General features: G+C 63.1%; 100 protein-coding genes (1 of these 100 running past the window's edge). 52 read left to right on the forward strand and 48 right to left on the reverse strand.

Going from position 1 to position 114,863, the window contains the following annotated elements:
- Positions 1–326: 326 nt before the first annotated feature.
- Both AC0L18_RS03180 and AC0L18_RS03185 read left to right on the forward strand, forming a co-directional pair.
- On the forward strand, positions 327–1,916 hold the full coding sequence (locus AC0L18_RS03180; RefSeq protein ID WP_473490580.1) for a trimethylamine methyltransferase family protein: 1,590 nt from the start codon (positions 327–329) through the stop codon (positions 1,914–1,916).
- A gap of 499 nt (positions 1,917–2,415) precedes the next feature.
- Entirely contained in the window at positions 2,416–2,703 is a 288-nt protein-coding gene (locus AC0L18_RS03185) for a GIY-YIG nuclease family protein (protein ID WP_473490581.1), read from the forward strand.
- A 210-nt stretch (positions 2,704–2,913) separates the two neighbouring features.
- On the opposite strand, the gene AC0L18_RS03190 is transcribed toward AC0L18_RS03185, so the two are convergent.
- Genes AC0L18_RS03190 through AC0L18_RS03200 form a run of 3 tightly spaced genes read right to left on the reverse strand, consistent with a single transcriptional unit; the run spans position 2,914 to position 5,608 of the window.
- On the reverse strand, positions 2,914–3,312 hold the full coding sequence (locus AC0L18_RS03190) for a hypothetical protein (RefSeq protein WP_473490582.1): 399 nt from the start codon (positions 3,310–3,312) through the stop codon (positions 2,914–2,916).
- Between the two features lie 53 nt (positions 3,313–3,365).
- Positions 3,366–4,793, reverse strand: a complete 1,428-nt coding sequence (gene chrA, locus AC0L18_RS03195; protein WP_473490678.1) for a chromate efflux transporter — start codon at positions 4,791–4,793, stop codon at positions 3,366–3,368.
- Complete coding sequence (locus AC0L18_RS03200; protein ID WP_473490583.1) at positions 4,790–5,608, reverse strand: chromate resistance protein ChrB domain-containing protein; 819 nt, start codon at positions 5,606–5,608, stop codon at positions 4,790–4,792. The genes chrA and AC0L18_RS03200 overlap by 4 nt, the downstream gene beginning before the upstream one ends.
- 187 nt (positions 5,609–5,795) lie before the next feature.
- On the opposite strand from AC0L18_RS03200, the gene AC0L18_RS03205 reads away from it, so the two are divergent.
- The gene (locus tag AC0L18_RS03205; protein WP_473490584.1) at positions 5,796–6,215 is read left to right on the forward strand and encodes a GFA family protein; all 420 of its coding nucleotides are present in this window, start codon (positions 5,796–5,798) and stop codon (positions 6,213–6,215) included.
- A gap of 178 nt (positions 6,216–6,393) precedes the next feature.
- On the opposite strand, the gene AC0L18_RS03210 is transcribed toward AC0L18_RS03205, so the two are convergent.
- The gene (locus AC0L18_RS03210) at positions 6,394–8,199 is read right to left on the reverse strand and encodes an IlvD/Edd family dehydratase (RefSeq protein WP_473490585.1); all 1,806 of its coding nucleotides are present in this window, start codon (positions 8,197–8,199) and stop codon (positions 6,394–6,396) included.
- A 157-nt stretch (positions 8,200–8,356) separates the two neighbouring features.
- On the opposite strand from AC0L18_RS03210, the gene AC0L18_RS03215 reads away from it, so the two are divergent.
- Entirely contained in the window at positions 8,357–8,818 is a 462-nt protein-coding gene (locus tag AC0L18_RS03215) for an SRPBCC family protein (protein ID WP_091592917.1), read from the forward strand.
- A gap of 136 nt (positions 8,819–8,954) precedes the next feature.
- Here the strand turns inward: AC0L18_RS03215 and AC0L18_RS03220 are convergent, their stop codons facing one another.
- Complete coding sequence (locus AC0L18_RS03220) at positions 8,955–10,148, reverse strand: Mrp/NBP35 family ATP-binding protein (protein WP_473490586.1); 1,194 nt, start codon at positions 10,146–10,148, stop codon at positions 8,955–8,957.
- Between the two features lie 234 nt (positions 10,149–10,382).
- On the opposite strand from AC0L18_RS03220, the gene AC0L18_RS03225 reads away from it, so the two are divergent.
- The 7 genes from AC0L18_RS03225 to AC0L18_RS03255 all read left to right on the forward strand — a co-directional run bounded on the left by AC0L18_RS03225 (position 10,383) and on the right by AC0L18_RS03255 (position 18,166).
- A complete protein-coding gene (locus AC0L18_RS03225) occupies positions 10,383–10,760 on the forward strand; it encodes a VOC family protein (protein ID WP_091592913.1) in 378 nt (125 codons plus the stop codon).
- Between the two features lie 97 nt (positions 10,761–10,857).
- On the forward strand, positions 10,858–11,757 hold the full coding sequence (locus tag AC0L18_RS03230; RefSeq protein WP_027151624.1) for a LysR family transcriptional regulator: 900 nt from the start codon (positions 10,858–10,860) through the stop codon (positions 11,755–11,757).
- Between the two features lie 131 nt (positions 11,758–11,888).
- The gene (locus AC0L18_RS03235) at positions 11,889–12,368 is read left to right on the forward strand and encodes a formate dehydrogenase subunit gamma (protein ID WP_473490587.1); all 480 of its coding nucleotides are present in this window, start codon (positions 11,889–11,891) and stop codon (positions 12,366–12,368) included.
- Positions 12,365–13,924, forward strand: coding sequence for a formate dehydrogenase beta subunit (locus AC0L18_RS03240; RefSeq protein WP_473490588.1), 1,560 nt, complete (start codon positions 12,365–12,367; stop codon positions 13,922–13,924). The genes AC0L18_RS03235 and AC0L18_RS03240 overlap by 4 nt, the downstream gene beginning before the upstream one ends.
- Positions 13,925–13,934: 10 nt before the next feature.
- Positions 13,935–16,811, forward strand: coding sequence for a formate dehydrogenase subunit alpha (fdhF, locus tag AC0L18_RS03245; RefSeq protein WP_473490589.1), 2,877 nt, complete (start codon positions 13,935–13,937; stop codon positions 16,809–16,811).
- 277 nt (positions 16,812–17,088) lie between these two features.
- A complete protein-coding gene (gene fdhD / locus AC0L18_RS03250; protein ID WP_473490590.1) occupies positions 17,089–17,916 on the forward strand; it encodes a formate dehydrogenase accessory sulfurtransferase FdhD in 828 nt (275 codons plus the stop codon).
- Positions 17,906–18,166, forward strand: coding sequence for a formate dehydrogenase subunit delta (locus AC0L18_RS03255; RefSeq protein ID WP_473490591.1), 261 nt, complete (start codon positions 17,906–17,908; stop codon positions 18,164–18,166). Before fdhD ends, AC0L18_RS03255 begins: the two co-directional genes overlap by 11 nt.
- A gap of 149 nt (positions 18,167–18,315) precedes the next feature.
- Here the strand turns inward: AC0L18_RS03255 and AC0L18_RS03260 are convergent, their stop codons facing one another.
- From AC0L18_RS03260 to AC0L18_RS03290, 7 genes are all read right to left on the reverse strand, one after another.
- Entirely contained in the window at positions 18,316–19,743 is a 1,428-nt protein-coding gene (locus AC0L18_RS03260) for a gamma-aminobutyraldehyde dehydrogenase (RefSeq protein WP_287344816.1), read from the reverse strand.
- Between the two features lie 29 nt (positions 19,744–19,772).
- Positions 19,773–20,588, reverse strand: coding sequence for an ABC transporter permease (locus AC0L18_RS03265; protein ID WP_473490592.1), 816 nt, complete (start codon positions 20,586–20,588; stop codon positions 19,773–19,775).
- Positions 20,578–21,540 (reverse strand): ABC transporter permease, encoded by a 963-nt coding sequence (locus tag AC0L18_RS03270; protein ID WP_473490593.1) that lies wholly within the window; start codon positions 21,538–21,540, stop codon positions 20,578–20,580. Before AC0L18_RS03270 ends, AC0L18_RS03265 begins: the two co-directional genes overlap by 11 nt.
- Positions 21,541–21,775: 235 nt before the next feature.
- Entirely contained in the window at positions 21,776–22,774 is a 999-nt protein-coding gene (locus AC0L18_RS03275) for an ABC transporter ATP-binding protein (RefSeq protein WP_473490594.1), read from the reverse strand.
- A gap of 186 nt (positions 22,775–22,960) precedes the next feature.
- Entirely contained in the window at positions 22,961–24,112 is a 1,152-nt protein-coding gene (locus AC0L18_RS03280; protein WP_473490595.1) for an ABC transporter substrate-binding protein, read from the reverse strand.
- A 224-nt stretch (positions 24,113–24,336) separates the two neighbouring features.
- Positions 24,337–25,263, reverse strand: coding sequence for a LysR family transcriptional regulator (locus AC0L18_RS03285; protein WP_023802869.1), 927 nt, complete (start codon positions 25,261–25,263; stop codon positions 24,337–24,339).
- A 76-nt stretch (positions 25,264–25,339) separates the two neighbouring features.
- Positions 25,340–26,113: a DeoR/GlpR family DNA-binding transcription regulator gene (locus AC0L18_RS03290; RefSeq protein ID WP_473490596.1), complete on the reverse strand. Its 774-nt coding sequence runs from the start codon at positions 26,111–26,113 to the stop codon at positions 25,340–25,342.
- 426 nt (positions 26,114–26,539) lie between these two features.
- On the opposite strand from AC0L18_RS03290, the gene AC0L18_RS03295 reads away from it, so the two are divergent.
- Positions 26,540–27,424 carry a phosphotransferase gene (locus AC0L18_RS03295; RefSeq protein WP_473490597.1) on the forward strand — a complete coding sequence of 295 codons (885 nt, stop codon included), beginning with the start codon at positions 26,540–26,542 and terminating at the stop codon, positions 27,422–27,424.
- Entirely contained in the window at positions 27,421–29,874 is a 2,454-nt protein-coding gene (locus tag AC0L18_RS03300; protein ID WP_473490598.1) for a GcvT family protein, read from the forward strand. The genes AC0L18_RS03295 and AC0L18_RS03300 overlap by 4 nt, the downstream gene beginning before the upstream one ends.
- A gap of 140 nt (positions 29,875–30,014) precedes the next feature.
- Here AC0L18_RS03300 and AC0L18_RS03305 read toward each other — a convergent pair whose 3' ends face one another.
- The gene (locus AC0L18_RS03305; protein WP_473490599.1) at positions 30,015–30,647 is read right to left on the reverse strand and encodes a class I SAM-dependent DNA methyltransferase; all 633 of its coding nucleotides are present in this window, start codon (positions 30,645–30,647) and stop codon (positions 30,015–30,017) included.
- 158 nt (positions 30,648–30,805) lie between these two features.
- On the opposite strand from AC0L18_RS03305, the gene AC0L18_RS03310 reads away from it, so the two are divergent.
- Positions 30,806–31,708: a phosphotransferase gene (locus AC0L18_RS03310; RefSeq protein ID WP_473490600.1), complete on the forward strand. Its 903-nt coding sequence runs from the start codon at positions 30,806–30,808 to the stop codon at positions 31,706–31,708.
- A 41-nt stretch (positions 31,709–31,749) separates the two neighbouring features.
- Here the strand turns inward: AC0L18_RS03310 and AC0L18_RS03315 are convergent, their stop codons facing one another.
- The 4 genes from AC0L18_RS03315 to ilvD all read right to left on the reverse strand — a co-directional run bounded on the left by AC0L18_RS03315 (position 31,750) and on the right by ilvD (position 36,295).
- Positions 31,750–32,670: a DMT family transporter gene (locus AC0L18_RS03315; RefSeq protein WP_091592882.1), complete on the reverse strand. Its 921-nt coding sequence runs from the start codon at positions 32,668–32,670 to the stop codon at positions 31,750–31,752.
- A 140-nt stretch (positions 32,671–32,810) separates the two neighbouring features.
- The gene (locus AC0L18_RS03320; protein ID WP_023802862.1) at positions 32,811–33,065 is read right to left on the reverse strand and encodes a hypothetical protein; all 255 of its coding nucleotides are present in this window, start codon (positions 33,063–33,065) and stop codon (positions 32,811–32,813) included.
- Between the two features lie 46 nt (positions 33,066–33,111).
- Complete coding sequence (locus AC0L18_RS03325; protein ID WP_473490601.1) at positions 33,112–34,422, reverse strand: amidohydrolase family protein; 1,311 nt, start codon at positions 34,420–34,422, stop codon at positions 33,112–33,114.
- Positions 34,423–34,450: 28 nt separating this feature from the next.
- Entirely contained in the window at positions 34,451–36,295 is a 1,845-nt protein-coding gene (gene ilvD, locus AC0L18_RS03330; RefSeq protein ID WP_023802860.1) for a dihydroxy-acid dehydratase, read from the reverse strand.
- 277 nt (positions 36,296–36,572) lie between these two features.
- On the opposite strand from ilvD, the gene AC0L18_RS03335 reads away from it, so the two are divergent.
- Positions 36,573–37,046, forward strand: a complete 474-nt coding sequence (locus AC0L18_RS03335) for a VOC family protein (RefSeq protein ID WP_077376998.1) — start codon at positions 36,573–36,575, stop codon at positions 37,044–37,046.
- Between the two features lie 279 nt (positions 37,047–37,325).
- On the opposite strand, the gene AC0L18_RS03340 is transcribed toward AC0L18_RS03335, so the two are convergent.
- Complete coding sequence (locus AC0L18_RS03340; RefSeq protein WP_287207701.1) at positions 37,326–38,918, reverse strand: peptide chain release factor 3; 1,593 nt, start codon at positions 38,916–38,918, stop codon at positions 37,326–37,328.
- A 137-nt stretch (positions 38,919–39,055) separates the two neighbouring features.
- Between AC0L18_RS03340 and AC0L18_RS03345 the strand changes: the two genes are divergently transcribed.
- On the forward strand, positions 39,056–40,132 hold the full coding sequence (locus tag AC0L18_RS03345; RefSeq protein WP_473490602.1) for an NAD(P)/FAD-dependent oxidoreductase: 1,077 nt from the start codon (positions 39,056–39,058) through the stop codon (positions 40,130–40,132).
- Here the strand turns inward: AC0L18_RS03345 and AC0L18_RS03350 are convergent.
- The 3 genes from AC0L18_RS03350 to AC0L18_RS03360 all read right to left on the reverse strand — a co-directional run bounded on the left by AC0L18_RS03350 (position 40,126) and on the right by AC0L18_RS03360 (position 42,736).
- Positions 40,126–41,499 carry an amidase gene (locus AC0L18_RS03350; RefSeq protein WP_473490603.1) on the reverse strand — a complete coding sequence of 458 codons (1,374 nt, stop codon included), beginning with the start codon at positions 41,497–41,499 and terminating at the stop codon, positions 40,126–40,128. The two genes, AC0L18_RS03345 and AC0L18_RS03350, sit on opposite strands and share 7 nt — an antisense overlap.
- A 168-nt stretch (positions 41,500–41,667) precedes the next feature.
- Entirely contained in the window at positions 41,668–42,468 is an 801-nt protein-coding gene (locus tag AC0L18_RS03355; protein ID WP_473490604.1) for a class II glutamine amidotransferase, read from the reverse strand.
- A 13-nt stretch (positions 42,469–42,481) separates the two neighbouring features.
- The gene (locus AC0L18_RS03360; RefSeq protein ID WP_473490605.1) at positions 42,482–42,736 is read right to left on the reverse strand and encodes a DUF6356 family protein; all 255 of its coding nucleotides are present in this window, start codon (positions 42,734–42,736) and stop codon (positions 42,482–42,484) included.
- A 115-nt stretch (positions 42,737–42,851) separates the two neighbouring features.
- Here AC0L18_RS03360 and AC0L18_RS03365 point away from each other — a divergent pair, with 115 nt between their 5' ends.
- From AC0L18_RS03365 to AC0L18_RS03390, 6 genes are all read left to right on the forward strand, one after another.
- Positions 42,852–43,322: an Lrp/AsnC family transcriptional regulator gene (locus tag AC0L18_RS03365; RefSeq protein ID WP_473490606.1), complete on the forward strand. Its 471-nt coding sequence runs from the start codon at positions 42,852–42,854 to the stop codon at positions 43,320–43,322.
- Between the two features lie 84 nt (positions 43,323–43,406).
- Entirely contained in the window at positions 43,407–43,892 is a 486-nt protein-coding gene (gene dut, locus AC0L18_RS03370; RefSeq protein WP_023803741.1) for a dUTP diphosphatase, read from the forward strand.
- Complete coding sequence (locus AC0L18_RS03375) at positions 43,892–44,548, forward strand: HAD family hydrolase (RefSeq protein WP_473490607.1); 657 nt, start codon at positions 43,892–43,894, stop codon at positions 44,546–44,548. The genes dut and AC0L18_RS03375 overlap by 1 nt, the downstream gene beginning before the upstream one ends.
- An 85-nt stretch (positions 44,549–44,633) precedes the next feature.
- Positions 44,634–45,482 (forward strand): hypothetical protein, encoded by an 849-nt coding sequence (locus AC0L18_RS03380; RefSeq protein WP_473490608.1) that lies wholly within the window; start codon positions 44,634–44,636, stop codon positions 45,480–45,482.
- A 69-nt stretch (positions 45,483–45,551) separates the two neighbouring features.
- Complete coding sequence (locus AC0L18_RS03385) at positions 45,552–46,355, forward strand: isocitrate lyase/PEP mutase family protein (RefSeq protein WP_473490609.1); 804 nt, start codon at positions 45,552–45,554, stop codon at positions 46,353–46,355.
- 14 nt (positions 46,356–46,369) lie between these two features.
- The gene (locus AC0L18_RS03390) at positions 46,370–47,365 is read left to right on the forward strand and encodes a proline racemase family protein (protein WP_473490610.1); all 996 of its coding nucleotides are present in this window, start codon (positions 46,370–46,372) and stop codon (positions 47,363–47,365) included.
- Positions 47,366–47,465: 100 nt separating this feature from the next.
- Here AC0L18_RS03390 and AC0L18_RS03395 read toward each other — a convergent pair whose 3' ends face one another.
- Positions 47,466–48,161, reverse strand: coding sequence for a sulfate transporter family protein (locus AC0L18_RS03395; RefSeq protein ID WP_473490611.1), 696 nt, complete (start codon positions 48,159–48,161; stop codon positions 47,466–47,468).
- Positions 48,162–48,355: 194 nt separating this feature from the next.
- Between AC0L18_RS03395 and AC0L18_RS03400 the strand changes: the two genes are divergently transcribed.
- Complete coding sequence (locus AC0L18_RS03400) at positions 48,356–49,348, forward strand: adenosine kinase (protein WP_473490612.1); 993 nt, start codon at positions 48,356–48,358, stop codon at positions 49,346–49,348.
- Positions 49,349–49,365: 17 nt separating this feature from the next.
- Here the strand turns inward: AC0L18_RS03400 and AC0L18_RS03405 are convergent, their stop codons facing one another.
- Positions 49,366–51,645 carry an NADP-dependent malic enzyme gene (locus AC0L18_RS03405; RefSeq protein WP_128244462.1) on the reverse strand — a complete coding sequence of 760 codons (2,280 nt, stop codon included), beginning with the start codon at positions 51,643–51,645 and terminating at the stop codon, positions 49,366–49,368.
- Between the two features lie 142 nt (positions 51,646–51,787).
- On the opposite strand from AC0L18_RS03405, the gene mutS reads away from it, so the two are divergent.
- The gene (gene mutS / locus AC0L18_RS03410) at positions 51,788–54,538 is read left to right on the forward strand and encodes a DNA mismatch repair protein MutS (RefSeq protein WP_473490613.1); all 2,751 of its coding nucleotides are present in this window, start codon (positions 51,788–51,790) and stop codon (positions 54,536–54,538) included.
- 24 nt (positions 54,539–54,562) lie between these two features.
- On the opposite strand, the gene AC0L18_RS03415 is transcribed toward mutS, so the two are convergent.
- From AC0L18_RS03415 to AC0L18_RS03425, 3 genes are read right to left on the reverse strand one after another with little or no spacing between them, the layout of a single operon-like run.
- The gene (locus AC0L18_RS03415) at positions 54,563–55,408 is read right to left on the reverse strand and encodes an aldo/keto reductase (RefSeq protein WP_473490614.1); all 846 of its coding nucleotides are present in this window, start codon (positions 55,406–55,408) and stop codon (positions 54,563–54,565) included.
- Positions 55,409–55,440: 32 nt separating this feature from the next.
- Positions 55,441–55,842 (reverse strand): CopM family metallochaperone, encoded by a 402-nt coding sequence (gene copM / locus AC0L18_RS03420; protein ID WP_473490615.1) that lies wholly within the window; start codon positions 55,840–55,842, stop codon positions 55,441–55,443.
- Positions 55,843–55,885: 43 nt separating this feature from the next.
- Positions 55,886–58,387, reverse strand: coding sequence for a heavy metal translocating P-type ATPase (locus tag AC0L18_RS03425; RefSeq protein WP_473490616.1), 2,502 nt, complete (start codon positions 58,385–58,387; stop codon positions 55,886–55,888).
- A 296-nt stretch (positions 58,388–58,683) separates the two neighbouring features.
- Here AC0L18_RS03425 and AC0L18_RS03430 point away from each other — a divergent pair, with 296 nt between their 5' ends.
- Positions 58,684–61,479, forward strand: coding sequence for a [protein-PII] uridylyltransferase (locus tag AC0L18_RS03430; RefSeq protein WP_473490617.1), 2,796 nt, complete (start codon positions 58,684–58,686; stop codon positions 61,477–61,479).
- Positions 61,480–61,525: 46 nt separating this feature from the next.
- Entirely contained in the window at positions 61,526–63,109 is a 1,584-nt protein-coding gene (murJ, locus tag AC0L18_RS03435; protein WP_473490618.1) for a murein biosynthesis integral membrane protein MurJ, read from the forward strand.
- A gap of 45 nt (positions 63,110–63,154) precedes the next feature.
- Here the strand turns inward: murJ and AC0L18_RS03440 are convergent, their stop codons facing one another.
- Entirely contained in the window at positions 63,155–63,316 is a 162-nt protein-coding gene (locus tag AC0L18_RS03440; protein WP_473490619.1) for a hypothetical protein, read from the reverse strand.
- 217 nt (positions 63,317–63,533) lie between these two features.
- Here AC0L18_RS03440 and trpS point away from each other — a divergent pair, with 217 nt between their 5' ends.
- From trpS to AC0L18_RS03455, 3 genes are all read left to right on the forward strand, one after another.
- A complete protein-coding gene (gene trpS, locus AC0L18_RS03445) occupies positions 63,534–64,616 on the forward strand; it encodes a tryptophan--tRNA ligase (RefSeq protein ID WP_473490620.1) in 1,083 nt (360 codons plus the stop codon).
- 88 nt (positions 64,617–64,704) lie between these two features.
- On the forward strand, positions 64,705–65,196 hold the full coding sequence (locus tag AC0L18_RS03450; RefSeq protein WP_023796709.1) for a universal stress protein: 492 nt from the start codon (positions 64,705–64,707) through the stop codon (positions 65,194–65,196).
- 133 nt (positions 65,197–65,329) lie between these two features.
- Positions 65,330–65,899 (forward strand): NifU family protein, encoded by a 570-nt coding sequence (locus tag AC0L18_RS03455; protein ID WP_473490621.1) that lies wholly within the window; start codon positions 65,330–65,332, stop codon positions 65,897–65,899.
- Between the two features lie 114 nt (positions 65,900–66,013).
- Here AC0L18_RS03455 and AC0L18_RS03460 read toward each other — a convergent pair whose 3' ends face one another.
- Positions 66,014–66,631 carry a L,D-transpeptidase gene (locus AC0L18_RS03460; protein WP_473490679.1) on the reverse strand — a complete coding sequence of 206 codons (618 nt, stop codon included), beginning with the start codon at positions 66,629–66,631 and terminating at the stop codon, positions 66,014–66,016.
- A gap of 226 nt (positions 66,632–66,857) precedes the next feature.
- Here AC0L18_RS03460 and cueR point away from each other — a divergent pair, with 226 nt between their 5' ends.
- Entirely contained in the window at positions 66,858–67,280 is a 423-nt protein-coding gene (cueR, locus tag AC0L18_RS03465) for a Cu(I)-responsive transcriptional regulator (RefSeq protein ID WP_287361657.1), read from the forward strand.
- 46 nt (positions 67,281–67,326) lie between these two features.
- On the opposite strand, the gene AC0L18_RS03470 is transcribed toward cueR, so the two are convergent.
- On the reverse strand, positions 67,327–67,485 hold the full coding sequence (locus AC0L18_RS03470) for a hypothetical protein (RefSeq protein ID WP_473490622.1): 159 nt from the start codon (positions 67,483–67,485) through the stop codon (positions 67,327–67,329).
- Positions 67,486–68,512: 1,027 nt separating this feature from the next.
- Here AC0L18_RS03470 and AC0L18_RS03475 point away from each other — a divergent pair.
- Complete coding sequence (locus AC0L18_RS03475) at positions 68,513–69,013, forward strand: MmcB family DNA repair protein (RefSeq protein WP_473490623.1); 501 nt, start codon at positions 68,513–68,515, stop codon at positions 69,011–69,013.
- Between the two features lie 225 nt (positions 69,014–69,238).
- On the opposite strand, the gene nhaA is transcribed toward AC0L18_RS03475, so the two are convergent.
- From nhaA to hrpB, 4 genes are all read right to left on the reverse strand, one after another.
- Positions 69,239–70,435, reverse strand: coding sequence for a Na+/H+ antiporter NhaA (gene nhaA, locus AC0L18_RS03480; RefSeq protein ID WP_473490624.1), 1,197 nt, complete (start codon positions 70,433–70,435; stop codon positions 69,239–69,241).
- Between the two features lie 130 nt (positions 70,436–70,565).
- Positions 70,566–71,129, reverse strand: a complete 564-nt coding sequence (locus AC0L18_RS03485; protein WP_023796717.1) for an ActR/PrrA/RegA family redox response regulator transcription factor — start codon at positions 71,127–71,129, stop codon at positions 70,566–70,568.
- 63 nt (positions 71,130–71,192) lie between these two features.
- Positions 71,193–72,518 carry an ActS/PrrB/RegB family redox-sensitive histidine kinase gene (locus AC0L18_RS03490; protein ID WP_473490680.1) on the reverse strand — a complete coding sequence of 442 codons (1,326 nt, stop codon included), beginning with the start codon at positions 72,516–72,518 and terminating at the stop codon, positions 71,193–71,195.
- Positions 72,519–72,550: 32 nt separating this feature from the next.
- The gene (hrpB, locus tag AC0L18_RS03495) at positions 72,551–75,166 is read right to left on the reverse strand and encodes an ATP-dependent helicase HrpB (RefSeq protein WP_473490625.1); all 2,616 of its coding nucleotides are present in this window, start codon (positions 75,164–75,166) and stop codon (positions 72,551–72,553) included.
- Between the two features lie 403 nt (positions 75,167–75,569).
- Here hrpB and AC0L18_RS03500 point away from each other — a divergent pair, with 403 nt between their 5' ends.
- From AC0L18_RS03500 to AC0L18_RS03565, 14 genes are all read left to right on the forward strand, one after another.
- The gene (locus AC0L18_RS03500; RefSeq protein WP_128244473.1) at positions 75,570–76,901 is read left to right on the forward strand and encodes an ABC transporter substrate-binding protein; all 1,332 of its coding nucleotides are present in this window, start codon (positions 75,570–75,572) and stop codon (positions 76,899–76,901) included.
- Positions 76,902–77,025: 124 nt separating this feature from the next.
- Positions 77,026–77,973, forward strand: coding sequence for a carbohydrate ABC transporter permease (locus AC0L18_RS03505; protein ID WP_473490681.1), 948 nt, complete (start codon positions 77,026–77,028; stop codon positions 77,971–77,973).
- Positions 77,970–78,920, forward strand: coding sequence for a carbohydrate ABC transporter permease (locus AC0L18_RS03510; protein ID WP_128183364.1), 951 nt, complete (start codon positions 77,970–77,972; stop codon positions 78,918–78,920). The genes AC0L18_RS03505 and AC0L18_RS03510 overlap by 4 nt, the downstream gene beginning before the upstream one ends.
- Before the next feature lie 199 nt (positions 78,921–79,119).
- Positions 79,120–79,323 carry a hypothetical protein gene (locus AC0L18_RS03515; protein WP_473490626.1) on the forward strand — a complete coding sequence of 68 codons (204 nt, stop codon included), beginning with the start codon at positions 79,120–79,122 and terminating at the stop codon, positions 79,321–79,323.
- A 3-nt stretch (positions 79,324–79,326) separates the two neighbouring features.
- Positions 79,327–80,439: an ABC transporter ATP-binding protein gene (locus AC0L18_RS03520; protein ID WP_473490627.1), complete on the forward strand. Its 1,113-nt coding sequence runs from the start codon at positions 79,327–79,329 to the stop codon at positions 80,437–80,439.
- Complete coding sequence (locus AC0L18_RS03525; protein ID WP_473490628.1) at positions 80,432–81,451, forward strand: ABC transporter ATP-binding protein; 1,020 nt, start codon at positions 80,432–80,434, stop codon at positions 81,449–81,451. Before AC0L18_RS03520 ends, AC0L18_RS03525 begins: the two co-directional genes overlap by 8 nt.
- Positions 81,452–81,534: 83 nt before the next feature.
- The gene (gene dhaL, locus AC0L18_RS03530) at positions 81,535–82,137 is read left to right on the forward strand and encodes a dihydroxyacetone kinase subunit DhaL (protein WP_473490682.1); all 603 of its coding nucleotides are present in this window, start codon (positions 81,535–81,537) and stop codon (positions 82,135–82,137) included.
- Positions 82,134–82,523 (forward strand): dihydroxyacetone kinase phosphoryl donor subunit DhaM, encoded by a 390-nt coding sequence (gene dhaM, locus AC0L18_RS03535; RefSeq protein WP_027151568.1) that lies wholly within the window; start codon positions 82,134–82,136, stop codon positions 82,521–82,523. The genes dhaL and dhaM overlap by 4 nt, the downstream gene beginning before the upstream one ends.
- 21 nt (positions 82,524–82,544) lie before the next feature.
- Entirely contained in the window at positions 82,545–82,847 is a 303-nt protein-coding gene (locus tag AC0L18_RS03540; protein WP_473490629.1) for an HPr family phosphocarrier protein, read from the forward strand.
- Positions 82,831–84,417 (forward strand): phosphoenolpyruvate--protein phosphotransferase, encoded by a 1,587-nt coding sequence (ptsP, locus tag AC0L18_RS03545; protein ID WP_473490630.1) that lies wholly within the window; start codon positions 82,831–82,833, stop codon positions 84,415–84,417. The genes AC0L18_RS03540 and ptsP overlap by 17 nt, the downstream gene beginning before the upstream one ends.
- Before the next feature lie 8 nt (positions 84,418–84,425).
- Positions 84,426–84,857, forward strand: a complete 432-nt coding sequence (locus AC0L18_RS03550) for a hypothetical protein (protein ID WP_287217624.1) — start codon at positions 84,426–84,428, stop codon at positions 84,855–84,857.
- A 35-nt stretch (positions 84,858–84,892) separates the two neighbouring features.
- A complete protein-coding gene (dhaK, locus tag AC0L18_RS03555) occupies positions 84,893–85,879 on the forward strand; it encodes a dihydroxyacetone kinase subunit DhaK (RefSeq protein ID WP_473490631.1) in 987 nt (328 codons plus the stop codon).
- Between the two features lie 196 nt (positions 85,880–86,075).
- Positions 86,076–87,983, forward strand: a complete 1,908-nt coding sequence (locus tag AC0L18_RS03560) for a propionyl-CoA synthetase (protein WP_473490632.1) — start codon at positions 86,076–86,078, stop codon at positions 87,981–87,983.
- Positions 87,984–88,115: 132 nt separating this feature from the next.
- Positions 88,116–89,198, forward strand: a complete 1,083-nt coding sequence (locus tag AC0L18_RS03565; protein ID WP_027151563.1) for an acyltransferase family protein — start codon at positions 88,116–88,118, stop codon at positions 89,196–89,198.
- A 291-nt stretch (positions 89,199–89,489) separates the two neighbouring features.
- Here AC0L18_RS03565 and AC0L18_RS03570 read toward each other — a convergent pair whose 3' ends face one another.
- From AC0L18_RS03570 to AC0L18_RS03595, 6 genes are all read right to left on the reverse strand, one after another.
- Positions 89,490–91,871, reverse strand: coding sequence for a polysaccharide biosynthesis tyrosine autokinase (locus AC0L18_RS03570; protein WP_473490633.1), 2,382 nt, complete (start codon positions 91,869–91,871; stop codon positions 89,490–89,492).
- Between the two features lie 259 nt (positions 91,872–92,130).
- On the reverse strand, positions 92,131–93,027 hold the full coding sequence (locus AC0L18_RS03575) for a UTP--glucose-1-phosphate uridylyltransferase (protein WP_473490634.1): 897 nt from the start codon (positions 93,025–93,027) through the stop codon (positions 92,131–92,133).
- A gap of 58 nt (positions 93,028–93,085) precedes the next feature.
- Positions 93,086–94,054: a glycosyltransferase family 2 protein gene (locus AC0L18_RS03580; protein ID WP_473490635.1), complete on the reverse strand. Its 969-nt coding sequence runs from the start codon at positions 94,052–94,054 to the stop codon at positions 93,086–93,088.
- Positions 94,044–94,994, reverse strand: a complete 951-nt coding sequence (locus AC0L18_RS03585) for a glycosyltransferase family 2 protein (RefSeq protein WP_473490636.1) — start codon at positions 94,992–94,994, stop codon at positions 94,044–94,046. Before AC0L18_RS03585 ends, AC0L18_RS03580 begins: the two co-directional genes overlap by 11 nt.
- On the reverse strand, positions 94,994–95,989 hold the full coding sequence (locus tag AC0L18_RS03590) for a glycosyltransferase family 2 protein (protein WP_473490637.1): 996 nt from the start codon (positions 95,987–95,989) through the stop codon (positions 94,994–94,996). The genes AC0L18_RS03585 and AC0L18_RS03590 overlap by 1 nt, the downstream gene beginning before the upstream one ends.
- 25 nt (positions 95,990–96,014) lie before the next feature.
- Positions 96,015–97,184, reverse strand: coding sequence for a glycosyltransferase family protein (locus AC0L18_RS03595; protein WP_473490638.1), 1,170 nt, complete (start codon positions 97,182–97,184; stop codon positions 96,015–96,017).
- Between the two features lie 191 nt (positions 97,185–97,375).
- Between AC0L18_RS03595 and AC0L18_RS03600 the strand changes: the two genes are divergently transcribed.
- Both AC0L18_RS03600 and AC0L18_RS03605 read left to right on the forward strand, forming a co-directional pair.
- On the forward strand, positions 97,376–98,872 hold the full coding sequence (locus tag AC0L18_RS03600; protein WP_473490639.1) for a lipopolysaccharide biosynthesis protein: 1,497 nt from the start codon (positions 97,376–97,378) through the stop codon (positions 98,870–98,872).
- A gap of 39 nt (positions 98,873–98,911) precedes the next feature.
- Complete coding sequence (locus AC0L18_RS03605; RefSeq protein WP_473490640.1) at positions 98,912–99,934, forward strand: phosphoribosyltransferase; 1,023 nt, start codon at positions 98,912–98,914, stop codon at positions 99,932–99,934.
- A gap of 105 nt (positions 99,935–100,039) precedes the next feature.
- Here the strand turns inward: AC0L18_RS03605 and AC0L18_RS03610 are convergent, their stop codons facing one another.
- The 8 genes from AC0L18_RS03610 to AC0L18_RS03645 all read right to left on the reverse strand — a co-directional run bounded on the left by AC0L18_RS03610 (position 100,040) and on the right by AC0L18_RS03645 (position 108,027).
- Positions 100,040–101,119 (reverse strand): glycosyltransferase, encoded by a 1,080-nt coding sequence (locus tag AC0L18_RS03610; RefSeq protein ID WP_023796741.1) that lies wholly within the window; start codon positions 101,117–101,119, stop codon positions 100,040–100,042.
- Between the two features lie 80 nt (positions 101,120–101,199).
- Positions 101,200–101,649, reverse strand: a complete 450-nt coding sequence (locus AC0L18_RS03615) for a hypothetical protein (RefSeq protein WP_023796742.1) — start codon at positions 101,647–101,649, stop codon at positions 101,200–101,202.
- On the reverse strand, positions 101,646–103,106 hold the full coding sequence (locus tag AC0L18_RS03620; protein WP_473490641.1) for a GMC oxidoreductase: 1,461 nt from the start codon (positions 103,104–103,106) through the stop codon (positions 101,646–101,648). The genes AC0L18_RS03615 and AC0L18_RS03620 overlap by 4 nt, the downstream gene beginning before the upstream one ends.
- 90 nt (positions 103,107–103,196) lie before the next feature.
- Positions 103,197–104,528: a UDP-glucose dehydrogenase family protein gene (locus AC0L18_RS03625; protein ID WP_473490642.1), complete on the reverse strand. Its 1,332-nt coding sequence runs from the start codon at positions 104,526–104,528 to the stop codon at positions 103,197–103,199.
- A 60-nt stretch (positions 104,529–104,588) separates the two neighbouring features.
- Positions 104,589–105,458 (reverse strand): endo-1,3-1,4-beta-glycanase ExoK, encoded by an 870-nt coding sequence (gene exoK, locus AC0L18_RS03630; RefSeq protein ID WP_473490643.1) that lies wholly within the window; start codon positions 105,456–105,458, stop codon positions 104,589–104,591.
- A gap of 130 nt (positions 105,459–105,588) precedes the next feature.
- The gene (locus tag AC0L18_RS03635; protein WP_292404917.1) at positions 105,589–105,987 is read right to left on the reverse strand and encodes a hypothetical protein; all 399 of its coding nucleotides are present in this window, start codon (positions 105,985–105,987) and stop codon (positions 105,589–105,591) included.
- 266 nt (positions 105,988–106,253) lie between these two features.
- A complete protein-coding gene (locus tag AC0L18_RS03640; protein ID WP_473490644.1) occupies positions 106,254–107,267 on the reverse strand; it encodes a glycosyltransferase family 2 protein in 1,014 nt (337 codons plus the stop codon).
- Positions 107,268–107,706: 439 nt separating this feature from the next.
- Positions 107,707–108,027: an exopolysaccharide production repressor exox gene (locus tag AC0L18_RS03645; RefSeq protein WP_473490645.1), complete on the reverse strand. Its 321-nt coding sequence runs from the start codon at positions 108,025–108,027 to the stop codon at positions 107,707–107,709.
- 556 nt (positions 108,028–108,583) lie between these two features.
- Between AC0L18_RS03645 and AC0L18_RS03650 the strand changes: the two genes are divergently transcribed.
- From AC0L18_RS03650 to AC0L18_RS03660, 3 genes are all read left to right on the forward strand, one after another.
- Positions 108,584–109,258 (forward strand): sugar transferase, encoded by a 675-nt coding sequence (locus AC0L18_RS03650; protein WP_473490646.1) that lies wholly within the window; start codon positions 108,584–108,586, stop codon positions 109,256–109,258.
- A gap of 172 nt (positions 109,259–109,430) precedes the next feature.
- On the forward strand, positions 109,431–110,639 hold the full coding sequence (locus AC0L18_RS03655; RefSeq protein WP_473490647.1) for a polysaccharide biosynthesis/export family protein: 1,209 nt from the start codon (positions 109,431–109,433) through the stop codon (positions 110,637–110,639).
- A 204-nt stretch (positions 110,640–110,843) separates the two neighbouring features.
- Positions 110,844–111,602, forward strand: a complete 759-nt coding sequence (locus AC0L18_RS03660; protein ID WP_473490648.1) for a class I SAM-dependent methyltransferase — start codon at positions 110,844–110,846, stop codon at positions 111,600–111,602.
- A 133-nt stretch (positions 111,603–111,735) separates the two neighbouring features.
- Here the strand turns inward: AC0L18_RS03660 and AC0L18_RS03665 are convergent, their stop codons facing one another.
- A complete protein-coding gene (locus AC0L18_RS03665; protein WP_473490683.1) occupies positions 111,736–112,998 on the reverse strand; it encodes an O-antigen ligase family protein in 1,263 nt (420 codons plus the stop codon).
- A 457-nt stretch (positions 112,999–113,455) separates the two neighbouring features.
- On the opposite strand from AC0L18_RS03665, the gene AC0L18_RS03670 reads away from it, so the two are divergent.
- Positions 113,456–114,385 (forward strand): TIR domain-containing protein, encoded by a 930-nt coding sequence (locus AC0L18_RS03670; RefSeq protein ID WP_236379044.1) that lies wholly within the window; start codon positions 113,456–113,458, stop codon positions 114,383–114,385.
- Between the two features lie 213 nt (positions 114,386–114,598).
- Positions 114,599–114,863 carry the 5' portion of an SDR family NAD(P)-dependent oxidoreductase gene (locus tag AC0L18_RS03675; protein ID WP_091592787.1) on the forward strand. 488 nt of this gene lie beyond the right edge of the window, so the window shows 265 of its 753 coding nt (coding positions 1–265); it begins with the start codon at positions 114,599–114,601; its stop codon lies off the right edge, out of view.

A 114,863-nucleotide genomic window follows, 5' to 3' on the forward strand; every position in this document is an offset into this window, starting at 1 on the left:
TTCTCCCCCCCCCCACCAAATCCCGGCCAGCCTCCTGGGGGGTGGTCTTCCCCGTTTTGGCCCCCCAAAACCCCCCCCCCCCCCCCCGCCGCGGGGGGGGGGGGGGGGGGCGCCGCCCGCCCCCCGCCTGATGCCTCGTCGGGGCCGTGACCGACCACCGTTGTTTAGCCCCCTGGCATATGCGACGGGAACGTCTGGCTCATAGGCTGTGCCAATGCCGGCGGCATAGTTCGCGGCATAAGGGGACGAAGCGGCCGATGGTGGACCAACCACCTGGTGGACCAACCACCGCCGCCCGCTTCGCAGCTAAAGGTGGAGTGCCTCCCATGTCAGTGGCTGTTGAGAAGCCGGACACGCCCTCGGACCAGCGTTCGCGGCGTTCCGGCGGGCGCGAAGCGCGTCGCGCCATGCGGGCAGCACCCCTTGCCGACGATATCAAGCCGGTACGCGCCGGCCTCGAAGGCGGAAGCTACGGGCCACTCAGTGAAAACGACCGCGAGCGCATTCACGAAGCGGTGCTGACGCTGCTTGAAACGGTCGGCTTCGCCAATGCCATCCCATCCTGCATCGAGGCGCTGACAAAGGCCGGCGCCACGCTCAGCGAGGACGGCCGCATCCGTTTTCCGCGCGCGCTCGTCCTCGACACCATCAGACGAGCGGCACGCCATTTCACCCTGCATGGCCAGGATCCCAAGCACGACATGCTGATCCAGGGCAAGCGCGTGCATTACGGCACGGCGGGCGCCGCGGTGCATCTGGTCGACGTCGAGAAGCGCTGTTATCGCGAGTCGCTGCTGCAGGACATCTATGACGCGGCGCGCATCGTCGAAGGGCTCGACAACATCCATTTCTTCCAGCGGCCGATGGTGCCGCGCGACATCCCCGATCCGCTCGACATGGATTTCAACACGCTTTACGCCTGCGTGATGGGCACGTCGAAGCATGTCGGCACATCCTTCACGGTGCGCGAGAACGTCAAGCCGGCGCTCGACATGCTCTATGCGATTGCCGGCGGCGAAGAGAATTTTCGCGCCCGGCCTTTCGTCTCCAATTCGAACTGTTTTGTCGTGCCGCCGATGAAGTTTGCCGAGGATGCCTGCGGCGTGCTCGAAGCCTGCGTCGAAGGCGGCATTCCGATCCTGCTGCTGTCGGCCGGCCAGGCGGGCGCCACGGCGCCGGCGGCGATCGCCGGTGCGGTGGTGCAGGCGGTGGCCGAAGTGCTCGCCGGCCTCGTCTATGTCAACGCCATCAAACCTGGGCATCCAGCGATCTTCGGCACCTGGCCGTTCGTCTCCGACCTCAGGACCGGCGCGATGTCCGGCGGCTCGGCCGAGCAAGCGGTGCTGACCGCTGCCTGCGCCCAGATGGCGCAATTCTACGACCTGCCCGGCGGTTCGGCCGCCGGCATGACGGATTCGAAACTGCCCGACATTCAGTCCGGTTACGAAAAGGGCATCACCGATGTGATGGCCGGCCTTGCCGGCCTCAACCTTGTCTATGAATCGGCCGGCATGCACGCCTCGCTGCTCGGCTTCTGCCTGGAAAGCCTGATCATCGACAACGACATGCTCGGCCATTGCCTGCGCTGCGTGCGCGGCATCGAGGTGACCGAGGAGTCGCTGTCGATAGACACCATCGCCGACGTCTGCCTGAAGGGGCCGGGCCACTATCTCGGCAATGAGCAGACGCTGCGGCTGATGCAGACGGAATATTTCTATCCGGCGGTCGGCGACCGCTTTTCGCCGAAGGAGTGGAACGAGAAAGGCAGGCCCGACATCCTGCAGCGGGCGATCATCGAGAAGAACCGCATCCTCGCCGAGCGCTTCCCGCGCCACGTGCCGAAGCCGGTCGACGACAAGTTGCGTGCCCGCTTCGGCAATCTTATCCAGCTGCCGCGCAGCGGCATGGGCGGCTGAAGACGGTTCCCGTCAAAACTGAAAACGGTCAGAGCCTAGTCCATCCCGACAAAATCGGGATGGGGCCTCAGTTTTACCATGATCTTTTCCGAAAACCGGGTTCCACTTTTCAGGATCATGGTCTGGTTCCTCTGCACAGTGATTTTGACAGATCGGCGATCGGCAGCGAACGTGGAGTCAGTGGCGAATCGCAAGCTTTGAGACTAGCGAATGCATCCCTCGCTTCGTCATCCTAGGGTCTCCGCGACGTCGCTTCGCTCCTGCTCCGCCCTAAGATGGCGAAGGTGTGGTGGCCTGCGGCGTTGGATCGGCGGCTACAGCCGCCATCTCTGACGTCTGCGATTAGCCGTAAGCCCCCCGTGCCTTCGGCATCCTAGGTCGAAGCAAGGAGCGAAGCGACGCGGCGCAGAACCTAGGATCCATTCCGTGACATCAGCCGAAGAATGCAGCGGCCCAGAATTACGCTTGTATCCGCAACGGCGCCAGCTACCCTTCTCCCATGACCGGCTATGCCTACATGACCGCGAGCCAGAAGCGCGGCACGATCTACATCGGCGTCACCAACGACCTCGGCCGCCGCTTGCCGGAGCACAGATCCGGCCAGGGCTCGCGCTTTACCAGCCGCTACGGCGAGCAGCGCCTGGTTTGGTACGAAGAACATTTCGATATCCGTGACGCCATCCAGCGCGAGAAGTCGCTGAAGCGCTGGCCGCGCCAATGGAAGATCGAACTGATCGAGAAGGCCAATCCAGAATGGTTCGAGCTTTTTCGCGGAACCGGGTGGTAGCGTTCAGTTCTGGGCCGCTGCATTCTTCGGCTGGCGTAACGGCATGGATCCTAGGGTCTGCGCCGCGTCGCTTCGCTCCTTGCTTCGCCCTAGGATGACGAAGTGGAGGGGTGTCTCGGCCAATCCCAGAGGTTTGCCATTCGCCACTGACCGGAATTTTCGACGTTCGCTGCCGATCGTCGCTCTGTCAAAATCCTCTGTGCAGAGGAACTAGTCGGTGCCCAACCCGTAGCGCTCGACGACCTCGCCACTGATCAGCCTGGCATGCAGCGTCATCAGTATGATTTGCGCATCGAAGCTGTCGCCGGCCTCAAGTGCCGCCTCGAGCCGGCGCTCCGCATCCAGCCTATGTCGAAGGCCGTTGGATTGCTCGAATGCTTCCGGCCCGGCAATACAATAGCCAAGCAGCTGCGCCACCGGCGGATAGGCCTGTGGCGGCTGCTCGTCGGGCCAGTGGTCCTTCATCAGATTGACGATGGTGAGCTTTGCTCCTTCCGGCACAAGGGCGGGATGAAGGTCGACGCCGCGCAACGCGGCGTCGAGTTGCCGGAGGTCGCCTGAACGGCCGAACATTCCAAGGAAGCCAAGGGAAGAGCGTCGTCTCGCCATGATGTTTCTATCCGAATGCCCGAAACCGCAGCGAAGCCCGCCGCAGGCAGCCGCTAACCGCTCGCTGCCAGCAACAAAACACCGGCGAGGGCCGATCCCGCCAGCGTCGGCAGCATGCCGATCTTCAGCTTCAGGATGGCGATCATTGCAGCACACGACAGCAGCGCCGCACCCCAGTCGATGGACGAGAACACCGGCACGTCCATGCCAAGCCCGACTTTGCGCACCTCGCCGAAAATGACGTGCAAGCCGAACCACAAAGCGAGGTTCATGATGACGCCGACGACGGCGGCGGTGATCGCGCCCAGCGCCGCCGACAGCGCCTTGTTGCCGCGCAGGGATTCGATATAGGGGGCGCCGAGGAATATCCAGAAGAAGCAAGGCGTGAACGTAGCCCACAAGGTGAGCATCGCCCCAAGCGATCCGGCAAGCAACGGGCTCAACGATCCGGATTGGCGGAACGCGGCCAGAAAGCCGACGAACTGCAGGACCAGAATGAGCGGGCCGGGCGTGGTTTCGGCAAGCCCGAGGCCATCGACCATCTCACCGGGGGCGAGCCAGCCGAACGACTCGACCGCTGCCTGCGCGACATAGGCAAGGACTGCGTAGGCGCCGCCGAAGGTGACGACCGCCATGACGCTGAAGAAGCCGCCGATCTGCGTCCACACATTGGCGGACCCGGTGAACGCCCAGATCAGCAGCATCGGCCCCAGCCAGATCGGCAGCCAGATCGCGACGGTGCGCGGCGCATGCCATCGCGTCGGCCTGACGTGGGCAAGCTCGCCGCGCTCGAACATCAGGTCGACCGCGCCCTTGATGTCGGGAACCGCGTCCTTGCCGTGCGCCGCGCCGGAAAAAAGCGCCGGCGCAACACGATTGCCAATCCAGCCCGCCAGGCCGGCAAGCAGGACGATGAGCGGAAACGGCATGTTCAATGCATAGATGGCGATGAAGGCGGCGAGCGCGATCGAAACCATGACCCGGTTCTTCAGGGCACGACGTCCGATCCGGATCATCGCCTCGATCACGATGGCGAGCACGGCCGCCTTTACCCCGAAAAACAGTGCCTCGACGAGCGGAGCGTCGCCATACAGCGCATAGAGGATGCTCAAGGTGAGCATCACAAGCGCGCCCGGCGCGACGAACAGGATGCCGGCGACCAGGCCGCCGATCGTCCGGTGCAGCAGCCAGCCGATATAGATGGCGAGTTGCTGGGCTTCAGGGCCGGGCAGCAGCATGCAGTAGTTCAACGCATGCAGGAAACGTTGCTCGCCGATCCAACGCCGTTCCTCGACCAATTCCCTGTGCATGAGCGCGATCTGGCCGGCCGGCCCGCCGAAGCTGAGCAGGCCGATTTTCGCCCAGAGTTTTACGCCTTCACGGAAGCTTGGCGCAGCCGGCGCTTCGACGATCTCGGCCGTTTTTCCCAAAGCCCCCGTTTTGTCAGAAGCCCCCGTTTTGTCAGAAGCCGGGGCGCTCATGATGGCTTGCTCGCGCTTGGCCAATTGTGCGTCTCCTCGGTGGCATCGCGGCACCATCGGAAAAACGCGTCGTAGAGCAGCATGCCTGCCTCCAGCTGTTCCAGATCGTCGCGAAACATCCGCGACAGGCCAAGCGAGGCGGCCAGGAATCCGGCTGCCTGGGGAACCAAATCGAGGCGTGCGGTATCGGCGGCGCGCACGATCATGGCCAGGCGGTCGAGCGCCTCGGATTCGAGCCCGAACTCTTCGATCATCGTGTCGAAGGTGCAGCGTTCGCCCCGGTGAGTCCAGAACACATTGTCGATGTCGAAAGGCACGGCCTGAAAGCGGTCCGCAACGGCCGACACTTCGGCCGCCTCGACAAATAGGAAGACCGCGCTCGGATCGACAAAACGCCTGATCAGCCAGGGGCAGGCGATGCGATCGACCTTCGGGCGGCTCCGCGTCACCCACACGGTGCGGCCTTTTTCATCGCGGGGCGGTATCTTGCCGGCATCGATCAAAGGCCCCTTGGCATCGCGCCAGGCCTCGAACCCACCTTCGAGGGATTCGGCGGCAATGCCTTCATGCCGCAGCCATGCGGCCACGCCTTGCGAGAGCTTTTGCCCTTTTTGGCAGACGACCGTCACTCGGCTGCCGGCGAATTCGGATGCCCAGGTCGAGACGGTTTTGAAATCACGCCGGTTTGAGGCCGGCAGCAGGCGCGGATCGGCGCTGTAATCCTCTTCGATGCGAACATCGATGATCGCGGGCGCGCCCGGCAGACCAATCAGACGGGACAGTTGCGATACGGTGATAGCGGTTGTCGACGGCATGGCGTCCACCTCCTTGAGAGAGAAGCTTGGACGCGAACGTTGGGCTGACGCCTCACGGGGTCGTCGCGATGCACCCCTTGCCAAGATCGTGGATTTGTCGCGCCCGCTTGTCAAGCGCCATGCCTGGAGCAAAGGATGCTCTGGCTCCGGCGGGCGGCGGAGCCAGGACATGTTTGGGAGGAAACCCATGAAAAAGACCTATCACGGCAGCTGCCATTGCGGTGCAGTGCGTTTCGAAGCCGAAATCGACCTCACTGAGGGCATCCGCAAATGCAATTGCAGCTTCTGCTGGAAACTCGGCTACCGGAAATCCTTCGCCGCCTATAAGGCCGTGCGGGTGACGGACGGCCGCGACCGGATGCGGGAGTACAAGGCGACGCCGTCGAACTGGCCGGAAGGCGACATCAACCACTATATGTGCCCGAACTGCGGCGCGAATTTTCTCTCGCGCGGCTATCTCGATTTCATGGGCGGGAATTTCTGGGCGGTGAACGTCGCCTGCCTCGACGACGTCACCGAAGAGGAACTCGCCGCAGCCCCAATCGTCTACGAGGACGGCAAGCGCGACAGGCAGGACCAGGCGCCTGAAATTGTTGGCTATTTATAGGCGCTTGGGTGCGGCTTGGCGCTCTTCCTTCTCCTGTGGGAGAAGGTGGATCGGCGCGCAGCGACGAGCCGGATGAGGGGTGCTGGACGGAGTGCGTCGGTGCCAAGCTGGAGCACCCCTCATCCGTCGCCTTCGGCGACACCTTCTCCCACAAGGGGAGAAGGCAAAAAAAGAACGTTCAGTGATTGTCCCGCGGCACGCCTGCGGTGTGCGCCACGTCCTGGTATTTCACCGCCGGCTTCAGCACCATGCCTTCGGAGAACTGGTCGACCATGCCGCGCTGGATCTCCTGCCATGGCGTCTGGTGCTCGGGGTAGCGATAGCCGCCATCGTTCTGCAGCTCGGCGCGCCGGCGCGTAATCTCGTCATCGGTGACGAGAATGTCGGCAGTGCCCTTGCGCAGGTCGATGCGGACGCGGTCGCCGGTCTTCAACAGCGCCAGCCCGCCGCCTATGGCGGCTTCGGGCGAGGCGTTGAGGATCGACGGCGAGCCCGACGTGCCCGACTGGCGGCCGTCGCCGATGCAGGCCAGCGCATGGATCCCCTTCTTGATGAGATGGGCCGGCGGCTGCATGTTGACGACTTCGGCGCCGCCGGGATAACCGATCGGGCCGGCGCCGCGCATGAACAGGATGGTGTGCTCGTCGATGCCCTGCGCTGGATCGTCGATGCGAGCGTGGTAGTCTTCGGGCCCGTCGAAGACCATGGCGTTGCCCTCGAAGGCCTCGGGGTCGTTCGGGTTCGACAGATAGCGCTCGCGGAATTCGGGTGAGATGCCGCTGGTCTTCATGATCGCTGAATCGAACAGATTACCCCTGAGATTGATGAAGCCGGCATTGGCCTTCAGCGGCTCGGCGACGGTACGGATAACATCGAGATTCTCGTTGACGGCCGCGCTGCAATTGGCGCCGATCGTCTTGCCGTTGACCGTCATGGCGTCGGGATGAGGCAACAGCCCGGCCTTCATCAGTTCGGCCACCACCGCCGGCACACCGCCGGCATGGTGATAATCCTCGCCGAGATACTCGCCCGACGGTTGCAGGTTGACGATGAGCGGCACTTTCAGGCCGACCGTCTGCCAGTCGTCATTGTCGAGCGGCACGCCGAGATGGCGGGCGATGGCGTTGAGGTGGATCGGCGCGTTGGTCGAGCCGCCGATGGCCGAGTTGACGACGATGGCGTTCTCGAAGGCCTGGCGGGTCATGACGTCGGAGGGTTTTAGATCCTCATGCACCATGTCGACGATGCGCTTTCCCGTCTCATAGGCGATCTGGCCGCGCTCGCGATACGGCGCCGGAATGGCTGCCGAGCCCGGCAGCTGCATGCCGAGCGCCTCGGCCAGCGAGTTCATGGTGGTGGCGGTGCCCATTGTATTGCAATAGCCGGTGGACGGCGCCGAGGAGGCGACGATGTCCATGAACTCGTCATAGCCGATCTCGCCGGCCGACAGACGCTGGCGCGATTCCCAGACGATGGTGCCGGAGCCGGTGCGCTTGCCCTTGTGCCAGCCGTTGAGCATCGGGCCGACCGACAGCGCGATAGCCGGAATGTTGACGGTGGCGGCGGCCATCAGCAGGGCCGGCGTCGTCTTGTCGCAGCCGATGGTGAGCACGATGCCGTCGAGCGGATAGCCGTAGAGCACCTCGACCAGGCCGAGATAGGCGAGGTTGCGGTCGAGTGCGGCGGTCGGGCGTTTGCCCGTCTCCTGGATCGGGTGGCACGGGAACTCGAAAGGGATGCCGCCCATCGAGACGATGCCCTCACGCACGCGCTTGGCCAGTTCGAGATGATGGCGGTTGCAGGGCGACAGATCCGAGCCGGTCTGGGCGATGCCGATCAGCGGCTTGCCCGACATCAGTTCGGCACGCGTCAGCCCGTAATTCAGGTAGCGCTCGAGGTAAAGCGCCGTCATCCCCGGATTGTCGGGATTGTCGAACCACTCCTGCGAGCGAAATTTCTTTTTCTGCGTGGGGGCGCCGGCCATCATGGTCTCCGTATTTGTATGACAAATCGATATGACAACGCGCGAGAGCAGGCAAGAGGCACGCGCCATCCGATTCCGGACTTTGGTGCGATAGACATGCGTTTACCCCCACGCTAGATCGGATCGGGGCTTGTCAATTCGTATCCGGGAGATTTTGATGGCTTTGGTTATCGAAGGCGAGGAACGCATCGCCGCACCCCTGCAAAAGGTGTGGGAGGCGCTGAACGACCCGGACGTTCTGAGGCAGACCATTCCGGGCTGCCAGAGCCTCGAAAAGAAGTCGGACACCGAGATGGCGGCGACCGTGGTGGTCAAGATCGGCCCGATCAAGGCGACGTTCAACGGCGAGGTGACGCTCAGGAATCTCAACCCGCCGCATTCCTATACCATCCAGGGCGAGGGCAAGGGCGGCATCGCCGGCTTCGCCAAAGGCGGCGCCGATGTGACGCTGACCGCCGATGGCCCGGAGGCGACGATCCTCAGATATGCGGCCAAGGCCGATGTCGGCGGCAAGATCGCCCAGCTCGGCAGCCGTCTGATCGAATCGACATCGAAGAAACTGGCCGGACAGTTTTTTTCGAGTTTTGGCGAGAAAGTTGGCGGCTCCCCTCCCCCTTGAGGAGAGGGTGCCGCGCGAAGCGCGGCGGGAGGGGTCGCCTCAACCGCCTCGACCTACAACTGGCGTTGACCAAAAAAGGGGGAGTGCGTCGCCACCGACCCCACCCGGCCCTGCGGGCCACCCTCAAGGGGGAGGATCACTCAAACACGATGTTCGGCACGGCGGCTTCGGCCGCGCCGCGTTCTTCTTTGACCCTGCCCCAGACGTTCGCGGCGATGTCGCGGTAGATCTTGGCCTCGGCGCTATCGGGCTTCGAGACCACCACCGGTGTGCCGGCATCCGAGCTTTCGCGGATGCCCATTTCGAGCGGCACTTCGCCGAGGAAGGAGACGCCAAGACGCTCGGCCTCGCGGCGCGCGCCGCCATGGCCGAAGATGTCGTAGCGCTTGCCGGTGTCGGGGGCGAGGAAATAGCTCATATTCTCGACGATGCCCAACACCGGCACGTCGACCTTCCTGAACATGTTGAGGCCTTTTCGCGCATCGATCAGGGCCAGATCCTGCGGCGTCGAGACGATGACGGCGCCGGCCAGCGGCACCTGCTGGGCCATGGTCAGCTGCGCGTCGCCGGTGCCGGGCGGCATGTCGACGACGAGCACGTCGAGCGGACCCCATTCGACCTCGCGCAACATTTGCGTCAATGCCGACATCACCATCGGCCCGCGCCAGATCATTGGCGTCTCCTCATCGACGAGAAAGCCCATCGACATCACCTTCAGGCCGTAGTTCTCCATCGGCCTCAGGACCTTGCCGTCGACGGTCTGCGGCCGGCCATGGATGTTGAGCAGCCGCGGCATCGACGGGCCGTAGATGTCGGCGTCGAGCACGCCGACCCTCAGACCGTTGGCGGCGAGGCCAAGCGCGATGTTGACGGCAGTGGTCGACTTGCCGACGCCGCCCTTGCCGGAAGCGACAGCGATGATCGCCTCGATGCCCGGCACGCCGCGCTTGCCCTGACTGTGCGAGGCTGGAGCGTGCGGAGCCGGACGTGGCGCGGCAGCGGGTGCGGCCGGCGGTACGGGCCTGGGGGCAGGCCTTTGCGGCACCGGAGCTTCCATGCCGCCACCCTTCTTTTCCGCCGTCAGCGCGACCACGGCTCCGGCGACACCCGGGATCGCCTTGACGACACGCTCGGCGGCGGCACGCAGCGGCTCCATCTCCTGGGCCCGGGCAGCCGGCACGGTGATCGAAAAGAACACCTTGGCATCGGCAATGAAAATCTCGGAGACCATGCCGAGGTCGACGATGTTGCCGGTGAAGTCCGGTCCGTTGACCGTCTTCAGGCGCTCGATGACGATTTCCTTGGTGACGTTTTCCTCGACGGCGGGCATCAGCTTTTCCTCTGCTTTTGCGACTGAGATAGTGCAGTTCCCGAACAGAACCAAGCGGCGGAACGACACGCACGGGCGTGGCTGCAAAAACTTGCGTCCGTTTGTCGGTCTAGCAGAGGACGAAACGTCTTTAGGGAAGCACGCCGCTCGCACAGGCTGCGGTCGCCAGAAAACGAAGCAGCCCTATCTTTGCAGGCTTCGGACGTGCTCGCCCGCAAGCAAAGGAGACCAATCATGCTGGCAAACAGCAACGCAACGGCCAATCTCGCGGTGAAGGACCTGGCCAAGGCCAAGGCCTTCTATGAAGACGTTCTGGGGCTGACGGAGGTTCACAACGAGGGGGACGAACTGATCGTCTACAAATGCGGCGACACCAGCATCAATGTCTATCGCTCGCAGTTCGCCGGAACCAACAAGGCGACGGCGGTGACCTGGATGGTCGGCGACGAGATCGACACCATCGTCAAGGCGCTGAAATCGAAAGGCGTTGTCTTCGAGCACTACGAGATGCCGGGCCTGAAGCTGGAAGGCGACATCCACGTCGGCTACGGCATGAAGGTCGCATGGTTCAAGGATCCTGACGGCAACATTCTGAACTTGGTGGACAGGTAGGCCTGGACGGCGGCGAAGCTTTGGCCGCAATGAGGATTCGCCACGCAAAAACAGCATGCATCTGGCGCAGCCTCACTCGGCCGGGTAGCGTCCGCTCATGATCGACAAGCTGGAATTCTTCATCGCGCTGGCCAGGGAGGAGCATTTCGGCCGGGCGGCGGAGGTGTGCGGCGTCACCCAGCCGACGCTTTCGGCCGGTATCAAGCAGCTGGAAGGCCAGCTCGGCGTGATGCTGGTTCTGCGTGGCTCGCGCTTCCAGGGGCTGACGCCGGAGGGAGAGCAGGTGCTGGCGTGGGCGCGCCGCATCGTCGGCGATACCCGCACCATGCGCGAAGAGATGCGGGCGGCGCGTCACGGCCTTTCGGGGCGCATCCGCATCGCCGCCATTCCGACGGCGCTGGCCATGGTGGCGCGGCTGACGACACCCTTTCGGGCAAAACATCCCGGCGTCACCTTCTCGGTGCTGTCGCGCACCTCGATCGAGGTGCTGTCGCTGCTCGGCAATTTCGACATCGACGCCGGCATCACCTATCTCGACAACGAGCCGCTGGGGCGGGTGACCAGCGTGCCGCTCTATGACGAGCGCTATCAGCTGATCACCGCGATCGGAAACCCCTATTCCGACCGCGACAAAGTGACATGGGCGGAGCTCAGCCAGCTGCCGCTTTGCCTGTTGACGCCGGACATGCAGAACCGCCGCATCATCGACCAGCATTTGGCCGAAGCCGGCACGCAGGTGCGGCCGACACTCGAATCCAATTCGATGATCGTGCTGTTCTCGCATATCCGTACCGGAAAATGGTCGTCGATCATGCCGCTCAACCTCTCGGAAACATTCGGCTTTTCCGAGCCGATCCGGGCCATTCCGATCGTCGAGCCGGACGCCAGCCACACTGTCGGGCTGGTGGCGACGCTGCGCGAGCCGCACACCCCGCTGGTCTCGGCGCTGCTGGACGAGGCAATGGCGCTGGCAGACGATTTCCGCGCCCGCCACTGAGCTAGAGATTGCAGGCTGGACGGCAGCGATAGAAGATTTCTATCGAGCAACGGATCAGCTTTATTGATTTAGCGGGTTTCCTCCGATTTCCTAGGCACTTAGCGGATTACTACGACCAGGGAGGGCGCTGCATGATCATGCAGCCTGCAAGTACCGAGATCGCGTCGCGCACGGCGGCGATCGTTCAGGAATTGAAGGGCCTCGAAGGCCCGCTGTTGCCGATCCTCCACGGCATCCAGGAAGAGTTCGGCCATGTGCCGCAGGACGCGCTGCCGGTCATCGCCGAAGCGCTGAACATCTCCAAGGCGGAGGTGCACGGCGTCGTCACCTTCTACCACGATTACCGCAGCCGCCCGGCCGGCCGGCATGTGCTGAAGCTCTGCCAGGCCGAAGCCTGCCAGTCGATGGGCTCGGACGCGATTGCCGCCAAGCTCAAGCAATTGCTGGGCATCGGCTTCCACGAGACGGCCCGCGACGGTTCGGTGACGCTGGAGCCGGTCTATTGCCTCGGCCTTTGCGCCTGCGCGCCATCGGCGATGCTGGACGGCGAGGTGATCGGCCGGCTCGATGACGAAAAACTCGACGAGATCGTAGCCGAGGTGCGCTTATGATCCCGCGTATCTATATTCCCGGCGATTCCGGCGCGCTGGCGCTCGGTGCGGAAAAGGTTGCCAAGGCGATTGAGAAGGAATTGGCCGATCGCGGCATCGAGGCCAGGATCGTGCGCAACGGCTCGCGCGGCGCCTATTTCCTCGAGCCGATGGTCGAAGTGGCAACGGCAGAAAAGGGCCGCGTCGGCTACGGGCCCGTGAAGCCTTCCGATGTCAAAGGCCTGTTCGACAGCGGCTTTCTCACCGGCGGTCACCACAAGCGCTGGCTGGGCGCGCCCGACAAGATCCCGTTCCTGGCCAGGCAGACGCGCCTGACCTTCGCGCGCTGCGGCGTCATCAATCCGCTGTCGCTTGATCACTACAAGGCGCATGGCGGACTGAAGGGCCTGCAGAACGCCGTGGCGATGGCTCCGGCCGACATCGTCAAGCAGGTCACCGAGTCGGGCCTGCGGGGTCGCGGCGGCGCCGGCTTCCCGACCGGCATTAAATGGAAGACGGTGCTCGATACGACCGCCGACAAAAAGTACATCGTCTGCAACGCCGACGAGGGCGACAGCGCCACCTTCGCCGACCGCATGATCATGGAGGGCGATCCCTTCGTGCTGATCGAGGGCATGGCAATCGCCGGTGTCGCCACCGGCGCGACCAAGGGTTTTGTCTATATCCGCTCGGAATATCCGCATGCGGTGGCGATGATGCAGAAGGCGGTCGAGATCGCCCGCAAGGCCGGCCTGCTCGGCGTCAACGTGCTGGGCTCGCCCAACGCCTTCGACATGGAAATCCGCGTCGGCGCCGGCGCCTATGTCTGCGGCGAGGAAACCTCGCTGCTCAACAGCCTCGAAGGCAAGCGCGGCGTCGTTCGCGCCAAGCCGCCACTGCCGGCCATCCAGGGCGTGTTCGGCAAGCCGACGGTGATCAACAACGTCATCTCGCTGGCCTCGGTGCCTGTCATCATGGACAAGGGTGCTGCCTTCTACAAGGATTTCGGCATGGGCCGCTCGCGCGGCACCATTCCGATCCAGATCGCCGGCAATGTCAGATATGGCGGCCTGTTCGAGGCAGCGTTCGGCATGACGCTGGGCGAGATCGTCGACGACATCGGCGGCGGCACGGCGACCGGACGTCCGGTCAAAGCGGTGCAGGTCGGGGGTCCGTTGGGAGCTTATTTTCCCCGCGCCTTGTTCGACACGCCATTCGACTACGAGGCTTTCGCCGCCAAGGACGGGCTGATCGGCCATGCCGGCATCACCGTGTTCGATGACACCGCCGACATGCTGAAGCAGGCGCGCTTCGCCATGGAGTTCTGCGCCATCGAAAGCTGCGGCAAGTGCACGCCGTGCCGCATCGGCTCGACGCGCGGCGTCGAGACGATCGACAAGATCGCCAGAGGTATCGAACCTGAAAAGCAGATCGAGCTGGTGACAGACCTCTGCAACACGATGAAGTTCGGTTCGCTCTGTGCGCTGGGTGGCTTCACGCCTTATCCGGTGATGAGCGCAATCAACCACTTCCGCGATGATTTCAAGCCGGCGCCGGTCGCCGAAGCAGCAGAATAGGAACCTCGCGATGGGTCTCGTTCAGGAAATCGACTACGGCACGCCAGCCTCGACATCCGAGAAGCAAGTGACGCTGACGGTGGACGGCTTCACCGTCACCGTGCCGGAAGGCACCTCGATCATGCGCGCCTCGATGGAGGCGGGCATCGCCATTCCAAAACTCTGCGCCACCGACATGGTCGACGCCTTCGGCTCCTGCCGGCTCTGCCTGGTCGAGATCGACGGCCGCAACGGCACGCCCTCCTCCTGCACGACGCCGGTGGCGCCGGGCATGGTCGTGCACACCCAGACCGGTCGGCTGAAGGACATCCGCCGCGGCGTGATGGAGCTCTACATTTCCGACCATCCGCTCGACTGCCTGACCTGTGCGGCCAATGGCGACTGCGAATTGCAGACGCAGGCCGGCGTCGTCGGCCTGCGCGACGTGCGCTACGGCTATGAGGGCGACAACCACGTCTTCAAGAAGAATGACGGCGCAGAAAACTTCAAATGGATGGCGAAGGACGAGTCCAACCCATACTTCACCTATGATCCATCGAAATGCATCGTCTGCTCGCGCTGCGTGCGCGCCTGCGAGGAGGTGCAAGGCACATTCGCGCTGACCATCGAGGGCCGCGGCTTCGAAAGCCGTGTGTCGCCCGGCATGCACCAGCTTTTCATCGACAGCGAGTGCGTGTCCTGCGGCGCCTGTGTGCAGGCCTGCCCGACGGCGACGCTTTCCGAGAAATCGGTGATCAAGATCGGCCAGCCCGAGCATTCGGTCGTCACCACCTGCGCCTATTGCGGCGTCGGCTGCTCGTTCAAGGCCGAAATGCGCGGCGACGAGCTGGTGCGCATGGTGCCCTACAAGGACGGCAAGGCGAACCGTGGCCATAGCTGCGTCAAGGGCCGTTTTGCCTACGGCTACTCGACCCACAAGGAGCGCATCCTCAATCCGATGATCCGCGAAAAGGTCACCGATCCATGGCGCGAGGTGTCGTGGGAGGAAGCGCTGACCCACACCGCCAACGAGTTCCGCCGCATCCAGTACCAGTATGGCCGCACCTCGATCGGCGGCATCACCTCGTCGCGCTGCACGAATGAGGAAACCTATCTGGTGCAGAAGCTGATCCGCCAGGGTTTCCGCAACAACAATGTCGATACCTGCGCCCGCGTCTGCCATTCGCCGACCGGCTATGGCCTTGGCCAGACTTTCGGCACTTCGGCCGGCACCCAGGATTTCGACTCGATCGAGCAGACCGATGTGGTGATGATCATCGGCGCCAATCCGACCGACGCACATCCGGTGTTTGCTTCGCGCATGAAGAAGCGGTTGCGCAAGGGCGCCAAGCTGATCGTGCTCGACCCGCGCCGCACCGACATCGTGCGCTCGGCTCATATCGAGGCGCAGCATCATCTGCCGCTGCAGCCGGGCACCAATGTCGCGGTGGTCACCGCGCTTGCCCATGTCATCGTCACCGAAGGCCTGTTCGACGAGGCCTTCATCCGCGAACGCTGCGACTGGGACGAATTCCAGGATTGGGCGTCGTTCGTGGCGCTGCCGGAAAACAGCCCTGAGGTGGTCGGCCAGCTCGCCAATGTCGATCCTGAAGAGATCCGCAGCGCCGCACGGCTGTTTGCCACCGGCGGCAATGGCGCGATCTATTACGGCCTCGGCGTGACCGAGCACAGCCAGGGCTCGACCACCGTCATCGCCATCGCCAATCTCGCCATGGCGACCGGCAATATCGGCCGGCCGGGCGTCGGCGTGAACCCGCTGCGCGGCCAGAACAACGTCCAGGGCTCCTGCGACATGGGCTCGTTCCCGCATGAGCTGCCCGGCTATCGCCACGTCTCCGGCGACGCGGTGCGCGATATCTATGAAAGCCTGTGGGGGGTCAAACTCGACGAGGAGCCCGGCCTGCGCATCCCCAACATGCTGGACGCCGCCGTCGACGGCTCGTTCAAGGGCCTCTATGTGCAGGGCGAGGACATTTTGCAGTCCGATCCCGACACCAAGCATGTCGCCGCAGGCCTTGCGGCGATGGAATGCGTCGTCGTCCACGATCTCTTCCTCAACGAGACCGCCAACTACGCGCATGTCTTCCTGCCCGGCTCGACCTTCCTCGAGAAGGACGGCACCTTCACCAATGCCGAACGCCGCATCAACCGCGTGCGCAAGGTGATGGCGCCGAAGAACGGGCTGGCCGATTGGGAAGTGACGCAGAAGCTCGCACAGGCGATGGGGCTTGCCTGGAATTACCAGCATCCGTCCGAAATCATGGATGAGATCGCCAGGACGACGCCAAGCTTCGCCAAGGTCTCCTACGACTATCTGGAAAAGATGGGCTCGGTGCAGTGGCCGTGCAACGAGCAGGCGCCGGAAGGCACGCCGATCATGCATATCAGCGGCTTCGTGCGTGGCAAGGGCAAGTTCATCCGCACCGAATATGTGGCGACCGACGAGAGGACGGGACCGCGCTTCCCGCTGCTGCTGACCACCGGCCGCATCCTGTCGCAGTACAATGTCGGCGCGCAGACCAGGCGTACCGACAATGTCATGTGGCACAGCGAGGACCGTCTCGAGATCCACCCGCATGACGCCGAAAACCGCGGTCTGCGCGACGGCGACTGGGTCCGCCTGACCAGCCGCTCCGGCGAGACGACGCTGCGCGCGCTGATCACCGACAAGGTGTCGCCTGGCGTGGTCTATACGACGTTCCACCACCCCGACACGCAGGCCAACGTGATCACCACCGACTTCTCCGACTGGGCGACCAACTGCCCGGAATACAAGGTGACGGCGGTGCAGGTCGGCGCGTCCAACGGGCCGTCGGAATGGCAGCGCGACTATGACGAGCAGGCCCGCAACAGCCGTCGCATCGCGACCTTGGAAGCAGCGGAGTAATCGTGCCGAGGCATTCGACCGAAAGCGCTTCAATCTTGACGGTTGGTCGACCCCCACTCCGTCGAGCTTGGCTCGACACCTCTCCCCCGATCGACGGGGGAGAGGAAAGCGCGCGAACTCCAGGCTCCCTTCCTCTCCCTCCGGAGGGGGGAGAGGTGGTGCTGCGAAGCAGCGACGGAGTGGGGGATGGCCTGGGAGAGCAACTGTCAATTGAAGCAAGAAACGTTCGACGCTTCCCAAGTAAAATGGCCGGCAGGCCAGAGGGGGGTGCCGTGTGATGCCCAAACGTTGCGCTGTTAGCCAAATCTCCCGCCTCGCCCACCGCGCCGGCGGCAGTGCGGCCGCCAACCGGATGGTGCCGGAAGAGACGCCGGTGGCGTTCTCCTTTGCCGGCACCACTCACGCGGTGATGATGGCAAGCCCGGCCGATTTCGAGGATTTCGCGCTCGGCTTCTCGCTGACCGAAGGCATCATCGCCGACGGCCGAGAAATCGAGGCGATCGAGGTCGAGGATCACGGCGCCGGCATCGACATTCAGATCAGGCTGAAGGACCAGGCCAATACGCGCTTCGAGGCGCGGCGCCGACGCCTGGCGGGCCCGGTCGGCTGCGGGCTGTGCGGCATCGAGTCGATCGAGGAGGCGATGCGCTCGGTCGAGGCGGTTGGTTCGTCAAGACTTACACTTGACACCGACGACATCGCCCGTTCGGTCAGGCTTTTGTCGAAAGCGCAGCCGCTTCATGCCGAGACCGGTGCGGTCCATGCCGCCGGCTTTTATATCCCAGGCAAGGGCATCGTCATGGCGCGCGAGGATGTCGGCCGCCACAATGCGCTCGACAAGCTCGCCGGGGCGCTCGCCAAAGCCGGCATCGATGGCACCTTGGGTGCCGTCGTCGTGACATCGCGCGTTTCGGTCGAGATGGTGCAGAAGACGGCGGCGATCGGCGCTGCGTTCATCATTGCCGTTTCGGCGCCGACGGCACTTGCAATCCGTACCGCCGGGGACGCCGGCATGACGCTGGTGGCTTTGGTGCGCGGCGATGATTTCGATATTTTCACCCACCCCGAGCGGGTGGCTTCCGGAGTTGCCAAGCATGTCGCATGACGAAGGCCACATCATGAGCACCAGCGAAAAGCTGGTCCGCATGGCCAACCAGATTGCCGCCTTTTTTCACTCCAAGCCGCGCGAGGAAGGCATTGCCGGCGTCGCCGAGCACATCAACAAGTTCTGGGAGCCGAGGATGCGGAGGCAGTTGTTCGAAATGCTGGACAATGGTGGCGAAGGCTTCAACGAGCTCGTCGTGGCCGCCTCGGCAAGGATCAAGCGGCCGGCCGCACCGGAAGCAGCGGCTTAGGCGCCGATGCCGGGGGCGTCCTTCCAGGCGGCAAGGGCCTTGGGGCCGGTGAGTCGAACATCGCCGCTTCGCAGAAGTAGGCCCGGTGCTGCCCCTCATCCGGCCCTTCGGGCCACCTTCTCCCCGTCAACGGGGAGAAGAAAAAGGCGCTACCCGTGCGCAACCATCACATGCCGCACGGCGGTATAATCTTCCAGCGCATAGAGCGACATGTCCTTGCCGTAGCCGGACTGCTTCAGCCCGCCATGCGGCATCTCGTTGGTCAGCATGAAGTGGGTGTTGATCCAGGTGCAGCCATATTGCAGCCGGGCGGCCGTCGCCATGGCGCGCGAGACATCCTTGGTCCACACCGAGGACGCAAGGCCATAATCGCTGTCATTGGCCCAGCTCACCGCCTCGTCGACCTCGGCAAAGCGGGTGACGGAGACAACCGGCCCGAACACTTCGCGGCGCACGATCTCGTCCTCCTGCAGCGCGCCGGCGACGACGGTCGGCTGATAGAAGAAGCCGGTGCCCTCGCCCGGCTTGCCGCCGGTGGTGATCTCGATGTGCTTAAGCTCCGAGGCGCGCTCGACGAAGCTCGAGACGCGGTCGCGCTGGCGGCGTGAGATCAACGGCCCGATCTCGTTTTCCGTGTCGTCGGGGCGGTTGTATTTGATGGTCGAGACGGCGGAGGAAAGATTGGCGACGAGCTTGTCGTAGATCTTCTTGCCGGCATAGATGCGGCAGGCGGCGGTGCAGTCCTGGCCGGCATTGTAATAGCCGAAGGCGCGCAGGCCATTGACCACCGCGCCGAGATCGGCGTCATCGAAGACGATGACCGGAGCCTTGCCGCCTAGTTCGAGATGCGTGCGCTTGACCGATTTGGCGGCGGCCTGCAGCACCTTCTTGCCGGTGGCGACATCGCCGGTGATCGAGATCATATTGATTTTCGGGTGGTTGATCAGCGTGTTGCCGACGCTGTCGCCTCTGCCAAGCACGACGTTGACGACGCCCTCGGGCAGTATCTCGGCAAGGATTTTTGCCAGCTTCAGCGCCGTCAGCGGCGTCTGCTCGGACGGCTTGAAGACGACCGTGTTGCCGCCGGCAATCGCCGGCGCCAGCTTCCAGGCCATCATCATTAGTGGGTAGTTCCACGGCGCGATCGAGGCGACGACGCCGATGGCGTCGCGGCGGACCATCGAAGTGTGGCCGGGAATGTATTCACCGGCGACCTGGCCGGGCATCGAGCGGACGGCGCCGGCAAAGAAGCGGTAGCAGTCGACGATCGCCGGGATTTCGTCGTTGAGCACGGCATTGATCGGCTTGCCGCAATTGAGCGCCTCGAGGGCGGCGAAATCTTGTGCCGCGGCCTCGATGCGATCGGCGATCTTCAGGAGATAACCGGAGCGCTGCGCGGGCGTGGTGCGCGACCAGGTGACAAAGGCTTTTTCGGCCGCCAGCACCGCCGCCTCGATCTGCGCCTGGCTGGCTTCAGGCAGGTTGAGGATAGTCGCCCCGGTCTTCGGATTGAGGATCGGCTCCTCGGTCTCGGTGCCCTTCTCGAATTTCGAGCCGATCAGCATCTTTGTGTCCATGGCAGTCTCTCCCTTATGGATTCTTGACGTCATTTGCCCGAACCGGCGATCTGGTCGCCGTCGCGGGTCAGGTAATAGGCGACGAGGATGGGCAGCAGCGTCACCAGCACGACGACCATGGCCACGACATTGGTGACCGGGCGCTGCCGCGGACGGATCAATTCCTCCAGCATCCAGATCGGCAGCGTCTGCTGCTGGCCGGCGGTGAAGGTGGTGACGATGACCTCGTCAAACGACAGCGCAAAGGCAAGCATGCCGCCGGCAAGCAGCGCGGTGGCGATGTTGGGCAGCACGACATGCCGAAACGTCTGGAAGCCGTCGGCGCCGAGGTCCATCGACGCCTCGATCATCGAGCCGGAGGTGCGGCGAAAGCGGGCGACGGCGTTGTTGTAGACGACGACGACACAGAAGGTGGCGTGGCCGAGCACGATCGTCCAGAATGAGAACGGAACCTCGGCCAGCGAAAAGGCCGAACGCAGCGCGATGCCGGTGATGATGCCGGGCAGCGCGATCGGCAGGATGACCAGCAGCGAGATGGTTTCGCGGCCAAAGAACCGTGTTCGCGAAACGGCGGCCGCGCAGAGCGTGCCGAGCACCAGGGCGACGAGTGTCGAGATAGCGGCGACACGGACCGACAGCGACAGCGCTTCCCACACGTCCGGGCGGTTCCAGGTGACGGCGAACCACTGTGTGGTCAGCCCCGGCGGCGGCCAGGCGAAGCTCTTTTCCTCGGTCGTGAAGGCATAGACGAAGATCAGGAAGATCGGCAGATGCAGGAACAGCAGGCCGCAGGCGGCGGCGACCTTCAGGCCGAGAGGAGCGGATGGTGAGCCATCAGAGCGCATCGAAGGCCCCCATGCGCTTGGCGCCCCAGAGGTAGAAGCCCATGATGACGATCGGCACCACGGTGAAGGCGGCGGCGAGCGGAATGTTGCCGGCGGTGCCCTGCTGCGAATAGACGGCCTGGCCGATGAACAGCCGCGAGGTGCCGATGATCTGCGGGATGATGTAGTCGCCCAGCGTCAGCGAGAAGGTGAAGATCGAGCCGGCGACGATGCCCGGCAGCGCCAGCGGGAACAGCACGTTGCGGAAGGTCCGGCCGGGCGAGGCGCCGAGATCGGACGAGGCCTCGACCAGATTGCCCGGCACGCGCTCAAGCGCCGCCTGTACCGGCAGGATCATGAACGGCAGCCAGACGTAGACGAAGACGATGAAGGTGCCGGTGGACGACACCGACAGCGAGTTGCCGCCGACGACCGGCAGCGACAGCCAGCCATCGAGCAGCCATAGCAGATGCAGCTTGGCGAGCAGCCAGGTGAGAATGCCTTCCTTGGCGAGAATGAGCTTCCAGGCGTAGATCTTGACCAGATAGCTCGACCACAGCGGCAGCATGATGCCGAGATAGAACAGCGCCTTCCAGCGGCCGCGCGCATAGCGCGCCGCGTAAAAGGCGATGGGAAAGGCGATGATCGCCGAGGCGAACGTGACCAGGGCCGCCATCGTCACCGTGCGCAGGATGATGTCGAGATTGGCGGCCTGCAGCAGGTCGCCATAGGTCTTCAGCGTGAACTGCCGGTTGATGAGGCCGGAGAATTCGTCGATCGAGAAAAAACTCTGCAAGAGCAGCGCGAACAGCGAGCCGACATAGACGATGCCAAGCCACAGCACCGGCGGCAGCAGCATCAACAGCAGCAGCTTCGGCTTGCGCCAGAACAGGTCGGACAGGGCGCCGCGCAGGCCGCCGCTGCGGGGGAGGACGGCGGGAGCGGGTTTTGTGTGGGCCGCGATCAGAGTCATGGTGTCTTCGACAGGCCGCGATCCTTCGCGCCCCCCTCTGTCCTGCCGGACATCTCCCCCACGAGGGGGGAGATCGGCTGTCGCGACTGCTTTCGCCAATCACCAACGTTGCAGAAGAGGCGCCACTGGCGAAGCTGCCGATCTCCCCCCAAGTGGGGGAGATGTCCGGCAGGACAGAGGGGGGCGCCGTGAAGCGCCGCACTTGGCCTGTCAGCCAAGACTTTCCTCACCGCCATCATCCCGGCTCGTCCATCAGATGCAAATGCTCGCGGTTGAAGGTGAGCACGACAGCCTCGCCTTCGCTGGGCAATTTCGCACCGGCCGGCACAATGGCATGCAATCTCAACCCGTCGGCGTCGAGCGCCAGTCTGGTCGTGGCGCCGAGATAATTAGTCGAGACGAGACGAGCGGCAACGCCGTCGCCCTTGGCTGCCTGGCCAATGCGAATTGATTCAGGGCGCAGGCTGCCCCAGCGATGCTGGCCGCAATAGCGCTGAACGAAATCCGGCGGCAGCACATTGGACGAGCCGACGAAATCGGCGACGAAGCGCGTCCTCGGCCGCTGGTAGATGTCCTCCGGCGTGCCGATCTGCATGATCTTGCCGTCGTTGAAGACGGCAACGCGGTCGGCCATCGACAGCGCCTCGCCCTGGTCGTGGGTGACGAAGATGAAGGTGATGCCGAGCGCCTTCTGCAGCGACTTCAGCTCCTCCTGCATGTTTTCGCGGAGCTTGAGGTCGAGCGCGCCAAGCGGCTCGTCGAGCAGAAGCACCTTCGGCTGGTTGACCAGGGCGCGGGCGAGCGCGACGCGCTGGCGCTGTCCGCCGGAAAGCTGGCTCGGGCGGCGGGCGCCGTAGCCGGGAAGCCGGACCAGCGACAATGCTTCCTCGGCGGCCTTCTGCCTCTCCAGCTTGCCGACACCCTTGACCATCAGCCCGTAGGCGACGTTGTCGAGCACGTTCAGATGCGGAAACAGCGCGTAGTCCTGGAACACGGTGTTGACGTTGCGGCGATAGGGCGGAACGCCTTCGGCGCGTTCGCCGAAAATGGAGATCGAGCCCGATGTCGGCCGCTCGAAGCCGGCGATCAGCCGCAGGCAGGTCGTCTTGCCGGAACCCGAAGGTCCAAGCATGGCGAAGAACTCGCCCGGCACGATGTCGAGATCGACCATGTCGACGGCGCGCACGCTGCCGAAATGGCGCGAGACTTTCTGGAAGGAAACGGCTGATGTCATGGAGCTGTCCTGATCTGCCAGGCTCGTCAATTCAGACGACAGCGCTGCCCCTCATCCGCCTGCCGGCCTTCTCCCCGTATAGAGACGGGAGAAGGGGCTAGCCGCAACGCTCGCGATCCCCTCTCCCCGTTGTTCACGGGGAGAGGGTAAGGGGCAGCGCCAACTTGCGAGCAATGCGAAACGAACTCACCGTCCGCCGATGACGCCGATATAGTCCGACACCCAGCGATAGTAAGGCACGCACTGGTCCTGGGTGGCGCATTTCGACACCGGCGTCTTCCAGAACTTGATCTTTTCGAAATTGTCGTAGCCGTTGGTCTTGCAGCCTTCCTCGCCGAGCAATTCGTTGCCCTTGCAGGCAGCCGGCACCACCGGCAGCGAACCGAACCAGGCGGAGACATCGCCCTGCACTTTCGGCGACAGCGAGTGCTCCATCCACATATAGGCGCAGTTCGGGTGGGCTGCGTCGGCTGCCAGCATGGTCGTGTCGGCCCAGCCGGTGACGCCTTCCTGGGGGATGGTCGAAGCGACCGGCTTCTTGGCAGCAACCAGCGTGTTGACCTGATAGGGCCATGAACCGGAGGCAACGACGCCTTCGTTCTGGAAATCGTCGACCTGGATGGCGGCGTCATGCCAGTAGCGTCCGACCAGCGTGCGCTGGACGCGCAGCAGATCGAGGGCGGCCTTGTACTGGTCTTCGGTCAGCTCGTAGGGATCCTTGATGCCGAGCTCCGGCTTGTGGGACATCAGATAGTTGGCCGCATCGGCGATGTGGATCGGCCCGTCATAGGCCTGGACGCGGCCCTTGTTCGACTTGCCGTCGGGCAAGGTCATCTCCTCGAAGACAACGTCCCAGCTCTTCGGCGCTTCCTTGAACACCTCGGTGTTGTACATCAGCACGTTCGGCCCCCACTGGTAGGGGGCGCCATAGTGGACGCCGCCGACCGTGAACCACGGCGCATCCTTCAGCCGGTCGTCGACCGTGTTCCAGCTCGGGATGAGATCGGTGTTGATCGGCTGGACCCGCTTGCCGGCGACAAGGCGCAGCGAAGCGTCGCCCGAGGCGGTAACGAGGTCAAAACCGCCCTCGTTCATCAGCGCGACCATCTCGTCGGAGGTGTTGGCGGTCTTGATGTTGACCTTGCAGCCTGTGTTCTTCTCGAAAGACGTGACCCAATCATAGTTCTTGTCGGTTTCGCCGCGTTCGATGTAGCCGGGCCAGGCGACAATGTTGACCTGGCCTTCGCCCTTACCGAGTTCCTTAACCTGGGCGATCGCCTGGCCGGAGAAGGCCAGCGCGACCGTCAATGCAGTGCATGACTTCAGGAATGAATTCATCGTCGATCTCCCATCTGAGGGGCCGCACTCTCGCATCGGCCCGAAAATCGGATTGATTTCGGAAGCACGATGCGAAAACTAAATGTGTTAGAGCGTACTTTGTGCGTCCAATTGGACGCACGTCGCTCTAACGGCGGCTTTGCTCCCTGATCATGAAGGTGCTGTGAAATTTCCGGTTTCGCAAATTCATTTATCAGAAAGGCGATATCGGTTTTTCCGATAGATCAGCGGCCGTTCTTGTCCGGCCGCTGACGAACCATGCGCTGCGACTGGGCAAGCCCGATGAAGTCGCGCGCGGCCTGCGGCAGGCCGGAGCCGCGCCGCCAGACCGTGCCGACCTGGACAACCGGCAACGAGCCCGAAATATCGCGCGATTCGATGCGGTCGCCTTCAAGCGACCATGGCCGGTAGACGAGGTCGGGCAGCAGCGCCACGCCGGCGCCGGTGGCGACGAGGCTGCGCACCGCTTCGACCGAGCGGGTGCGGAAGGCGACATGCGGCTTGGCGGCGATCGCCGCCAGCAATTTTCCGGTATTCTCTTCGATCTCGTCGACGGTCAGCATGATCAGCGGCTCCGACGCGATATCGCTGATGCCGATGATGTCGGCGCTGGACAGCGGATGGCCAAGCGGCAGCCATAGCCGGTAGGGCGAGACTTCGAGAATTTCCGATTGCAGGGCGGTGCGGTCGCGCAGGTTCGAGGTGACCATGACGGCGATGTCGAGCTTGCCGCCGACCAGCAGATGTTCGAGGTAGTCGCCATTGTCCTCGATGGCCGAGATCTCGACGCCCGGATAGGCGCGGCGATAGCGGGCGAGAAGGTCGGACAGGACATAGCCGGCGACCAGCGAGGTGACGCCGAGTTGCAGCCGGCCGCCAGCCGCCGCTTGCTCGCCGGAGAAGGCGCGGCGCGCATCGGAAACATCGGCAAGGATCTTTGTCGCGTGGCGTAGGAACTGGTGGCCCTTGTGGGTGATGTTGAGGCCGCGCGGATGGCGCTCGAACAGTTCGACGCCGAGATCGCCTTCGAGCTCCTTGATCGCCTCGGTGACCGACGATTGCGAGATGGACAGGTTTTGGGCGGCGCCAGACACTGTGCCTTGCTCGGCGACGGCGATGAAGAACTGCAATTGGCGGATGGTGAAAGCCATCGCCGGACTAAACACCGGGACGGCAAGGAAGAAAAGCCGCCGACCCCAGGCTCACCGCATTACTGCTCTGGCCAGGTCAGATCCCGCTTTCGCTGCCGGCAATGCTGAGCCGTGCGCCAGCCTGGGCAAGCGCTGCGGCGATGGCGTGCGGCGGCGGCCGATCGGTGACGAGTTCGGAAAAACCGTCGAGGCCGCAGACCTGGACCAGACCCTGGCGGCCGAACTTGGTGTGGTCGGTGATGACGAGCGAGCGCTGGCCGCGCGACAGCACCATGCGGGCGAATTCCGCCTCGTCCAGATCATAGTCCATCACGCCGGTGACGGCATCGACCGCGCCGGTGGAGATCACAGCGTGGCTGACGGAAAAGCGGCTGACGAATGCAATAGCCGAGACGCCGAAGGCAGCGCCCGAATCGCTGCGCAGTTCGCCGCCGGCCATATAGACCTTGTTGCCGTTGATGGTGGCCAGCGTGCGGGCGATGTCGGAGGAGTTGGTGACCACCGTCAACCGCCGGTGACCGAGCAGTTCGCGGGCCAGGAAAGAGGTCGTGGTGCCGGTGTCGAGCATGATCGCTTCGCCGTCGCGGATGGTGGCGGCAACCATGCGGGCGATGGCGCGCTTGGCATCGGCATTCTCGCGCATACGCCGCTCGAACGGCGCCTCGCCGGCCATCGACGGCAGGCCGACGGCGCCATGCATCTTCAGGATCGAACCGTCACTGGTCAGCGGCTTGACGTCGCGGCGCACGGTCTCCAGCGAGACGCCCAGCCGGTCGGCCAGGCTGGCGATGGTGACGGTGCCTTCCTCATGGAGGAGACGCAGGATCTCGCCATGCCGCTTCGAGGGCATCGGTCTCACCCAATCGATTTGTTGCGCTACTGACCGCTTCTAAGGCAAATCGGCCACAGTTTACAAGAAATCCTTGTGATTTCGGGCAAAAAGCCACAAGTTGTCGTTGACAAGCCGGATCACATGGCGCGACACTGGCTTGTGACAGGCTTCGGAACTGCCACGGGAGAACGATGGCAGAGCCGCACCAAAATTCGCCTGCCCGAACGTCCGGGAAATCGTCTGACGTAAGGGAAAAGGACTTTTTTGAATCCGCGGGGGCGGATGCCGGAGTCAAAGAACCCGGCACTGGGGCTCGTCGGTGCGGTGCGGGATACCGATCCCGGGATCCCGCACCGACGAGGACTTCGCATTGCTCCCTCCTGCCGGCCGCCCTCTTTGCGTCGCCCGCGACGCCTTGAACCCCGCGCAACGAGGGATTCACCTGTGACCACCGAGGACCGCATCCGCGCCCTGCCCTGCTGGACCGGCAGCGTCGAGATCGCGCCGCTGCCGGGCGGCCTGAGCAACGCCAACTATCTGGTCAAGGACGCCGCCGGGCGGCATGTCGTGCGCTTTGGCCAGGACTTTCCCTTCCATCACGTCTTTCGCGAGCGCGAGGTGATGACCGCGCGCGCGGCGCATGCCGCCGGCTTCGCGCCGGCGGTCCGCCATTCCGAGCCCGGCATCCTGGTAACGGAATTTCTCGGCGCCAAGACCTATGTCGCGGAAGACGTCCGCGCCAATATCGACCGCGTCGCCGCCCTGATGCGCGGCTTCCATCGCGAGATGCCCAATCATGTCTCCGGCGCCGGCTTCATGTTCTGGGTATTCCATGTCATCCGCGACTATGCGCGCACGCTGGAGGAAGCCGAGAGCCGCATGCGAAGCGAGTTGCCGCGGCTGCTGACGCTTGCAGACGAGCTCGAACGGGCGCAGAAATTGCTGCCGATCGTCTTTGGTCATAATGACCTTCTGCCGGCTAATATTCTCGATGACGGCCACCGGCTGTGGCTGATCGATTTCGAATATGCCGGCTTCAACACGGCGATGTTCGACCTCGCCGGCGTCGCCTCGAACGCCACCATGAACGACGAGGAGTCCTTCGCCTTCCTGACCGCCTATTTCATGAAGGAGCCGGACGAGGCGATCCGCCGCTCGCATGCGGCCATGCAATGCGCATCGCTGCTGCGCGAGGCGATGTGGAGCATGGTTTCCGAACTTTATCTCGACGCGCCCGGCATCGACTACGTTGCCTATACCGACGAAAACCTGACGCGGCTCGATGCCGCGCTGGAAAACTACAGAACAAAGTACGGACAGATATCATGACCTTGCCCGCCCACGCCGAGATCGTCGTCATCGGCGGCGGCATAATCGGCTGTTCGACGGCTTATCATCTGGCGCGTGACCACAAGGCCGATGTCGTGCTCCTGGAACAGGGCAAACTGACTTCGGGCTCGACATGGCATGCCGCGGGGCTGGTCGGTCAATTGCGGTCTTCGGCCTCGATCACCCGCGTGCTCAAATATTCGGTCGATCTCTACAAGGGGCTGGAAGCCGAAACCGGGCTGGCCACCGGCTGGAAGATGACAGGGTGCCTCAGGCTCGCCACCAAACCCGACCGCTGGATCGAGTACAAGAGGCTGGCGACGACGGCGAAAAGCTTCGGCATGGATATGCAGTTGCTGTCACCAGCCGAAGTCAAGGCAATGTGGCCGCTGCTGGAAACCGGCGATCTCGTCGGCGCCAGCTGGCTGCCGACCGACGGCCAGGCAAGCCCTTCCGACATCACGCAGTCGCTGGCCAAAGGCGCGCGCATGCACGGCGCCAGGCTGTTCCAGGATGTCCGAGTCACCGGCTTCGACATGCAGGATGGCCGCGTCACAGCGGTAAAGACCAACAGGGGCGATATCGCCTGCGACAAGGTGGTGAACTGTGCCGGGCAATGGGCGCGGCAGGTGGGAGCGCTAGCCGGCATCAACGTGCCGCTGCAGCCGGTGAAGCACCAGTACATCGTCACCGAGAGAATAGACGGGTTGGCGAGCGATGCGCCGACGATCCGCGACCCCGACCGCCGCATTTATTTCAAGGAGGAGGTCGGTGGGCTGGTGATGGGCGGCTATGAGCCGAACCCGCAAGCCTGGACGACCGATCTTCCCGGCGGCGATGTCCCTGACGACTGGCAGTTCCGGCTGTTCGACGACGACTACGATCATTTCGAGCAGCATATGAACCAGGCAATCACGCGGGTTCCGGCGCTCGAAAGCGTCGGCGTCAAGCAGATGATCAACGGGCCGGAGAGCTTCACGCCGGACGGCAATTTCATTCTCGGCGTGGCACCCGAATGCGCCAACATGTTCGTCGGCGCCGGCTTCAACGCCTTCGGCATCGCGGCAGGCGGCGGCGCCGGCTGGGTGCTGGCGCAGTGGGTGGTCGACGGCGAGGCGCCACTCGACCTGTGGGTGGTCGATATCAGGCGCTTTTCCGACCTGCACCGCGACCGGCAATGGGTCCGCGACCGCACGCTGGAAGCCTATGGCAAGCACTATACGATCGGCTTCCCGCATGAAGAGTATGCCACGGGCCGGCCACGGATCGTGTCGCCACTCTATGAACGGCTGCAAAAGCACCGCGCCGTGTTCGGCTCCAAGCTCGGTTGGGAGCGGCCGAACTGGTTTGCGCCCGAAGGCGTCGAGCCGAAGGACATCTATTCGATGGGCCGGCAGAACTGGTTTTCGCCGGTCGGCGACGAGCACCGGCACGTGCGCGAGAACGTCGGCATCTTCGACCAGTCCTCCTTCGCCAAATACGAAATGACCGGTGCGGATGCGCTGAAGGCGCTCGACTGGATCTGCGCCAACGACGTCGCCAAGCCGGTTGGCCGGCTGACCTACACGCAGCTTCTCAACACGCGCGGCGGCATCGAGGCCGACCTGACCGTGGCGCGGCTCGGCGAAGACCGATTCTACGTCGTCACCGGCACCGGCTTTAGGACGCATGACTTCTCGTGGATCGGCGACCATGTCGGCAACGAGCTCGACGTGACGCTCACCGATGTCACCGAGGATTTCGGCACGCTGTCGCTGATGGGGCCGCGGGCCCGCGACGTGCTGGCTGCGGTGACCGACGCGGACGTGTCGAACACCGCTTTCCCGTTTGGACACGTGCGGGAAATCTCCATCGCCGGCCACACAGTTCGGGCGCTGCGCGTCACCTATGTCGGCGAGCTCGGCTGGGAGCTGCATGTGCCGATCGCGGCGACGGGCGAAATCTTCGACGCGCTGATGGCGGCGGGCGAGGAGCACAGCATCCGCCCGGTCGGCTACAGGGCGCTGGAATCGCTGCGGCTGGAAAAAGGCTACCGCGCCTGGGGCTCCGACATCACGCCCAACGACACGCCGCAGGAGGCCGGCCTTGGCTGGGCGGTGAAGCTTCGCAAGAACACAGATTTTCTCGGGCGGCGGGCGCTGGAAGAGATCGGCGGCGCGGTTCTGAAAAAACGCTTTGCCGGCTTCACCGTCGACGATTGCGAGATCGTGCTGCTCGGGCGCGAAACGATCCTGCGCAACAGCGAGCCGGTCGGCTACCTGACCAGCGGCGGCTATGGCTACACGGTCGGAAAGAACATCGGCTACGGCTATGTGCGCAACGCCGACGGCGTCAGCGACGATTTCCTCACCTGCGGCGACTACGAGCTGGTGGTGGCTATGCAGCGGACGCCGGCAAAAATCCATCTCGAGCCGCTTTACGACCCGGCCGGAGAAAGGATCAGAGCCTAAAGCGCGTCGCGTCTGAACGGATTCATGCGAGGCGCTTTAAGTTCTTGTTTCTATGGATGTCGTCATCGCAAAACCGCTGCGCACCCTCGGGTCAGGCCCGAGGGCGTGCTTTTGCGCGACATGCATAAGAGCGGGGATGGTCAGTTCACGCGCAGAACGAGACCGCGGCTGGGCACGGTATCCGCCTCGCCCGGCATCGAGACATAGGGCGATGTCTCCTCGGCGCGCGTGACGACGCCCTTCGCCTCGAGGTCGGCTATCCCTGCGGAAAAGCCTGCGTCCCACAGGGTGTTCTTGACCGTCAGCACGATTATCCCGCCCGGCCGGCAGATGCGGATCAGTTCGTCCAGCCCCTCAGCGCCGACATGGCCCGAGGTGAAGACGCCGGCCGATATGATGCCGGCATAGGCATCATCCGCGAAGGGCAGCGGGCCGCCGAGCGCCAAGCAGTGAAGCGCCGAATAGACGCCCTTGCGCGCTGCCTGGGCCAGCATGCCTTCGGAAATGTCGAGCGCCTCGACCTGCGGATAGCCCGCGATCTTCAGCCACTCGCCGATGAGCCCGGTGCCGGCACCGGCATCGAGGAGCGGTGCCGCGCCGCGCGGCAGGTGGCGGGCAAGCAGGGCAAGGCAGATGGTCGGATGGCGATAACCGGCCGCCGACATGTCGGCGTCGTAGGTGTCGGACCAGCGGTCGTAGAGCGCCGCCACCTCCTCTGGCCGCTTCGCTGCATAGGCCGCGGCGAGCGCGCCTTTGATTTTCCTGTCCGCCATTACAGTCTCGTCCGCAAATCAAAGCGCCGCAGCGTTGTTAGCGCGTCCTACGGGAACGCACGGCGCTGGAGTGAACCGCATGCAAGCGATGATAGCCAAACGGCGAAATTTGTGGAACCGTCGTCACCACAAATAGACGCGAAAAGAGGGCAGAAGCGATGGTGGACGAGGAAGCACGCGCGGCGCTTGCAGCCATTCCGGCGCTGGCCGGCTACGAGGGACCGCTGGAGCGGCTGGGTGGCCTCACCAACCTCGTCTTCAGGGCTGGAGGTGCCTGCCTGCGGATTCCCGGCAAGGGCACGCAGGAGTATATCAACCGCGCCAACGAGGCGGTGGCGGCGCGGGAGGCAGCGATGGCCGGCGTCAGCCCCGAGCTGCTGCATGTCGACGGCGAGACAGGCGTGATGGTGACGCGCTTCATCGCGGGCGCCGAGACGATGTCGCCGGATAAATTCAAGACCCGGCCGGGCAGTCCGGCGCGTGCCGGCAAAGCCTTCCGCAGATTGCATACATCCGGCGCGGTGTTTCCCTTCCGCTTCGAGCTGTTTGCGATGATAGACGACTACCTGAAGGTGCTGTCGACCAAGGACGTCGCCCTGCCTGCCGGTTACCAGGACGTCGTTATCGAGGCGGAAACCGTGCGCTCGGCGCTTGCCGCGCATCCCCTGCCTCTCGTCGCCTGCCACTGCGATCCGCTGTGCGAAAATTTTCTCGATACGGGCGACAGGATGTGGATCGTCGACTGGGAATATTCCGGCATGAACGACCCGCTTTGGGATCTCGGCGACCTCAGCGTCGAAGGCCAGTTTGATACGGCGCAGGAGGACGAGATGATGGACGCCTATTTCGGTGGCGAGCCGACGCCGGCGGAGCGCGGCCGCATCGTCATCTACAAGGCGATGTGCGATCTCTTGTGGACGCTGTGGGGACTGATCCAGCTTGCCAACAGCAATCCGGCCGACGATTTCCGCGCCTATGCCGACGGTCGCTTTTCACGCTGCAGGGCGCTGATGGAGACGGCCGACTTCTCAACGCATCTCGCGGCGGTGCGCGCCGGTTAACTGCCAAAACTCTGAACCTTAAGGCACCAGAAATCTGGACCCTAGTTGACACCTTTCGGCACGTTTTCGGGCGGCACCGTGTCGACCACTTTCTGGCGATGGAAGATGAACAGGCCGGCCAGCACGATGATGCCCGAGCCGATCAGGATGCGCGGGCCGGGCATGTCGCCGAAGAAGGCCAGCCCGAAGATGACGGCCCACAGCAGCAGGCTATAATGCAGCGGCGCCAGCGTCGACGCCGGCGCCAGCTTCAGCGCCCTGGTGATCATCAGATGCGCGCCGCAGGAGACGATGCCAAGAAGCAGCATGGCGCCGAAATCGAGCGAGGACGGCGTCTGCCAGTTGCCGATGGTGAGAAACCCGCCGACCAGCAGCGTGCCGATGGTTTGCCAGGTAACGAGCGAGGTGTCGCTGGTGCCACGCAACCGCCGGTTGAGAATGATCGCGAAGGCGAATGAAATGCTTCCGGCCAGCGCGAAGGTCGACGACAGCGAAAACGCGGCCGAGGACGGTTCGAGCATGATCAGCACACCGCAGAACCCGACCAGAATCGCCATCCAGCGGCGCCAGCCGACCTTTTCACCAAGCAACAGGTGGGACAGCGCCGCCACGTAGATCGGCCCCGCCATGTAGAAGCTCATGACGTCGGCGAGCGGCAGATAGACGACGGCGGCGTAGAACAGCGCCGTGTCGAGCGTCGTCATGACGACGCGCAAGACCTGCAGTTCCAGGCGCTCCATGCGGAACAGCCTGGCCGCGCCTTGACGCGCGATCATCGGACCGAGCACGAAAAAGGCGCCGATGGAACGGATCAGCACGACCTGGCCGACGGAAAAGCTGGCGACCAGCCATTTGCCCATCGCATCATTCAAAGCAAACAGGAAATCGCCGGCCAGCATCAGCAGAATGCCAGCCAAAAGCACGTTCCTGAACGTTGAATTCTGGGCTGTTGGCTGTGCCATGCCGATGTCGCTTCCTCCCGCATGAAAGCCCGGTGAGCAGCGTCGTAGACGCAAGCGGCCGCTTTGACGAGCGGAAATCGGGAAGCCGGCCAGACCAGGGACCGGAAATCGGCTGGGCCTGTACGGACGATCGCAACGGCCTACTTTGGCCGTGGCCGGATGATAACCGGACGATAGATCACCGGCCGATCCCAAGGATCGAAGACCGACGCACTTCTGAGCTCGGCGCGGCGCGCCAGATCGATGCGCTGCAGACATTCGGCGAAGGCATCATTCTTCCTGACGAAGCCGTAGGAACGGCATTTCGCCTCGTCCGCGGCACGACGGTCTTCGGCCGTCATGCAGCCTGCACAGGTCGCCGCCAACACGACCACCATCGCCGCCTTGTGCCACATGACATCCTCCTCGGCATAAAACTGGAGGTTGATTGTAGACTTGCGGTCAGGACCTATCAATCTGATCGATGGAGTTTTGAGACCGGCGATGCCTGCGGTTCACTGTTGCCGGCCGTCCGGCGATCGAGAGCCGTGTTTCCTGCCTGGCCCGCTCGGCCACCACCTTGCCCCTGGCGATGACACAGAGTCGCTCGGGACGCAGGCGCAAGGCCTCGACCGGATCGCCGGCATCGAGGACGACGAGGCTGGCGCGCTTGCCGACCGACAGGCCGAAATGGTCGAGGCCCATGATGGCGGCGTTGACGTTGGTGACCATGTCGAAGCAGCGCGCCATGTCGGCCGGGCTCGACATCTGGGCGACGTGAAGGCCCATGAAGGCGACGTCGAGCATGTCGGCGGTGCCCAGCGAATACCAGGGGTCGAGCACGCAATCCTGACCCCAGCCGACGCGGATACCGTGGGCAAGCATTTCCTTGACCCGCGTCAGGCCGCGGCGTTTGGGGAATGTGTCGTGGCGGCCCTGCAGCATGATGTTGATCAGCGGATTGGGGATCGCCGAGACGCCTGCCTCTGATATCAGCGGCAACAGCTTCGAGACATAGTAATTGTCCATCGAGTGCATCGACGTAAGATGCGAGCCGGCGACCCTGCCCTGCAGGCCGAGGCGTTGCGTCTCATAGGCCAGTTGTTCGATATGGCGCGACAGCGGATCATCGGTCTCGTCGCAATGCAGGTCGACCATGAGGCCGCGTTCTGCCGCGATTTCGCACAGTTCCGTCACCGAACGCGTGCCGTCGGCCATGGTGCGCTCGAAATGCGGAATACCGCCGACGATGTCTACACCCATGTCGAGCGCGCGGATGGTGTTATCGCGCGCCGTCGGCGAGCGATAAAACCCATCCTGCGGGAAGGCGACCAGTTGCAGGTCGATATAGGGCGCGACGGTCTTCTTCACATCGAGCAGGGCTTCGACCGCCAGCAGCCTGGTATCGCAGACATCGACATGGCTGCGGATGGCGAGCAGGCCCATGGACACTGCCCAGTCGCAATAGGCGAGCGCGCGGTCGCGCACCGCTTCGTGCGTCAACAGCGGCTTCAGGTCGCCCCACAGCGAGATGCCTTCGAGCAGCGTGCCCGACACGTTGATGCGCGGGATGCCTAGCGAGAGCGTGGCGTCCATGTGAAAATGCGGATCGACGAAGGGCGGCGAGATCAGATTGCCATGGGCGTCGATCGCCGTGCCCGCGCCAGCGTTCAGCTCCGGCTCGATGGCCGCGATCGTCTCGCCGATGATGCCGATATCGGCGATCCTGCCGTCGGGCAGCGTGCCGCCGCGGACGATAAGGTCGAAATCCATCTCCCGTCATCCCTTTGAAGAAGCGAACCTATTCCGGCACATACCTTACCGCACCCTTTGCAGCACTGGTCGCCATCGAGGCGTAGGCGCGCAAGGCCATTGTCACCTTGCGCTTGCGCTTTTCCTCGGGCTTCCAGGCGGCGGCTCCCTTGGCCTCCATCGCGGCGCGGCGGGCGGCCAGTTCGGCATCGTCGACGGCAAGCCGGATGGTGCGGTTCGGGATATCGATCTCGATCGTATCGCCCTCATGCACCAGCCCGATCAGCCCGCCTTCCGCCGCCTCGGGAGAAGCATGGCCTATCGACAGGCCGGAGGTGCCGCCGGAGAAGCGGCCATCGGTGACCAGCGCGCAGGCCTTGCCGAGGCCCTTCGACTTCAAATAGCTGGTCGGATAGAGCATTTCCTGCATGCCGGGGCCGCCGCGCGGCCCTTCGTAGCGAATGACGACGACATCGCCGGCCTTGATCTCGTTGGACAGGATCGCCTTGACGCTGGCGTCCTGGCTTTCGAACACCCTGGCCGGGCCGGTGAATTTCAGGATCGATTCATCGACGCCCGCGGTCTTCACGATACAGCCGTCGAGCGCCAGGTTGCCTTTCAGCACGGCAAGGCCACCATCCTTGGAAAAAGGATATTGGGCCGAGCGGATGACACCCTTCTCCCGGTCGAGATCGAGTTCGTCCCAGCGGCGATCCTGGCTGAAGGCGACCTGCGTCGGCACGCCGCCTGGGGCCGCCAGAAAGAAGTCGCGGACATTCTGGCTTGACGTGCGCGAGATGTCCCAATGGTCGAGCGCTTCGCCGAGGCTTGCGGTGTGCACGGTCGGCAGGTCGCGGTTGATCAGTCCGGCGTTATCGAGCTGGCCGAGGATCGCCATGATGCCGCCGGCGCGGTGGACGTCTTCCATGTGCACATCCGCCTTGGCGGGGGCAACCTTGCATAGCACCGGCACCTTGCGTGACAGCGCGTCAATGTCGTCCTGACCGAAATCGATCTCGCCCTCATGCGCGGCAGCCAGGATGTGCAGCACGGTGTTGGTCGAGCCGCCCATGGCGATGTCGAGCGTCATGGCGTTCTCGAAGGCGCCCTTCGAGGCGATGCTGCGCGGCAGCGCGGTGTCGTCGTCCTGCTCGTAGTAGCGCTGCGCGAGATCGACGATCAGGTGGCCGGCCTCGACGAACAGCCGCCTGCGGTCAACGTGCGTCGCCAGCGTCGAACCGTTGCCGGGCAGCGAAAGGCCGAGCGCCTCGGTCAGGCAATTCATCGAATTGGCGGTGAACATGCCCGAGCAGGAGCCGCAGGTCGGGCAGGCCGAGCGCTCGATGGTCTTGACGTCCTCGTCGGAGATCTTGTCGTCGGCAGCCGCGACCATGGCGTCCACCAGATCGAGCGCCTGCGTCTTGCCGGCAAGCACCACCTTGCCGGCTTCCATCGGGCCGCCGGAGACGAAGACGGTCGGGATATTGAGACGCAGCGACGCCATCAGCATGCCCGGCGTGATCTTGTCGCAATTCGAGATGCAGACCATGGCGTCGGCGCAGTGGGCGTTGACCATATATTCGACCGAGTCGGCGATCAGCTCGCGAGAAGGCAGCGAATAGAGCATGCCGTCATGACCCATGGCGATGCCGTCATCGACAGCGATGGTGTTGAACTCCTTAGCGACGCCGCCGGCCTTCTCGATCTCGCGGGCGACCAGCTGGCCAAGATCCTTGAGATGGACGTGGCCCGGAACGAACTGGGTGAAGGAATTGACGACAGCGATGATCGGCTTGCCGAAATCGGAATCCTTCATGCCTGTGGCGCGCCACAGGCCGCGGGCGCCGGCCATGTTACGGCCATGGGTGGTGGTGCGGGAACGGTAGGCGGGCATTAAACTGTCCTTGCTGACTGCGTCGCGTCCGAACAGGCGCGGAAAACCGGAATTGAGCGGCGTTATATACGCCACCGTCTGGTCTGGCCACGGTTTTGCGATGCGCCGGGATCTTGAGCCAAAGACGGCAAGCCGGTCCAGGCAGTAAAAAAGTCAGAGGTGCTGTCGGATCGTGTTTTGTTTGAGCGTCCTTGGGCAGACGGCGGCGACCGGCATCAATCGCCAGCCGGCCGTTGGACGCGTGAAAACAAGCCAAAACAGCCCGAGGAGCAAGAAAATGCAAAAGATCACCCCCTGCCTGTGGTTCGACGACCAGGCCGAGGAGGCCATGAACCATTACATCTCCATCTTCAAGAACTCGAAGGTGCTGAGCGTGATGCGCTGGCCCAAGGGCAGCGGCGACAATGAGGGCAAGGTGCTGGTGACCTATTTCGAGCTCGACGGCGTGCAGTTCCAGGCGCTCAACGGCGGGCCGCAATTCAAGTTCACCGAGGCAGTCTCGCTCTCCATCGACTGCAAGACGCAGGAGGAGGTCGACTATTTCTGGGACCGGCTCATCGAGGGCGGTGGCGAGCCCAGCCAGTGCAGCTGGCTGAAGGACAAATTCGGCGTCTCCTGGCAGGTCGTGCCGGAGCAATTGCCTAGGCTGCTGCAGGACCCCGACACCGAAAAGGCCGGCCGTGTCATGCAGGCGATGATGCAGATGACCAAGATCGACATCGCCAAGATCGAAGAGGCTGCCAGGGGGTGAGCGAGACGCTCCCGACAGGCGATCTTTGCCCGATTTTGGGAATATCAACTGCCGAAGTCGGCGCCGCCCCTCACCTGCCTGCCGGCATCCTCTCCCCGTATAGTGACGGGGAGAGGGGCGCTCTCATACATGATTTCGCCAATTACCCACGTTGCAGGAAGGGCGTTGGCGTTGCGGCAATCCCCCTTCTCCCCGTCACCATACGGGGAGAAGGTGCCGGCAGGCGGATGAGGGGCGGCGCAACGCGCGAGTGTGATCTTGGCGGCCATACGGCAACGGTCAAGCCGCCTTGTCGCGGACCTGGTAATCCTTGACCGCGGCGAAGCGGATCGCCTTCCAGCGCTCGGCCTCGTAGTTGAGCGAGAAGGCGTGCTGGGCGAGGAACACCGGATCGTTGTCGAGGTCGCGGGCGATGTCGCCGCGATGCGCCTCGATGAAGCGATGCACCTCGGCCTTGTCGTCGGCCGATATCCAGCGGCAGACGGAAAAGCGCGACATCTCGAAATCGACCGGCAGCGTGTATTCGATATTCAGCCGCTCCTTCAGCACGTCGAGCTGCAGCGCACCGACGACGCCGACGATTGCCGGCGAACCGTCTTCTGGCGAGAACAGTTGCACGACGCCTTCCTCGGCCATCTGGTGCAGCGCCTCCTTCAGCTTCTTGGCCTTCATCGCGTCGCCGAGACGGACGCGGCGCAGGATTTCCGGCGCGAAATTCGGCACGCCGCGGAACAGGATCTCCTCGCCCTCGGTCAGCGTATCGCCGATGCGCAGCGTGCCGTGGTTGGGGATGCCGACGACGTCGCCGGCAAAGGCCTCGTCGGCGGTGACGCGGGTGCGGGCGAAGAAGAATTGCGGCGCCGACAGGCTCATCGGTTTTCCCGTGCGCACCAGCTTGGCTTTCATGCCGCGCTCGAGCTTGCCCGAGCAGACGCGGACGAAGGCGATGCGGTCGCGGTGGTTGGGATCCATGTTGGCCTGGATCTTGAAGACGAAGGAGGTCATCCTATCCTCGGTCGCCTCGACCTTGCGGGTGTCGGCTTCTTGCGCGCGTGGCGGCGGCCCGTAGGCACCAAGCGCCTCGATCAGGTCGCGCACGCCGTAATTGCGGAGCGCCGAACCGAAATAGACCGGCGTCAGATGGCCCTCGCGGAACGCACCGATGTCGAGCGGACGGCAGGCTTCGCGCGCCAGCTCCAGCTCCTCGATGAAAGCCTCGCGCTCGTTCTCCGGCAACAGGCCGGCGACGCGGTTGGAGTCGGGACCGTTGACTGGCGTGCGTTCTTTCTCCGCGTCGCCCTTGCGCACGGCATTCAGCGCCAGATGATAGGTGCCGGAAAAGGTCTTGCCGCGGCCGATCGGCCAGGTGATCGGAGCGGTGTCCAGTGCCAGCTTCTGCTCGATCTCGTCGAGGATCTCGAATGGGTCGCGGCTTTCGCGGTCCATCTTGTTGACGAAGGTGATGATCGGGATGTCGCGAAGCCGGCAGACCTCGAACAGTTTTAGCGTGCGCGGCTCGATACCCTTGGCGGCGTCGATGACCATGACCGCCGCATCGACCGCCGACAGCGTCCGATAGGTATCGTCGGCGAAATCCTCGTGACCGGGCGTATCGAGCAGGTTGAAGACATTGTCCTCATACTCGAAGGTCATCACCGAGGTGACGACCGAAATGCCGCGCTCGCGCTCGATCTTCATCCAGTCCGACCGGGTCTGGATGCGATCCTTCTTGGCCTTGACCTCGCCGGCAAGCTGGATGGCACCGCCGAACAGCAGCAGCTTTTCGGTCAGCGTCGTCTTGCCGGCGTCCGGATGCGCGATGATCGCGAAAGTGCGGCGGCGCGCCACCGCGTTCGTGATGTCTTCAGCCAATTTGTGGAATCCCATGTGGTGCGCGGGCTTCTAGCAGCGCTTTTGCAGCCTGTCGAACAATTTTGGGCGGTTTGCCCGGCCTTGAGATAGCTCCGCCGCAATGGCATCAACAGAGGCGGTTCGATAAAGGTCCATCCATGAGCGCAGCCAAGCACGTCATTGTCGTCGGCGCCGGCATCATCGGCGCGTCCATCGCCTGGCATCTGGCGAAGGCTGGCGCGAACGTGACGATCGTTGCCGACAGCGGTGCGGGCGGCGTCGCCACGCCGAATTCCTTTGCCTGGATCAATGCCAGTTGGGGCAATCCAGAGCCGTATTTCCGGCTGCGTACCCGTTCGATGGCCGAGTGGACGCGGCTTGCTCATGGCGTGCCCGGCATTCCGCTCGCCTGGTGCGGCGGCCTGTGCTGGGACCTGCCGCTGGCCGAGCTTGAGGCCTATGCCGCCGAGCATTCCGCCTGGGGCTACGGGATCGAGCGCGTCGACCGCGCGGGAGCCGCACGTATAGAGCCCAATTTGACCGAGCTTCCCGACTTCGCCCTTCACGTCGCTGGGGAGGGCGTGGCCGAACCGGTCGCGGCCACGCAGACACTGCTGGCCGACGCCGAGCGACTTGGCGCGCGGGTGATTACCGGCACGACAGTCACCGCGCTGATACAGACCAATGGCAGGATTAGCGACGTCGATACATCAGGCGGACGGATTGTCGCCGACGAGGTGGTGATCGCGGCCGGCGCCGGCTCTGCGGCAATTGCGGCGACGGCCGGGCTAAAACTGCCGATCGAGACGCCGCCCGGCCTGATCGTCCATTCACGCCCGTACGAAAAGCTGCTCAACGGCCTGGTGATCGGCGACCGGCTGCACATGCGCCAGACTGCCGAGGGGCGCATCATCGCCGGCTCGGATTTCGGCGGCGCCGATCCGGGCATGGATGCCGAAGCCACAGCCCGCGACCTGTTTGCGGCGATGAAGAGCATGCTGCGCGGCGCCGACCGGCTGGAACTGGATTTTCACACCGTCGGCTATCGGCCGACGCCGATCGACGGCTTTCCGATCATCGGACGGGCTCAAGGCGTGAGCGGCCTCTATGTCGTGGTCATGCATTCCGGCATCACGCTGGCGCCTGCCGTCGGCCTGTTCGCCGGCCGGGAAATACTGGACGACGCGCGCGATCCGCTACTTGAGCCCTATAGGCTAACGCGGTTTGCTCAATAGCCGGGCGGACGGCGAAAACCGCCGCTCAGCGGCGCTATCGCCCTGGCGATGCCAAGCAGCCGCGATTCTGACCAGCGACGGCCGACCAGCTGCAGGCCGATGGGCAGGCCGTCGCGGTCCTGCTCGCAGGGCATCGACAGTGCCGGGTGGCCGCTGTAGTTGAACACCGCGCCATAGGCTGGCAGCAGCCAGTAGCTCTGCTCCCTGTCATCGACTTTAATTGGTGTTCCCGGCTCGCAATGCGGAAAGGCCGTGGTCATGGCGACGGGACAAAGCAAGACATCGCAACCTTCGAAAAACCGGTCCCAGGCAAGGATTGACTGGTCGCGGTGGGCGAGCGCTTCGAACCAGCGCGAGACCGGTGTCGGTTCTTCTGGCGGCTCCGGCTGCGCAGCCTCCAGCATCATGCCGATCAGCGCGCCGCCTTGCGTCAGATCGTCATGCAGGCCGAGCGTCGGCAGTCTTGCTTCCTCGACGACTGCCCCCGCAGACTTGAGTTGCTCGGCCAGACTTTCGACCGCGGCCCTGATCTCGCCGGCTACCGGAAAACCCGGAAAGGCCGGCGCGAAAGCGATGCGCAGGGTCTTGAGATTGAACTCAGGCATGTCCTCGACCAGCACCGGGGCAAGGTCGGTGTCGCTGCCATCCGGTCCTGCAATGATCCTCAGGATCAGCGCCAGATCTTCGACGTTGCGGGCCAGCGGACCGATGCAGGACATCAGCCGTACGCCGCGCGGTACCCCACCGGGATCGGGAAAGGCGCCGGCCAGGGAGACGCGATGCTCGGTCGGCTTGAGGCCGTAGACGCCGCAGAAGGCTGCCGGCAGGCGGATCGAATCCTGCATGTCGGTGCCGAGTTCGAATGGCGTCATGCCCGCGCAAAGTGCTGCCGCCGCTCCCCCGCTGGAACCGCCGGCGGTGCGCGATAGATCCCACGGATTACTGGTGCGGCCGAACAGCGGGTTGTTCGACTGCCAGTCGCCCAGCATCGTTGCGACATTTGTCTTGCCGACCAGCACGCCGCCGGCCGCCTTCAACCTGAGAACGACCGGGCTGTCTTTTCTCGCCACATAGTCGGCAAAAGGCGGGAAGCCGACCGTCGTCTTCATCCCCAGTGTTTCGTGAGTGTCCTTCAGCGTGAACGGCACGCCGTGCAGCGGCCCGAGAGCGTTGCCGCGCGCCTGCGCTTCGTCGGCCTTCTTCGCGCGAGCGCGAGCCCCTTCCCTATCGAGCGTGACGACCGCGTTGACCGCCTCATTATGCCTGTCGATCTCAGCCAAATGCGCGTCCAGCGCTTCCACGGCGGAAATCTTGCGGTCGCGGATCGCGGCAGCCAAGTCTCTGGTGGAGGAAAAGACGAGGTCCATGACCAATGCTCCGGCTTGCTAGCGGCGCCAGCCTCACCAAATGGCGGACTACGGCGCGTCTTCAAGCCGAGTTCAGCATTCGAGGACAGGTGGTGCTTGATCGGAATTGCGCTGCGAGGGTCTGTTGAGGGGGCGCTGTCCCGCGATGTTGCCGCGATAGCGAGGGAGCTACACGGCCAGCGCCAGTCTTGCCAGTTCCGGCGCAAATGGACGAGTGGTCATGCCGTCTCTGGTAATGGTGACGAAGCTAGAGGGCGAGATCGGCTGCCAGTCGCCGCCATCACGGTCGAAAGGCTCCGACATCAGGCATCGCCCGCCGCCGTTGCGGAAGACGGAGGTGTAGAGCGTCGGCGCGTGGGAATCGGTCGCATAGCGCACCGCATGGAGCGATTCGCCGTCCGACAAGGCGGCGGTAAGTCTCAGCGCCGGTTCGAGGCCGGCGCGGCGCGAGGCGTCGATCACCCGCGCCGTAGCGCGCGACACCGCGCCTTGCGGATCGCCCGCCAGACCCTCGTCGATCATCAGGAGAAAGAAAAGTTCGGAATCGGTGGTGCCCTCGCGCCGATCGAAGACATCGTCGGAGAGCGTGTTTTCCAGCGCGCGGCGGATTCTTTCAAAGCCGCCGATCTGGCCGTTGTGCATGAACGACCAGCGGCCGGCAGTGAAGGGATGACAGTTCATGCGGCTGGTGGCGCCGCCGGTCGAGGCGCGCACATGCGCAAGGAACAGGCTGGACCTGATCTGCCGGCACAGGCTCTTCAGATTGGGATCGGACCAGGCCGGCAGGATGTCGCGATAGAGACCCGGTTCGGGCCGGTCGCCGTACCAGGCGAGACCAAAGCCATCGCCATTGGTCGGCGACTTGGCTTCCTGGGCGCAATGACTCTGGGCGATCAGCGAATGGCAGGGCGCCGTGACGATGTCTTCGAGGAAAACCGCTTCGCCAAGGTAGGCCGCCCACCGGCACATCGCTTAATCCCCCTCAGGCGCGATCCATGAAAGCCGCATGCTCCTTGATCGCGTGTGTGCCTCTGTTGTGCGTGCGCTCATAGAGCTCGCGGATGATTCGGCTGGCCGTAGTCTCAAACAGAAACGGCAAGAAAGCGTGAATGAGTGCGGCGAACGCTGCCATGAACAGACGCGAGCAGAACCACGCCGCGAAAGCCATATGGCTGAAATAGGTCTCGCCCACCTTGGCCGGGTGAGAGGTAAAGAGCCTTGCAAGCCGTGTCGTCATGGTGATCCCTCCTGGCTGGGTAAGCCCCCGATGCTGAGTATTCTGGCACAAGCTTTCGGTTCATCGGTCCCAAATCATCCTTGTGGTTGGCCAATTATTGGGACAAACATCCCACATGCCGCTGGAAATCGATGAGATCGACCGAAGATTGCTGGCCGAACTGCAACGCGACGGCACGCTGTCGGTCGACCAATTGTCGGAAAGAGTGTCGCTGTCGCGCAACGCCTGCTGGCGCCGCGTCAAGCGGCTCGAGGAAGACGGCGTCATCACCGGCCGGGTGGCGCTGGTCGATGCCGACAAGCTTGGCCTTGGCCTTTCGGTGTTCATCTTGGTCCGGACCTCCAATCATGATCCGGACTGGCTGCAAAAATTCCGGGCGGCAGTGAGCGTCTTTCCCGAGATCACCGGCGTCTACCGCATGTCCGGCGACCTCGATTATGTCTTGCGCGCCCGCGTCGCCGACGTGAAGGCGTATGACCGGCTCTATCAGCGACTTATCGCCAAGGTGGCGCTGTCGGATGTTTCGGCGTCCTTCGTCATGGAGGAAATCAAGGAGACGACCATCGTCCCCGTAGAACTGCGCTGAAACGGAACTGCGCTGAAAGAAAGCCGTTGATAGTCTGGCCGCCGAGTTGACTGAATCGGCGTTGATAGCGATAGGATCAGCCTCATGCGCGCAGCACTCTACACTTCCTCCGTCATCGGTCCGGCCGTCGGCTTCATCAGGCTGCCGCACGGTGAAGGCCTGCCGCTTCCCGCCTATGAAAGCCCGGGCGCCGCCGGCATGGATCTGCGCGCCGCGGTGCCGGACGACCGGCCGCTGCTGATCCTGCCGGGAAAACGCGCGCTGGTGCCGACCGGGCTGATCCTGGAGATCCCGGAGGGGGTGGAAGGCCAGGTCCGGCCACGCTCGGGCCTCGCCTTCAAGCACGGGCTTACCTGCCTCAACACGCCGGGCACCATCGACAGCGACTATCGCGGCGAGGTCAAGGTGCTGCTGATCAATCTTGGCGACGAGGATTTCGCGGTGACGCGCGGCATGCGGATCGCGCAGATCGTCTTCGCCCCGGTGACGCAGGCGACGGTCGATGAGCGCAGCTTGGCCGGCGGAACGACGCGCGGCTCCGGCGGCTTCGGATCGACCGGCACGGCCTGATGTCGCTACCCAAACTCGTCATCTTCGATTGCGACGGGGTTCTGGTCGACACCGAGAACCTGGCCAATCGGCGCCTTGCCGAATGGCTCAGCGCCGCCGGATACCCGGCAAGCTTCGAATATTGCCGCAAGAACTTCTCCGGCCGCGCCATGGTCTCGGTGCAGAAGGAAGTCGAGGCGACCGGCGCCAGCCTCGGCGCCGATTTCGTCGACCGTTGGAACGCCGGTCTGCCGGACCTGTTCGCGCATGGCGTCGAAGCCGTCCCCTATGTCAGGCAGTTCATCGAAGCCGTGCACGCTGCCGGCATCGCAACTTGCGTCGCTTCGTCGGCGCGGGTGAGTAAAATGCATATCACGCTCGGCCAGACCGGGCTGCTGCCGCTGTTCGAGCATGCACTGTTCAGCTCGACCATGGTTTCGCGCGGCAAGCCGTTTCCCGACCTGTTCCTGCATGCCGCAAGCACGATGGGCTTCGCGCCCGCCGACTGCATCGTCATCGAGGACAGCGTCGCCGGGACATTAGCCGGCATTGCCGCCGGCATGCGCGTATTTTCCTACTACGGCGACCCGCGTTCCGACCGCGACGGCCTGACCGAGGCCGGCGGCATCCTGTTCGACGACATGCGCGAGCTGGCCGGGCTGGTGCCGATCCCCTGATCTGGTCTTCAGGTTTTTATCCGGCTGGACGCGCCAAGCGCCCATGCTAGCTTGCCAATGCTCGACAGTGGGAGGCGCCCAGCCTATGAACTCGATCCTGTTTCGCTTCACCCTCGCCTGCTTGCTGCTGCCGTGTCTGTGGGCCGCGGCCGGCGCGCAGGGCGTCAGCTTCCCGGACCTTCGCAGCACCGTCCCCGGCTACGAGAACACGACCTATCTCGACCTCGCCAGGATGGTCATTCCCGATCTGGCGGCGGACAAGGATGGCTTCTACCGTGGTTCCATGCCGATCGAGATGCGCCATATCGAAGGTGGGGATAGCGGTGGCTCGCCGCAGGAAACGTCGGGCTTTTCGGATGCTGGCGTGCTCCAGATCAGGGCCGGCGGCAAGGAGCGGCTGGCCATGCTGTTCGACCTCGGCAGTTCCTCCGACAGCGCAGAGGGCTTTGCGGTGCTGGCGCTCTACGATCTTGCCGGCAAGCCGAGACTGCTCGACGCTGTCAATGTCGCCGTCGACCGGAGCACCTATTTCCGCGATCCGGGCAAGCTTCCGATCGGGCCAGGCGATGACGTCATCATCACCCTGAGCACGCATTTCAATTCGAGCCAGGGCTATGTGAGCACGCCGCTGATCCTGGTCCGCGACGACAGGTTCGAGCTGATCGACATGATCTCTACGTTCGACGAGTCCCTGTGTGCCTACAGGCGCACGCAGGAGTTGGCGTTTCAGACCGTTGCGGAAGGCCAGCCCTATGCGGCCATCAAGGCGACGGTGACCGATGCTACCATGCCGAATGGCGAAAGCTGCGACGATGCGGCGCCCGAGGCTTCCTCGCGCGACATCTCCGTCACCTACCATTGGGACGGGACCGCATACGTCAAGGGGTCCGACGCGCTGGACAAATTGGCAGGAGAGAACGCCGATCGCTTCTGACCCAATCGCATTCGTTTGCCCGGCGGGCAGTGGCGGGATAAAATGCGCTTCGCACTCTGGGGAGCATCCATGGACAAGGGCAAAATCTTTCGCGACCTGCACAGTTCGATCTTCGTCATGCCCAACCCCTGGGACGTCGGCACGACGAAACTGCTGGCCTCCTTCGGTTTCAAGGCGTTGGCGACGACCAGCGCCGGCTTTGCCTTTTCGCGCGGCCTGCCCGACGGCGCGGTGACCTTCGAGGCGATGATCCACCACTGCCGCGAGGTGACCGCGGCGACCGGCCTGCCGGTCTCGGCCGACCTCGAGAAGGGCAAGGGCGACAGCGCGACCAGTGCCGCGGAAACTGTCTTCGCAGCCGAGGCGGCAGGCCTCGCCGGCTGCTCGATCGAGGACCACACCGGCGAGCCCGACAAGCCGATTTATGATTTTTCGCATGCCGTCGAGCGCGTCGCTGCTGCAGCGGAGGCGGCACGGGCGCTGAAGCATGACTTCGTCTTCACCGCGCGGGCCGAGAATTTTCTGTGGGGCAGGCCAGACATCGACGACACGATCAAGCGGCTGCAGGCCTTCGAGAAGGCCGGCGCCGACGTGCTCTACGCACCAGGCCTCGGCGATATCGAGACGGTGCAAACCGTCTGCTCGGCTCTGACCAAGCCAGTCAACGTCATGGTCAGGCCCGGCTTCACCGTCGCCGATCTTGCCCTGGCAGGGGTCAAGCGCATTTCGCTCGGGCCCTGGCTGACCAATTACGCCTTCGGCATGCTGGAAACGGCGGCGCGTGAGATCCAGCAGGACGGCACCTTCGGCTTCACCCGTACCGCCATGCCGTTCGGCAAGCTGCAGGCGTTGTTTGCCAAATCTTCAGCTTAGATGGGGCCCAACGCATGAAGCTCAGCGTCGTCGACATGCACACCGGCGGCGAGCCGCTGCGGATCGTCACCGGTGGCTACCCAAGGATTCCTGCAGAAACGATCCTGGAAAAACGCGCCTATGTGCGCGATCACCTCGATCATCTCAGGAAGATCCTGATGTTCGAGCCGCGCGGCCATCACGACATGTATGGCGCGCTGCTGGTGGAACCCGATCTGCCCGGCGCCGACCTCGCCGTGCTGTTCATGCACAATGAGGGCTATTCGACGATGTGCGGCCACGCCATCGTCGCGCTCGGCCGCTACGCCGTCGACGAGGGACTGGTGGCGCGGCAGGACCCGCTGACGACAGTCAACATCGAGGCGCCGTGCGGACTGGTCGTCGCCTCGGTCGAGGTGCAAGATGGCAAGGCCGGTGCTGTATCGTTCGAAAGCGTGCCGGCCTTTCTGTTCGCCCGCGACCAGCAGATCGAATTGCCGGGCTTCGGGGCAATCAGCTTCGACATCGCCTATGGCGGCGCCTTCTATGCGCTCGCCGATTGCCGCCAGTTCGGGCTGGTGTTCGGCGAAAACCGCGTGCGTGATTTCGTCGATGCGGCGACGGCGCTGACGGAGAGGCTGAAGAAAGTATTCCCGCTGTCGCATCCGGATCATGCCGAACTTGCCTTTCTCTACGGCACCATCCTGACCGACGGACAGGACGCATATTCCGATAGCCCGACCAAAAACATCTGCGTCTTCGCCGACGCCGAGGTCGACCGTTCGCCAACCGGATCGGGCGTCGCCGCGCGGCTGACGGCAATGCATGCCAAGGGCGAAATCGCCGGCCAGACGCGGGTGTTCGAGAGTGTTGCGGGCTCGCGCTTTTCCGGCAGCGTGGCAAGGACCTCGAAAGCCGGGCCGCATGACGCCATCATCGCCCGCGTCGGCGGCCGCGCCTTCTACTGCGGGCGGGCCGAATTCATCGTCGAACCCGAGGACGAGTTGGGACGTGGTTTTCTTTTACGTTAGCGCCGGCCCCGAGAAACGGAACCGAGCGTACCGTTGGGTACGCCCCGGAAGCGCAGGCCATCGGCATTCGCAGGCCGGCCTCACCTGAGCATCAGCACTCCTACGCTGCTTCCCGCGCCGAGATCGCCTTGTGCAGGTGCACCATCATGGCGGCGGCGAACAGCGGCGTCAAAAGGTTGAGCAGCGGCACCGCGAGGAAGGCAGCGACCACCAGCCCGGCGAGAAACACCGTGACGGCATGTTTTTTGCGCAATGCCCGGGCCTCGGCCTCCGGGCGAAAGCGCATGGCGGCGAATTCGAAGAATTCGCGTCCCAGCAGATAACCGTTGACGATGAAGAAGGCAGCGATGTTGATGCCCGGCACCAGCAGCAGCAGCAAGGCCACGATGTTGCCGAGGATGACGACGCCGAAGAATCTTATCGCCAGCACCAGCGAGCGCAGCGCCGGCATGGCGCGGCCGGGCGGGTCATTGGGATAGTCGGTGCGCTCGACCAGTTCGGCGGCGTCGTCGAGGAACAGGCCGGCGATGATCGCCGTCACCGGCGCGATCAGCAGCGCCAGACCCAGCGCCAGACCGATCCCGGCGACGATGACGCCCAGCCATCCGGCCCAGGACGGCAGGGCGGGCAGCCATGCGTCGATCCATGGCCAGGCCAGCCATTCGAACAGGCCCTCGATGGCGAACCAAAGCGCGGCGAGCGCCAGCAAGGTCAGGCCCAACGTTTTTACGAACACCGAGCGGAATTCGGGCGAGAACAGCTGGCTGGCGGCGGCGCGGGCGGCGCTGGAGATCACGGCGTTTCCAATTCCATGTTGAACATCTGCGAAATAAGCGGAGACACGAGAAGTCACAAGCGCAACCAAGGGCGCAACCACGTGCGGCGTCACGCCAATTAAAATCACGACCTAGGCAAAGCCGCATCAAATCGCTAGACCCGCCCGCGGCCGGCATGCCAGAAAGCCGGTGGTTTTTCGCGGAGACATGATTGATGCCGAACTATGACGTGCTTTGTATCGGTAATGCCATTGTCGACATCATCGCCCAGTGCGACGAGGCATTCCTTGAGACAAACGGCATCATCAAGGGCGCGATGAACCTGATCGACACGAGGCGCGCCGAGCTGCTCTACAGCCGCATGGGCCCGGCCATCGAAGCCTCCGGCGGCAGCGCCGGCAACACGGCGGCGGGCGTCGCCAGCTTCGGCGGTCGCGCCGCCTTCTTTGGCAAGGTCTCGAACGACACGCTCGGCGAAATCTACGCCCATGACATGCACGCCCAGGGCGTCGCCTTCGACACCAGGCCGCTCAAAGGCGAACCGCCAACGGCGCGCTCGATGATCTTCGTCACGCCGGACGGCGAGCGCTCGATGAACACCTATCTCGGCGCTTGCGTCGAGCTCGGTCCTGAGGATGTCGAAGCGGACAAGGCGTCTGGCGCCGCCGTCACCTATTTCGAGGGCTATCTGTGGGACCCGCCGCGCGCCAAGGAAGCGTTCCGGCAGACGGCGAAGCTCGCCCATGCAGCCGGGCGCGAAGTGTCGATGACATTGTCGGATTCGTTCTGCGTCGACCGCTACCGCGACGAGTTTCTGGAGCTGATGCGCTCGGGCACCGTCGACATCGTCTTTGCCAACAGCCACGAGATCAAGTCGCTCTACCAGACCGCCTCCTTCGACGAGGCGCTGGCCCAGATCCGCAAGGATTGCAAGATCGCCGCCGTCACCCGCTCCGAAAAGGGCTCGGTCATCGTGCGCGGCGACGAGACCGTCACCATCAATGCGACGGAAATCCGCGAGCTGGTCGACACCACCGGCGCCGGCGACCTCTATGCCGCCGGCTTCCTCTACGGCTACACGCAAGGCCGCAGCCTGAAGCATTGCGGCGATCTCGGCTCGCTGGCGGCCGGGCTGGTGATCCAGCAGATCGGGCCAAGGCCGCGGCAGAATTTACGCCACGAGGCTGAGCAGGCAGGCCTGATTTAGGAAGAGGCGCTCGCTCCTCAGGCCCCCGCCGTATATGCGGCAATCGCCGCCATGTTGACGATGTCGCTGTCCTTGGCGTTGAGCGAGACGATCTGAACCGGCTTGTCCAGGCCGACCAGCAGCGGGCCGATAACGGTCGAGCCGCCGAGCTCCTGCAGCATCTTGGTCGAGATCGAGGCCGAGTGAAAGGCCGGCATGATCAGCACATTGGCCGGGCCGGTCAGCCGGATGAACGGGTATTGCGCCATGGCGCGTGCGCTGAGCGCCACGTCGGCGGCCATCTCGCCGTCATATTCGAAATCGACGCGCCGCTTGTCGAGGATGCGCACCGCTTCCTGGATGCGTTCGGAGCGCTCGCCCTGCGGATGGCCGAAGGTGGAATAGGCAAGCATGGCCAGCCGCGGCTCATAACCCATGCGGCGGGCAAAGCCGGCGGCCTCCTCGGCGATGTCGGCGATCTGTTCGGCATTCGGCATATCGTGCACGGCGGTGTCGGCGACAATCACGGTTCGGCCCCGCGCCAGCACGATCGAGGCGCCGATGACACGGTGGCCGGGCTTGGCGTCGATGATGCGGCGGATGTCGTCGAGCGCCGTCGAGTAGTTGCGGGTGACGCCGGTGACAATGCCATCGGCATCGCCCAGCGCCACCATGCAGGCGGCGAAATGGTTGCGGTCATTGTTGATCAGGCGCTGGCAGTCGCGAAACAGAAAACCCTTGCGCTGCATGCGCTCGTACAGATAGTCGGTGTAGACGCCGTTGCGGCGCGACAGCCTGGCATTGATGATCTCGATGCCTTGCTTGTTCAGTTCGATGCCGGCGTTCCTGGCATTCTCCTTGATGATGTCGTCGCGCCCGAGCAGGATGGCGGTGCCGAGCCGCTGGTTCACATAGGAGACGGCGGCGCGCATCACCTGCTCCTCCTCGCCCTCGGCGAAAACGATGCGCTTGGGCTGGCGGCGCACGCGGTCGTAGATTCGCTGCAGCGTCGAGGCGATCGGATCGCGGCGGGCGGACAGCTCCTGCGCGTAGCGGTCGAGGTCGAGGATCGGCTTGCGCGCGACGCCGGATTCCATTGCGGCCTTGGCAACCGCGATCGGAATGGCCGAGATCAGGCGCGGGTCGAACGGCACCGGGATGATGTAGTTGGGGCCGAATTTCGGCCGCATGCCCTGGTAGGCGGCGGCGACGTCGTCGGGCACATCCTGGCGCGCCAGTTCGGCGAGCGCACGCGCCGCGGCGATCTTCATGTCGTCATTGATGGTGGTCGCCCGCACGTCCAGCGCGCCGCGGAAGATGTAAGGGAAGCCGAGCACGTTGTTGACCTGGTTCGGATAGTCCGAACGGCCGGTGGCCATGATGGCATCGGCGCGGATTTCGGCGACTTCCTCCGGCGTGATCTCCGGATCGGGGTTGGCCATGGCGAAGATGATCGGCTTCTCGGCCATGGACTGCACCATCTTGGTGGTCAGCGCGCCCTTGGCTGAGAGGCCGAGGAACACGTCGGCACCGTCGAGCGCCTCGGCCAGCGAGCGCGCGTCGGTCTTGACGGCGTGCGCCGACTTCCACTGGTTCATGCCTTCGGTGCGGCCCTGGAAGACGACGCCTTTGGTGTCGCACAGGATGATGTTTTCGGGCGCAAAGCCCATTGCCTTCATCAGTTCGATGCAGGCGATGCCGGCGGCACCGGCGCCGTTGCAGACCATTTTGGTGGTCTTCATGTCGCGGCCGGTGATTTCCAGCGCGTTGATCAGGCCGGCCGCCGAAATGATGGCGGTGCCGTGCTGGTCGTCATGAAAGACCGGTATGTCCATAAGTTCGCGCAGCCGCTGCTCGATGATGAAGCATTCCGGCGCCTTGATGTCTTCCAGATTGATACCGCCGAACGACGGGCCAAGGAAACGCACGCAATTGATGAACTCTTCGGCATCCTCGGTGTCGACCTCGAGATCGATCGAATCGACATCGGCGAAGCGCTTGAACAGCACCGCCTTGCCTTCCATCACCGGCTTGGCGGCCAGCGCGCCGAGATTGCCGAGGCCGAGGATGGCGGTGCCGTTTGAGATGACGGCGACCATGTTGCCGCGCGCCGTGTAGTCGAAGGCGCGGCTGGGATCCTCGGCAATGGCAAGCACCGGAACCGCGACGCCCGGCGAATAGGCGAGGCTGAGGTCGCGCTGGGTGGCCATCGGCTTGGTGGCGACGATCTCCAGCTTGCCCGGGCGGCCCATGGCGTGGAATTCCAGCGCCTCCTGCGCGCTGACGGAGGGGCCGTTGCTTTCGGTTTTCTTGGCCATGATGCTTTCGATTTCCTCACCCGTGCAGCACCTCGTTGAGACGGGCGCGATGCTTTCTTTTGTGGAACGTTCGGGATTAAGGCTACACTTCGCCGCTGTAAACCGCCAAGCAGATGGCTTGGCAAATTTTGGAAGCAACTTCTTGAACGACGAAACGCCCATTCGCAGCGACAGCGCTACGCCGGCCTTTGCGCCAGCAACGCCGATGATGGAGCAGTATATCGAGATCAAGGCGGCGAACCCGGATTCGCTGCTGTTCTACCGCATGGGCGATTTCTACGAGCTGTTCTTCGACGACGCCGAGAAGGCGAGCCGGGCGCTCGGCATCGTCCTGACCAAGCGTGGCAAGCACCAGGGCCTCGACATCCCGATGTGCGGCGTGCCGGTGCATGCCGCCGACGATTATCTGCAGAAGCTGATTGGACAAGGGTTCCGCGTCGCCGTCTGCGAGCAGATCGAGGATCCGGCAGAGGCGAAGAAACGCGGCGGCAAATCGGTGGTGCGCCGCGACGTGGTGCGGCTGGTGACGCCCGGCACCATCACCGAGGAGAAATTGCTGGCGCCGTCGGAATCGAGTTTCTTGATGGCACTTGGCCGGGTCAAGGGCGGGGCCGATCCAATAGGCGGGGAGCGCGGCAGCGCGACACGGAACCAAGGACGTTTTGCGCTGGCTTGGATCGAGATCTCGACCGGCGCATTCCGCGTTGCCAAGACGACCGCCGACCGGCTGCTCGCCGATGTCTTTCGCGTCGACCCACGCGAGCTGATCGTCGCCGAGCCGGTGTTTTACGATCCGGAGCTGAAACCGGTGTTCGATGTGCTCGGCCGCGTCGCCAATCCGCAGCCGCCGAGCCTGTTCGATTCGGCGTCGGCCGCCGGGCGCATCGCCCGTTTCTTCGAGGTGGCGACGCCGGACAGTTTCGGCACGTTTTCCCGCGCCGAACTGTCGGCGATCTCGGGCGCCATCGCCTATGTCGAGAAGACGCAGAAGGCCGAGCGACCGCCGCTGTCGCGGCCCGAGCGCGAGGAGCAGGGTTCGACGCTGTTCATCGATCCGGCGACACGCGCCAATCTGGAACTACTGCGCACGCTGTCCGGCAGCCGCGAGGGCTCGCTGTTCAAGGCGATCGACCGCACGGTGACCGGCGGCGGCGCGCGGCTGCTCGCCGACCGGCTGATGGCACCGCTGACCGATCCGGCGGCAATTGGCGCAAGGCTGGATTCGGTGTCGTTCTTCCGGTCCGAGACACGGCTGTGCCAAGCGGTGCGGGCGAGCCTGAAGAGCGTCGCCGACATGCCACGCGCGCTGTCGCGGCTGGCGCTCAACCGCGGTGGCCCGCGCGATCTCGGCGCGCTGCGTGCCGGGTTCGAGGCCGCCGGCGCTATTGCCGAACTGTTTGGGGCGACCGCCCTGTCGCCAGAATTGGCGGCGGCGCTGGCGGCGATCGAGGCGCTGCCGCGCCCGCTGGCCGAGCATCTGACACGGGCGCTCGCCGACGAGCTGCCGCTGCTCAAGCGCGACGGCGGCTTCGTCCGTTCCAGCTACAACGCCGAGCTCGACGAGATGCGGGCGCTGCGCGATGAATCGCGCAAGGTGATCGCCGGGCTGGAGCGCTCGCTGATCGACGAAACCGGCATCCGCTCGCTGAAAATCCGGCACAACAATGTGCTTGGCTACTACATCGAAGTCACCGCCAACAACCATGCGATCATCACGAGCAGCGACGGGGCGAAGGCGCGCTTCATCCATCGCCAGACCATGGCCAACGCGATGCGCTTCACCACGACCGAACTGGCCGAGCTGGAATCGAAGATCGCCAATGCCGCCGACCGGGCGCTGGCGATCGAGCTTGCCGCCTTCGACAGGCTGACGGCGGAAGCCGTTGGCGAGGCGGACAAGATCCGCGCCGGCGCCGAAGCACTCGCCGTGCTCGACGTGTCGGCGGCACTGGCGCTGCTTTCCGAAGGCGAGGCATGGTGCCGACCCATCGTGGACGCGAGCCTCGCCTTCGCCATTTCGGGCGGGCGGCATCCGGTGGTGGAACAGTCGCTGCGGCGTTCGGGCGAAGGACCGTTCGTCGCCAATGATTGCGATCTGTCGCCGGAAGGCAATGCCAGAAACGGCGCGATCTGGCTGCTGACCGGCCCGAATATGGGCGGCAAATCGACCTTCCTCAGGCAGAACGCGCTGATCGCCATCCTCGCCCAGACCGGCTCGTTCGTGCCGGCGGCATCAGCCCATATCGGCGTCGTCGACCGGCTGTTTTCACGTGTCGGCGCCTCCGACGACCTGGCGCGCGGCCGTTCGACCTTCATGGTCGAGATGGTCGAAACGGCGGCGATCCTCAACCAGGCCGGCGAACGCGCGCTGGTGATCCTCGACGAGATCGGCCGCGGCACCGCCACCTTCGACGGCCTGTCGATCGCCTGGGCGGCGGTCGAGTATCTGCACGAAAAAAACCGCTGCCGGGCGATTTTCGCCACCCATTTTCACGAAATGACTGCGCTGGCCAGCAAGCTCGCTCGACTGCACAATGTCACCATGCGGGTCAAGGAATGGGAAGGCGACGTGGTCTTCCTGCACGAGGTCGGCAAGGGTGCCGCCGACCGCTCCTACGGCGTGCAGGTGGCGCGTCTGGCCGGCTTGCCGGAGGCGGTGGTCGGGCGGGCCAGGGAAGTGCTGCACCAACTGGAAGCTGGCGAGGTTTCGGGCAAGGCCAACCGGCTGGTCGACGATCTGCCGCTGTTTTCGGTGGCGGTGAAACGGGAAGCGCCGAAGCCGGTGAAGGACGATGCACTGGGCGCCGCGCTCGGCGCGATCAACCCCGACGAGATGACGCCGCGGGAGGCGCTGGAGGCGCTGTATCGGCTGAAGGGGATGGCGGGGAAATAGCTGGGCCTCGTCCGCTCCCATCCCTCAAATCATCTGCAGGCCCTGCTTGCGCCGCGGCGGCGGGAAGGCGCGGTCGATTTCGGCGAAATCCTCACGCGTAAGCTCGATGTCGAGCGCCGCGACATTCTGGCGGATATGCTCCTGCTTGCTGGCCTTTGGAATGGCGATGACGCCGTCCTGTGCCATCACCCAGGCCAGCGCCAGCTGAGCCGGCGTCGCATCGTGGCGGGCAGCGATGGCTTCGAGGCTGGCGTTGCGCGCCAATACGCCCTGGTCGACCGGCGAATAGGCCATCAGCGGAATGCCACGCTGCCGGCTCCAGGGCGCAAGGTCGAATTCGGGGCCGCGCTGGGACAGATTGTAGAGGATCTGGTTGGTCTGGACGCCGTCGCCGGCCGGCAGGCTGACCAGTTCCTCCATCTCATGAGTGTCAAAATTGCTAACGCCCCAATGGCGGATCTTGCCGGCTTTTTTCAACGCTTCGAAGGCCTCGACCGTTTCCGCCAGCGGCACGCTGCCGGGCCAGTGCAGCAGATAGAGATCGATGCGGTCGGTGCGCAGATGCCTGAGGCTTGCCTCGCAGGCAGCCGGCACGCCGGTGCGCGAGGCGTTGGATGGCAGCACCTTGGAGACCAGGAACACCTCGTCGCGGCGCCCGGCAATAGCATCCGCCACCACTTCCTCGGCGCCGCCGCTGGCATACATTTCGGCGGTGTCGATCAGCGTCATGCCGAGATCCAGCCCAAGCTTCAGGGCATTGACCTCATCGGCATGGCGGCGGGCGTCCTCGCCCATTTTCCAGGTGCCTTGACCCAGCACGGGAACGGCTTCGCCCGAGGGCAATGTTGTGGTTCTTATCGTTGACGGCATGGCGTGCTCCAGTCGAGGCCCGATGGCTGATGCTACTTCACCGGATGGGCGGCCAGCCAATCCTGCATCCGCTTGATCTCGGCTTCCTGCGCCGCGATCACCGTTTCGGCCAGCTTGCGCATTTCCGGATCCTTGCCATTGGCAAGCTCGACCTTGGCCATGTCGATAGCCGCCTGGTGATGCGGGACCATGCCGCGGGCGAAATCGACATCGGCATTGCCGGAATATTCGATCGCCGTCATCGCGGTGTGCATTTTGTCCATCGCCGCCTTGTAGCTGTCGGTCGAGGCACCCTGCGCGCCCATCGCCCCCATGTCGTGCGCCCCCATGTCGTGTTTCGTCTCCTGGGCTTGCGACGGAATGCTTTCCAGGAAAACGGCAAGCAGCATTCCGGCCGCCATCAGCAGCAGCACGATCTTCTTGGCCAACGTCATTCATGATCTCCTTTTTGAACGAGTTCCTATCTGGGGACCTGGCTCAGAGTTTCAACGTCCTGAGCCGCAACGCGTTGGTGATCACCGAAACCGAGGACAGGCTCATCGCCGCTGCCGCCAGCATCGGCGACAACAGTGTGCCGGTGAGCGGATAGAGCACGCCGGCGGCGACCGGCACGCCAAGCAAATTGTAGAGGAAGGCGAAGAACAGGTTCTGGCGGATGTTGCGGATCGTCGCCTGGGCGAGCGTGCGGGCCCGGACGATGCCGTTGAGATCCCCCTTGACCAGCGTGATCCCGGCGCTTTCGACCGCGACATCGGCGCCGGTGCCCATGGCGATGCCGACATCGGCGGCGGCCAGCGCCGGCGCGTCGTTGACGCCGTCGCCGGCCATGGCGACGCCGCCGCTGGCGCGCAACTCCTCGACCAGCGCGCTCTTCTGTTCCGGCAGCAGGCCGGCACGCACCTCGTCGATGCCGAGTTTGCTTGCGATGGCCTTCGCCGTGCGATCGTTGTCGCCGGTCGCCATGATGATCTTCAGGCCGCGCTCGTGCAGCGCCTTGATCGCCTCTGATGTCGTCGCCTTGATCGGGTCGGCGACGGCGACGATGCCGGCGGGTTTGTTGCCGACGGCGACGAACATCGCGGTCTTGCCCTCGGCCTGCAGCGCCTCGGCGCTGGTCGAGATGGATGCGATATCGATGCCGAGATCAGCCATCATCGCGGCGTTGCCGAGCGCCACCTTCTGTCCCGAGACCGTGCCGGAAACGCCCTTGCCGGTGACCGCCTCGAAATCGCCGGCGTCGGGAATCTTTACCCCGCGTTCCCGGGCGCCTTCGACGATCGCCTCGGCCAGCGGATGCTCGGAGCCTTTTTCGAGGCCGGCGGCAAGTGCCAGCAGATCATCGTCCGCTATAGCCTCGGCAGCGACGACGTCCGTCAATCTCGGCCGGCCTTCGGTCAATGTACCGGTCTTGTCGACGATCAGCGTGTCGACCGAGGCAAAGCGTTCGAGCGCCTCGGCGTCCTTGATCAGCACGCCGGCATGCGCGCCGCGCCCTGTGGCGGTCATGATCGACATCGGCGTGGCAAGGCCCAGCGCGCAAGGACAGGCGATGATCAGCACCGAGACCGCCGAGACGATGGCAAAGATCAGGCTGGGTTGCGGCCCGAAGATCGCCCAAGCGATGAACGCAACGATTGCAATCACGACGACGGCCGGGACGAAATAGAAGGAGACGCGGTCGGCCAGGCCCTGGATCGGCGCGCGCGAACGCTGCGCCTTGGCGACGAGCGCGACGATGCGCGCCAGCGTGGTTTCGGCGCCGATCCTCTCGGCGCGCATGATCAGCGAACCGTTCTTGTTGAGCGTGCCGCCGGTGAGGAGGTCGCCTTCAGTCTTTTCGACCGGCAGCGGCTCGCCTGACAGCATCGATTCGTCGATGGAAGAGCGGCCTTCCAGCACGATGCCGTCGACCGGCACGGCATCGCCAGGGCGGATGCGCAGGCGGTCGCCGGCCTTCACCGCGTCGAGCGGCACGTCGTTTTCGGAACCGTCCTCGCCGATCAGCCGCGCCGTCTTCGGCGCGAGGTCGAGCAGCGCGCGGATCGCCGAGCCGGTTTGTTCACGGGCGCGCAGTTCCAGCACCTGGCCGAGGAAAACCAGCGCCACGATCACGGCGGCCGCCTCGAAATAGACCGGCACCGTGCCCTGATGACCGCGGAACTGGTGCGGAAACAGATTCGGGAACAGCGTGGCGGCGACGCTGTACAGATAGGCCGCACCAACGCCGAGCGAAATCAGCGTCCACATGTTGGGGCTGCGGTTGAGAACCGATTCCCAGCCGCGATGGAAGAAAGGAAAAGCCGCCCACAACACAACCGGGCTGGCCAGTGCCAATTCCACCCAGGTCTTGGTCGAATCCCCGATCAAGGCGCTAAACGTCAGGCCGAGCATCGGCGCCATGGCGAAGATCAGCAATGGCCCCGACAACACAGCACTCACCCAGAAGCGCCTGGTGAAATCGACCAGTTCCGGGTTCGGACCCTCATCGCCGGTCGGTACGCCCATCGGCTCCAGCGCCATGCCGCAGATCGGGCAGGCGCCTGGCTTGTCGCGGACGATTTCGGGATGCATCGGGCAGGTGTATTGCGTGCCTTTCGGCATCGCCTGCGGCTCCGGCCTGTCGCCAAGATAGTTTGCCGGCTCCGCCTCGAATTTCGCCTTGCAACCGGCCGAGCAGAAATAGAAGCCCTGGCCTTCATGCCGGAAAAAGTGCTTCGCCGTGGCGCGGTCGACATGCATGCCGCAGACAGGGTCGGTGGCGGTAATATAGTTTTCCGGCTGGGCCGCGAACTTCGAACGGCAGCGCTCGCTGCAAAAACGATAGAGCTGGCCGCCATGCTCGGCTGTCGGCTTGCCGGCCGCCGGATCGACGGTCATGCCGCAGACCGGATCGCGAATGACCGCGTTGGCGACGGACGGAGCAGCTTTTGGCGAGCAGCAGCCGCTATGCGCGTGATGGTCGTGGCCGGAATGGGTCATGCGGAAGGCCTCTCTGTCTCGAACTTGCAACGGAGGGTAGTGCTTCCAGTGACTGGAAGGTCAAGGCCGAATTTCGGCAATTGTGCCGTGGCGCATGCCGCACGGCCTGGGCGGAACATCCCGCACCCAAACCACTCTTGGGCTTGGAAAACTCGTCCAGCAAGACCATCTAGCAACTGCGGCAGGAGATGATCTTCCGGTTTCGACTCCCGTGCAGATCGTGTCCGCCCGCCCCATACACAGCGCCGCGAAAACGCGCTATAGACGCCGCCAAACGGCGAGGCCGAACGGCACTTATGGCAAAAATCTCTCTCAAGCTCGACGAACTGATCGACGGCGCAGCCTTGCGCCGCGAGATGACCGCGCTGACTGCGGCCACGGCAGGCGACGGCTCCGGCAAGGCTGCGCGCACCGGTGTTCTCCAGCTTCTCAAGGGCAGGCTGGCCGCCGGCCGCAGCATCGCAGAACGCATGCTGATGGACGACGGCGGCGGCACCGCCTGCGCCGCCCGGCTGTCGCATCTCATGGACGAGATCATCCGCGCGCTTTACGAGTTCGCCGCCACCCATGTCTATCGCGTCAAAAACCCGTCATCGGCCGAACGCATGGCCGTCGTCGCGGTCGGCGGCTATGGCCGCGGCACGCTGGCGCCGGGGTCCGATATCGATCTCCTCTTCCTGCTGCCCTACAAGCAGACGCCATGGGGCGAGCAGATCGTCGAATACATGCTCTACGTGCTATGGGACCTCGGGCTGAAGGTCGGCCACGCCACCCGCAACATCGACGAATGCCTGCGGCAGTCGCGCACCGACATCACCATCCGCACCTCGATCCTGGAGGCGCGTTTCCTGTGGGGCGAGCAGAAGCTCTACGACGAGCTCTTGCAGCGCTTCGACCGCGAGGTGGTGCGCACGACCGGACCCGAATATGTGCAGGCCAAGCTTGCCGAACGCGACGAGCGTCATGCCAAGGCCGGCGAAAGCCGCTATCTGGTCGAACCCAACGTCAAGGACGGCAAGGGCGGCCTGCGCGACCTGCAGACGCTGTTCTGGATCGGCAAGTATTTCTACCGGGTCCGCACCGGCGAGGAATTGGTCGACAAGGGCGTCTTCACCAGTACCGAATACCGGGAATTCCAGAAGGCCGAGGACTTTCTGTGGGCGGTGCGCTGCCACATGCATTTCCTCACCGGCAAGGCCGAGGAACGGCTGCATTTCGACATCCAGCGCGAGATCGCCGAGCGCCTGGGCTACACCACACATCCGGGCCTGTCGGCGGTCGAGCGCTTCATGAAGCATTACTTCCTCGTCGCCAAGGACGTCGGCGATCTGACCCGCATCTTCTGCGCGGCGCTCGAGGAAGAGCAGGCCAAGCATGTGCCGGGCTTCAACCGCATCTTCCTTACCTTCTCGCGCCGCAAGCGCAAGCTTGCCGGCACGTCAGATTTCATTGTCGACAACCATCGCATCAACATCGCCGACGACCTGGTGTTCGAGCGCGATCCGGTCAATCTCTTGCGGCTGTTCTGGCTCGCCGACAAGCACGGGCTGGAATTTCACCCCGATGCGCTGAAGCTGCTGACCCGTTCGCTCGGCCTCGTCGGCAAGGCGCTCAGGCGCGACGATGAAGCCAACCGGCTGTTTCTCGACATATTGACGTCGGACCGCAATGCCGAACTCAATCTCAGGCGCATGAACGAGGCGGGACTGCTGGCAAAACTGATCCAGGATTTCGGCAAGATCGTCGCCATGATGCAGTTCTCGATGTACCACCACTATACGGTGGACGAGCACCTGATCCGCTGTATCGGCGTGCTGGCCGAGATCGAGCGTGGCGACGGTGAAAAGATCCACCCGCTTGCCCACTCGCTGATGCCGGGGCTGAAGAAAAGCCGCGAGGCGCTTTATGTCGCGGTGCTGCTGCACGATATCGCCAAGGGCCGGCCGGAGGACCATTCCGAAGCGGGCGCCCGGATCGCTCGGCGCATCTGCCCGCATATGGGGCTGTCGGCGGCCGATACCGAAACGGTCGCCTGGCTGGTCGAGAACCATCTCGCCATGTCGATGACGGCGCAGACCCGCGACCTCAACGACCGCAAGACGATCGAGGACTTTTCCGCGATCGTGCAGTCGGTCGAACGGCTGAAGCTGCTGCTCGTCCTGACCGTCTGCGATATCAGAGGCGTCGGGCCTGGCGTCTGGAACGGCTGGAAGGGGCAGTTGCTGCGCACGCTCTACTACGAGACCGAATTGCTGTTGACCGGCGGGTTTTCGGAAGTGTCGCGTGCGATGCGCACCGCGGCTGCCCGCGAAAAGCTGGCCGAGGCGCTCGCCGATTGGCCGGAAAAGGCGCGCAAGCGCTATGTCGCCAAGCACTATGAGAATTATCTGCTGGCGGTCGATCTCGCCGACCAGCTTCGCCACGCCGAATTCATCCGCGAGGCGGATGCGGCGGGCAAGAAGCTCGCCACGATGATCAAGACCCATCAGTTCGAGGCGGTGACCGAGATCACCGTGCTGGCGCAGGACCATCCCCGCCTGCTGTCGGTCATTGCCGGCGCCTGTGTGGCGGCCGGCGGCAACATTGTCGACGCGCAGATCTTCACCACCTCCGACGGCCGCGCGCTGGACACCATCCTGATCTCGAGGGAATTCGACCGCGACGAGGACGAGCGCCGCCGCGCCGAGCGCGTCGGCCGTCTGATCGAGGACGTGCTGTCGGGCAAGAGCTGGCTGCCGGAGATGATCGAGAAGCGCACCAAGCCGCGGCGCGGCGCCAAGGTTTTCCGCATCCAGCCGCGCGCCGAAATCCGCAACACGCTGTCGAACCGGTTCTCGGTGATCGAGGTCGAGGGGCTGGATCGGCCGGGCCTGCTGTCCGAGATCACCGGGGCGCTGTCCGACCTGTCGCTCGACATCGCCTCGGCACACATCACCACGTTCGGCGAAAAGGTCATCGACACCTTCTATGTCACCGATCTCACCGGCCAGAAGATCGACAGCCCGACCCGCATGGCCGCCATCCAAAACAGGCTGATCGCGGTCCTCGAAGGCACCGAGCGCGGCGGCAAGGCCAAGGCCGCCGCCGAGTGACAGCCACCACTCATTTGTCCCAATCCTGCAGGCAGTTTCCAGACGCATGAGCCTTGTCAAAAAGTTCGCGACGGTCGCTTCCGGCACGCTGATGAGCCGCGCTCTCGGCTTCGGCCGCGAGATGCTGATGGCGGCGTCGCTCGGTACGGGGCCGATCGCCGACGCCTTCAACGCCGCCTTCCAGTTTCCCAACACCTTCCGCCGGCTGTTTGCCGAAGGCGCCTTCAACGCCGCCTTCGTGCCGCTCTTCGCCAAGGAGATCGAAACCCACGGAACCGACGGCGCCAAGCGCTTTTCCGAAGAGGTCTTCGGCGTGCTGTTCACGGCGCTGCTGGCGCTGACCATCGCCATGGAACTGGCGATGCCGCTGATCGTGCGCTACCTGGTTGCACCGGGCTTTGCCGACTCGCCGGGAAAGTTCGAGATGACGGTCGGGCTTGCGACCATCATGTTTCCCTATCTGATCTGCATGTCGCTCGGCGCCATGATGGCCGGCATGCTGAATTCGCTGCGCCGCTATTTCGCCGCCGCAGTGGCGCCGGTGTTCCTCAACATCATCCTGATCGGCGTGCTCGCCTATGCCTGGCACAAGGGATCGGACGCGCGCACCGTTGGCTTCGCACTGGCCTGGGGCGTGCTGGCGGCGGGGCTGGTGCAACTGGCGATCGTCTGGGTGGCGGTGCGCCATGCCGGCATCTCGATCGGCTTTCGCCGGCCAAGGATGACGCCCAATGTCAAGCGGCTGCTGATCCTGGCGCTGCCGGCGGCGATCACCGGCGGCATCACCCAGATCAACCAGCTGATCGGCACCGCAATCGCCTCGGCGCAGGACAGTGCGGTGTCGTCGCTCGCCTATGCCGACCGCATCTACCAGCTGCCGCTCGGCGTCGTCGGCATCGCCGTCGCCATAGTGCTTCTGCCCGAACTGTCGCGGGCGCTGAAGTCGGGCAATCTGGTCGAGGCGGCCAATCTGCAGAACCGGTCGGTGGAGTTCACGCTGTTCCTGACCTTGCCGGCGGCGGCGGCACTGCTGGTCATGGCGGAGCCGATCGTCGGGCTGGTCTACGAACGCGGGGCATTTGCCGCCAACAACTCGACGCCGATCGTGGCGGCGATCCTGGCGATCTTCGGCTTGGGGCTGCCGGGCTTCGTGCTGATCAAGGCGTTCACCCCCGGCTATTTCGCCCGCGAGGACACGCGCACGCCGATGATCTTCGCCGCCATCTCGGTTGCTGTGAACATCACCACCGCGCTGACGCTGTTTCCGCAGATGGGCGCGCCGGGCATTGCCGTCGCCTCGGCCGTCGCCGGCTGGGCCAATGCGCTGATGCTGCTCGGCGTGCTGATCCGGCGCGGCCATTGGGGCCGCGACTTACCGCTCATCAGACGTATCCCACGGCTGGTGCTGTCGGCGGCGGTGATGGCGGCGGCGCTGTATTTTGCCGAGCACTGGTTCGCCGCCCAACTGGCTTCGGGCTCGCCGCTGGTGGTCAAGGCGGCAACGCTGCTTGGGCTCGTCGCCGGCGGGGCGCTGCTTTATTTCGTTACCGCCTTCGTCACCGGCGGGGCGGATTTCGGCATGATCCGGCGCAATATCAGGCGGAAGGGCTCCCCTTCGACCAGGGAATAGTCTCCAGATCCGTAAACCTGACCGTAGCGACCCCGTCGACAAGCATCAGTCTTCGCCGGACAATTCGTCATAGACCGGGCGCGGCAGCGGCTTACGTGCCTGCTTGCTAAGTTCGATCCCGAATTCGGCCCGAAGCCGCGCCGCTGTCTGCAGCGGCGTCTCGCGGCCATGTCGGTGCTCCAAAGCTTTCTCGTTTGAGATGGGCATCCATTTCTCGTCAGATCGTTTGCAGAATATGCTCCTATCATACCATATCGATGTCGGCGCAGCGCCAACAACATCGAACAAGCAATCCGACCTGAAGCAATCGCTCTGCTGCGATCGCCTACAGCCCCTTGATCGTCTACTCGCTCTCGTCCATAAGCGCGCCGTCGCAAGACTTTCGCCGCGCGCGAAACGGCCCTCCACAAGCCAGGGAAACACCATGACGGACGCCAATCAGCCCGCCTTCAAGCCCCTCGTCTTTTCCGGCGTCCAGCCGACCGGCAATCTGCACCTCGGCAACTATCTCGGCGCCATCAAGAAATTCGTCGCTCTGCAGGACACCTCCGATTGCATCTATTGTGTCGTCGACCTGCATTCTCTGACCGCGCAGCTTGTCCATGAGGATCTCAAGGACCAGACACGCGCGATCACCGCGGCGTTTCTCGCCTCGGGCATCGACCCGAAGAAGCACATCGTCTTCAACCAGTCGCGGGTCATGCAGCACGCGGAGCTTGCCTGGATCTTCAACTGCGTCGCCCGCATCGGCTGGATGAACCGGATGACGCAGTTCAAGGACAAGGCCGGCAAGGATCGCGAGAACGCCTCGCTTGGGCTGCTTGCCTATCCCAGCCTGATGGCTGCCGACATCCTCGTCTACCGCGCCACCCATGTGCCAGTCGGCGACGACCAGAAGCAGCATCTGGAGCTGACGCGCGACATCGCGCAAAAATTCAACAACGACTTTTCCGACCGCATTGCCGGCCTTGGCGTGGGCGTCGAGATGAAGGTCGGCGAGGAGACGGTCAACGGCTTTTTCCCGCTGACCGAACCGATCATCGGCGGACCGGCGGCGCGCATCATGTCGCTGCGCGACGGCTCGAAGAAGATGTCGAAGTCGGATCCGTCGGACCTGTCACGCATCAATCTGACCGACGATGCCGACAGCATCTCGAAGAAAATCCGCAAGGCCAAGACCGACCCGGAGGCGTTGCCTGGCGAATTGGACGGCCTGGCCGGCCGGCCGGAAGCCGAAAACCTGGTCGGCATCTATGCGGGTCTCGCCGAGATCTCGAAGGAGGCGGTGCTGAAGGAGTTCGGCGGCCAGCAGTTTTCAGTGTTCAAGCCGGCGCTGGCCGACCTCGCGGTGGAAAAGCTGGCGCCGGTCGCCGGCGAAATGCGCCGCATTTCCGGCGATCGCGCCTATGTCGATGCGGTGCTGAGCGACGGCGGCGAGCGCGCCGGCCTGCTGGCCGAGGCGACGATGAAGACGGTGCGCGACATCATCGGCCTGCTGCAGGGTTAATCTGCAGCCAATATCGCTACATCCGCCGGTCGCTTGCGGCCGGGCTGTGGCGGTGGCAGATTGCGACCGAAACCATCGAAGGTAGAAAATGGTCTCCAAACGCCTCAGCCGTGAAGCCGGCCATCGCCGCAAGTTTTTGGCGATCATCGACGACACCCCCGAATGCGAACGGGCCGTCGTCTACGCCTCGAAGCGCGCGCAGAGCACCAGCGGCGTGCTGGTGCTGCTCTATGTGATCGAGCCGGACGATTTCCAGCATTGGCTGGGTGTCGAGAAAATCATGCGCGAGGAGGCCACCGCCACCGCGCGCGCCGCACTGGACAGCTATGCCAACAAGGTGCGCCAGAAGCTCGGCATCGAGCCGGAACTGGTGGTGCGCGAAGGCAAGCCGACGGAAGAGATCCACAAATTGATCGAGGAGGACCAGGATATCGCCATCCTCGTGCTGGCCGCCGGCGCCGGCAAGGAGGGGCCGGGTCCGCTGGTCGGCGCGGTTGCCGGCAAAGGCGCCGCCTTCCCCATTCCAGTGACAGTGGTGCCGCAGAACCTGTCAGACGAAGAAATCGACAGTCTGGCCTAGGTGTGCTGCAGAAGACCGCAAAAACATTCTCCCAGCCAGCCGTTCCGGCGATGGCTTTCGCTTGAATGTCCTGCCGATAAGGCCTATTTAGAATTATTCCAAACTATATGCCCGAACGGGCTCGGAGACGTCCATGTTCATCCAGACCGAATCGACGCCAAATCCGGCGACATTGAAGTTCCTGCCCGGCAAGGAAGTGCTTGGCGAAGGCACCGCCGATTTCCGCGATGCCGACAGCGCCGCCGCGGCTTCGCCGCTGGCTGGCCGGCTGTTCGAGATCCCCGGCGTCACCGGCGTCTTCTTCGGCTATGATTTCGTCACCGTGACCAAGGACGGCCCCGACTGGCAGCATCTGAAGCCGGCGATCCTCGGCGCCATCATGGAGCACTTCATGTCCGGCGCGCCTGTCATGGCCAGGGCCGGCCCCGCCGCCGAGACCAGCCAGACCGGAGAATTCTACGACAAGGCCGACGAGGAACTGGTCATCACCATCAAGGAACTCCTCGACACACGGGTGCGCCCGGCGGTCGCCCAGGACGGTGGCGACATCACCTTCCGCGGTTTCGAGAACGGCACCGTGTTCCTGCACATGAAGGGCGCCTGCGCCGGCTGCCCGTCGTCGACGGCGACGCTGAAGCACGGCATCCAGAACCTGCTCCGGCATTTTGTGCCCGAGGTGCAGCAGGTCGAACAGGTCTCTTGAGAGACAAACGTCCAGGAACAATTCGTACTCGAGCAAAAACAAAAAACCGGGCCAAATTGCCCGGTTTTCTGTTTTGGGACGTCAGTTGTTGCCTAGACGGTCCGCGTATGAGCTCTAGAGAACGATGACCTTGGCGCCGACGGAGGTGCGGTCGTAAAGGTCGATGATGTCCTGGTTCATCAGCCGGATGCAGCCCGACGACATCGCCTTGCCGATCGAGTTCCACTCCGGGCTGCCATGCAGGCGGTAGCCAGAATCGCCGCCCCTGTTGAACAGGTACAAGGCGCGCGCGCCGAGCGGATTGGTCAATCCGGGATCCATGCCGCCGGCAAATTTGGCGAGTTCCGGCTGGCGCTTGATCATCGCCGAAGGCGGCGTCCAGGTCGGCCATTCGCGCTTCGCCGCGATGCGGGCGGTGCCGCGCCATTCAAAACCCTCGCGGCCGACGCCGATGCCGTAACGCATAGCCTCGCCGCCGCCCATGACATAATAGAGGAACTTGTTCTGCGTATCGACAACGATGGTGCCCGGCTTTTCACCGCTGTCGTAGCTCACGATCTGCCGGCGGTATTTGAACGGCACCTTTTCGATCGGAATGCGCGGCAGTTGATAGCCCGCATCGGTCATCGGACCATAGTTGTTGGTGAAGATCTGCGAGCCGATGGTGCTGCAACCGGCAATTGCCGTCGACAGCGCAAGTGCTGCGACGATTGCGAATGACTTCATGCGCATGAAAAGGTCCGATGCCCCGCCCGAAAGGTAGCGGCACGAGACGGCCGCCTTGTCGCTATCATTCATGCTGGCATTTGCTTTGCTTGCCAAGCGGGCGATGCCTATATGCAGGGGCTTACATGCCGGTAAGTCCGTAGCTGTGGCTTTTCGGCAACGGCTCTCATAAGATTATGGAGGAAATTCAATGGGGCGGTCCGCCAGGCCGCCCGAAGTTAGGGAACCAATCATGAATGTCGGAGATGCCGCCCAGCGTTCCGGCCTGCCGGCCAAGACCATTCGCTACTATGAGGAGATCGGCCTGATCCGTCCGGCGCGGGCCGGCAACGGCTACCGCGATTATTCGGGCGACGACATCCACCGGCTGACGTTTCTGCGCCGCGCGCGCAATCTCGGCTTTTCCATCGACGACTGCCGCCAGTTGATGGCGCTCTACCAGGACCGCAGCCGCGCCAGCCATGACGTGCGCGAGATCGCCGCCGCGCATGTGACGGCAATCGAGGAGAAGGTGCGCGAACTGCAGTCGATGCGCTCGACCCTGCAGAAGCTGATCCATGCCTGCCACGGCGATGACCGGCCGGACTGCCCGATCCTGGACGATATCGCGGGGGCGGTTTTGCCATCTGACAAAGTCGTTCCCGCACAGGTCTGAAGGTTGCGCGGCGTCGCCAGCCGTTTTCAAGGTTGGGTTTCAGCGATCAAGCGGTACCGTCAACACGCTCGGCAATAGCGAATGCCTGCAGGTTCCTTGCCTTGCCGTGGTCTTCTTCGGCGTTGGCGATAATCGAGAAGAACGCCGCGCGGGCGATGTCCTTCTTTGACGCGTTCGGGTGTTCGTTCCTGGCCGCTTTGATCAATTGCTTGGGTACCACTCATGCGTCACGACCCGCATCAGGGTGTCGGCTATCGCCTGCATCTCGTCCGCGTTCATCATCCACACTCCCTCGAGCCACCCGCATTCCCACAGTATCTCATATTGCCAATGTGTGGAACTTGCGGTGTCCGTTTGGCGAGATTCACATTGGCGAATATGGCTCTCTCAGCATTGCACATCTGCTCGCTACCTGGTGAAGCGGGTCTCGCCTAAGCAGAAGGCGAAAACTCCTCGCTTTGCGCAACAGCCCGCGCAAAATTGCAATCTTAAGCCTGCCTTAACGAACCTCTAGCAGGGCAAGGACATCGATTTCTGTGTGAGAGAATCGACCGCATTGATAAATCGCTCATCGAACGCGAACACCAAGGTTCGCTACACGGTCGATTGCGGCGAGACTTACGAAAGCCTCGATGCAGAGGATGCCCTCCATAAGCTCGGCGTGCCAGCGGATGGCGGTTCATACGTCATCGCGCCGTGGTCATATAACAGATACGATCCGAATACGGGCCAAATCGAAAAACCTCGGAATTGACCGGTTACGACAAATCCCCCGATCCCAGCCATTCCCCTACGGGTGGGTAGCGCCTAGGGGTATTTGCTTCCTGCAAGCTGTCTGGCGCGGCCTTCGGCAGTTGGCGATTTGCGCGTGAGCGGGGTACACCTGACCACCAGTTGGTCGTCAGGAGTAACATATTCCAGACAGGATTTATTTGGTATATCTGGGATACACGCATTAACGTTAGCCTTTATCAACTCCCCACCGGCGACCCCATACACGGGGTAGTTTTTGCATGTTCCCTTATTCGAATAAAGAACATTAGCCTGGCTTGTGCATGCGCTTGCGCTGGCAGCAATGGCTACAACGATTGCTATACGGATCATTGCCCCCCAAGGCTCATCTCGCGGGTAGGTAGCACCGCGAGACCTCAAGGGGAAGTCGGGTTTGTCAAATGTATAATCGCCTTAGAAAAACGGGTTCAAACCGTGAACAAAGTCTGGCATGATGCGCCATGCCAATTATCTCGCCGATTCCTCTCAATCCCCTGATCGATGGCCGCCAGTCGGAACGCGCGATGCTGGTTCGGCGTGGCGTGCAGCGGCTGCTCAAGGAGATGGGCGCGCATGTGCTGCCGGAACTGTCGCTGGCGACCGGGCGCCGCGCCGACCTCGTCGCGCTGACCCGCCGGGGCGACATCTGGATCATCGAGATCAAATCCTCGATCGAGGATTTCAGGGTCGACCGCAAATGGCCGGACTACCGGCTGCACTCCGACCGCTTCTTCTTCGCCACCCATCCCGGCGTGCCCTCGGATATCTTTCCGCAGGAATGCGGCTTTATTCTTTCCGACGGCTATGGCGCCGAAATCCTGCGCGATGCGCCCGAGCACCGCATGGCGGCGGCGACGCGCAAGGCGCTGATGCTGAGGATCGCGCGGGCCGGAGCAGCGCGGCTGCTGGCGGCGGAACTTGCCGGCGTGGCGGTGCCGGCGCTGGAGGGCGAGAGCGAGTAGAGGGTTTTCGGAACCCCCTGTAACCTTCGACGTTTGCGCTGCCCCTCATCTGCCTGCCGGCATCTTCTCCCCGTGAACGGGGAGAAGGGGCGCTGGCCGCAACCTCTGCACCCTTTCTGCAACGCTGGAGATTGGCGAAATCTTTTGCGAAGGCGTCTTTCTCCCCGTCTCTAAACGGGGAGAAATGCCCGGCAGGGCAATGAGGGGCGGCGCGACGTTCGTCGGCTACTCTTCCTCCTCTTCCATCCCATTCGCTGCCGGCGCCATCAGCAGCACGGCGGCGCCGAGGATGGCGGCGATGAAGGAGCCGGCGAGGATGCCGACTTTCACCGCGTCCTGGAGCTCGACATTGCTGGCGAAGGCGAGCAGGCCGATGAACAGGCTCATGGTGAAGCCGATGCCGCAGAGCAGCGAAATGCCGACCATGTGCAGCCAGCCGGCATTGACCGGCAGATCGGCGAGGCCGAGCCGGATCGCAAGCGCAGAAGAACCGAACACGCCGACCAGCTTGCCGGCGACGAGGCCGGCGGCGACGCCCAGCGTCAGCGGCTCGACCAGGGTGGCAGCACTGAGGCCGGCGAGCGAGACGCCGGCATTGGCGAAGCCGAAGATCGGGACGACGACGAAGGGCACTATCCTGTGCAGGCCGTGTTCGAGCCGGTGCAGCGGGGAATGGTCTGAATCCTGGCTGATGCCGGGGGTGATTTTCAAAGGTATGGTCAGGGCCAGCGCCACGCCGGCGAGCGTGGCATGGACGCCCGATTTCAGCACCAGCACCCACAGCACGACACCAAGCAGGAGATAGGGCAGCAGCGTCAGCACCTTCATGCGGTTGAGCATGACGAGCAGAGCGATGACCGCGAAGGCGGCGCCGAGATAGGCGAGCGACAGGCCGCTCGAGTAGAACATCGCGATGATGATGACGGCGCCAAGGTCGTCGATGATGGCGAGCGCGGTGAGGAAGACCTTCAGCGACCCCGGCACGCGGCTGCCGAGCAGCGACAGCACGCCAAGCGCAAAGGCGATGTCGGTGGCGGTCGGGATCGCCCAGCCGGACAGGGCGGCTGGATTGTCGCGGTTGATGGCGACATAGACAAGCGCCGGCACCAGCATGCCGCCGGCAGCGGCGATGCCGGGCAGAGCGCGGCGCGGCCAGGTCGAGAGCTGGCCATCCAGCATCTCGCGCTTGATCTCCAGGCCGACCAGCAGGAAAAACACCGCCATCAGGCCGTCATTGATCCAATGCGATACGCTGAGCGGTCCCAGATAGGCGTGAAGGGCGTCGAAATAGGTTTTGGCCAGCGGCGAATTGGCGACGACCAGCGCCAATGCCGCGGCGGCCATCAGGACGATGCCGCCTGTCGCCTCGCTGGCCAGGAATTCGCGAAAGATGGAAGTCGGCCGCGGCTTCTGGTCGTGCATGTCGTCTCCGTCGTGTCGCCTACCAGCCGGCAGGGACAACATCACCCTGTGCGATGATGCGCAACCGCCGATGGCAGGGCAGTTCTTACAGTGCCACGCGACCTTGGCGCGCGCAAAGGACGGTCAGGCGTTAGCGCGGCGCGCGTTTGGCGAGTATCCGCTGCAGCGTGCGGCGATGCATGTTGAGACGGCGGGCCGTCTCGGAGACGTTTCGGTCGCACATTTCGTAGACGCGCTGGATGTGCTCCCAGCGCACGCGGTCGGCCGACATCGGGTTTTCAGGCGGTGCGGCGCGTTCGCCCGCAGTGCGTGTAAGAGCCGCGAAAACCTCGTCGGCATCTGCCGGTTTCGACAGATAGTCGATGGCCCCGAGCTTCACCGCCGTAACCGCGGTGGCGATGTTACCATAGCCGGTGAGAATGACGGCGCGGGCGTCGTCGCGCTTCTCGCGGATGGCGGCAACGACGTCGAGGCCGTTGCCGTCGGCGAGCCGCATGTCGACCACCGCGTAGGCTGGCGGATTGGCGCGCGCCTTGGCCACGGCCTCCTCGACGCTCTCGGCCGTCTCGACCACGAAACCCCTGGTCTCCATGGCGCGGGCAAGGCGCGTGAGGAATGGCCTGTCGTCGTCGACGATCAGCAGCGAGGTGTCCTCGCCCTCAACCATTGCGCCAATCGTTTCGTCGCCATTCATCGTCTTGACATTCCTGCTGCCCGAATTTTACGCAGATATAGTTTTGGAGCGCTATTGTCCAATTCAAGCCGTGTCAAACATGGTGGCCGAAGCCGATTCAGGATTGAGGAAGACGCTGCGCGGCCACGATATCCGCACGACGGCGCCCTCGCCCGGCTCGTTTGAATTGCGGAAATCGAGCGTGGCGCCCGAGCGTTCAAGCAGGGTCTTGGCGATGAACAGCCCCAGTCCGAGCCCGCCGCCGGCCTCGGTGCCCTGGCGTGTCGACATATAGGGCTCGCCGATGCGATCGATGATTTCGGGAGGAAAGCCCGGCCCGTCGTCGGTGATCGAGAAGGTGACCGTTGCCTCGTTCCAGCTCCAGCGCACGGTGACGCTCTTGCGGGCAAAATCGACGGCGTTCTCGACCAGATTGCCGAGGCCGTAGATGACGCCGGGATTGCGCCGTCCCACCGGTTCGGGGCCGATGCGCTCGCCGGGGAGAAGCTTGATCGAGATGCCGAAATCGCGGTGCGGGGCGGTCATCTCCTCGACCAGCGAGGTCAGCGGCAGGCGGGAGAGATGCGCCTCGCCCTCGGAGGACAGGCTGGTGAGGCGTTTGAGGATCTCGCGGCAACGCTCGCTCTGCGAGCGCAGCAGCGTCACGTCCTCGCCGTATTTCGGGTCATTGCGGAGCGCCTTCTCCATCTCCTTGGCAACAAGCGTGATGGTGGCGAGCGGCGTGCCGAGCTCATGCGCGGCGGCGGCGGCAAGGCCGTCCAGCGCCGACAAATGCTGTTCGCGCTGCAATACCAGCTCGGTGGCGGCAAGCGCGTTGGCGAGCAGCCGGGCTTCCTCGGCCACGCGGAAGGCGTAGATCGCGGTGAAGGCGATCGAGGAAAACACCGCCATCCACATGCCAGCGACGTAAATGAACGGCATCTCCAGCGGCGCGCCCTCGTGCCAGGGCAGCGGCAGATGGAAGAACACCAGCAGGCTCGCCGTCACCATCACCAGCGCGCCGAGGATGGCGGTCAGGCGCAGCGGCAGCGACGTCGCCGAGATGACCACGGGCACGGTGACCAGCACTGAAAACGGGTTGGTGAGGCCGCCGGTCAGGTAGAGCAGACCGGCAAGCTGCAGGCTGTCGATGGTCAGGATGGCGAAAGCCTGCAGCGGGGTCAGCCGATGCGCCGCCGGATAACGGAAGGTCAGCAACAGGTTCATCCAGGCCGAACAGGCGATCAGCGCGAAGCAGAGACTGACCGGCAGCGGGAATTTCAGCCCGTAGGCAACGACAAGAACCGTCAGACTCTGGCCGACAATGGCTAGCCAGCGCAGCCTGATCAGCGTGTTGAGGCGCAGCCGCTGGCTTTGCTGGAAGTCGGGCGCCCGCAGGATGTTTATCATGGCCAAGGATTATAGCCGGAAAAGGAGAAAGGCTAGGTCCCCCGCGGTTTGGCGCGGCTGGTGGCGGTGGCGAGAAGCGGGTTCTCCGGCCAGACATGCCGGGGATAGCGGCCACGCATCTCGGCTCGCACATCGGCCCAGGAGCCGCGCCAGAAACCGGGCAGGTCACGCGTCGTCTGGATCGGTCGGTGCGCCGGTGACAATAGCTCGAGCGTCAGCGGCACCGCGCCGTTGGCGATCGCGGGATGCCGGTCGAGACCGAACAGCTCCTGGACGCGGATCGCCAGCACCGGCCATTCACCGTCATAGCGGATCGGCACGCGGCTGCCGGATGGAGGGTCGAAATGGGTCGGCGCCAGCGCCTCGATCCGGCGCTGCAGATCGTGCGGCACCAATACCATGAGGCCGGCCGAAAGCACGCCCGGATCGATCGCGGCAAAGGACGCCGCGCCGGAAAGGAAGGGCAGCAGCCAGTCGTCGAGGCGGTCGATGAGCGCCGCATCGGAAACATCTGGCCAGGGCGCGCCAAGACCGCGATGCAGCCAGCCGAGCCGTTGGCGCAGCGTTTCGGCCTCCTTGCCCCACGGCAAAAGCGACAGCCCGTGTTGGCGCAGGGCGTCAAGGATGGCGCGATCGGCGGCGATGCCGGCCGGCGCCGGCAGCATCCGTTCGGACAGGGTGATGGCGCCGAGGCGAACGGTTTCACGCACACGCACCGCACGCCTATCGCGGTCGAAACTGGTTTCGCGGTTTGTCTCGATCTTGTCGGCGAGCGAAGCGCGAATGTCGGCTTCGTCTATCGCCGCCGCTGCCGTAATGCGGGCGTTCTGCGCCTTGCCCTGCAGATCGGCGACGACAAGCCAGGTTTCGCCCGCCAGCGGGTCGGCGGCGTCAAGCATGGCGCCTGAACCGTTGGCCAGCACGAAACGGCCGCGCTCTCCGCGCGCCCTGGCGACGCGGTCCGGCCAGGCATGAATGAGGAGAGCGCCGGCGCTGCCCTCCCCCCCGAGGGGAGGGTCGGCGAGTGAGCCTTGCCCAGCAAGGCGAGGGAGACGGGGTGGGGTCGGCGATGGCGTGCCCGACCCAATCCCACCCCGATCCGCTTCGCGGATCGACATACCGGGGCGAACCACGGGTCTCGCCCGTCCTTCGGTCCCCCTCGAGGGGGAGGGTGAAGCCTGTTTCGCCAGCCGCTCGGCGAGCTGCCGGGCGGCGGTGGCGCGCGGCGATCTTTCGGATCGGAACCGAAGCAGCCGCCGTTCGAGGTCGGCGCCGTCGCCGCCCAGGCCACGCTCGGTGAGCAGCACGGCGAGCATGGCCGCTTCGAACGCCCGGCCGGTGTTTGCCACCTCGGCGACCATGTGAGCCAGCCGCACCGGCAGTGCCAGCCTGCGCATCGCAGCACCCGATTGCGTCAGTCGCCCTGCCTCGTCAATGGCGTCGAGCGCACGAAGCAGCGCCCTTGCCTCGCTGAGTGCCGGGGCCGGCGGCGGATCGAGGAAGCAGAGGCTCGACGGGTCGGCGACACCGAAGGCGGCGCAATCGAGCAGAAGTCCGGAAAGGTCCGCCTCGAGGATTTCCGGCGGCGTGAAGGCGGGAAGTGCCGCGCTCTGCTCGGTCCGCCACAACCGGACGGCGACGCCGGGCTGCGTGCGGCCGGCGCGGCCGGCGCGCTGGTCGGCGGAGGCTTTGCTGACCCGCACCGTCTCCAGCCGCGTCAGGCCGCTGGCCGGCTCGTAGCGCGGCAGGCGCGACAAGCCGGAATCGATGACGACGCGCACGCCGTCGATGGTAATCGAGGTCTCGGCGATCGAGGTCGCCAGCACCACCTTGCGGCGGCCGGACGGCGCCGGCTTGATCGCGGCGTCCTGAGCCTTGTTGTCGAGCATGCCATAGAGCGGCACGATGTCGGTGTCGGCACTGACGCGGCCTTGCAGCCGCTCGGCGGTGCGCTCGATCTCGCGCTGGCCGGGCAGAAAGGCGAGCACGCTGCCGCTCTCCTCGGCAAGGGCCGCGCGGATCGCCTTGGCCATCGCGTCCTCGATGGCGATGCCGGCCAGCCGCTCGTCGTAGCGGATGTCGACGGGAAAGGCGCGGCCTTCGCTCTCGATCACCGGGGCGCCGGAAAGCAGCCGAGCGACGCGCGCGCCGTCGAGCGTCGCCGACATGACCAGCAATCGCAAATCGGTCCGCAGCGCACCTTGCACATCGAGCGCCAGCGCCAGACCAAAATCGCCGTCGAGCGAGCGCTCGTGGAACTCGTCGAAGAATACCGCCGAGACACCGGGCAACTCCGGATCGTCGAGGATCATCCGCGACAGCACGCCTTCGGTGACGACAAGGATCCTGGTCCTCGCAGAAGTGCGGTTCTCCATCCGCATGGCATAGCCGACCGTTTCGCCGGGCTCCTCGCCGAGCAGTTCGGCCATGCGGCGGGCGGCAGCGCGGGCAGCGAGCCGGCGCGGCTCGAGCAGAATGATCTTCCCCGTGCCGAGCCATGCTGCATCGAGCAGCGCCAGTGGCACCAGCGTCGTCTTGCCGGCGCCGGGCGGCGCCACCAGCACGGCACTGTTGCCATGGCCAAGCGCTTCACCGAGCGCCGGCAGGACGGCGGAGACCGGAAGCTCTGGCAAGGGTTTTCTGGTCAATGTTTCAGGGATGCATCCATCCAATCTCGCGGCAGGTCAGTCGCGCCCCGCATATCAGCGGTGGCGGTCGCCGCGCAACCGGGCAACGGACCAACTCAAAGCGGGTCCACCTCCTCGCCATAGTCAAAGGCGGAAGCCACCGACGATGACGCGGCCGAGGAGCGACAGGAAGTCGGGATATTTCCTGATAGAACGGCGCGGCCAGGATCACCGCCCAGATACAAGCGAATTATGCTGCAGCGCAGCGACGAATTCGCTTGCGTTGTTTAGTAAAAATTGCATCACTAAACAAATTACTAAACATCCGCCGCTTAACCGCGTCGTCATGTTTAGACCCCTGAGGAGGGGGTTTGAGGTTATTTGAAACCGTCATCCGGGCGCGTTTCGCAAATGGGAGGAAGGCATGAAATCGACCTTGAAACTGACGTTGGGACTGACATCGGCGATGTTTGCGTCGACCGCCGTTTCGAATGTCGCGCAGGCTGAAGATCTGACGCTTTGCTGGGCAGCCTGGGACCCGGCCAACGCGCTTGTCGAATTGTCCAAGGATTTCACCAAGGAAACCGGCATCGGCATGAAATTCGAATTCGTGCCGTGGACCAACTATGCCGATCGCTTCCTCAACGAACTGAATTCCAAGGGCAAGCTGTGCGACCTGATCATCGGCGACAGCCAGTGGATCGGCGGCTCGGCCGAGAACGGCCACTACGTCAAGCTGAACGACTTCTTCGACAAGGAGAAGATCAGCATGGACGACTTCGTGCCAGCGACCGTCGTCGGCTACTCCGAATGGCCGAAGAACTCGCCGAATTACTGGGCGCTGCCGGCCATGGGCGACGTCGTCGGCTGGACCTATCGCAAGGACTGGTTCTCCAAGCCGGAACTGCAGAAGGAATTTAAGGAAAAGTACGGCTGGGATCTCGCAGCGCCGACGACCTTCGACCAGCTGAAGCAGATCGCCGAGTTTTTCCAGAAGCGCGAGATCGACGGCAAGACGGTCTATGGCGCATCGATCTATACCGAGCGCGGCTCCGAAGGCATCACCATGGGCGCCATGGACGGGCTCTACAGCTTCGGTTTCAAATATGAGAATCCCGACAAGCCATACGAGATGGACGGTTTCGTCAACTCCGAGAAATCGGTGAAGGGTCTTGAGTTCTACAAGGCGCTCTATGACTGCTGCACGCCTCCCGGGGCTTCCAACAGCTACATGGGCGAAGGCGTCGACGCCTTCAAATCCGGCCAGGTGGCAATGCACATGAACTTCGCCTTTACCTGGCCAGGCCTGCAGAAGGACGAAAATGTCGGCGGCGAAAAGATTGGTTATTTCGCCAATCCCAAGGGGCCCGACGGCGATCAATTCGCCCAGCTTGGCGGCCAGGGCATCTCGGTGGTCTCTTACTCCGACAAGCAGGAGGCTGCGCTCAAATACATCAAGTGGTTCGCCAACAAGGATGTTCAGGCCAAATGGTGGTCGCTCGGCGGCTTTTCCTGCCTCAACGCGGTCGTCAAGGATCCAGGCTTCCCGGCCAGCCAGCCTTATGCGCAGACCTTCCTCGACTCCATGGCCATCGTGAAGGATTTTTGGGCAGAGCCCAGCTATGCGCCGCTGCTGCAGGCGTCGCAGAAGCGCTTCCATGATTACGTCGTCGCCGGCCAGGGTTCGGCCAAGGATGCACTTGATGGCCTGGTCAAGGACTGGACCGAGGTCTTCCAGGACGACGGCAAGATGTAGTTGGGCAGTATCCAATCGGCTCCTCCCGAGCCACGACCGCGTGTCCCGTGCCACCCTTGGCACGGGACACAGCTCAGATAAATTCCATTGTCGAGAAGACGAAGTGACCGAAGCGGGACTGACCATGCTCAATCGGACTGCGGACAGCGTCGCCCGGGCTACGCCTGAGCCGTTGGCCCGCAAGGTCCGAGGCATCAGCGACAAGGGCCTCGCCTGGCTGTTCATCTCGCCGACGATCCTGTTGCTGCTCGCCGTCAACATCTTCCCGCTGTTCTGGGCGATCTATCTGTCCTTCACCAATTACCGCGCCAACCGTCCCAACGAGGTGGTCAGGAACGTCGGCTTTGCCAACTACAAGCGCATCCTCGGCGACCAGGACATCTGGATCGCCATGCAGACGACGGCGCATTTCGTGTTCTGGACCATCCTGCTGCAAACGCTGATCGGCTTTACCCTGGCCTGGCTGATCGATCGGAAGTTTCGCGGCCACGCCTTCTGGACGACCATCATTCTGGTGCCGATGATGCTGTCGCCGGCAGTGGTCGGCAATTTCTGGCGCTTCCTCTACGAGCCGCAGATCGGCCTGTTCGCCTATGCCATCTCGTTCGCCACCGGCATTCCGGCAACGCAGATCGGCATGCTCTCCAACGTGTCGCTGGCGCCGTGGTCGATCGTCATCGTCGACACCTGGATGTGGACGCCTTACGTGATGCTGATCTGTCTCGCCGGCCTGCGCTCGATCCCCGAATACATCTACGAGGCTGCCGAGGTCGACCGCGCCTCCAACTGGCGGCAGTTCTGGTCGATCACGCTGCCGATGGCGCTGCCCTTCATCATGCTGGCGGTACTGTTCCGCGGCATCGAGAACTTCAAGATGTTCGACATGGTCAACCTCCTGACCGGCGGCGGACCGGGATCGACCACCGAGGTCGCCTCGATCACGCTGAAGCGGCAGGCCTTCGAAAGCTGGCGGACCGGCTATTCCTCGGCCTTCGCCATACTCCTGTTCGTTGCGGTGTTCGGGCTGGCCAACATCTATGTCAAGGCGCTCAACAAGGTGAAGCAGAGATGAGCCTGACGTCAGCCCATTCTGTTGTCGCACCCTCCGCGATTTCGAAGCGCGTCGCCGGCACAATTATCGTGCTTTACGCGCTGATCTCGATCGTGCCGCTGTTGTGGATCTTCGCCACCAGCTTCAAGACGCCGCCGGACTCGATCGCCTATCCGCCAAAAATCCTGTTCCAGCCGAGCCTCGAGGGCTACTGCAATCTGTTCTCGACCCGCACCCGGCAGACACCGGAATACATCAACGCGCTGGGACCGGCGACGGGCATCTGCGATGAGACAGTGCGCAAGCGCAACATGGTGATCGCCGGCCCGTCCAATTTCATGCCGCGCTTCGTCAATTCGCTGATCATCGCCTTCGGCTCGACCTTTTGCGCGGTGTTCCTCGGCACATTGTCGGCCTATGGCTTCTCGCGCTTCAAGGTGCCGCTGGCCGACGACCTGCTGTTCTTCATCCTGTCGACGCGCATGATGCCGCCGATCGCGGTCGCTATTCCCATCTACCTGATGTATCGCGAGATTGGCCTGTCGGACACCGCGCTCGGCATGATCCTGCTCTATACGGCGGTCAATGTGTCGCTCGCCGTGTGGCTGCTGAAGGGCTTCATCGACGAGATCCCGCGCGAGTACGAAGAAGCGGCGATGATCGACGGATATACGCGGCTGCAGGCCTTCTGGCGCACCGTGCTGCCGCAGGCGACCACCGGCATTGCCGCGACCGCCATCTTCTGCCTGATCTTCGCCTGGAACGAATATGCCTTCGCCGCACTGCTGACCTCGGGCACGGCGCAGACCGCACCGCCCTTCATCCCGACCATCATCGGCGAAGGCGGCCAGGACTGGCCGGCGGTCGCCGCGGGCACGACGATCTTCCTGGTGCCGATCCTGGTGTTCACTATCCTGCTCCGCAAGCAGTTGCTGCGCGGCATCACCTTCGGCGCGGTGCGCAAATGAGCAACACGGCGACTCAGCAGCAGAAATGGAAGCGGCGCCGCGGCAGCGCCCCTTCTCCCCGTTTACGGGGAGAAGATGCCGGCAGGCAGATGAGGGGCAGCGCAAGCTTTCCAGATTTTGGCGCCGCCCCTCATCCGGCCCTTCGGGCCACCTTCTCCCCGTATAGTGACGGGGAGAAGGGGTCGCGGAGCTTGTCATCATGACCCGTCGTACCCATTCCAAACGCTCGCCCTGGCCGCGTGCGTTCCGGCGCGGCCTGATGGAGAACGTCGCCACAGCGATCATTGCCATTGGCTTCCTGATGCTGTTCCAGCCGTTCGCGCTGCCGCTCTACACCTATTCCTTCATCACCATGCTGGCCGGCACGGCGATGTTCATCATCGTCTCGAAGTTTCCGGAGTAGACGATGGCGGAGATCAGGGTCGAGCATCTGAGGAAGGCATTCGGCGATTTCGTCGCCGTGCAGGATTCCAACTTCGTCGTCGGGGATGGAGAGTTCTTCGTCATGCTGGGGCCGTCGGGTTGCGGCAAGACGACGACGCTGCGCATGATCGCCGGCCTGGAGTTGCCGACCGGCGGCAAGATCCTGCTCGGTGGCGAGGACGTTACCATGCGGCGTGCCCGCGAGCGCGACATCGCCTTTGTCTTCCAGCTGTTCGCGCTCTATCCGCATATGAATGTGCGCAAGAACATCGGCTTCCCGCTGCTGGCGCAAGGCACGCCAGGCATCGAAATCCGCCGGCGCGTCGAAGAGACGGCGAAGCTGTTGCGCATCGACCATCTACTCAACAAGTCGGTCTCCGGTCTTGCCGGCGGCGATCGCCAGCGCGTGGCGCTCGGCCGCGCCATCGTGCGGCGGCCAAAATGCTTCCTGATGGACGAGCCGCTCGGCACGCTCGACACCGAATTCCGCGATCTCATGGTGCATGAGCTGCGCGAACTGCACAACCGCATCCACGCCACCACTGTCTACGTCACGCATGACCAGATGGAAGCGATGTCGATGGCCGACAAGATCGCGGTTATGAACCACGGCGTCATCGAACAGTTCGGCACGCCGCGCGAAATCTATGACCGGCCGGCGACCATGTTCGTCGCCGATTTCATCGGCTCGCCGCCGATGAATTTTCTCGGCTTCGGCGGCGGGCTGTCAAAGGGCGCCAGCGAGATTGTGGTGCAAGGCGCCAAAGTGGCAGTGCCGGAGGTGCGCGAGGACATCGCGCCGGCCGACATGGCGCTCGGCATCCGGCCTGAGCACATCCGCTTCGACGACGGCTCGAAGCTGCGCGGCGCCATCTATGGCACCGAATATCTCGGCACCACGCAGATCGTCGCGGTGGAGACATCCGGCGGCATCATCAAGGCGCGGGTGCCGGCCGAAATCCGGCTCAATCTAGGCGACCAGGTCGGCCTGGCGCTGAGCAGCACGCGGCTGTCGCTGTTCGAGAAGGGCTCCGGCCGCGCTGTGCGAACCGCAATCCATGACGGGGCTTCCCAGGGAAGAGCGCATCGTGGCTGACGTGCAGATCAAAGGCGTGACCAAGAGCTTCGGTGAACATGTCGCCTTGGACACTCTCGATCTGCACGTCGCCGACGGCGAATTCGTCGTGCTGCTCGGCCCGACCGGCGCCGGCAAGACGACGACGCTCAGACTTATCGCCGGATTGGAACGGCCGGATACGGGCTCGATCCATATCGGCGGCCGCGATGCGACAATGTTGTCGCCGGCCGAGCGCGACACCGCCTTCGTCTTCCAGCAATATTCGCTTTATCCGCATCTGTCGGTCTTCGACAATCTGGCCTTTCCGCTGCGCTCGCCGGCGCGGCGGCTGAGCGAGGACGCGGTGCGCCGCCGCGTCGAGGATGTGGCCAAGATGGTGCGTATCCACCACAAGCTGAACAACCGCTCCACCAAACTTTCTGGCGGCGAGATGCAGCGCGTCGCCATCGGGCGCGCGTTGGTGCGCAAGCCCTCGATCTATCTGATGGACGAGCCGTTGTCGTCGCTCGATGCCAAGCTGCGCGCCGACCTCCGGCTCGAACTGAAGCGCATCCAGGCCGAGGTCGGCGCCACCATGCTTTATGTCACGCACGACCAGATCGAAGCGATGACGATGGCCGATCGCATCGGCATTCTCGCCGACGGCGTGCTGGCGCAGATCGGCACGCCGCGCACCATCTACTCGGAGCCGGCAAACCTTCATGTCGCCGCAAGGCTCGGCCAGCCGGCGATCAATCTGTTGCCGACCGGCCTGCTGCCGGATGGCGACATGCCGGCGGGAACCAAAACGATCGGCGCGCGTACAGAACATCTGTCGATCGGCAAGGCATCGAATGGCCCCGCCGACGGCGTTGTTAACTGGGTCGAGCATCTGGGCGACCAGAACCACCTGCATGTGACGGTGGGAAGCAGAAAGCTGGTGACGCTGACCGATCCCGACATCCAATTGGAAAAGGGCGACCGGGTGATTATCCGCTACCGGGCGCCGCTGTTCTTCGACCAGGCCGGAAACAGGATTGCAAACCGATGAGCCCCGGGACATTGGAAAAGAACGGGACACTGGAAAAGAGCGGGACGCTGGACAAGACTGCGACACTGGACAGGACCGGGACGATGGACAAGCTTGACCTGAAGACGCTGATATCAGTCACCGCCGACACGATTGCCGCTCACGCCGAAGAGCTGACCAGGCTCGACCAGGCAATTGGCGACGGCGACCATGGGCTGAACATGAAGCGCGGCTTCGAGGCGGTGCGCGCCGAGGCCGACAGGTTCGCGACAAAGCCGCTGCCGGACGCTCTGAAGGCGATCGGCACCAAGCTGGTAATGACCGTGGGCGGGGCTTCGGGCCCCTTGTTCGGGACGCTGTTCATGGCGCTCGGCAAGGAAATTTCCGTAGAGCCGGATCGCGCCAACCTGATGGCAGCGTTCGGCAAGGCGATCGAGGCGGTGGCAGCCAGGGGCAAGTCGCAGGTCGGGCAGAAGACCATGCTCGACGTGCTGCAACCGGTGCATGACGCCCTGCTGCAGGGCAAGACCGGATCGGAAATCGCCGATGTCGCGGACAGTGCTGCCGATGCCACCGTGCCGATGAAGGCCTTGCGCGGGCGCGCCTCGTTTCTCGGCGACCGCTCCATCGGCCATATGGATGCCGGGGCACGCTCGACCGCGCTTCTGGTGCGGGCTGTCACCGAGACCATCGAGGGGCAAGCATGAGCAATGTCGGCATCGTCATCGTATCGCATTCACCGCTGGTCGCCGAGGGTACGGCCGACATGGTGCGCCAGATGGTCGGCGACGAAGTGCCGCTTGCATGGTGCGGCGGAAACGGCCATGGCGGGCTGGGAACGAATGTCGAGGCGATCATGGGCGCGATCGACAAGGCCTGGTCGGAGGCAGGTGTCGCTATACTTGTCGATCTTGGCGGCGCCGAAACCAACAGCGAGATGGCGGTCGAGATGATCGGCGAGCCGCGCGCGCACAAGATCATCGTCTGCAACGCGCCGATCGTCGAGGGCGCGGTGATGGCGGCGACGGAGGCGTCCGGCGGCGCCTCGCTCAGGGAAGTGGTGGCGACGGCACACGAATTGTCGCCATCGTGAATGAACAGGAATCTTGACTCAATGTCCGCATCCGCAGAAGCCACCGTTCTGATCACCCATGAGGTCGGCCTGCATGCACGCCCTTCGGTGAAATTCACCAAGCTCGCCAAGACGTTTTCGGCCGAAGTCGAAGTGGCGCTCGCCGCCAACGGTCCTTGGTTCGACGCCAAGAGCATCGTCAAGGTGATGGCGGCCAAGGCGCCGAAAGGCACGGTGCTGCATATCAGAGCCCAGGGCGACGGTGCCGGCGAGGCGGTCGGCGCGCTTGTCGAACTGGTGCGGCGCGACTTCGACGAGGGCGTGGACCATGCCCGAACCGCTTAAGCTGAAGGGGATCCCGGCTTCGGCCGGCTATGCCGAAGGGCCGCTGTTCAACCTCGACCCGGTCGTCGCGCGCTATAGAAGTAAAGCGACCGCAGCTGACGAGAGGCTCGCGCTCGAAACGGCAATCGGCACAGCGACAGGCCGGCTTGCCAAGCTGATCCAGGCAACCGAGGGCGATGCCGCCGACATTCTCGAATTCCAGCTCGCCATGCTGGAGGACGATGCGCTGACCGGCCCGGCCTTTGCCGCGATTGCCGCCGGCCAGCCGGCCGATGCGGCATGGCGGCAGGCGCTTGACGCCGAAATTGTCGGCTACGAAAGGTCGGATCAGGAATATTTCCGGGCACGCGCCGCCGACATGCGCGACATCAGAGACCAGGTGCTTCGCGCGCTGACCGCGGACAGCGCGGCTGCCGCGCCGACAGGCGCCATCTTCTACGGCGAGGACATCGCGCCGACGCGCTTTCTCGAAACCGACTGGAGCGCCGGCGGCGGCATTGCGCTGAAGGCGGGCAGTACCGCCAGCCACGTCGCCATGCTGGCGCGCTCGCGCGGCGTGCCTATGATCGTGGGGCTCGGTGCTTCGCCGGCTGATCTTGCCGGCGTCGCCCTGCTCGATGCCGAGCACGGCGGCATCGTGTTGAGGCCAACAAGGGCAGAGGTCGAGGCGTTCCGGCAATCGTCGTCGTCTTTCGCGGCACGTCGCAACAGGGCGGAAACTTTTTTGACTCGGCCGGCGGTGACGAAAGCCGGCACTGCGGTGCGGGTGCAGGTCAACATCGCCGATCCGTCCGATGTCGACGGTATCGATGTCTCGACCTGCGATGGCGTCGGGCTGATGCGGACCGAGTTCCTGTTCGGCAAGACGCTGCCGGACGAGGAAACGCAGTATCGCGCCTACCGCAAGGTGCTCGAATGGGCTGAAGACAAACCGGTGACCATTCGCACCGTCGACGGCGGCGGCGACAAGCCGGTGCCGGGTTTCACCGTCGAAGAGGGCAATCCGTTTCTCGGCCTGCGCGGCATCAGGCTATCGCTGGCGAGACCGGAGGTTTTTCGGGTGCAGATCAGGGCGCTGCTGCGCGCCGCCTTGCATGGCAATCTCAAGGTGATGTTCCCGATGATCGCAGTGTGGGACGAGTATCAGCGAGCAGCCGCACTCTTCGCCGAAGAGCAGGCCGCGCTTGCCGCGCGCGGCGTCGCGCAAAAAATGCCGCCGCTCGGCATCATGGTCGAGGTGCCGTCGGTGGCGATCGCTCCTGAGGCGTTTGCCGAGGTCGCCTTCTTCTCGATCGGCTCGAACGACCTGACCCAGTATGTGATGGCGGCGGCGCGCGACAATGCGTCGGTCGCGCATCTCAATTCGATCAGGCATCCGGCCGTGCTTCGGCTGATCGCATCGGTTGCAGCGTTCGGCCGCGCGCAAAAGATTCCGGTCAGCCTGTGCGGCGACGCCGGCGGCGATCCGGCGGCGATCCCGGCGCTGATCGAGGCCGGCCTGCGCGACCTTTCCGTGGTTCCCGCCCAGCTCGCAATGGCCAAGGCGGCCATTGCGGACGTCTCGATCTAGGCACCGGCATGGCCGAAACCAAGAAGACGCCTGAAGCCGGCTCCGAAGAGGCGATCCGCGCCTACAAGACGATCCTGTCGCAGGTCCTCGACCAGCGCCCGTCCGGCATGCGCCAGCGCCTCGCCGACGCGTTGGGCAAGCATCGCAGCTTCGTCACCCAGATTTCCAGTCCGGCCTACTCGATCCCGATCCCGTCAAAACATTTGCCGGCTATTTTCGCTGTCTGCCATTTCAGCCCGGCCGAACGCGACCATTTTCTTGCCGCCTACCATCAGGCGCATCCGGGAAAAATGTCGCTGGCATCCGGCATGCGCAGGACGCGGCATGTTTCGCTCATCGTTCCCGATTTCGGCGACGACAAACAGAACGCGGCGCTCGACAGGGCGGTCAACGATTTCATCCAGAAGATCACCAGCATCGCCGGCAAGGGCGGGACATAGTCGCGCCACGTTCAGCTATTTCGGGAGAGACGGCCATGAAGAAGTTTCTGAATTCTGTGGACACGGTGCTGACCGAAAGCCTCGACGGCTTCGTTGCCGCCCATGCCGACATCCTTGTGCTTGGCGACGAGCATAAATTCGTGCGCCGCAGGACACTCAAGCCCGGCAAGGTAGCGCTGATTTCCGGGGGCGGCTCTGGCCACGAGCCACTGCATGGCGGGCTGGTCGGGCATGGCATGCTGGATGCCGCCTGCCCCGGCCAGGTGTTCACCTCGCCGACGCCGGACCAGATGATGGCGGCCGCGGAGGCGGTCAACACGGGTGCCGGCTGCCTGTTCATCGCCAAGAACTACGAGGGCGACGTGATGAATTTCGACATGGCTGCCGAAATGTCGGAGGGCGTGATGCAAGTGGTGACCAATGACGACGTCGCGGTCGAGAACTCCTCCTACACCACTGGCCGGCGCGGCGTTGCCGGCACGCTGGTGGTCGAGAAGATTCTCGGCGCCGCGGCCGAGCAAGGCATGGCGCTGGAGCCGTTGAAGGCACTTGGCGAACGCATCAATGGCGCGACGTGCTCGATGGGCGTTGCGCTGACCAGTTGCACCGTACCGGCCGCCGGCAGGCCGACCTTCGATATCGGCGACGGCGAGATGGAATTCGGCGTCGGCATCCATGGCGAACCCGGGCGCCGCCGCGACGCGTTGAAGAGCGCCGACGCCATCGCCGAGGAGATCTGCGCGGCGATATCTGGCGATCTCGGTGACAGGGCAAAAGGCCCGGCGCTGCTTTTCGTCAACGGCTTCGGTGGCACCCCGCTGATGGAGCTCTACCTGATGTACAACAGCGCCCGGAAAATCTTCGAGAAAAACGGCGTGACGGTCGTCCGTTCGCTGGTCGGGTCCTATGTGACATCGCTCGACATGGCCGGCTGCTCGATCACGCTGACCATGCTCGACGACGAGACGACCGCATTGTGGGACGCACCGGTGCATACGGCTGCGCTGCGCCGGGGGATGTAGCACGGCCAACACCGCGCCACGGCTATAGGAACAGTATTAAGCAGCAGGCGCTTTCTACGACCTGGCCGGTTGCGGCGATAAAGCGGCGGCCACGTCCATTTCGACCAAAGCGAGGTCGCCAAGACGAATTTGCACGTGCTTGCAAAAACAGCATACGCTATTTCCAAGGACAGAAACATTCCTGGGAGAAAGCTGGATGGCGTCACGCTACCACGAGGTCTATGACGGCTGGAAACGCGATCCGGAAAAATTCTGGGCGGATGCGGCCAAGGCCATCGACTGGTTCTCGCCGTTCGAAACGGTCTTCGATGCGAATGCCGGCGTCTATGGGCGCTGGTTTGGCGGCGCCTCCTGCAACACCTGCTTCAACGCCGTCGACCGCCACGTGGCGGGTGGCCGCGCCGATCAGATCGCGCTGATCCATGACAGCGCGATTTCCGGCACGGTCAGGAAATTCACCTATGCCGAATTGAAACGCGAGGTGGTCGCGCTGACGTCGGTGCTGAAGAACCGCGGCGTCCAAAAAGGCGATCGGGTCATCATCTACATGCCGATGGTGGCGGAAGCTGCGTTTGCCATGCTTGCCTGCGCCCGTATTGGCGCCGTGCATTCGGTCGTCTTCGGCGGCTTTGCTTCGCACGAGCTCGCCACGCGCATCGACGACGCCAGGCCGAAGCTGATCATTTCCGCCTCTTGCGGCCTGGAGCCCGGGCGCGTCGTCGCCTACAAGCCGCTGCTCGACAAGGCGATCGAGATGTCGCGGCACAAGCCCGAAGCCTGCCTCATCCTGCAGCGCGATCAGCTGCGCTGCGAGCTAAAGGAGAACCACGACATCGACTATGCCGACGCCGTCGCCCGCGAGCGGGCCGCGGGCGCCAATGTCGACTGCGTTCCGGTGCTCGCCACCGATCCGCTCTACATCATCTACACGTCCGGAACGACCGGTCAGCCCAAGGGCATCGTGCGCGACAATGGCGGCCACATGGTTGCGCTGAAATGGTCGATGGAGAACGAGTTCGGCGTCAAGCCGGGCGAGGTGTTCTGGGCGGCTTCCGACGTCGGCTGGGTGGTCGGCCATTCCTACATCGTCTACGGCCCGCTGCTGCATGGCTGCACGACCGTCCTGTTCGAGGGCAAGCCGGTCGGCACGCCCGACGCCGGAACCTACTGGCGGGTGATATCAGAGCATGGCGTGGTCGCGCTGTTCACCGCGCCGACCGCATTCCGCGCCATCAAGGGACAGGACCCCAAGGGCGAATTCGTCCCGAAATATGACCTGTCGAAATTCCGCACACTGTTCCTCGCCGGCGAGCGCGCCGATCCGGAAACCATCAAATGGGCGGAGCAGAAATTGAACGTGCCGGTAATCGACCATTGGTGGCAGACCGAGACGGGCTCGCCGATGACGATCAACCCTGCCGGATTAGGGCTACTGCCGGTGAAATACGGCTCGCCCGGGGTGCCGATGCCCGGCTACGACATCCGTGTGCTCGACGATGCCGGCCACGAAGTGCCGCGCGGCACGTTGGGCAATGTCGTGGTCAAGCTGCCGCTGCCGGCCGGCTGCCTGCCGACGCTATGGAATGCCGATGACCGGTTTCGCCAAGCCTATCTCGACGAATTCCCCGGCTTCTACAAGACGGCGGATGCCGGCATGATGGACGAGGACGGCTATTTGTTCGTGATGGCCCGCACCGACGACATCATCAATGTCGCCGGCCACCGGCTGTCGACCGGCGCCATGGAGGAGGTGCTGGCCGCGCATCCGGACGTTGCCGAGTGCGCTGTCGTCGGCGTCGCAGATGCGATGAAGGGCCAGGTTCCGCTCGGCTTCGTCGTGCTGAATGCCGGTGTCACGCGTGACAGCGCCACTATTGAGACCGAGGTGGTCACGCTGGTGCGCGAGCGGATCGGCCCGGTCGCCGCCTTCAAGACCGTGGTCACGATCAAGCGCCTGCCCAAGACGCGCTCCGGCAAAATCCTGCGCGGCACCATGCAGAAGATTGCCGACAAGGAAGTCTGGACAATGCCGGCGACCATCGACGATCCGATCATTCTCGACGAAATCACCGCGGCGCTGAAGGGACGCGGAATCGGGCTTTAGCTGCTTTCGGAGCGCGGCAGGCGGATCGCGGCTTCGGACGAATACGAATTCATCCTGCACTGCAATCGTCTGTTGTGCAATGCAGCAATAGCCCTTAAACCTTTGCGTGGGGGGCCATTCCGAAGGCACGGCATGGCTCAGCAAAAAACAACATTCGGCGGCGTCGACATCCTGCGTTTTGTCGCCGCTGTCCTCGTGATGGTCTACCACTACGGCTTCTGGGTGTGGGCATTCCCCGAGGGCGTTTCGGCGCGTGCGACGGGCGGCATCCCGCCGCATCCGGAGATAGGCGGACTGGTCCAATTCGGATGGGTCGGCGTCCAGATATTCTTCGTCATCAGCGGCTTCGTCATCGCCTTCAGCGCCGAGCATTCGACACCGCTGCGGTTTTTCGAGGCAAGGGTGAAACGATTGGCGCCGGCCGTCTGGATCTGCGCACCAGTCACCGCGATGGTGCTGCTTCTCGTCGATCTCAGTTGGCCGACGGACGCTGTCACCACGCTCATACGCACCGCCCTGTTCGTTCCGTTCAACCCCTGGGTCGACAGCGTCTACTGGACGCTCGGCATCGAGATCGCCTTTTATGCCATCGTCTGGATCCTGCTGCGGCTCGGCCGCTTCGACCTGATGGAAGCGGTGGCAGTTGCGCTCGGCGCGATCAGCACGCTTTTCTGGTGCCTGTACTATCCATTCGACTGGACGGACCTTGCCGAGGCGCGCTGGCTCGACTTGCTCCTGGTGCATCACGGATGTTTTTTCGCGACAGGTGTGCTGTTCTGGCTGATGCGTTTCAAGGCAGTGACGCCCGCCCGCCTTGTCTTCTGCGCCTTGTTCCTGGCCGGCGGCGTGCTGCAGATCATAAGTGCTGTCGACGTCCGCAGCATCAAGGTCGAAGCCGCGATGCCCTACGGGCCGCCGATCGTCCTGTTCCTCGCTGCCATGGCGCTGATGGCGTGGTCGTTACGGCTCGACCTGTCCTGGCGCGGCTGGCGCCGGATCGGCCTGATGACCTACCCTCTCTATCTGATCCATAATGTCGTCGGCGCAGCCATTCTCGGCGCCTTGATGCGTGCGGGAGTGCCATACCTGCTTTCGGTGGTCATCGTCGGCGCGACCATGATCGCCGCGAGCTGGCTGATTGCGATCGAGGCCGAACCGCGCATCCGGCTTCTGCTCGACCACACCATCTTCCGCTACCGTCTCAAGGCGGCGTAACGCGCCAGCGTTGTCACGCCGGTTCCTGGCTGCAAACGTCCTACGGTGGAATGTCCGGCACAAAGCAGGGTGCGGACGCTTTGCGCGACCCGTCGCGGCTCGGCGACCTGATCAAGCGAGGAAATCGACCGGCACCCTAAGGAACGTCATTCGCCACCGACCCTACCGGCTCGTGCACAGGCTGCCGGTCATGGTCTGTTCGAGAGGCATACGTCTTCGCTCACGACGGCCTCGGCCCCGGTATCGGCCCGACGGCGGAAGACGACGATCTGCCGGTCCTACAGACCGGCCTCAGCTGTTCACCTTCGTCCGCGCTTCCGACTTCTCCAGATAGTATGACGAATATCTGTCGAAGAATTTTTCCGAGCCGCCGATCGATCCATACTTCGCCAGCTTCTTCAAATCGACCTTGTTGAGGACCACGCCGACGATTTTGTTGGCGATATAGGATTCCGAACTCAATATGGATTGCACCATCGCACGCGGCGTACGCCCCCACTCGGTCACGAGCACGAAGCCGTCGGCAAGCGGAGCAAAGGCCTTGGCATCGACCACGGGGCCGAGGGGCGGCAGGTCGACGACGATGTACTGGAAGGTCTCCTTGGCATTGTCGATGAAACGCCGCATCCCGGCCGACGACAGAAGCTCGCTTGTGTGCGAGAAATGACCGCGCGGCACGGCGGGGACGATCGCCAGTTTGGTCTGCCGATCGATCTTGCCGACGGACTGCCAGGTCTGCCCGCTCACCACCGCTTCCATCAGGCCTTGCTCGGCCTCCATGCCAAGGCTGCGGCTGAGGCCGGGGTTACGCAGGTCGCCGTCCACCAGCAGCGTTTTCGACCCGTTGGCGGCAAGCAAACCGGCCAGATTCGCCGCCACGGTCGACTTGCCCTCGCCGGGAAGGACCGAGATCACGCCAATGACCCGGCTGCCTTGCCCTTCCATCACCACGTCGAAGGCTATCTTGGCGCTGCGCAGCGTCTCGGAAAACATCGATGCCGGGGCGTCGATGCTCACCCGCATGCGCGCTCGTCTTTCAGCCGCCGATGGTGATGGGGCGCTTTTGATATCCGCCTGACCGTCATCGCGCTTATCGTCCTTGGCGACCCTGCTGCCAATGATTGGCAGGTAGCCGAGGAATTTGAGGCCGACGCGATCGCGAACGTCTTCGCCGGTCCTGAAGAACCGCTCCCTGAACTCATTCAGGCCACCAACCCCGGCTCCCAACATCACGCCAAGCACGAGCGAAAGTCCCAGCACTATGGACGTGCGCGGGGTTGCCGCGGACTTCGGCAGCGTCGCGTCCGAGATGACGCGGATCTTGCCGACCGGGAAGGATTGCTGCTGGGAGGCTTCCTCGTAGCGGCCAAGGAACGTTTGATAGAGCGTCGAGAGCGCCGTTGCCTTCTGCTCCAGTTCGCGCAGCTTGACCTGCGACTGGTTGTCGATGGAACTCTTGCCAGCCGCTAACGCGACATTTGCACGGAGCGCCGTCTCGCGCGCGAGAGCGACTTCGTATTCGTTGCGGTAGCTTTCGGTCAATTGCTTCAGCTCGCCGAATATCTGCGCCGATATGTCGGCCCTTTCCTTGGCAAGTGCGACCGCCTGGGGATGCTCAGCCCCGAAATTGGCTTCGATATCCTGCTGCCGCTTGGCGACAGTGAGATAGCGGGTCTTGAGCGTTGAAATGATCGAGTTGCTCGGCTGGTCGGCGGATATCGCGGCGTCCCTGAATGCGTTGTCCGAACCGCTTTCGACGATCGACTTGTATTGCTGGTAGCGGGCGCTGGCGCGGGCGGTGTCGGCCTGCGCCTCAATGAGCTGGCCATTGAGGTCCGACAGTTGCTTGTCACTGATCAACTGGCCGTCATCGACGGCCAGCCCATGTTCGGCCCTGAACTTCTCGACGGCGAGCGCCGCTGCCTGGGAGCTTTCGCGAAGCTCCGTCAGCCGACCTTGCAGCCAGACCGCCGCCCGCTCGGTCGCATCGAAGCTCGCATCGAGCTGATCGGCGAGATAGGCGTCGGCATAGGCTTTGGTAACCGCGGTCGCAAGTGCGGGGTCCGTGGCCTGGTAGGCGATGGAGATCACATAGCTGCGACCGATGCGCTCGGCTTGCACCTCGTCCTGCAGTTTGAGGATTGCGTAATCGCGCCGCGACGAGGCAATCATCGCGTCACGCGTCGCCGGGTCAAGCTGAGTAACGTCGGCCGTACCCACGGCGGGATTGGGACGGAAATACCGGACCACGCCGCGCACAAGACCGGCAGCCTTCGACACGGCCGACGTCGGAGGGTTCATGAAAGCGTCGTTCTGATCGAGCTTCTGCTTGTCGACGACGACCGCCGCCAGTCTCGCCGAGTGGAGTATTTCGATCTGGCTCAGAATGGCGGAGTCGGTCTGCATGCTGACCGACGCCGCCGAGACCTCGTCAACGACCTTGTTCAATCCTTCGTCGATCAGCACACGGCTCGTCGCCATGTAGGTGGGAGGCGTGGTCTGCAAATAGAGCACGCCCAGAAAAAGTCCGATGGCAGCGCATGCCGCAACCACCTTTGCCTGCCTTGCTGCCATGCCGAGCAGGCGCTCGACATCGATGAAATCGTCGGCGCTGACTGGGTCCGAACTCGGCAATGGTTTCCTCTTGTCGAGAGGAAAATTGGCATAATTCATCTTCGGTCCAATTCAAGTTTGCATCTAGAGCGGCGGTCTCTCAAGTCGAACGCGCCGCCGCTCTATTTTTGTTTGAGCCGCGGATTTTCCCAAACCCTGTCTCCACTCGGGTCCGCTGCTCTCGTTTGCAGGCGCTAGACCGGGAGCATCAGCATATGCCCAGCGCAAGCTTCATGCCAGCCACCGCGAGACCTGGGCAGTCAAACATATCGGCATGTCTTGCGTCACCATTCATATGCTTGCTCCCAAAAAATGGGCTTTATGCGGCTTCCACCCGGCGCTCATGCAACCGGACGAATTCCTGAAGCATCTCGAAGATCGGTCCCTTCATGTCGTCGCGCGCCAGCGCGAAGGCGATATTGGCCTGGATGAACCCTTCCTTCGAGCCACAATCGAACATCCGGCCGTTGAAGGGCTGCGCGAAGAAAGCCTGGCTTTGCGCAAGGCGGACCATGGCGTCGGTCAGTTGGATCTCATTGCCGGCGCCGCGCTGCTGATTGCCGAGCAGCCCGAATATTTCAGGCTGCAGGATATAGCGGCCGTTGATGTAGTAGTTCGACGGCGCATTCGCCGGAGCCGGCTTTTCGACCATGGCGGTGACCTCGAAGCCCGAGCCGACATCGGCGCCGCAGCCGACGATGCCGTATTTGCTGGTCTCGGTCGGGTCGCAGCGCTCGACGGCGATGACGTTTCCGCCGGTCTGCGCATAGAGGTCCGCAATTTCAGCGAGACATCCGCGACCGCCGAAGGACACCATGTCCGGTAACAGCAATGCGAAGGGCTCATCGCCGATGACTTCCCGGGCGCACCATACCGCATGGCCGAGACCTTGCGGTGACTGCTGCCGGATGAAGCTCGTCGCACCAGCCACGGGAAGCAGGCTTTCCAGCGCCTGAAGCTGCGCCGTCTTGCCGGTCTGCTCCAAAGTTCCGATCAATTCTGGATGCAGGTCGAAATAATCCTCGATGACCGCCTTGTTTCGGCCCGTCACGAAGACAATGTGCTCGATGCCGGCTTCGAACGCCTCGTCCACCGCATATTGCACGACAGGCCTGTCGACGACCGGCAGCATTTCCTTCGGCATCGACTTGGTCGCCGGCAGGAATCGCGTTCCAAGCCCCGCTACCGGTATGACTGCCTTCCTGACTTTCTTCATTGCATATTCCTTCTGAGGAGATCGACTTCAACCTGTCGCAGGCCGCGAAAACCATTTTTCAGCTGCCTGCACCCTTCACCTCCCCCGCACCCACGGCAAATTGCGCCGCCAACCTTCGCAGCCGAACGGCGATCGGCATGCCCATATGCCAAACCGCCGCCGGATCGCTGAGCGCCGTCCACACCGCCTTGAGTGGGGACCGCGCCTTGATGTGCTGGACCAGAGAAAGGAACGACGCCGCCTTGCGCAGGCTGCGCGTGCGCCTTGCGAAAGCGGCTGCGGCCTTTGCGTCCATCGAATGGGTTCTGGCGAAAACGAGGTCGGCCTTACGCATCGCCTCGACGTGATGAGGTTCGAGCACGCGGGAAATGGAGCCGGTCCGGATATGGTAGACATAGCCGGTCGTCGGCTCGACCACGCACTTGCCGCCCTTGGCCAGAGCACCGGCCAGCAAGATGTAGTCCTCGCCGATGATCAGGCTTTCGTCATAGCGAAGCCCGTTTTCGTTCAGAAACCGGCGCTGGAAGATCGGTTTGAGATAGCCGAGATTGAACCTGGATTCGAAGACCACATTGCCAGCAATATAGTCCGCCAGCGAGATTTCACTCAAACCCTCGAGATAGTCGGCAGGGAACATCGTCTCTTCGGCAACACCGTCCTCGCGAACGACCTGGAGATTGTCGACTGCGATCGCGGCGCCCGCTTTCTCGGCGCGGTCAATCATGGTGCAGATCCGTCCGGGATAGACCGCGTCGTCGGAATCGAGGACCGCCACCCACCTGCCGCGCGCAAGCTCAAGGCCTACATTCCTGGCGCCGCCTGGACCGCGGTTTTGCTCAAGTGCGACGACGCGCACGATGTCTTCGGGGTAGGATCGCGCCAGATCGAGCGTCCGGTCGCGCGACTGGTCGTCGACGACGATCACCTCCACGCTCACATCGCGCTGGGCGATGGCGCTGGCGATCGCCCGCTCGATGGTCAGCTCCGAATTGTAGGCGGCAATGACAAAGGTGACGTCAGGCTGCACGCTTGCCCCCTTCCTGCGGCGAGGGCAGGCCGTATTGGCGGATTTCACGCACGCCGACAAGACCGCTCACGACGCCGACATGCATGATGCCGCGAAGCACGCTGCGGTTCCTGCGCACGGGACTGATGGCGACCGGGATTGCCGATGCGAAACAAAAAACCGCCTTTGCCGAGGCGAGGCCGACTTGCCTGACCAGCGCGAGGCCATGCGCGTCGCGCCCCAGCAGGTGCCCATGCGTCTGCCCGACGCGGAACCGGCGGCGACGGAGCCAGTCGAAAGCCGCCCTGGCGCGCGGCACCACTTCATCGACCCAGGCCTGCGGCGAAAAGGCGATGCGACCGCCGGCCTTGACCATATAGTCGAAGAATTCGGTGTCCTCGCCGCCGGTCTGACCACGCGCCAGGCTGAATCGCCGGCCGCGGAGGCTGTCGGCGCCCATCCTGAGCAGGACGTTGCAGGTGTAGCCGGTGCGGATCTCGCCACCCACCCAGACGGGCAAGGTGGAGTGAAAATCGCCGCGGCGCATCCAGTAGGGCGCATCCGGCCGATAGCGCGCCCGCACTGGCCCGAGCACGGCGGCAGCGCCACTCAAGTCCGCCGTCGCAACCAGTTCGAGGAGCCATCTGGACGATGCCGTTTCGTCATCGTCGAGGAAGGCGACGAAATCCGCCGTGCTGGCGTCAAGGCAGGCATTGCGGGCGATCGAGATGTTGCGTGCCGGGCAATGACGATAGCTGATCGGCAGCTTCAGCGTCTCCGCCAGCGTCGCCACCAGCAGTTCGGCCGTCGGCCCGTCATCATTGTCGGCGACGATGACGCGGATGTCGAATCCCAAAGGCACGTCCAGGGCGGCAACCGAGCGAAGCGTGTCGGCAAGCTCCGGCCGCCGAAACGTGCAGACGCAGACGTCGACGCTGCGGTTTTTTTCGGCCACACCCACTATGCCACCCTCCTACGCTGCGATCGCGGTCCAAGCAGTTGCAGCCAGAAACCGACGGACCAGCCGAAATGCATGACCATTGCCGAAATCCCGGCAAGGGCGCTGTCCGGATTGCGCTGGCTGATCGCAATCCGCACGCCATAGCCGAGACAAACCGACGCCCACACCAGAATCGGCATGACTGCCAGCCAATGCACGAAGAAAAAGGCAGAGAGAAGGACGACAGGGAACACCAGGAGCGGCACCATCTGCCGGACCTTCGGTATCATGCGGTGCTTGAGAACGTTCTTTGCTCGGCCGCGGCCATAGCCGAGATACTGGAAATAGAGGCCGGCGAGCGACGAGCGCGGGTAATAGATCATTTGCGTCTTGCCACTCATCCAGATCCGGTAGCCGGCCTTGCGCAGCCGGTAGTCGAGCTCCGCATCCTCGTTGTGGCTGAACGTCTCGTCATAGCCGCCCACCGCCTTGAACGCCGAAATCCGCATCAGAGCATGGTGACCGTGGTCGACCCACTCTCCCGCCGAGAGATGCCGGTGCTTGGAGCCGCCCGTGCCGAGCTTGGAATTCTGTGCAGCCGCAACCGCGTTCTGCACTGTGCCGCTGCCGCTGGTCAGCATCGAGACGACGACCGAATCGGCGCCGGTGGTCAGCGCCTCTTCGATCAGCCGGTCGCAATAATCCGGTGGGTAGCCGCCATGCGCGTCGATGCGAATGAAATATTCAGCCCCATCGCCGTACCTGGCGATGGCGAGATTGATCGCCGCGCTCTGGAGGCGCTTTTCATTGTCAAGAAGGATGACCCTCGGATCCTTCCTGGCGATCTCCTCGACGATCGCCCTGGTGCCGTCCGTGCTACCGCCATCGGCAACGATGATCCGGGCGCCGAGCCTTTCGGCGGCCGGTCGAAGTTCATGAACAAGCGCACTGATGTGAGCCGCTTCGTTCAGGCACGGAATCACGATCAGGTTGGACGGCATTTCGGTCTGCATCATCGGCCCATGTCCTTCCCTAGCCATCCTAAGCCAGTGCCTCGGCAGCATATGAACCGGGCGCGACCGTCAACCCGCGAAGCTTCTCGACGAGCGCCCGGCAATCGCTGCGATCGTGGCTCCAGGTTCGCGGATTGCGGGCAAGAACACGCGCCCGCAATTTCCCGAAACGATGCTCCTCCAACTCGCCCAAGGCAGCCTCGAGTGCCTCGGGAGTGGCTTGAGGCAAGAGAACACCGATTCCCTGCTGGTCGAGGAACCGGCCGGTTTCGGTGTGGCCCATCGAGATCGGCACGGCGCCGAAGCGGCAGCCCTCGTAGAGGCGGTTGGGCAGCAGCCATTCAGAATTCAGCCCTTGCTCGAAAAAATCGATGGCCCAGGAAAAATGAACCTCACGGTAGATCGTCGCCATATCTTCGGGATTCCGATAGGGTCCGCCAAACGAGAGCCAGGGCTCAGATTCGACGAAACCGTGGAAATCCGGAAATTCGGAAAGCGCCGGACGGCCCCTGAGGATGATTTCGAAGCGGCCCTCGTGTCGCCGGGAAAATTCGGCCAGCAGTTCCAGGGAGCGGCGGCATCGGAGCGCGCCGAACCAGCCGATCCGCCAAGGCGGAGGGACGGGCTCCGCCGCCGTGCGATCATTCAGCGAAACCGCGGCAGGCTCGAAATATTTGTTTTCGAGCAGTTCGACCGGCGCGGCAATCTGCCCGAACGGCTTGAAATAGTTTGCGATGAAGGCCGGCGAACTGGTGACCAGCAGCTTTACATCCCTGGCCAGATAGCGCTCCGCGCCGCGCATCGCCTTGCCCAGAAAATCGTCGCGAAGCATCAGGCGATGGATGTCGAGACACTCATAGACGATCGGCACGGTTGCCTGGAATGCCGATTTGGCACGCCGGGCAAGCGCGAGCATTTCCAGATTGCGCGCGATGATGAGGTCGGGTCTGGGCATCGAACCGAGTTTCGACCCGATCGAAACCGCCGCCTTGGTGACCGCTGCCAGCCGCTGGGCGAATCGCCCATCGCGCGTTGCGCCAAGATCGATCGGATGCAAGCCCTCGACCTCGGCGATCGGGCTTGCTGACCGGCGAAAGCCTGCCAGTGTGACCTGGGCGCCGCCCGCCTTGAGCATTATGATCCGCCGGCGCACTGCCGGATCGGAGACGTCGTGCACCAAGTACAAGACATGCAGCATGAAAAACTCGACCGCTGTTGGCCCACCCGAAAGAATCCTAGTACAGCTCGTGCTGCATCGCAACATTTTTGGTGCAGCGTAGCAAAAATCAATGTTTTTTGTTGCGCTGCAATATTATTGCCGTAGTTTGATGGTGGCATCGGGCATGGGTCGGGACTCCGGGACCGGCACGAAAATCAGGGACCCTTAATTTGCAAGCCAATGCATTCGACCCGCCAGAGGGCTCTCTCCGCAGATCGGTCGGACGCGGCGCTATCATTACGGCTTTGGCGCAATCGGTGCGGGTTGCGACGCAGATCGTCTCCGTCATCGTGCTGTCGCGCCTGCTCTCGCCGCAGGACTTCGGCGTCGTGGCGATGTGCGCGCCTGTGCTGGCGTTCATCGCGCTGTTCCAGGATTTCGGCCTGACCCAGGCGACGGTTCAGAAAAGCGGAATCAAGCATGAAGAGGTCAATTACCTCTTCTGGGTCAATGTCGCGGTTAGCGCATTGCTCGCCTGCGTGCTTGCCGGCGCGGCGCCTCTGGTCGCCGCCTTCTATGGCGAACCGCGGGTGTCTGGTCTGGTGGCAGCACTCGGGTTGCAGATCATAGCCTATGGGCTGGGCGCCCAGCATCTGGCGCTGTTGACACGCCGAATGCAGTTCGCCCGCTTGGCCATCATCGACGTCGCAAGTGGCATTGCCGGCCTTGCCGTATCGATCGCCTGGACTTTCATCGACCGTTCCTACTGGGCGCTTTTTGCCGGCACCCTGACAGCAGCCGTACTGCCCACGCTTTGCTACTGGGCAAACTCGCGATGGCGCCCCAGCCTGCCGCGCAAGGTCAACGGCATTAGCGAGCTGATCAATTTCGGCGCCGGCATCACCGGGTTCAACTTCGCCAACTTCTTTGCCCGAAATCTCGACAATGTGCTGATCGGAAAATACTGGGGCGAAGCGCAGCTTGGACTCTATGACCGCGCCTACAAGCTGCTTCTGTTTCCGTTGAGCCAGATCACCAATCCGCTGTCGAAGGTCATGGTGCCGGCTCTTTCCAGGCTGAAGGACGAGCCGGATCGCTACCGCAGCGCTTATCTTCGCGTCATGCCGCTGATATTGCTGGTCGCACTTCCGGGTGTCGCCTTCGCCATCGCCATGGCCGACGTGCTGATACCGTTCGTGCTCGGCGAGCAGTGGCGGCAGAGTTCCAGCATCTTCCTGGCGCTCGGTTTTGCCGGTCTGCTGCAGCCGCTCAACAACCCGGCGGGATGGCTTTTCATCAGCCAGGGCCGCTCGGGCGATTTCATGCGCTGGGGCATCATAACAGCTTTGACGTCGGTGCTGGCCTTCCTGATCGGCCTGCCCTATGGCGCGCTGGGCGTGGCGATCGCCTATGCGGTGAGCGAGTATCTCAGAACGCCTTTTCTGTGGCTGTATATCGGAAAGACCGGGCCGCTGCGGGCAAGCCATATGCTTCGCGCGGCAACGCCCTTCGTGCTTGGCGCGCATCTGGCGCTTGCCGCGATCTGGTTCGCCAAGCCGTTGCTGCCGCAACAGCACATCTTCGCGATGGCGAGCGCCGTGGCGCTGTCCTACATGATCACGGTCATGACCGCGCTGGCGTTTGCTTCCGGCCGCGAGGCGTTGCGGGAGGCCCTAAAACTGCTGCCGGCGCGGGCGCCTAAGGCCGCACCAAGCGAGGCGAAGTAACTTTGCACGGACATCCATACGAGGACCAGGTCTGATCCCATGCACTACCGATCGATCTCCGACATGAATGATGCGATTGTCAGAAACCTTCACCGGTTGCCGCGCGACATCGACCTGGTGGTCGGGGTCCCGCGAAGCGGCATTCTCGCCGCCACCCTGCTCAGCCTGACGGCGAACATTCCGATGACCGACCTGGACAGTTTCCTGGCCGGAAAGATCTATACTTCGGGCGTCACCAAACGGCGCGCCGCGCTCGACCGCCAGGCGACCGATATGCGCAAGGTCCTGGTGATCGACGACAGCGTCAGCGGCGGCGCTGCCATGAGAGAGGCGCGCAGCCGGGTAGGGGCTGCCGGCATCAAGGCGGACTTCACCTTTGCCGCGGTGTTCGGCCTGCTGTCCCAACACGAGGAAACCGACATCGTCCTCGAGGTCGTGCCGCATCCAAGGATGTTCCAATGGAACTTCATGCACCACAAATTCCTCGCGCAAAGCTGCGTCGACATTGACGGCGTGCTTTGCCTGGACCCGACCGAAGCAGAGAATGACGACGGCCCCGCCTATGAGAAATTCCTGGGCGAAGCGCTGCCTCTGTTTGGCCCGACCCGCAAGATCGGCTGGCTCGTCACCAGCCGGCTCGAGAAATACCGCACGCTTACCGAAGCATGGCTGGCAAAGCACGGCATAGAATACGACAAGCTGATCATGCTTGACCTGCCGAGCAAGGCTGAACGGCAACGGCTTGGCGTGCATGGCAGTTTCAAAGCCGATTTCTACCGCAAATCCGATGCCATCCTGTTCATCGAAAGCGAGCACCAGCAGGCCCTCAAGATCGCCGAGCTTTCCGGCAAGCCGGTGCTGTGCGTTGAAACGCATCTGGTAATTTATCCTGACACGCTGTCACTTCCGGCACTTGGACAGGCGGCGCGCAACCTTCCGGGCAGGTTAAGGCAGATCAGTTCGCCTGACGGGCGCAAGACGGCAATCAAGACCGTCGCGCGCACGCTGCTTGGCGAACGCGGTTACGAGACGCTCAAAAGCCGGGTCAAACGACCGGCTTGAACCCGGGTTTCGGGACTTAAAGCGCGTCACGCGACAAACCGCTACGCACCCTCGGGTCAGGCCGCCCAGGGTCAGGCCCGAGCGCATGCTTTTGCGCGACATGGGTTAGGCGGCTTGCCGCGAAGGCTGTTGTGTCGCCCTCTCCAGCATCGAGAAGAAGGTCGCGAATTGACCCGCCGGATCGAGTTCCGGGCGCTCGGAGAATGCACGCGCCGCCGCTGAAAGCCGCCCATATTCCAGGCTGTCGGTCCACAGACGCCTGACCACTGCCACCCAGTCGGCGAGTGGGGCATCGTAATCCAGCACCACGCCACCGGAGCCGATCGCTTCGGGCAGGCCGCCACGACGCGAGCCGACGACTGGAATGCCGCTGCAATGGGCTTCCGACGCCACCCGACCCCAGGCCTCTTCCCATTTGCTGGGAGCCAGCAGGATTTTCGTGCGGCCGTAGACCGTCTTCATGTCGTTGGTCCGGCTCTCCAGGGTGACGTTGCCGAGCGGCGCGATCGTCTGCTCGATCCGGGCCCGATGATCATCGTCAAGCTTCCAGCTTTCGACGAACAGGAACGGGATTTCAGAGCAGGCGGCGGCGATGCGCACCGCAAGCTCGAAACCTTTTTCCTCATAGGGGTTGATCAGCGTGACAAACTCGCCTGTCGTCGGCGTGCGGTAGAGCGCGGGATTGATGGTCGGCGGTATAACCGTCGAATCGATATCGAATTTTGCCTTGTAGGTGCGCGCCGTGAACTCGGAATTGGCTATGTAGAGCGCCGAATGCAACTCGCGCAGATCGCCGCCCAATTCGTGGAACTCGACATTCCTGAGATAGACGACCAGCGGCACGCCTTCGGCCTGCAGCGCCTTGCCGATCGGAACCGACTTGTGGCACTGGACCACGGCGACATCCGGCCTCAGCTTTTCGACGGCGAAACCCGCCGCCTCCCAGGGAAACCAGGCGCGCACGACCGGATAGCCCGGAAAGCTGTCGATGACAGCGCGCTGCCTCAAAAGTTTCATCTTGGCGCGCGCCTTGTAGCCGAAGACGCCCTGGCCGAACAGGGCGGCGAGCACCGAAGCCTCATGCCCGTGCTCGCGCAACTGTTCGGCAAGGTGATGGGTGCTGGACTGGACACCGCCGCTGAACTGGGGCGTGTAACCGTTACCGCCTGCAAAAAGCACTTTCATGGTTTCGGCTCCTTGTCGCATTCTCAAGTTTACGGGCAATGACGCGCGGCTTATTTACGGATGCTGGCTTGCGACCCGCTTCAAGCATCCTGCTGCGTCTCCAAATTGGCGAACGGATTGGTACACGGCTGCCATCCGGTGAACCGGACCGGGTCGGCTGGCGAACTGCGCCGGGCGTAGTCGGTCAGCATATGGAACTCGGCAATGACCCAGCGGTCGAAATGCCTCAGGTCCTGTTTTTTCTGTTCGGGCAGAAACCGGCGTGCGGCGCCCAATTTCAGCGCCTCAAGCACAGTGACAGCATCGCCCAGCTTTGTGTTTGGAAATATCCAGGGGTTCCGCTTCTGGAATTCCAGGACGAACTGCTGCAAATGTTCGATGCGCATGTTCAGCCTGCCGAAATATCTTTCGAGTGTGACGCGCACCAGGTCTTCGTCCGAAAGCGAGGAAACGGTGGCGTAGGCGATGCCGGTCGAAGCAACTCCGCCAGCCATGATGGCCAGTGCCGCGCGTCGCGAAACCTTGGTCATCCGGCCATTTCCTTTCCTGCTATCCGGCTCGCCGCCCGCAGGGAGAGGGCTGCCGCCGTCAGGCTCGGGTTGGCGCAGGAACAGCTTGGATATGTGCTCGAGCCGACGACAACCAGGTTCCTGAGCTGATGGTGGATCATGTCCCGATCGACCACCGAATCCGCCGGGCTCGAGCCCATCCGCAACGTGCCCTGGACATGCGACTCGGTGCGCCGGATGCCGCGATCGAAGATCTCTTCGACCGGCAGCGGCGCCAGAAGCGCCGCCAATTTCTCCTTTGCCCGCGCCATGCCCTTGACCGCATAGTCGGATGCTCCCGCGAAACTGACGAAGGCGTTTTCATCCTCGTCGAGAATCACGAGATTTTCCGGGTCGAGCAGGTCTTCGGTAACAATGATGATGGGAAGCGTCTGACGGACACGTCCCTTTTCAGGGCGCATCCCGTGCTGCCAGCGGTTTTCGAAATAGACCAGCGCCGCCGCATGGTCCGATCTGTGAGCGCCGTCATAAAGGCCGAAATTCAAGCCGGTGGTGATGGTGCTTCCGTCGAAATTGTCGACACCGTCGAGATAGGCTTCGAAATTCCATCCGTAGGATTCGTGCAGGCCGCGCCCGACGAATTCGCCCGACAGGCCGGACCGCAACATGATCGCCGGGCTCTGGATGGCATTGGCGCCCAGTATGAAAAGATCGCCGCTGACCGAATATTCCTTGCCCTCATGCACGAATGCGACCGAACGGACCGAACCGCCGATATGGTCGAGCCGGCGCACTTCAGCGCCAAGGCAGACCGAAACGTCGGGATGCTCGAAGAGGTGCATCAGGCCATTGTTGGCGGTGAATTTGGCATCGACCGGGCATAATCCGCATCGCAAGTTGGCGCAGCAAGAAGACCGTTGCGCGGTCGGCACGCGCGCGCGGGCTGTCGGCATGACAAAATGCTGGTCCGGCTGCGCCGCTTTCATCATCCGGTCCGGCGTCGACATGTGATGCGGTGGCTGGGGAAATGGCCTGGAACGCGGCATCATCGCCGCCATGTCGGGGTCGCCTGAAATCGACATGACGTCCTCTGCATCGCAGTAAAACGGCTCGAGCTCGTCATAGCTGATCGGCCAGTCGTTACCGACGCCATAGAGGCTTTTCAGCCTGAAGTCGTTCGGGTGAAAGCGCGGCGTCTGGGCGAACCAGCAATTCGTTCCGCCACCCAATCCGATGGTGTAATTCCACGGCTTGTCAGAGTTGGTCTTGTAGGTGGTCTTGTCCTCGATGTCGGTGTTGACGTTCTGCTCGAGCTGCCATTCATGCGTGTTGTGCCCGCCCCATTCCAGAACCAGAATGCGTGCCTTTCGCTGCTTGGCGAACGCATGCAGGAAGAAGGCCGAACCGAAACCGGAACCGACTGCGACAAGATCGAAATGCTCGTTGGCGATCTGTTCCGGCCTGATGCCCAGCACCATCAGAGAAGACCCCTTGTTGACACGAGCGCGTTCATCGAAGCCTTCGCGATCGTCCTTGATGTCCTAGCCACCGGCCTGTCCCGCCTGATCTCACGCCGCCATCCTGCCGATCGAGTGATATTCGATGCCGTAGCGAGCGATGACCTTGGGGTCGTAGAGGTTTCGACCATCGAAGATGATCGGCGTGGACAGCGCATTCTTGATCGCGTCGAACGACGGTGCCTTAAAATTCTTCCACTCGGTGGCGATCATGAGCGCATCGGCGCCACGCAGCGCTGCCTCCTTGGTCCCGCACAACAGCAGATCCTCGCGCAGTCCGTAGACGGCCTGGCATTCCTGCATCGCCTCGGGATCGTAAGCCTGCACTTTGGCGCCGGCCTTCCACAGCGCTTCCATCAAGACCCGAGCCGGCGCCTCACGCATGTCGTCGGTATTGGGCTTGAACGCCAGGCCCCACAGCGCAAAAGTCTTGCCCTTCAGATTGCCGTTGAAACAGCGGTTCACCTTGTCGAACAGGACCGATTTCTGTTCGTTGTTGCGTTCCTCGACGGCGCGCAGCAGCTTGGCATCGAATTTGACGCCTTCGGCGGTCTTGATCAGGGCGCGCACATCCTTGGGGAAGCACGAGCCGCCGTAACCGAGGCCCGGATAGATGAAGTGGTAGCCAATGCGCGGATCGCTGCCGATGCCCTTGCGGACCTCCTCGATGTCGGCGCCGAGTTCCTCGGCCAGATTGGCCATTTCGTTCATGAAGCTGATCTTGGTTGCCAGCATGCAATTGGCCGCGTATTTGGTGAACTCGGCGCTGCGCACATCCATCACGATCATCTTCTCGTGGTTGCGGTTGAATGGAGCGTAAAGCTCACGCATCACCGCCTCGGTGTCCTCGCTGCCGGTGCCGACGATAATGCGGTCGGGCTTCATGCAGTCGGCCACCGCGGAGCCTTCCTTGAGGAATTCCGGATTGGAGGCGACGTCGAAAGTCAGATCCTCGCGGCCCCGCGCCTTCAGCGTCGCGGCGATCCTGGCCTTTATCTTTTCGCAGGTGCCGACCGGCACGGTCGACTTGCCGACGACGATCTTGGGCGCGGCCATCTCCCGGCCGATGGCCTCGGCAACGGCCAGCACATATTTGAGATCGGCCGAACCATCCTCGCCCGGAGGCGTGCCGACAGCGATCATCTGGATCTGGCCATGCTTGACGGCGGCCGCGGCGTCGGTGGTGAACTTGATGCGGCCGGCCGCATGGTTCTCCTTGACGAGGTTTTCGAGCCCGGGCTCGAAAATCGGGATGAGGCCCTGATTGAGCCGCTCCACCTTTTTCGCGTCGATGTCGACGCATACTACCTGATGGCCGACTTCGGCGAGCACCGCCGCCTGCACCAGACCGACATAGCCGATTCCAAAGACCGTCAAATTCATTTGATTTCATTCCTGTTCAAGACTTCGGAGCGCTTCGGCCCGGCCGGTTCAGATTGGTCTTTACTTAATGCTGCATGCTAGCGATTCCGGAAATTGGCATGGCTGGCCGAGCGCCGTGAATGCGACGCGATCCACTTGCAAGGTAAGCTTGCGACCCGGATCCGAAAACGGCCCCAGCCATTCCTTCATCGTGTCGCTGCCCCACAGGCTAAAAAATATCTTTTGCGCATGGCTGGGCAGCTTTGCCGGATCGGTGATCGTGTTGACCAGCTCGCCATTGACGTACCAGCGCAGCCGGTCCTTCTCCCAGACGAAGGCGTAATCGTTAAAAGCCTTGTCGGTGCCGCCAGCTACATCCACCACTTTCTCGTTATTGCCCTTGCCGGCGATGTAGGCGTTGACCTGCACTTTGGAGGTGTCCTTGGTCAGCACCTCGAAGTCGATTTCATCCCACGGCTGCTTATCGGTGGGGCCGATGTAGGTGAAGAAGGAGGCGTTGATGCCAGGGCCTGAATCGGTTTTCATCCGCGCCTCATAGGTGCCATAGCCGAAGCGCTGCTTGGATTGGACCTCGCCGCAGGCAAAATCGCGATCCTTCAGCTTCTGCTTTTCGAAACCGAGCGTCAGCATGCCATTGGAAAGCTTGACCTGTTTTTTGGACCAGATGCAGTTCTGATACTTGCCGTTCGCCCAGCCGTCGGCAATGTACCAACGCGCCCGGTCGAAGCTGTTGAAATCATCGACGAACGATGGCGCAGTCGGGATGTCCTGCGAACGGGAAGGGGTCGGGCCGGCAACCAGGCAGCCGAGTGCGACCAGCAGAAACGCACCGCCCGAATATAGCAGCCTCAGTTTCCCTTGCCTCATCAACTGCGTGAACGGCCGGTCGCCGGTTGCTGGGGTGGACGTGCTTTTCGAATCCGCGTTCATACCAAACTCACCTTGTGCTGTGCGCCCCGCAACCCAAAGTCGATGTTCAAAACCATGACGAAACGAGATGATCTTGACCTTCTGCCGCTAGCTTCCCCGGTTGCCTGCTTCACCCAGGATCTTTGAAATTTCACCCCGTGTCGGCGGCCGGGTTGGCGAAATCAGCCTTGGTGGTCGAGCTAGGCTGGGCGCTTTCGTCGAAGATGGCATCCAGCGAATGCCGGAGACCCTTCATCAATTCGTTCTGGCGGGCGAGCGCCGCGATGCGCCGCTCGTAATTCAGGATCGACTTCGTCAGTTCGCTGACCTCGGAGGATCTGCTGGAGGAGGCCGCGCCATTTTCCATCGCCTCGACCAGGAAGGCGGCGTTGGTGGCCTTTGTCCGGTAGCGATTCTCAAGCCCGTTTTTCTCCGCCTCGATCTCGGCTGCGATCTGGTCAAGCAGCTTTGCCAGGCGGTCAAGGCGCGAGATATCGGTCTGCCTGTCTCGAGCCGGATCCCTTGATCTGAAGCCAAATATCGAGGCCATGCGCTCAGTTTCCTGTCATAGCCGGCCTAAGCTGTCCCTTGTGCCCGGCCGGGCCAAAAAAGTTCTTGTCGCATCGTCCAACTCCTCTGACAGGCGGACATTTTCGGCCGATTCAAACAGCCAATCAGAATTGCTGCACCGCAACATACATGCCATTCCCAAAGCGAGTAGGCAACCACCTAGTGCGGCGAATCGGAAATTCGCATCGCTTTGAGGCAGGGTAAGGACCTGTTGACATGATCGGTGTGGCGCGCCGGCGGACCAGCTCAAGCCTCGCCGACCGGGCTGGTTGCGGCCATGAGAAAGCGCCGCGACGGCACAGGCTGTTTCGAGCCAAAGCCGGCGCGGCGAAACAGCGCATCCAACTTGTCGGCGGCCACGCCGCGAACGATGGGAATGAGATTGGATTGGCTGGCCAGGGCGTAGGCCGCAGCCGCTGTCAGCCCTCTCTCGTTCTTCACGTCGAGGAAGTTTCGCAACCGATATTTGTCGCGTACCTGCCGTTCGTGCTTTCTGAGCACGGCCTTGGAGCCTTCCGGCAAACTGTCGATCGCAAGCAGCGCCAGATCCGCGTCGGCCAGACGCTTAAGATCCTGCGTCTTGTGCTGGCCGCTCAGCGAATCCGCGCGAACGATCGCGCCGTAGCCGCAGGACCTGATGACCTTGAACCGCGCCCCGCAAGCAACCGCGCGCGCGTAAAGTTCATAGTCTTCGCCCAGCCGCAGGTTTTCGTCATAGCGCAGCCCATGCCGGTCCAGAAAAGCGCGGCTGATCACCGGCTTGAGGAAACCCAACTCACCTCTCTGCACACGACGACTGGAGATGTTGCCTTCGATGAAGCGCTCGAAATCGAGAAATTCCGGATCGGCCGAAAACCGCGGAGCGGTGATTTTCGAAACGTCGGTCGCCGCATCGTCCCTGATCATCATGATGTTGTCGGCAGCGAAATCCCAATCGGCGCTGGCGAACAACTCGCGAAATCTGCCCTCGAGAAAAAAATCGTCGGCGTCCAGAATGCTGATGAACGGCGATTTGGAGCTGGCGATCGCGGCGTTGCGGGCGGAGGAAGGACCGCCGTTGACGTCGAGCCGGATGACGGAAAGCCTGTCGCTGCCATCGTCGGCCGCCCGAGCGACTTTCGCGGTATCGTCAGTGGAGGCGTCATCGACGACGACGACTTCGGCCACCTCCGGCTCGCGCAAGGCCGATGCTATGGCAACCGCAATTGTCCGCGCCGCGTTGCGGGCGGCGATGATCACGCAGACTTCCGGTTCTGTCATCAATTCGCCTCTCGACTGCACAGGTAGCTCCGATTCCTCGCCCTTCCCCGTTTGAATGTCCAATGCAGCTCTCGTTCTCAACGACTGTCGTCTGTTTGAAAAAGCGTCAGCGGCGCTTATGCTGCAGGTGCGAAGCAAAGCATCGTCAAAATCATTCGTCCCGTCCAGTCTTTCCTTTCCGTGTCGCATCGGCGCAATCTATGGGCGATGAAATGCCAGCGGATAGACGGGCCGCTTCGCACACCGTCGCTGCCCATTCTGGATGGAGCCGTCAGCGCACTCGAATCGCTGATCATCAGGTCGATCGCCAGAGTTTAGGTAATATCAGGGGCTGAATCAGAGGATCCGAGGCTGCAGGAAAAATCCGCAAGTCGGTTGCCCAGGATGTTGTCGGGCGAGCAGTCCGCCAGGGACCTGGCCGACGCACCCTGCCGTCAGGTCAGTGGAGGCTTCTCCTGGCACTGAACTTCTCGCCATCGGCCGCTTCGGTCGAACTCAGCTTTCGTTCGGCGTCGCGAATCTTATCAACCGACGTCGAGGTATTTCTGGCAACCATGACGAATACGAGCAGAAAGTAGCCCAGTTGAATGACAATGGCGCAGGTTATGGCGCGAAAAAGCGTTGTGCCTAGCGAAGCGCCTTCGAGATAAGACCAGGCGACCACGATCGCCAGCGCGAAGATCATGCCAATAATGAATTTTGGTAGCGACATACCCGACAGCCCGTCAACCTGCTCGGGCAAAAATCGATGATTGACCACCCCGAGCCTCCCCTTCGCCATGCGAGCTTGTTGAGGCCACCCGCTTTTTTAGCCGGTTGCTTCCGGCCTTCCCACGCTTTCCATACTCTGACAGAAACAATTTGCAACTCTATTAAGGTTGCAATAGCGGGCAAGGCCAACCGCAAATTATTTTGGATAAGTTCCGGGGGATCGAGTCTGCCATGTTGCGATGCACACCCCGGTATCACGACCAATCAGCCGGTTTGGACTCACTTCAGTAAGAGCCACAATATTAATCAGTAGTTTACTTTAAGAGCGGTCTATATTTTACAAAGCAACAGCACGATATTTCTCAACCACACTGCGCAAAGAGCGATACGCCCAAAATCAGCCTCAAAAAGGCACTAAATTTTTCAAGGTTGCCCATAATTTGTCATGAATGTGCCATAAACGGCCAAAATTTGCGCAGGATCGGTTCATTATTTAATCAATGCATGACGTGATTATTTCAGGCGCTCAAGGAATTGTGTGTTGCGATGCAGCATTTTTTTGATATCGTGCGGCAAACCATCCGTTCAACGTATGGAGTTTACGCATGAGGGACGTAGCCAAGCCGGCCGACGCGGATTTTCCGCAGGCCGGTATCGACTTTCCACCAATCGGCGGCCTGCTTAAACGCAGCTTCGATATCGCCGGTTCACTGATTGGCCTGGTTGCTCTCAGTCCGCTGTTTGTAATGGTCGCGCTGCTTGTCAAGTTCTCCGACGGCGGGCCGATTTTCTACGGTCACAGCCGGATCGGGCGGGGAGGACGGATTTTCCCGTGCCTCAAGTTTCGCACTATGGTACAGAATGGTGAACAGGTGCTGGCGGCATACCTTGCCGCCAACCCGGAAGCCAAGGCCGAATGGATAGCCACCCGCAAGCTCAAGAACGATCCACGCGTCACGCGTGTCGGGGCCGTGCTGAGGAAGCTCAGCCTCGATGAACTGCCGCAGATCATCAACATCCTCCAGGGTGACATGAGCCTTGTCGGTCCTCGCCCGGTGGTGCGCGACGAACTCGAAATCTATGGCAGTTCGGCCGTCTATTACCTGAAATCGCGCCCTGGCCTGACCGGGCTCTGGCAGGTCAGCGGCCGCAATGACGTTTCCTATGACAGCCGCGTCGCATTCGATCGCCACTATGTCGAGAACTGGTCGCTGTTCGAGGACATTCGCATCATCATCAAGACCGTGCCTGCCGTCTGGATGTCGCGAGGCTGCTATTGACCGGCCGGCAGCCGGTTGTATGCGGAGGAGTGACTGTCCAGACGCCAAGCATTCTGCAGCAAGCTTCATCGGACCGGGCTAAAGCGAATCGGAAAACGTACAGTTGAAAACAGACATCTTCGGAATCTCCTGGGCCGGCACCGTTAGCAATCGCATGCGACGGATGCGGCTTATGGCCACTTGCCTCGCGCTGGCGCTGGCCGTTCCCCAACTCGCCGCGGCCGACGAGTACCGGCTTGGATCCCAGGACAAGCTGACCATCCGCGTGGCCGAATGGCAGACCGTTGAAGGCACGTTCCGCGACTGGACGGCCGTCAACGGAGAATACACGATCGGCCCGGCTGGAACATTGTCGGTGCCGTTTGTCGGCGAAATGCCGGCATCCGGCAAGACCACATCCGAGATCGCGGCGGCGATCAGCCAGGCGCTCCAGCGCAAGCTCGCTCTGGCGGACCGGCCGGAAGCCTCCGTCGAAATGGCGCAGTACAGGCCGTTCTACATTTCCGGGGAGGTGCAGACGCCGGGCCAGTATCCCTACGTGCCCGACCTGACCGTCCTGAGGGCGATGAGCATCGCCGGCGGTGTCCGGCGGGCCCCCGAAGGACAGCGGTACGACCGCGACATGATCAACGCCAAGGGCGAGTTTGACGTTCTCCAGGACCAACGGGTCCGACTGATCGTTCGGCGCGCGCGCATCGAAGCACAGATCGCCGACAAGCCGACATTCGACGTGCCGAAAGAGCTGGCCGAGGATCCGAAGCTGGCAAGCATCGTTGCCGACGAGATGGCGATCCTGACGGCCGATCAAAAGAATCTCAAACTGCGCCTTCAGGCGCTCGACGATTTGAAGAAGCTGCTGCAGAGCGAGATCGATTCGCTGCAGAAAAAGATCGTCAACCAGCAGCGGCAGGTCGACCTGGCAAAGGAACAGCTCAGCGGCATCGGTTCGCTGGCGCAAAAGGGCCTTGTGGTCAACACTCGGGTTCTGGGTTCGCAGCAAACGATCGCCGACCTGGAAGGACAGATCCTGGATTACGAAACGGCTATCCTCACCGCCAGGCAGTCGATCAGCAAGGCCAACCAGGACGCCATCGATCTGGAGAACACCCAGAATGCCGACCTCGCCACTGGCCGGCAACAGGCAGAAGCCGATCTCGCCGAAACAATGCTCAAGATGAACATGCACACCGGCCTGATGGCCGAAGCCATGTCGGGGAACCCGGCGCTACAAGGCTATCGCGACGGCGAAGAGCCAACGATGTCGTTTGGCCTGGTCCGGATGGTCGACGGCAAGACCAGCGAAATCGCCGCCAGCGAAGATACACCCGTGCTGCCTGGGGACGTGATCAAGGTGAAGCTGGTGCCAATGGCAAGCCAGTAAGCCTTCGAGCGATCGGCGGATCCGATCAAGCCGAACAAGATTCGATCGGCAAAGAGTTCGACCCGGACGAGTTCGACCATGAACTCGTCGACACTGTGCTCGCTGCCCGACAAGCCAGCCTGCCGCCAACTCGGGACGTGAGTAATTACAGCGCAAGGAAATGTTGTGCTTTAGCTGCAACTCAAATCCGAGGAGGACTTCGTCATGCACAGTGCAAGGGACGAAATCGTCAGTCGAGAAAGAGAATTTCACAATCTCAGGTTTAGTCAGGAGGAGGATCCAAGAGGAAGCCTGGACAAGTGGTATCGAACGATTCGACATGGCGCTGAACGTCAAGACGAGCAGATAAAACGGCTTTCGAAAAATGCAGACGTGCTCGAGTACGGTTGCTCCGATGGCGGGTGGTCCCTGCATTCCCTGCACCTGCCCGATCTTTGTCGATCTCTGACGGGGATCGATATTTCGGATGTAGCGGTAAACAAGGCGAACGAACGGGCGAGCGCGCTTGGAAGCACGAACGCTACGTTCCTGGCGATGAATGCGGAAGCCATGTCGTTCGAGGACAACAAGTTCGACCTGGTGTATGGACGCGGGATCATCCATCACCTGGACCTGGACCGGTGTTTTTCCGATGTGGTCCGTGTCCTGAAGCCGAACGGCGTGGCGTCCTTCTACGAGCCGATGGGACACAATCCGCTCCTGAATGCCTACAGAAAACGGACACCCCTCATCCGCACCGCTGATGAACATCCCTTGCTGATTTCGGACTTCGCTTTGGCCCGCCGCTATTTCAGCGATGTCCAGGTGGACTATTTCGGCCTGTGCTCCGTAGGAAGCGCGCTGATGCCGCGAACCATCTCGGAGACCGTCTACACGGTTGGCAAAGCTGTCGATTCAGTGGTTTTGACGCTTCCCTTTGTGAAGCGGTTCGCATGGTACGCGCTCCTGACCCTCAGGGCCTGATCAACAGGCAGCAAACCCAACTCGGGCGAGGCTCGCCTGCTGCCTGTGAGATGAGATGATTGCTTGGCCTTGGCGCTGTCAGGCGGCGTTTTTGTGCGCGCCACCAAAATCAAGGTAATATTTTAGCCCTTGCTTAGCGCCCTGCGGTTTCTGGTTCCGCGAGGTCCGCTGCGGTCCATCGGGGACGGGCGACATGCACCCTGACCAGCTTGAAGTAGCTGTAATACAGGAGGAAGGAGCCCGTGATGTAGGGGTTGAAGGTGTCGATCTCAACGAAGGACCGAATGAACAAAAGCACCATCACGCCGGCAAGAATCACCGACTCGGCTTGCCCTGCCCTGAATATCAGGGCCGATATATGGCCCCATAGCGTGCGCAGGATGATCAGCGAAATCAGCGTCGCCCCGACATAACCGAGCTCGACGAGGGCTTCGATATAGGTGTTGTGGAAGTGGAAGCCGCTTCGGGTTGTGATGTAGAATTCGTTCCAGAGCCGCTCGGCCTCGGCGAACCCCTGCACCCAATAGGCCGCGTAGCCGACGCCGAGGACTGGCGCCTGCTGCGCCGCTTCCCAGCCCTGCTCCCAGAGATAGGTCCGTCCGGTGAGCGTGGAATCCTTTCCGAAGGCGCCAAGGACGAAATCCAGAAGTCCTGCAAAGGCAACCGCGGTGACCACGACCAGCCCGCATGCGCCGACCACGAAAATCACCCGTCGGTAGCGGAGTGGAAGCTTTTTGGCCATGGCAAGCAGAGCCACCAGAGCGAGAACTGCCGGTATCGAAGCCGTCGAGGTGGCGGAATGCGCCATGATCAGAAGATAGGCCGATAGGACGAGGATGGGCGCCGTCAGGATGAAGCTTATCCGGCCGCGCCTGAGAAAAACCAGGAAGACAATGCAAAAATAGATGCCAAGGGAGGCGACAAAGCCGATCTGGTTCTTGGAGCTGAATGCGCCGACGAAATTGTACGTCCCGTCGAGCATATCATAGGAATAACCCCCGACCTTGAGCGAATAGAGCAGGACGACAAAAATCCCGATCAGCGAGCCTATCGTCAACGTCCGGACGCTGACGGTGCGCGCGGCGATGTAGGCGCAGGCGATATGGGAGCAATACTGGATTGACGTCCTCAACGTGATGCCGGGGGCATCCGACCAGAACACCGAGAGGCAGACATAGAATGCAAACGCCAGCGGCAGCCACGCGCTGGAGGCATGCCGCAACAGCCGCCGGTAGTTTACCAGGATCAGGGGAAGCCAGACCGCATAATAGGCCAGGATCAAGATCGGGCCGAAAACCGAGGAGTAGGAGAACGCCCAAATGGAGATGGCAACAGCAAATGCGCCGTAGACGGTGCTCTTCTCCGGGTCGACCAACAGAGATTTTGGAATCTTCATCTCGGTAGCGAATTCCCGTCCATGCAGTTCAATGCCGATTCGTCGCCGCGCCATGCGCGAACGCTCTCATTGTGCAGTGCAATATAACCCATCCCCCACAGCCTGTCACCCAAATGAGGCAAAAACAGCCATAAGGCGCCCCGAGACGGCGGGAAAAGGCCACGACAGGCCGTGCGGCAAGAACCCGAGCATCCCGGCGCAGGGCTGGGGCATCGCTCTCGGCGCCCTCAAAAGCCATCGCCGCCGCATCTAACGAGAGGGTCGGCATGGCCGCCGCGCGGAACTGTTTTTGCAGTTGCTTTCAGCACCGGACCGAAAAATAGCAGCCGGCATTCGTTGCATCCGTTGCAATGAATGAGGCCCTCCGCGTACGCTATCTCGGGGACAACCAGACGATGGCCACACCAACAATTGGCAGACGCTGGTCGTCCCCGATCTGTTGGGTTGGAGCAAACGGATGGACAAACCTCGAATCTTCCTGGGCTCGTCGGGGAAGCAGAAAAAGCTGCTGCAGGCGCTGACACGCGGTCTTGAAGACATCGCGCATGTGGAACCCTGGACGACGTCCTTCAATCCGGGGACAACCACACTGGGGCGCCTGCTCGAGCTTACGCGGGAAGTCGACTTCGCCGCTTTCGTCTTCGCCCAGGACGACTGGACCAGTGTAAGCCTGCCAGCATCATCTGCTCCTGTATCCGCTCAGGCTTCTCCGCGAGACAATGTCGTCTTCGAAGCCGGCCTTTTCGGCGGAGTCCTTGGAATGCGCCGAACGTTTATCCTTCATGCCAACGGTTCCAAGCTTCCAAGCGATCTCCTGGGCCTGACGTCCGTGAGGTATGGCGAAGCGACGACCGCCGCGGAGATGAGAGCGGTCAACCAAAAGCTGCGAAAAGCTGTTGAAAATGAAGGCCGCGTCGCCCGAATAGAGGGCCTTTGGTGGCAGTTTTCCCTGTCGGAGCGGACCGTAAAGGAACCGTCCGCCGTGAGCCTCCTGCGTATCGCGCGAGACCGCGATGGCGCGTTGGAGTTGGCCGGCCGCTCATGGCAAGAGAATGGCAGTCTGTCAGCCAGATACTGGAGCGAGGCGGTAAAGGAGAGAAAGGAGCCTGCCGGCATCTTCTACTTTTGGAATGGAGAACGGCCCTTGGATGCGAACGCGTCGCAGTTGTACGGGACGGGGGAGATCCGGCTGGAGTCCGCCGATCGCGCGTCCGGGTACTTTACCACACGCGCCGACACGCAGCCAAAACTGAACGCGCGCACCTCAGGCGTCTACTTGCGCGCCGAACCGGAGGACTTGAGCATCCTGGACGGGCGCGACAACCAGCGACGAGTGGAGTTGATCGCGGAGCGGCTGAGCCATTGGAAGTCGATCAAGAACGTTTGAACTGTGCGCGTGGAAGTCGCCTTGCAGAGACGGCAGCCCCAGCATCGAATGGTCAGGTCGTAGCCAAGAGCGGCTCTCAACCGCCTGCTCCTGGCCCGCCATGAACCTGTTCGAGGCTCCAGTCCCCGGCTTGAACTTCTCCGCTGTTGACTTCACATTCGCCGCCGGCGGTGTCGCCAGCGCCCGTCGGGGCGGGCAAATGAGGGAGACCATATGCCAATGAGTTTTGCGGGACGGTTTGCCGGACGATCGGCCGTGGTCACCGGTGGCGCCTCAGGCATCGGCCTGGCCGTCGCGCAACGAATCGTTGAAGAGGGCGGGCGCGTTTGCGTCTGGGATCGCAACTCCACCCAGATCGAGCAGGCCAAGGCTGTCATCGCCGACTTGCACGGCGTGACCGTCGACGTCGCCGATCCCGTAGCGGTCGCACAGGCCGCCCGGCAGACGATCGAAGCCCTTGGCGCGGTCGATATCCTGG

Source organism: Mesorhizobium sp. WSM4819, assembly GCF_055811215.1.

Coding starts and splice junctions, on each gene's coding strand:
- AC0L18_RS03180 (WP_473490580.1), top strand. CDS start 327: ATGTCAGTGGCTGTTGAGAAGCCGGACACGCCCTCGGACCAGCGTTCG.
- AC0L18_RS03185 (WP_473490581.1), top strand. CDS start 2,416: ATGACCGGCTATGCCTACATGACCGCGAGCCAGAAGCGCGGCACGATC.
- AC0L18_RS03190 (WP_473490582.1), bottom strand. CDS start 3,312: ATGGCGAGACGACGCTCTTCCCTTGGCTTCCTTGGAATGTTCGGCCGT.
- chrA (WP_473490678.1), bottom strand. CDS start 4,793: ATGAGCGCCCCGGCTTCTGACAAAACGGGGGCTTCTGACAAAACGGGG.
- AC0L18_RS03200 (WP_473490583.1), bottom strand. CDS start 5,608: ATGCCGTCGACAACCGCTATCACCGTATCGCAACTGTCCCGTCTGATT.
- AC0L18_RS03205 (WP_473490584.1), top strand. CDS start 5,796: ATGAAAAAGACCTATCACGGCAGCTGCCATTGCGGTGCAGTGCGTTTC.
- AC0L18_RS03210 (WP_473490585.1), bottom strand. CDS start 8,199: ATGGCCGGCGCCCCCACGCAGAAAAAGAAATTTCGCTCGCAGGAGTGG.
- AC0L18_RS03215 (WP_091592917.1), top strand. CDS start 8,357: ATGGCTTTGGTTATCGAAGGCGAGGAACGCATCGCCGCACCCCTGCAA.
- AC0L18_RS03220 (WP_473490586.1), bottom strand. CDS start 10,148: ATGCCCGCCGTCGAGGAAAACGTCACCAAGGAAATCGTCATCGAGCGC.
- AC0L18_RS03225 (WP_091592913.1), top strand. CDS start 10,383: ATGCTGGCAAACAGCAACGCAACGGCCAATCTCGCGGTGAAGGACCTG.
- AC0L18_RS03230 (WP_027151624.1), top strand. CDS start 10,858: ATGATCGACAAGCTGGAATTCTTCATCGCGCTGGCCAGGGAGGAGCAT.
- AC0L18_RS03235 (WP_473490587.1), top strand. CDS start 11,889: ATGATCATGCAGCCTGCAAGTACCGAGATCGCGTCGCGCACGGCGGCG.
- AC0L18_RS03240 (WP_473490588.1), top strand. CDS start 12,365: ATGATCCCGCGTATCTATATTCCCGGCGATTCCGGCGCGCTGGCGCTC.
- fdhF (WP_473490589.1), top strand. CDS start 13,935: ATGGGTCTCGTTCAGGAAATCGACTACGGCACGCCAGCCTCGACATCC.
- fdhD (WP_473490590.1), top strand. CDS start 17,089: ATGCCCAAACGTTGCGCTGTTAGCCAAATCTCCCGCCTCGCCCACCGC.
- AC0L18_RS03255 (WP_473490591.1), top strand. CDS start 17,906: ATGTCGCATGACGAAGGCCACATCATGAGCACCAGCGAAAAGCTGGTC.
- AC0L18_RS03260 (WP_287344816.1), bottom strand. CDS start 19,743: ATGGACACAAAGATGCTGATCGGCTCGAAATTCGAGAAGGGCACCGAG.
- AC0L18_RS03265 (WP_473490592.1), bottom strand. CDS start 20,588: ATGCGCTCTGATGGCTCACCATCCGCTCCTCTCGGCCTGAAGGTCGCC.
- AC0L18_RS03270 (WP_473490593.1), bottom strand. CDS start 21,540: ATGACTCTGATCGCGGCCCACACAAAACCCGCTCCCGCCGTCCTCCCC.
- AC0L18_RS03275 (WP_473490594.1), bottom strand. CDS start 22,774: ATGACATCAGCCGTTTCCTTCCAGAAAGTCTCGCGCCATTTCGGCAGC.
- AC0L18_RS03280 (WP_473490595.1), bottom strand. CDS start 24,112: ATGAATTCATTCCTGAAGTCATGCACTGCATTGACGGTCGCGCTGGCC.
- AC0L18_RS03285 (WP_023802869.1), bottom strand. CDS start 25,263: ATGGCTTTCACCATCCGCCAATTGCAGTTCTTCATCGCCGTCGCCGAG.
- AC0L18_RS03290 (WP_473490596.1), bottom strand. CDS start 26,113: ATGCCCTCGAAGCGGCATGGCGAGATCCTGCGTCTCCTCCATGAGGAA.
- AC0L18_RS03300 (WP_473490598.1), top strand. CDS start 27,421: ATGACCTTGCCCGCCCACGCCGAGATCGTCGTCATCGGCGGCGGCATA.
- AC0L18_RS03305 (WP_473490599.1), bottom strand. CDS start 30,647: ATGGCGGACAGGAAAATCAAAGGCGCGCTCGCCGCGGCCTATGCAGCG.
- AC0L18_RS03310 (WP_473490600.1), top strand. CDS start 30,806: ATGGTGGACGAGGAAGCACGCGCGGCGCTTGCAGCCATTCCGGCGCTG.
- AC0L18_RS03315 (WP_091592882.1), bottom strand. CDS start 32,670: ATGGCACAGCCAACAGCCCAGAATTCAACGTTCAGGAACGTGCTTTTG.
- AC0L18_RS03320 (WP_023802862.1), bottom strand. CDS start 33,065: ATGTGGCACAAGGCGGCGATGGTGGTCGTGTTGGCGGCGACCTGTGCA.
- AC0L18_RS03325 (WP_473490601.1), bottom strand. CDS start 34,422: ATGGATTTCGACCTTATCGTCCGCGGCGGCACGCTGCCCGACGGCAGG.
- ilvD (WP_023802860.1), bottom strand. CDS start 36,295: ATGCCCGCCTACCGTTCCCGCACCACCACCCATGGCCGTAACATGGCC.
- AC0L18_RS03335 (WP_077376998.1), top strand. CDS start 36,573: ATGCAAAAGATCACCCCCTGCCTGTGGTTCGACGACCAGGCCGAGGAG.
- AC0L18_RS03345 (WP_473490602.1), top strand. CDS start 39,056: ATGAGCGCAGCCAAGCACGTCATTGTCGTCGGCGCCGGCATCATCGGC.
- AC0L18_RS03350 (WP_473490603.1), bottom strand. CDS start 41,499: ATGGACCTCGTCTTTTCCTCCACCAGAGACTTGGCTGCCGCGATCCGC.
- AC0L18_RS03355 (WP_473490604.1), bottom strand. CDS start 42,468: ATGTGCCGGTGGGCGGCCTACCTTGGCGAAGCGGTTTTCCTCGAAGAC.
- AC0L18_RS03360 (WP_473490605.1), bottom strand. CDS start 42,736: ATGACGACACGGCTTGCAAGGCTCTTTACCTCTCACCCGGCCAAGGTG.
- AC0L18_RS03365 (WP_473490606.1), top strand. CDS start 42,852: ATGCCGCTGGAAATCGATGAGATCGACCGAAGATTGCTGGCCGAACTG.
- dut (WP_023803741.1), top strand. CDS start 43,407: ATGCGCGCAGCACTCTACACTTCCTCCGTCATCGGTCCGGCCGTCGGC.
- AC0L18_RS03375 (WP_473490607.1), top strand. CDS start 43,892: ATGTCGCTACCCAAACTCGTCATCTTCGATTGCGACGGGGTTCTGGTC.
- AC0L18_RS03380 (WP_473490608.1), top strand. CDS start 44,634: ATGAACTCGATCCTGTTTCGCTTCACCCTCGCCTGCTTGCTGCTGCCG.
- AC0L18_RS03385 (WP_473490609.1), top strand. CDS start 45,552: ATGGACAAGGGCAAAATCTTTCGCGACCTGCACAGTTCGATCTTCGTC.
- AC0L18_RS03390 (WP_473490610.1), top strand. CDS start 46,370: ATGAAGCTCAGCGTCGTCGACATGCACACCGGCGGCGAGCCGCTGCGG.
- AC0L18_RS03400 (WP_473490612.1), top strand. CDS start 48,356: ATGCCGAACTATGACGTGCTTTGTATCGGTAATGCCATTGTCGACATC.
- AC0L18_RS03405 (WP_128244462.1), bottom strand. CDS start 51,645: ATGGCCAAGAAAACCGAAAGCAACGGCCCCTCCGTCAGCGCGCAGGAG.
- AC0L18_RS03415 (WP_473490614.1), bottom strand. CDS start 55,408: ATGCCGTCAACGATAAGAACCACAACATTGCCCTCGGGCGAAGCCGTT.
- copM (WP_473490615.1), bottom strand. CDS start 55,842: ATGACGTTGGCCAAGAAGATCGTGCTGCTGCTGATGGCGGCCGGAATG.
- AC0L18_RS03425 (WP_473490616.1), bottom strand. CDS start 58,387: ATGACCCATTCCGGCCACGACCATCACGCGCATAGCGGCTGCTGCTCG.
- AC0L18_RS03430 (WP_473490617.1), top strand. CDS start 58,684: ATGGCAAAAATCTCTCTCAAGCTCGACGAACTGATCGACGGCGCAGCC.
- murJ (WP_473490618.1), top strand. CDS start 61,526: ATGAGCCTTGTCAAAAAGTTCGCGACGGTCGCTTCCGGCACGCTGATG.
- AC0L18_RS03440 (WP_473490619.1), bottom strand. CDS start 63,316: ATGCCCATCTCAAACGAGAAAGCTTTGGAGCACCGACATGGCCGCGAG.
- trpS (WP_473490620.1), top strand. CDS start 63,534: ATGACGGACGCCAATCAGCCCGCCTTCAAGCCCCTCGTCTTTTCCGGC.
- AC0L18_RS03450 (WP_023796709.1), top strand. CDS start 64,705: ATGGTCTCCAAACGCCTCAGCCGTGAAGCCGGCCATCGCCGCAAGTTT.
- AC0L18_RS03455 (WP_473490621.1), top strand. CDS start 65,330: ATGTTCATCCAGACCGAATCGACGCCAAATCCGGCGACATTGAAGTTC.
- AC0L18_RS03460 (WP_473490679.1), bottom strand. CDS start 66,631: ATGCGCATGAAGTCATTCGCAATCGTCGCAGCACTTGCGCTGTCGACG.
- cueR (WP_287361657.1), top strand. CDS start 66,858: ATGAATGTCGGAGATGCCGCCCAGCGTTCCGGCCTGCCGGCCAAGACC.
- AC0L18_RS03475 (WP_473490623.1), top strand. CDS start 68,513: ATGCCAATTATCTCGCCGATTCCTCTCAATCCCCTGATCGATGGCCGC.
- nhaA (WP_473490624.1), bottom strand. CDS start 70,435: ATGCACGACCAGAAGCCGCGGCCGACTTCCATCTTTCGCGAATTCCTG.
- AC0L18_RS03485 (WP_023796717.1), bottom strand. CDS start 71,129: ATGAATGGCGACGAAACGATTGGCGCAATGGTTGAGGGCGAGGACACC.
- AC0L18_RS03490 (WP_473490680.1), bottom strand. CDS start 72,518: ATGATAAACATCCTGCGGGCGCCCGACTTCCAGCAAAGCCAGCGGCTG.
- AC0L18_RS03500 (WP_128244473.1), top strand. CDS start 75,570: ATGAAATCGACCTTGAAACTGACGTTGGGACTGACATCGGCGATGTTT.
- AC0L18_RS03505 (WP_473490681.1), top strand. CDS start 77,026: ATGCTCAATCGGACTGCGGACAGCGTCGCCCGGGCTACGCCTGAGCCG.
- AC0L18_RS03510 (WP_128183364.1), top strand. CDS start 77,970: ATGAGCCTGACGTCAGCCCATTCTGTTGTCGCACCCTCCGCGATTTCG.
- AC0L18_RS03515 (WP_473490626.1), top strand. CDS start 79,120: ATGACCCGTCGTACCCATTCCAAACGCTCGCCCTGGCCGCGTGCGTTC.
- AC0L18_RS03520 (WP_473490627.1), top strand. CDS start 79,327: ATGGCGGAGATCAGGGTCGAGCATCTGAGGAAGGCATTCGGCGATTTC.
- dhaL (WP_473490682.1), top strand. CDS start 81,535: ATGGACAAGCTTGACCTGAAGACGCTGATATCAGTCACCGCCGACACG.
- dhaM (WP_027151568.1), top strand. CDS start 82,134: ATGAGCAATGTCGGCATCGTCATCGTATCGCATTCACCGCTGGTCGCC.
- AC0L18_RS03540 (WP_473490629.1), top strand. CDS start 82,545: ATGTCCGCATCCGCAGAAGCCACCGTTCTGATCACCCATGAGGTCGGC.
- ptsP (WP_473490630.1), top strand. CDS start 82,831: ATGCCCGAACCGCTTAAGCTGAAGGGGATCCCGGCTTCGGCCGGCTAT.
- AC0L18_RS03550 (WP_287217624.1), top strand. CDS start 84,426: ATGGCCGAAACCAAGAAGACGCCTGAAGCCGGCTCCGAAGAGGCGATC.
- dhaK (WP_473490631.1), top strand. CDS start 84,893: ATGAAGAAGTTTCTGAATTCTGTGGACACGGTGCTGACCGAAAGCCTC.
- AC0L18_RS03560 (WP_473490632.1), top strand. CDS start 86,076: ATGGCGTCACGCTACCACGAGGTCTATGACGGCTGGAAACGCGATCCG.
- AC0L18_RS03565 (WP_027151563.1), top strand. CDS start 88,116: ATGGCTCAGCAAAAAACAACATTCGGCGGCGTCGACATCCTGCGTTTT.
- AC0L18_RS03570 (WP_473490633.1), bottom strand. CDS start 91,871: ATGAATTATGCCAATTTTCCTCTCGACAAGAGGAAACCATTGCCGAGT.
- AC0L18_RS03575 (WP_473490634.1), bottom strand. CDS start 93,027: ATGAAGAAAGTCAGGAAGGCAGTCATACCGGTAGCGGGGCTTGGAACG.
- AC0L18_RS03590 (WP_473490637.1), bottom strand. CDS start 95,989: ATGATGCAGACCGAAATGCCGTCCAACCTGATCGTGATTCCGTGCCTG.
- AC0L18_RS03595 (WP_473490638.1), bottom strand. CDS start 97,184: ATGCTGCATGTCTTGTACTTGGTGCACGACGTCTCCGATCCGGCAGTG.
- AC0L18_RS03605 (WP_473490640.1), top strand. CDS start 98,912: ATGCACTACCGATCGATCTCCGACATGAATGATGCGATTGTCAGAAAC.
- AC0L18_RS03610 (WP_023796741.1), bottom strand. CDS start 101,119: ATGAAAGTGCTTTTTGCAGGCGGTAACGGTTACACGCCCCAGTTCAGC.
- AC0L18_RS03615 (WP_023796742.1), bottom strand. CDS start 101,649: ATGACCAAGGTTTCGCGACGCGCGGCACTGGCCATCATGGCTGGCGGA.
- AC0L18_RS03620 (WP_473490641.1), bottom strand. CDS start 103,106: ATGGTGCTGGGCATCAGGCCGGAACAGATCGCCAACGAGCATTTCGAT.
- AC0L18_RS03625 (WP_473490642.1), bottom strand. CDS start 104,528: ATGAATTTGACGGTCTTTGGAATCGGCTATGTCGGTCTGGTGCAGGCG.
- exoK (WP_473490643.1), bottom strand. CDS start 105,458: ATGAACGCGGATTCGAAAAGCACGTCCACCCCAGCAACCGGCGACCGG.
- AC0L18_RS03635 (WP_292404917.1), bottom strand. CDS start 105,987: ATGGCCTCGATATTTGGCTTCAGATCAAGGGATCCGGCTCGAGACAGG.
- AC0L18_RS03640 (WP_473490644.1), bottom strand. CDS start 107,267: ATGACAGAACCGGAAGTCTGCGTGATCATCGCCGCCCGCAACGCGGCG.
- AC0L18_RS03650 (WP_473490646.1), top strand. CDS start 108,584: ATGAGGGACGTAGCCAAGCCGGCCGACGCGGATTTTCCGCAGGCCGGT.
- AC0L18_RS03655 (WP_473490647.1), top strand. CDS start 109,431: ATGGCCACTTGCCTCGCGCTGGCGCTGGCCGTTCCCCAACTCGCCGCG.
- AC0L18_RS03660 (WP_473490648.1), top strand. CDS start 110,844: ATGCACAGTGCAAGGGACGAAATCGTCAGTCGAGAAAGAGAATTTCAC.
- AC0L18_RS03665 (WP_473490683.1), bottom strand. CDS start 112,998: ATGAAGATTCCAAAATCTCTGTTGGTCGACCCGGAGAAGAGCACCGTC.
- AC0L18_RS03670 (WP_236379044.1), top strand. CDS start 113,456: ATGGACAAACCTCGAATCTTCCTGGGCTCGTCGGGGAAGCAGAAAAAG.